Genomic DNA, 115,343 nt, shown 5'->3' with positions numbered 1-115,343 from the left:
TACGGCCATCCAATGTTTCGGCGGATACGGGTATTGTGATGATTTTCCCGTAGAACAGCATTTCAGGGATATGCGTATCCATACCATCCATGAGGGGGCCACCGGCATCCAGGGCATGGATTTGCTGGGCAGAAAACTGACCATGGACAATGGCCGGGCATTGGTGTTGCTCAAGCAGGAAATGGATGGTGCCATTGCCGCTGCCAAGCAGCATCAGGAACTGGGTGAAATGGCCCTGGATTTGAACCGGGCCATGGCAATGCTGGAAAAGACCACCATGAAGCTTGGGGCCGTGGCCATGGAAAAGGGGCCCGATGCCTACCTGGCCGATGCCAGTCTCTTTCTTGAGATGTTCGGTATCATGGTTATCGGCTGGCAATGGCTGACCATGGCTGATGCTGCCTTGCTGGCGTTGGGAAAAGAAGGGCTCAAGAAAAAGGATGCCCTCTTTTATAAGGGTAAGGTCCATGTGGCCCGTTATTTTTTCTCATATGAAATGCCCAAAATGGAAGGACTGGCCACGACCCTTGAAAAATCAGGCCAGATGACCCTTGCCGTGCCCGAGGATTGCTTTACCGATTAGACGGATCCTCAAACCTAAAACCCAAAGGAGATACCCAAGAGACATGAATGCAACCATAAAAGAAAATGTTGATACGCCGCCGTTTAAGTTCAGGACAGAAGGCGGAATAGGATATCTGACTCTGGACAGAGCCGCCACCTATAATGCCTTTGATCATTCAATGGTGGTGGCCTTTGAAACACTGTTAAGAGAGCTTCGCTATGATGAAGAAACCCGGGTGGTAATCCTGGACGGGGGAAAAGCCAAGGGCTTTTGTGCCGGATTGGATACCAAGGGCTATGCCCCTGAAATTTTTAAGATGACCCCCATCCAGGCCTATAATGCCCAGGTCCGCATGAGCCGGCTATTTTTGGGCATGCGACAGATTCCCCAGCCCATTATTGCCTGTGTCCACGGGGCAGCGGCAGGAATAGGATTTTCCCTTGCCATGGCATCTGATTTAAGGATCCTGGCCGAGGACGCACGGTTTTCTGCGGCTTATATTAATATAGGGCTTGGCGGGGCAGACATGGCATCCTCTTATTTTCTTCCCCGGCTCATCGGGGCAGGGCGGGCCTATGAATATTTGCTCACAGGCAATTGGATGGATGCAAAAACAGCTCTGTCCCTGGGCTTTGCCTCCCGGGTTGTGGGAAAGGATGAGATGATACCAACGGCCCAGGGCCTTGCCAAAACCATGGTGGAGAAAAACCCCATGGGGATCCGCATGACCAAGGAGGCCATCAATTGCAATTTGGATTGTCCCGGCCTTGAAGCCGCCCTGAACATGGAAGACCGGAATCAAATCATGATGTCCTATACCTATCGGATGAAATAAAACCAAGCCCCTGGGATGACAAACCCCAATATATTCGCTGACATGGAGAATATATTGGGGGATTCCCATGCCAGTGAAATGGTTTATTTGAAATAAATTTAAAAAAATAGTTGACATAAATTATATTTCAGGTATTATTCGTTGATCTTCACGGGGAAATAATTTGAAATTTTGACCTGGGAAGATTTTTTTTGTGCGAGTTTGATCTTTGAAAATTGGTCAGTGAGAAAAGAAAATGAGCGGGTCTAAGGACCTAAAAGTTTTATCAAAGGATTATAACTGGAGAGTTTGATCCTGGCTCAGAATGAACGCTGGCGGCGTGCTTAACACATGCAAGTCGAACGAGAACGGGATTGCTTGCAATCCTTAGTAGAGTGGCGCACGGGTGAGTAACACGTAGATAATCTACCTTCAAGCCTGGGATAACTATTCGAAAGGATGGCTAATACCGGATGAAGTATGTTGACATAAGTTGATATATGAAAGGTTGCCTCTTCTTGAAAGCAATTGTTTGAAGATGAGTCTGCGGACCATTAGTTTGTTGGTGGGGTAAAGGCCTACCAAGACTACGATGGTTAGCTGGTCTGAGAGGATGATCAGCCACACTGGAACTGACACACGGTCCAGACTCCTACGGGAGGCAGCAGTGAGGAATTTTGCGCAATGGGGGAAACCCTGACGCAGCAACGCCGCGTGAGTGAAGAAGGCCCTTGGGTCGTAAAGCTCTGTCGACAGGGAAGAAATTACTTCATATTAATAGTATGTTGTATTGACGGTACCTGTAGAGGAAGCACCGGCTAACTCCGTGCCAGCAGCCGCGGTAATACGGGGGGTGCAAGCGTTATTCGGAATTATTGGGCGTAAAGGGCGCGTAGGCGGTCTTGTCGGTCAGATGTGAAAGCCCGGGGCTCAACCCTGGAAGTGCATTTGAAACAGCAAGACTTGAATACTGGAGAGGAGAGCGGAATTCCTGGTGTAGAGGTGAAATTCGTAGATATCAGGAGGAACACCGATGGCGAAGGCAGCTCTCTGGACAGATATTGACGCTGAGGCGCGAAGGTGTGGGTAGCGAACAGGATTAGATACCCTGGTAGTCCACACAGTAAACGTTGTTCACTCGGTGTACCGGATATTAAAATCTGGTGTGCCCAAGCTAACGTGGTAAGTGAACCGCCTGGGGAGTACGGTCGCAAGACTAAAACTCAAAGGAATTGACGGGGGCCCGCACAAGCGGTGGAGCATGTGGTTTAATTCGACGCAACGCGAAGAACCTTACCTGGATTTGACATCCTGTGAATCTTTGAGAGATCAGAGAGTGCCTTCGGGAACACAGTGACAGGTGCTGCATGGCTGTCGTCAGCTCGTGTCGTGAGATGTTTGGTTAAGTCCAGCAACGAGCGCAACCCTTATCGTTAGTTGCCAGCACGTAATGGTGGGAACTCTAGCGAGACTGCCCGGGTTAACCGGGAGGAAGGCGGGGATGACGTCAAGTCCTCATGGCCCTTATATCCAGGGCTACACACGTGCTACAATGGTAAGTACAGAGGGCAGCAAGCCAGCGATGGTTAGCTAATCCCTAAAGCTTATCTCAGTCCGGATTGGAGTCTGCAACTCGACTCCATGAAGTTGGAATCGCTAGTAATCGCGGATCAGCATGCCGCGGTGAATATGTTCCCGGGCCTTGTACACACCGCCCGTCACACCATGAGAGTTGATTATACCCGACGTCGTTGGGCTAACCCTTCGGGGAAGCAGGCGCCTAAGGTATGGTTGATAATTGGGGTGAAGTCGTAACAAGGTAGCCGTTGAGGAATCAGCGGCTGGATCACCTCCTTTCAAAGGAAAGACAAGAAGTATAAGCGCTCAAGCTTTTAATTTTCACTGGCCAATTTTGAGGGATCAAAACGGCGAAGTATTAGTAGCCGGATCGTTCACTGTTCTTTGACAATTTGTTGTTGTAAATATCAATTGCGCAGTTGTTAATATTATCATTAACAACTGATTAAAATATAAAGCCAAGGTTTGATTGTTGAATCAGACTGAAAGCTTGACCATTTGATGGAAGGTGAATTTATTCACCCAAGTTAAATATGTTCGCATCAAAGTGTTTAAACTTATTTGTGGTATAGTGGCTAAGCTACTAAGAGCAAACGGTGGATGCCTTGGTGTCAAGTGCAGATGAAAGACGTGGAAAGCTGCGATAAGCTTCGGGGAGGAGCTAAACATCCTTTGATCCGGAGATTTCTGAATGGGGCAACCCGGCATGGTTAATACCGTGTCATCCTAACATGAATACATAGTGTTAGGAAGCCAACGGGGAGAACTGAAACATCTTAGTACCCCCAGGAAAAGAAAGTAATAACGATTTCCTAAGTAGCGGCGAGCGAACGGGAAAGAGCCCAAACCATATACGTGTCAAGCCCAAAAGCGTTGCGTATACGGGGTCGTGGGATGAGATTTGTCAGGGTTTTGGACCTGGCGGAGAGTAAAAAAATTCATTATTAGCTGAATGAGCTGGAAAGCTCGATCAAAGAAGGTGACAATCCTGTAAGCGAAAATAATGGATCTCTCTTATTTTATTCCCAAGTACTGCGGAACACGAGAAATTCTGTGGGAATTTGTGTGGACCATCACATAAGGCTAAATACAACTTGACAACCGATAGCGTACCAGTACCGTGAGGGAAAGGTGAAAAGTACCCCTGTTAGGGGAGTGAAATAGTACCTGAAACCGTTTGCTTACAAGCAGTGGGAGCTTGATCTTCGGATCTTGTGACCGCGTGCCTTTTGCATAATGAGTCAGCGAGTTATTTAGTGTAGCAAGGTTAAGTCGATAGATGTAGCCGTAGCGAAAGCGAGTCTGAAATGGGCGACAAGTTGCACTGAATAGACCCGAAACCAGGTGATCTATCCATGTCCAGGGTGAAGCACAAGTAAAATTGCGTGGAGGCCCGAACCGTCACAGGTTAAAAACTGTTCGGATGAGGTGTGGATAGGGGTGAAAGGCCAAACAAACCTGGAGATAGCTGGTTCTCTCCGAAATATATTTAGGTATAGCCTTATAAGTTTCTTGCCGGAGGTAGAGCACTGGATGGGCTAGGGGTCTCACCAGATTACCAAACCTAACCAAACTCCGAATACCGGTAAGTCAGATTATAGGAGTCAGCCCGCGGGAGCTAAGTTCCGCGGACGAGAGGGAAACAACCCAGACCGCCAGCTAAGGTCCCCAAATCTATGCTAAGTGGAGAAGGATGTGGGAATGCCCAGACAACCAGGAGGTTGGCTTAGAAGCAGCCATCCTTTAAAGAAAGCGTAATAGCTCACTGGTCGAGTGGATCTGCGCCGAAAATGTATCGGGGCTAAAGCATAGTACCGAAGCTGCGGATAGGATTTGATCTACGGATTGAGTTTTATGGTAGGAGAGCGTTGTGCCGTCATAGAATCGTTTACGTGAGTAAATGTGGAGATTGCACAAGCGACCATGCTGACATGAGTAGCGATAAAGCGGGTGAGAGACCCGCTCGCCGATAGCCCAAGGTTTCCTGAGTAAAGCTAATCTGCTCAGGGTTAGTCGATCCCTAAGGCGAGGCCGAAAGGCGTAGTCGATGGAAAACAGGTTAATATTCCTGTACCACCCAGTTGTCGTTTGAGAGAAGGGGGGACGCAGGAGGGCAAGTCATCCGTCTGTTGGAATAGGCGGTTTAAGCTCGTAGGCTGAGAATCCAGGCAAATCCGGATTTTCATTAAGGCTGAGAAGCGATGAGGAGGGATTTATCCCATAAACTGACTGCACCCATGCTGCCAAGAAAAGCCTCTATCGAGATAACAGGTGATCGTACCAAAACCGACACAGGTAGGCAGGGAGAGTATCCCGAGGCGCTTGAGAGAACTCTGGTTAAGGAACTCGGCAAAATGATACCGTAACTTAGGGAGAAGGTATGCCCTTGAATGTGATTAAATTTACTTTATAAGCGTTCGAGGGCCGCAGAGAATTGGTGGTAGCGACTGTTTACTAAAAACATAGGACTCTGCAAAGTCGCAAGACGAAGTATAGGGTCTGACGCCTGCCCGGTGCTGGAAGGTTAAGGGGATTTGTTAGCATTTATGCGAAGCACTGAACTGAAGCCCCAGTAAACGGCGGCCGTAACTATAACGGTCCTAAGGTAGCGAAATTCCTTGTCGGGTAAGTTCCGACCTGCACGAATGGCGTAACGACTTCCACACTGTCTCAACCAGAGACTCAGCGAAATTGGAATGGCGGTGAAGATACCGTCTACCCGCGAAAAGACGGAAAGACCCCGGCACCTTTACTACAGCTTGACATTGGATTTTGGGATATGATGTGCAGGATAGGTGGGAGACTTAGAAGCAGGTACGCCAGTGCTTGTGGAGTTACCCTTGAAATACCACCCTTCATATTTCAGTGTTCTAACGTCGGTCCCTTATCGGGATTACGGACAGTGTCTGGTGGGTAGTTTGACTGGGGCGGTCGCCTCCCAAAGAGTAACGGAGGCGCGCGAAGGTTCCCTCAGGTTGATTGGAAACCAACCATAGAGTGCAAAGGCATAAGGGAGCTTGACTGCGAGAGAGACATTTCGAGCAGGTACGAAAGTAGGTCTTAGTGATCCGGCGGTTCTGAATGGAAGGGCCGTCGCTCAACGGATAAAAGGTACGCCGGGGATAACAGGCTTATCGCCCCCAAGAGTTCACATCGACGGGGCGGTTTGGCACCTCGATGTCGGCTCATCACATCCTGGGGCTGGAGCAGGTCCCAAGGGTTTGGCTGTTCGCCAATTAAAGTGGTACGTGAGCTGGGTTTAAAACGTCGTGAGACAGTTTGGTCCCTATCTTTCGTGGGCGCAGGATATTTGAGGAGATCTGATCCTAGTACGAGAGGACCGGATTGGACCAACCAATGGTGTTCCAGTTGTTCCGCCAGGAGCATTGCTGGGTAGCTAAGTTGGGTATGGATAACCGCTGAAAGCATCTAAGCGGGAAGCCAACTTCAAGATTAGATATCCCATCTATTTATAGACTAAAGACCCCTTGAAGACTACAAGGTTGATAGGCCAGGTGTGTAAGCACAGTAATGTGTTCAGCTAACTGGTACTAATAGGTCGTGAGGCTTAGCCACTTCCTCCACAATTAAGTTTGAACGCTTTAATGCGAAACATATTTAATACGCAAATTTACAACAATAAATTACAAAATGGATTTATGGAACACAAGAAGTAGCACCCTTCAAAAGTTCCGGATCCAAACCATCTTAATCTGGTGGTAATGGCAAAGAGGTCACACCCGTTCCCATCTCGAACACGGAAGTTAAGCTCTTTAGCGTCGATGGTACTGCATGGGAGACTGTGTGGGAGAGTAGAACGCCGCCAGATTATTCTTCAAAAAGCCCTGATCATAGAAATATGATCAGGGCTTTTTGCGTTTGTAACTCTGTCCAAACCATTGTCGATATTCCTGGGTGCTTTTTTCGCACAGCTTTATTTATTTCCCTCAAACACAATATTTTATGGTGGGCTTCGTTTTAAAAAAGTCGAGACTATTAATAATAGTCCACACCGCATAAGAATGGATGCTGTTCAATTCTTATGTCTTCAAAAAGGCAGTTCTTTCCATTTCTCTCTATCTCCAATTATGTTGAATATAGACTCGACAATCAAAACGGTTCGCCATACCATATGTTGTGATTGGAAGATTTCGATAAAAGCGACAGATGATACCATAGAAGCTCGCCCCATGAAAATTTGAATTGGTAAAAATTAGTGTCATTATTTTCACGCCCAAATTTAGAACAAGGCTTAATCACCACTGTTTTTGGCAATCATCTTTATTTTGTTCTCGTTGATGTTGAGTTTTATCCTAAAAAAAATTCTAAAATTCAGGTTTTCCCTGATTGATATCCTCTGTTGATTTTACTAAAAGTTTATAACTTATTGAAAATATAGAAAAAGCCAAACCTGTTGTGAAGCAGGTCCTGCCTTCCCGCCTGGAAGCCGTCGAAACGGTGTTTGCCATGACCGTGCACAAATCCCAGGGCTCGGAGTTTGAGCATACGGCCATGGTCCTGCCAGATGCCATGAATCCGGTCATAACCCGGGAACTGGTTTACACCGGCATCACCCATGCCCGCTCCTTTTTGACCCTGCCCGGTCCCCGACATCCTGTCAAAGGCCGTGTCCCAGCAGACCCACAGGGCTTAGGGGTTGGGTGATCTTCTGAGATCCGGCATTCGATCATGGGAACCAATTCTATTTTACGGATCTGATTCTTTCGTTTTGGGATCGGGTAGGGGATCCCGGCCATCAAGCAACTGCTGGAGGCGAAATAAAAGCCTGAGAGAATCGTTCATTCTTTTTTGGGGAAAGTTTTCACGGAACAGTTCCTGGATATCTCGTTTGAAGATCCTTGCCAGCGTTTTGTCTGCCATGTATTTTAAGTCGTGATTGTTCCTTCCTGTAAAAAGGGCATAGGGTTCTATTGTATAATAGTTTCTGGATACGATAAGCTTTTTGCTTTTGTTTGAACTCATTGCCCTTAGGGCCAGAAGGATCTCACGATCTGCAATGTACAGGTTGATGTCCCCGGAATTGAATTTTTCCGCGTAGTCCAAGTGGCTGTCCAGTTCAACCCGGGTATAGCTCAAATCCTTTCGTCTCAAGTCGGTCTGTTTTTTTAAAATGGTATCAATAGTATTTTCCGTAGTGGTTCCCTTTAAAACCCCCACTTTTAATTCTGAGGCGCTCTGGGTTTCCGGGGTGTACAGTAAAGATGCACCGCTGATAAAAGTATACAGAGTGGTGTTGAACCGGTGCATCCGTTGCAGGGTTACGGTTGTTGCCTCGCATAGGATATGGATATCGCCGTCGTGAAGTTTTGTGAAGCGGTTCTGGGCCGTCACCGGTACCATTTCAATGTCAAAATTGTTTCTGTCGGCAATGGCCTCACACAGGGAAAGGCTGTATCCTCTGTACCGTCCTTTTTGATCAACCTCCCAGGAAAAGGGTGGGCAGTCCTTTCTTACCCCGATTTTGAGAACACCTTCCGTATTTCCAGCCAGGGCACGGGTTTGGAAAAACATAAAAACGAGGAGCATCAATATCCAATAGATTGTTGTGATCAGGTTCACTTTAAATGCTTTCATACCATCCTCCCTTTTTAAGCTTCCTTTGCCTGGTCAAAAGTTGGTTTCACCGTTTTGCCGTTTTCTTCCGTGTTGATCCAGTCCTGCAGAATATAGGACAGGCCGGCGCCGATCAGAAATGAGGATGCGGCCAAATAAATACCGAACACCTCCAGGGTTTTGGATTCCCCCAAGTGCAGGAGGAATTCAAACCCATGGTTCCATATCAGTACGGAAATGGAGACCAGGGCCATGGCCCCTCCCTGGAGGAGCATATATCCCCAGTTAATTTGTTTGGCACGAGGGGTATTTTTCTCTGTGTCCGGATTTGCCTTAGATTCTTTTTCAACCGTTTGGGAGTTTTTTACCCTGGCCATATAAAAACCTGTAAAACAGGCGGATACAGAACCTGGCAGGGCCCAGGGCCATGCATATTGAAACCTTTCAAAGCCCCCTGAGGGAAGCAGGAGAGCAGCAAACAAAAAAACATTCAGGCTGAATCCAAAAAGGAAACAAGTGGAATAGTCGGAAATATATAACCTGTGGGGCTTAGAAAAGTCGAACTGCCTCCTTTCTTCGGTGAGCCATTTTTGGACCGAAAATCCGCCGAATATTCCCAGAATATTCATGGCCACCGAATACAGGCACCAGACCATGATTTTTCCCGTATCATTGGGAACGGGAACCGTTCCCGATTGTGTACCATCCTGAATTGTGTAGAAATAATCGGTCAAATGGTAAATCCCGGTACTTAACAGGGTGACCAAGAGCACGATCCATACCGCCCTGGAAATATATTCCCAGGAGAGGACAGCGATCTGGCCCTCGGGGGCGGCAAGGCCCAGTTTTTTTAACAGTGCATTACGCTCGCGGGTTGACCTGCTGATGGCAAGGGATGCACAAACGGAGATTCTAAGGAGGGCGTTAAGGCAGTCCGACATCTCTTTTTCCAGTTCTTCCCGGTTTTTTGTAAAGTATTCCTTTTCAAATTCCTTGGGTGAATGGGCGTTTTCCCAATCACGGCTAACCCGTCCCAGGGTCTTTGTATCCGGCACGGACTCATCCGGTTTCATGACCTGAAGCATTTTTCTTTTATGCTGCTGGAGATTGTCACTGAGCATATGGAGGGCTAATTTGGCTTCATCCAGATCCTCCTGATACCTTGCAAAGGTTTTTGCAAATATTCTTTTTGTTCTAAGTTCAAAAATTTTTGAAAGCATATATTCGCACTGGGCAAATCCTTTTTCAAGCCGGTCCTTGTTGTGGGCACTGAAACTTTCCCGAGAAATAAGATGATATGGGATTTTTACAATGATTTTTTTTATTGAATTTTCTTCCGGGCAAAAGGCGTCCGGATCCGATTCATACTCTTCAATCAGCTGGTTGGCCTGGGTGGGGATCATGGCAGATTCCTGGAGGCTTTGGCGGAAAGACCTTTCTCGAACGGCAAATACACCGGACCAGATAACCGTAACGATGATCACGGCGTAGGGTACAAGATTGCCCGGGTTCTCTTTCAGTCCAAGGATGAGTTTTTGAAACAGCCCGCTGTGCTGGGTAAAAATTCCCAGATCCATGGAGGCGTTCAGTGAATCGATAAAGAGCTTGGGAAAAAAGACAATCAAAAGATAAAATATCAACATGGTGAAACCGTAAATACACGCCCACCCCATGTACTTGAGCCAGGTGGTGAAATGGCGGGTGGGTTTCGGCCTGAAGCCCGGGGGTGCCCCTTCAGGGCCTGGCCACCGCCCGAATTTCATGACATAGAAAAAGAACACAACAATTCCCCCCAGGATCGCTGGAAAGTCGACCTGGGATGTTTCATCCGAAGAGAACAGGGGATTGCCGATGGCACCCTGTTTTTCGAGGATTTCAGGATGATGGCCTATAAAGATCAAGGCCAGGCAAAACAGGACGGATAAATAAAATATGGTTCTCATGCCACCCCTCCTTTTTATGCTTGAGCGTTTTTGCCCTGGGATTGGAAACAGTCAAACTCCTGAGTTTGAATCAATAATTCCTGAAAGAGAACTTGAAAACAGTATGGCTGGGTATCTGGTAGAGAACTGGCGGGAATATTTAAAATAGAGAAATAGAGGATTGAGGTCCGGATCAAGTATAATATACTCGTATACCAGAGTGAACGAACAAATTCAATGCCGTCGTTATTTATCAGGAAGGGAAGAAAAGGACCTTGTAAACAATCGGATCGTCAAATTGATTTGAATCTGGCAAAGCAGACAAAAGGGCGCCGTTGCTTTAGGGGTGTTTCTAAATTATTCAATGCAGCCAAAATGATCTTAACCCGAAAAATAGGACAAGAGGTTAAGCTATTTTTTAATGGGATTGTGATCTTGATAAATTTGCACCTTACCTTTTTTTTCATTTATTGCCGTTTTGCTGACTATTCTTTTTCCGGTTAACGTTTGAAAATCAGATAGATGAGAAAAAATATAAAATTAAAAAAAATAAGGTTTGACAATGGTTCTAAATTCCTGCATTATTCGCCGGTCTTCAGGAGGACAGACTTTAAACAGCCCTTCGAAAGAAAAAGTTTGATCTTTGAAAATTGGTCAGTGAGAAAAGAAAATGAGCGGGTCTAAGGACCTAAAAGTTTTATCAAAGGATTATAACTGGAGAGTTTGATCCTGGCTCAGAATGAACGCTGGCGGCGTGCTTAACACATGCAAGTCGAACGAGAACGGGATTGCTTGCAATCCTTAGTAGAGTGGCGCACGGGTGAGTAACACGTAGATAATCTACCTTCAAGCCTGGGATAACTATTCGAAAGGATGGCTAATACCGGATGAAGTGTTTTGGCATAAGTTGAAACATGAAAGGTTGCCTCTTCTTGAAAGCAATTGTTTGAAGATGAGTCTGCGGACCATTAGTTTGTTGGTGGGGTAAAGGCCTACCAAGACTACGATGGTTAGCTGGTCTGAGAGGATGATCAGCCACACTGGAACTGACACACGGTCCAGACTCCTACGGGAGGCAGCAGTGAGGAATTTTGCGCAATGGGGGAAACCCTGACGCAGCAACGCCGCGTGAGTGAAGAAGGCCCTTGGGTCGTAAAGCTCTGTCGACAGGGAAGAAATTACTTCATATTAATAGTATGTTGTATTGACGGTACCTGTAGAGGAAGCACCGGCTAACTCCGTGCCAGCAGCCGCGGTAATACGGGGGGTGCAAGCGTTATTCGGAATTATTGGGCGTAAAGGGCGCGTAGGCGGTCTTGTCGGTCAGATGTGAAAGCCCGGGGCTCAACCCTGGAAGTGCATTTGAAACAGCAAGACTTGAATACTGGAGAGGAGAGCGGAATTCCTGGTGTAGAGGTGAAATTCGTAGATATCAGGAGGAACACCGATGGCGAAGGCAGCTCTCTGGACAGATATTGACGCTGAGGCGCGAAGGTGTGGGTAGCGAACAGGATTAGATACCCTGGTAGTCCACACAGTAAACGTTGTTCACTCGGTGTAGCGGATATTAAAATCTGCTGTGCCCAAGCTAACGTGGTAAGTGAACCGCCTGGGGAGTACGGTCGCAAGACTAAAACTCAAAGGAATTGACGGGGGCCCGCACAAGCGGTGGAGCATGTGGTTTAATTCGACGCAACGCGAAGAACCTTACCTGGATTTGACATCCTGTGAATCTTTGAGAGATCAGAGAGTGCCTTCGGGAACACAGTGACAGGTGCTGCATGGCTGTCGTCAGCTCGTGTCGTGAGATGTTTGGTTAAGTCCAGCAACGAGCGCAACCCTTATCGTTAGTTGCCAGCACGTAATGGTGGGAACTCTAGCGAGACTGCCCGGGTTAACCGGGAGGAAGGCGGGGATGACGTCAAGTCCTCATGGCCCTTATATCCAGGGCTACACACGTGCTACAATGGTAAGTACAGAGGGCAGCAAGCCAGCGATGGTTAGCTAATCCCTAAAGCTTATCTCAGTCCGGATTGGAGTCTGCAACTCGACTCCATGAAGTTGGAATCGCTAGTAATCGCGGATCAGCATGCCGCGGTGAATATGTTCCCGGGCCTTGTACACACCGCCCGTCACACCATGAGAGTTGATTATACCCGACGTCGTTGGGCTAACCCTTCGGGGAAGCAGGCGCCTAAGGTATGGTTGATAATTGGGGTGAAGTCGTAACAAGGTAGCCGTTGAGGAATCAGCGGCTGGATCACCTCCTTTCAAAGGAAAGACAAGAAGTATAAGCGCTCAAGCTTAATTTTCACTGGCCAATTTTGAGGGATCAAAACGGCGAAGTATTAGTAGCCGGATCGTTCACTGTTCTTTGACAATTTGTTGTTGTAAATATCAATTGCGCAGTTGTTAAAATTATCATTAACAACTGATTAAAATATAAAGCCAAGGTTTGATTGTTGAATCAGACTGAAAGCTTGACCATTTGATGGAAGGTGAATTTATTCACCCAAGTTAAATATGTTCGCATCAAAGTGTTTAAACTTATTTGTGGTATAGTGGCTAAGCTACTAAGAGCAAACGGTGGATGCCTTGGTGTCAAGTGCAGATGAAAGACGTGGAAAGCTGCGATAAGCTTCGGGGAGGAGCTAAACATCCTTTGATCCGGAGATTTCTGAATGGGGCAACCCGGCATGGTTAATACCGTGTCATCCTAACATGAATACATAGTGTTAGGAAGCCAACGGGGAGAACTGAAACATCTTAGTACCCCCAGGAAAAGAAAGTAATAACGATTTCCTAAGTAGCGGCGAGCGAACGGGAAAGAGCCCAAACCATATACGTGTCAAGCCCAAAAGCGTTGCGTATACGGGGTCGTGGGATGAGATTTGTCAGGGTTTTGGACCTGGCGGAGAGTAAAAAAATTCATTATTAGCTGAATGAGCTGGAAAGCTCGATCAAAGAAGGTGACAATCCTGTAAGCGAAAATAATGGATCTCTCTTATTTTATTCCCAAGTACTGCGGAACACGAGAAATTCTGTGGGAATTTGTGTGGACCATCACATAAGGCTAAATACAACTTGACAACCGATAGCGTACCAGTACCGTGAGGGAAAGGTGAAAAGTACCCCTGTTAGGGGAGTGAAATAGTACCTGAAACCGTTTGCTTACAAGCAGTGGGAGCTTGATCTTCGGATCTTGTGACCGCGTGCCTTTTGCATAATGAGTCAGCGAGTTATTTAGTGTAGCAAGGTTAAGTCGATAGATGTAGCCGTAGCGAAAGCGAGTCTGAAATGGGCGACAAGTTGCACTGAATAGACCCGAAACCAGGTGATCTATCCATGTCCAGGGTGAAGCACAAGTAAAATTGCGTGGAGGCCCGAACCGTCACAGGTTAAAAACTGTTCGGATGAGGTGTGGATAGGGGTGAAAGGCCAAACAAACCTGGAGATAGCTGGTTCTCTCCGAAATATATTTAGGTATAGCCTTATAAGTTTCTTGCCGGAGGTAGAGCACTGGATGGGCTAGGGGTCTCACCAGATTACCAAACCTAACCAAACTCCGAATACCGGTAAGTCAGATTATAGGAGTCAGCCCGCGGGAGCTAAGTTCCGCGGACGAGAGGGAAACAACCCAGACCGCCAGCTAAGGTCCCCAAATCTATGCTAAGTGGAGAAGGATGTGGGAATGCCCAGACAACCAGGAGGTTGGCTTAGAAGCAGCCATCCTTTAAAGAAAGCGTAATAGCTCACTGGTCGAGTGGATCTGCGCCGAAAATGTATCGGGGCTAAAGCATAGTACCGAAGCTGCGGATAGGATTTGATCTACGGATTGAGTTTTATGGTAGGAGAGCGTTGTGCCGTCATAGAATCGTTTACGTGAGTAAATGTGGAGATTGCACAAGCGACCATGCTGACATGAGTAGCGATAAAGCGGGTGAGAGACCCGCTCGCCGATAGCCCAAGGTTTCCTGAGTAAAGCTAATCTGCTCAGGGTTAGTCGATCCCTAAGGCGAGGCCGAAAGGCGTAGTCGATGGAAAACAGGTTAATATTCCTGTACCACCCAGTTGTCGTTTGAGAGAAGGGGGGACGCAGGAGGGCAAGTCATCCGTCTGTTGGAATAGGCGGTTTAAGCTCGTAGGCTGAGAATCCAGGCAAATCCGGATTTTCATTAAGGCTGAGAAGCGATGAGGAGGGATTTATCCCATAAACTGACTGCACCCATGCTGCCAAGAAAAGCCTCTATCGAGATAACAGGTGATCGTACCAAAACCGACACAGGTAGGCAGGGAGAGTATCCCGAGGCGCTTGAGAGAACTCTGGTTAAGGAACTCGGCAAAATGATACCGTAACTTAGGGAGAAGGTATGCCCTTGAATGTGATTAAATTTACTTTATAAGCGTTCGAGGGCCGCAGAGAATTGGTGGTAGCGACTGTTTACTAAAAACATAGGACTCTGCAAAGTCGCAAGACGAAGTATAGGGTCTGACGCCTGCCCGGTGCTGGAAGGTTAAGGGGATTTGTTAGCATTTATGCGAAGCACTGAACTGAAGCCCCAGTAAACGGCGGCCGTAACTATAACGGTCCTAAGGTAGCGAAATTCCTTGTCGGGTAAGTTCCGACCTGCACGAATGGCGTAACGACTTCCACACTGTCTCAACCAGAGACTCAGCGAAATTGGAATGGCGGTGAAGATACCGTCTACCCGCGAAAAGACGGAAAGACCCCGGCACCTTTACTACAGCTTGACATTGGATTTTGGGATATGATGTGCAGGATAGGTGGGAGACTTAGAAGCAGGTACGCCAGTGCTTGTGGAGTTACCCTTGAAATACCACCCTTCATATTTCAGTGTTCTAACGTCGGTCCCTTATCGGGATTACGGACAGTGTCTGGTGGGTAGTTTGACTGGGGCGGTCGCCTCCCAAAGAGTAACGGAGGCGCGCGAAGGTTCCCTCAGGTTGATTGGAAACCAACCATAGAGTGCAAAGGCATAAGGGAGCTTGACTGCGAGAGAGACATTTCGAGCAGGTACGAAAGTAGGTCTTAGTGATCCGGCGGTTCTGAATGGAAGGGCCGTCGCTCAACGGATAAAAGGTACGCCGGGGATAACAGGCTTATCGCCCCCAAGAGTTCACATCGACGGGGCGGTTTGGCACCTCGATGTCGGCTCATCACATCCTGGGGCTGGAGCAGGTCCCAAGGGTTTGGCTGTTCGCCAATTAAAGTGGTACGTGAGCTGGGTTTAAAACGTCGTGAGACAGTTTGGTCCCTATCTTTCGTGGGCGCAGGATATTTGAGGAGATCTGATCCTAGTACGAGAGGACCGGATTGGACCAACCAATGGTGTTCCAGTTGTTCCGCCAGGAGCATTGCTGGGTAGCTAAGTTGGGTATGGATAACCGCTGAAAGCATCTAAGCGGGAAGCCAACTTCAAGATTAGATATCCCATCTATTTATAGACTAAAGACCCCTTGAAGACTACAAGGTTGATAGGCCAGGTGTGTAAGCACAGTAATGTGTTCAGCTAACTGGTACTAATAGGTCGTGAGGCTTAGCCACTTCCTCCACAATTAAGTTTGAACGCTTTAATGCGAAACATATTTAATAGCAAATTTACAGCAACAAGTTTTAGGATTTATGGAACACAAGAAGTAGCACCATTCAAAAGTTCCGGATCCAAACCATCTTAATCTGGTGGTAATGGCAAAGAGGTCACACCCGTTCCCATCTCGAACACGGAAGTTAAGCTCTTTAGCGTCGATGGTACTGCATGGGAGACTGTGTGGGAGAGTAGAACGCCGCCAGATTATTCTTCAAAAAGCCCTGATCATTATTGCAATGATCAGGGCTTTTTGCGTTTGTAACTCTGTCCAAACCATTGTCGATATTCTTGGGTGCTTTTTTTCGCACAGCTTTATCCATTTCCCTCAAACACAATATTTTATGGTGGGCTTCGATTTAAAAAAGTCGAGACTATTAATAATAGTCCACCCCGGCAAACCCGGCCCTGGGGGAGAAAAATCAAAGTCCGCACCACAGCAGGATGGATATCCCCTTCCTTTTATCTCCAATTATAATTTAAAGGGATTTTGATTCATTCGGTCATGCGGTTTCCCATATAGATTAATCTCACACCAAAGACTGCAAATCTTGTTTATACCAGATGTAGTATTCTGGAAATATTTAAAAAGCCCAGACCGGTGAAAGAAACGCTCAGCAAATTGGCGAAATTTGACTCCTGACAGAGAATACCATGAACTATATACTCGCGAGGTAATCGATTCAAGTTTGAGATATTTGTATCAAAAAGCATTCTCAATGTATTCTTAATTTGATATCAATAGTATGAACGGTATACCCTGAAAAATTTGGATTAACTATGTCTCCAGTTTTTTTGGGGGAGGATCACTAAAATCCTTAACTATTTCATTAATGCCTTTGTGGCTTTTTGTATCTGTTTTAGATTATATTGTTTTAAAATGGATGTACTCTCTTCACTTGAAATACCTGAATATCCAAGAGAAAATATGGCTGAATTGGTTTCAGTTTCTCCAAGCAGCACCAGGACATTTCCTTCATTTTCATTGCTGTCATGGGTGTGCATTATCTTGAACCCATCCATTTCAGAGCTTTCAATTTTAATTCCACCCTGGGACATGTTCATTCCCTGGAATGAGGCCATTCCCATTTGCCGGGAAGTAACCATTATCGCCGCATCAATGGTATTATCTCCCTTTTCATAGGATCGGGTAGCATTTGACATTTTTACACCATTCATGTTCATATCCATCTCCATAGCAGGTTCAGCATCCCAGCCCGGGATATCGATGAGAGGGGCTTTCAATGCTTCCGCAGCGAATAGTGATGAAGTAAGTACAAAAAGAAAAACCGTTAGAGAATAAAATGCGATTTTTGGATATGATTTCAAAATAATCTCCTAATTATGGATTATGGTGATTGCTATTAACCAAATGAATTATACATCTATACCATTTGAATAATTTGTTTGACCTGTCATATTCTTTTAAAGTTTTACATATCATAATTTTATCCCCGCAAACAACAATGAAAATAATTTTAGCCAATATCACAGGAATACCCCCTGTCCAAAAAAGTACAAGGTCATTCTTAAGAAGATTTAAAAAATGAGTACTGGCTTTTGTGGGGCTCAGTCGAGACCAATCACAGGGACCCACACATATGGTATATGGCCTTTTTTTAAATTTGAAATTTCATTGAACTCAACTTTATAAGCCTGTAGCGGTGTTATAGGTCATGTTTCCACATTCACGTTGATAATATATACATCACATTTTGGCAGATTCTAAAAAATTTCTTTCCGGAATATGAACAAAAATCAAATGTATCTCCAATTATGTTATTTTTGTCGATACGTCCTGAATCAATTTTATTTTTATCAAAGTTGATTCGTTAAAATATCTTTACAGGCTTTAAGAAAATTGATACCCAATCTTAGTTCTATTATTAAAAAATAGTTGGATATCATTCAAACTTATACGATATACTGACCTGCACAATTATTTGTTGAGCTTAAATAAACAATCCTTTTATCAGGTACATTTTATGAAAGAAGAAATACAAAATCCCTTATTCTAACAACAATTGTTTCTTTTGCGGAAGTGAAAACAAAAAAGGTTTGAATCTTAAATTTTATTGGGACAAGGAAAAGAAAGAAGCATCAACTGAATATATGCCTGCTCAATATTTTGTTGGCCAGGGTGATATACTCCATGGGGCAATTCAAATGGGTCTCCTTGATGAAATAATGGGATGGACCTGTTATATTTGTACAAAAAAAATGGCAGTCACGACTACGCTTGATATTAAATTTTTAAGGCCAACATACATTTGTGGTGAAAAGATAACTGTCACGTGTCAAGTAATTTCCATGGAAGGTGCAAAAGTCAATATGATAGCAACTCTTTCGAACAATGACGGCAAAAAGTGTACAACAGCTACCGGAACGTACCATATTTTACCTTCGAATAAATATGACGATCTTATTCATAATAAATGATGAAAATTTCGTAAGTAATCATACTGTATTGAAATTATGTAAAAAGCCCAACCAGGTGTTTAACGCGGATTCGCTGAACTCGCCGGTTAACTTATCGAACTGATCATAGGAATATGATCAGGTTTTTTTGCGTTTGTAACTCTGTCCAAACCATTGTCGATATTCTTGGGTGCTTTTTTCGGACAGCTTTATCCATTTCTCTCAAACATAATATCTTATGCTGGGCTTCTATTTAAAAAAGTCGAAACCATTATAATAATATTGCTCTTGATAACAGGAAAACTTCAGGGGCCAGACTTTGAATACAAGTAACCACCGGCCGGATTTTTATTCCCGTCACTACTTCCAAAAGAAGTCAACGCCCTTTAATTAAAGGGTTGTTACCCCATAATGATAAACAAAATCCACATTCTAACACAAGCATATGCTGATTTCTTTGTTACCGTAGCCACAGTTAGTCGACGGTTTTATCCACACAGGGCTCATTTTTTGAAGAGCTCCCTTGACAAATTCAGTGAACATAACTATTTAAGTGAACATGTTCACTTAAATAATCAAATATAAATGGAGGATGAAATGGCTGCAAAACCCGACGTTCCTGTGGGCAGAATCCGGGAAAGACAGAAAGCCCAGACCCATGCCCTGATCCTGGAAAGCGCCCGCTACCTGTTCGACACCAACGGGTTTGAGAAGACCACTATCCGGGAAGTGGCCACCCATGCAGAAATTGGGCTGGGGACCTTGTACAAGCATTTCACCAACAAGACCTCATTGTTGGCTGCCGCTCTTTACGACGACCTGGAGCGTCTCTTTCAGAAAGCCACTGCCACCATTCCAAGTCAGGGGACGCTCTCAGAACAACTTCTTCACATGGCCGGGTTCACCTACCGCTACTATACCTCCCGCCCCAGGCTCTCCCGGGAATACCTGAAAAACATCGTGTTTGTGGAAGATGAGTGGGCCGATAAAGTCGAGGCCTTTGACCGTGCCTTTGCCGAAAATGTCACCTCTCTATCCCTGGCAGCCCGAGAGCGAGGGGAAATCGGGCCGGAAAAGGAATGCCGGTACTTGGCCCTTTCACTGATGGCCGACTATTTTTTTGTCCTTGCCCACCTTTTCCTCCGGCAGAAAAGCGACGATGCCGGCCAGATGCTTGATTTACTGGAGAAGATGATGGCCCAGACCCTGAGTTGAAGCCAATTTTCCCATACCGGACCGTGGCCGTCACATTCGACGCCCATGTAAGGGAGCGACGCTGAAAACACTGATATCCATCCCTATGAAATAAAAGGAGTTACCAATGAAACCACATAAAAAAGTACTTATGACCGCAGGCCTCATCAACTTCGGATTGGCTGTCTTCCAGGCAGTCATCGGATTTTCCCCCACTGCAAGCCTCTATTTCGGCGCCCCAAGCGCCTTGACCGAAAATCCCACCCTCTTGATGGGGATAAGCCTTGGAGTGTCGGCACTCCTGATTCTCTTCGGCCTCTATGCCCTGTCAGGGGCAGGCCGGATTCAACCCCTGCCTTGGCTCAAGCCGATCCTGGCCGTTGTTACCTTGCTCTATCTTATCCGGGGCCTTGTCCTGGTGCCCGAGCTTTTCGCTATCTTGGGTCTTCTGGACCTTTCATTCCCTGTGGCTCAGCGGTTCCTCTGGTTCTCTGGAGGGGCACTGCTTCTTGGTTTGCTCCATCTGGCAGGGATTTCCCGGGGATGGGGGGAATTTCCGTCCAGGACATCATGATCCCGCACCCGATTATCCCTTGTCCTTCCCGGTCTTTATCAGAAAAGAAGCATTGAATATGGGGAATAGCTGTTCACCACGTATTAGAAAATATGTTATACTGGTAATGGGTCTTTAAAACTCCCAAATGGCCTCAATAACAAGAATAATATAAAAGCTGATGTACAAAAAGTCAAATGGGGTAAAGACTTCCAAAATAATTATTGGGGATTTTGCTTCAAGGCTTGAGTGGGAACTATAACGTGTAGTCCAGATATTTAATCAAATAAAAAATATCCAAGGCTTGTTGTCGACAATTTTTTGTGACGTATAATTTTGGTATCCTTAATAATTCTGGATTCTGAATACTCAATAATTGGATACTAATTCTTGAGTGCCAGTTTTATCCTTTTAGGGTTTGGGACGGCCAAGACTATGAATACAAGTCTTGACCGGCTGTGTTTTGATTTCAGGCAACATTACCAAAAGAAGTCAACACCTTTGATTTGGAGGGTTGCAGCGACTGTATATAGACACAGTACGCACTGAAAAAACTTAACGATAACTATACAAATCACAACAATTTTTCCGTTAAAAGTTGAAGCCATAAAGGTGTCGAGTTGGAAATAAAGGATGCCTGAATACCATGAGTTTTTAAACAGGTTCTAAGCCGTTACATTTCCTGATTACATTTCATCATATCCATCATATTCTGTGCTTTCTCAATACATGGTATCATCTGTTCCATGCTTTGAATACCTTCTTTTAATTCCGAAAGAATCTGTTTTTTCGTATTTTTATTCCACACGAGAGGATCTTCATCGTCGCTAAACTCATCATCATCTAATCCAAGCTGCTTGGCGAGCCGGGATGATTCTTTTTCACAGTGATCCGCATTTGCTTGGGAAGATGCTTTACTCAAACAGGTTTCCATGTGTTTCATCACTTGAAGCATTTTGGGCATCTGATCTTTTTGCTGCTGCAATTGGTTTTTGCCTTGATTTGAGTTACTCATTGCCTGCATCATTATAGCGGTTTGTTCTGCTTCCGTCATGTTGGGATTGGCATTCATCTGTGCTTGCATGTCCCCCATCATGGCACCAAATTCATTCATCTCTTCACCCTGTTGCAATGCTTGCCCCCCGGACACATAATCGGGTGAAACTTCTATCTTGTAATCAGGTAATTGAAATTTACTGTCGGGAACGGACTTGCTAAACGTTGCTTTAACAGCGATCATGCCACTTTTCATTCCCATCACCTCAGCTTCAATGCGTAAAGGAACCTGCCCCTTATAAAGCCATTGTTTTCCCCCCATAAGGCTCCACACTTCACAGGAGTACCCCAAGACCTTTTCAGTTCCTATTTTTTTACCACCCATTTTTTGCAGCTGCGCTTCACTGTCCGTACTCATATTTTTACCCGAAGCAAGATATTGACTGGCAATGGGGTCGGTTCCCTTATTAATTTTTTTTCTTTCAAAATCAACCGTATATACAGTGACGTGATCAATTTTTTTCATGGTGTGGGCTTTGTCTTCCTTACTCACCATTCCCGACATGGTGGTTGTGGTTTCTTGTTCTTCCAGGGTGACATCACCGTAATTCTTAAAATAGAGTGTGCTACGTCCCCTGGTTTCTGAAATCATACCCAGAACATTACCACCACCGGTCACCTCGTATTCAATCATCCCCGAAGCCAGGGAGTAACGTTTTACTGTTTCAGCCTGGGCCATTGTTGTCATCAAAAGCAGCGCAAAAAGCAGTGTCAGAAATTTTACAGCTCGTGTCATTAATAAGTCCTGTTTTTTTATGGGGTTAGAATTATATAAACAGCCATACAACGTTGCAAGCATGTTGCAAAAAAAAATACGATAAACAAAGAAACAAATTTAGTCAAGACAATGCTCAATCTTCACTGCTTCTTCATGGTTAGGGTACTATTCTTCGACACATATTTAAGAGTATTTCTGCAACTAATGGGGGTTGACTATTGCTTACCAGAGGATTTATTGGGCTTATTTGGGAAGATTTTTTTTAGGGGGATTTCCAATATAGCTTGGGGATAAAATCTGATACCTTTTGAGGAGTTTGATAATTTTGGATATGGTGTGGATTTACAATTAATCCACAGCTTTTTTAAATATCAAATCAAAGCAGATGCTCTTGTGAATTTTTCCCCTATCAGGCCGCTGGGGAAACATTATTTGAGAATAAGTTAATTGTAAAGTGGTTTTGTCTCCAATTATTTTCATGGGATCTTGGCTTTAGATATTGTAATTTCAAATCTGGAACTGAAAAATCTATCCATACCACATCTTGTATCACGGTAAATTTTTAAAAAACCCCGGACTGGTGAAAGAAACACTCGGTAAATTGGGGGATTTGACTCCTGAGCGATTCATACCATGATTGCGCAGTTTCTTTTTTTGAATTTGTGTATCCGAAAATTTTTAATCCCATGAGAAATCATTACGACTATCTGTGATAGCCCGGGTCAGGTTTCCATATTCAAGTTGAAAATAAAAAATCGTTAATGGGACAGTTGATCCGGCTCAAGGATAAGTATCCTAAGATGGAGTATCCAGAAGCCTTAATTATTAAGGATACCAGAAATATACATCAACTGATCTTTCCCTGAAAAAGTGGCCTAACTTTATCTCCAGTTTTTTTGGGGGAGGACCATACCCTGTTTTTTTTGCTAAATAGTCCCTTCAATGGATTTAATCGTTTTATCTAAAGAACCCTTTGGTTTAATGGATTGAGCGATGATTTTAGCTTGGTGGTGGATGCTTGGATTTGAGAAGCAAACGGACAGGGCATTAATCAATCTTTTTGCATTGAACTTTGATCGCTTAATAGGTGGGGCACCTAAGCCTGATTGAAAAATTTTGTATCCATGATAATATTGATCAAGAATATGCGGGACAATCACTTGGGGTTTACCTGAAAGGGCAGCAGCGGCGGTTGTCCCAGCTCCACCATGATGAACAATCACAGATATTTTAGGAAACAGATATTCATGGGGATAGTTTTTTATAAAAAAGATTTCCTTTGGAATTTTAATTTCTAAGGATTGTTTCCAGAATTTTGAAATCACAATTCTCTTTTTTAACTGATTTGCCACATGAATCAGCATAGGAATATGTTTTGCCTGATCCTGGGGTGGCATACTTCCAAATCCAACATAAATGGGTGGGGATCCCTGTTCAAGAAAACGTTCCTTTTCATCATACAACGATCCTCTTTTATTTCAAGAGTCATATACAATTAACCCCTTTGCGTCAAGAAAATCAATTTATCCTGAGTTTACCAGTCCTGCCTTTTGAAACTTCAAAAGATACCGATAGTTATCCATTCATGGAGGAAACCGGCGGAGGGAACAAGGTTAGGTCTTTCTGTTATTCACGGTATTGTAAAAAATTATAAAGATGCTATAACCGTTGAAAGTAGACTTGGCAAAGGGACTGTTTTTTTATACTTACCTTCCATCATTATCTGCAAGGGGTTCAGCGATAATCTTGACAATGAAACGGCAAAGGCGCATGGCATAAAAGACTATCTTCACAAACCTATTTTAATAAATGATTTGTTTTCAAAAGTACGCAACGTTCTTGAAACTGCAAAAGAAATCGGTGCTTTTCAAACATTTGCTAAGGACTCCATATGAAACAGACAGCAGTCACTTCCTTTCAAGTAGCCGGCTTTCGGTTTGAATTGGTCAGATGGTCCATATTTGCCATTCTTATCCTTACCTATATTCTGGTTTATTTTCACCGCATGGCCCCGGGGGTGGTCTCTGAATTTCTCATGGCAGACTTTAAGATCAGCGGTACCCGTCTGGGTGCCCTGTCCGCCATCTATTTTGCCGTTTATGCCCTGATGCAGATTCCATCCGGTGTTATTGCCGATACCCTGGGAACCCGAACATCCATTATTTTCGGGAACCTTATTGCCGGTATTGGTTCGATTCTTTTCGGTATGGCAACTGGGTTTGAAATGGCCTGTGCCGGACGGTTCCTGGTTGGGCTCGGCGTCTCCGTGGTCTTTATTTCCATCATGAAGAACAATTCGGTCTGGTTCCATGAAAAAGTTTTTGGCATCATGAGCGGCCTGACCCTTTTTTTTGGAAACCTCGGGGCTGTCATGGCGGCCGGTCCCCTGGCTCAAATTTTGACGATTTTTCACTGGCGAACTGTTTTCTTAGTGATCGGCGGCATCTCGCTCTGCCTGGCCCTGGTCGGATTTTTATTGGTCAGAAACAAACCCCAGGATATGGGGTTTGAGCCACCCAATACCTATACAGGTCAATTCCAAATTCAAAACAACCATTGGCTGATCAATCTCAAGGATGTGGTCATGACCCTGCGGGTATGGCCCGGGTTCTGGGTGCAGTTTGGCATGATCGGCAGCAGCTATGCCTTTATGGGACTTTGGGGTATGCCCTATCTTCGGGATGTCCATGGCCTGAGCCGTGCGGTTGCAGCCGATCACATGACCATCCAGCTATTAAGTTTTGCCCTGGGTGCCCTGTTTTGGGGGTGGGTGTCTGATAAAACCGGCAGGAGAAAACCCTTTCTTCTATCGGCAGCGATGGCCTATGTCCTGTCCTGGTTTCTGCTCATGTATCTGCCGTGGACACCAGGGATAAGCGGCTTCTGTGTTTTTGCCTTTATGGGATTTTGTGCATCCGGCTTTGTCATCACCTTTGCTGCAGCCAAGGAGATTGTCCATCCACAGCTTTCCGGCATGGGTGTCAGTGTGGTGAACACCGGCTGCTTTATCGGCACCGCCCTGGCCCAACCGCTGATTGGCTATATCGCTGACTTGACCTGGGACGGTACCATGGCAAACGGTGTTCGGATCTACAGCACCAGCGACTACCAGAATGGTTTCATCGCCATGGTCATTTTTTCTATCATCGCCTTGGCAGCAGCCTTCAGAGTTAGGGAAACATATTGCCGGAACAGTTTTACGGTTGAAACAGCATCCTCTCACTCCCGGGGAAATTAGTAAAACTAAGATCCTTGTTGTCCAGTTACAAAAGATGTATCCCATTGAAAATCTTTTAACTTAGCTTGATTTGTTTTTAGAATCTATTTATATATCTAGCCAATACTAGATGAATTCTTAATATTTTGCGGTTAGCAATAGCGGTATTTAAAAAGGAGCACCATGAGATCACTCAAAGAATCTGTTATAAACTGCCGGATAAACATAAATGATGATGATGTTTTTATAGCGCAATTGAATAAGCTTGTTGAAATAAATGGAGATGATACCTATAGAGCAGTTATCCAGATATTAACCGATTGTGATCTTGACGCTTGCGATGCCAAACAAAATTGGCTTGAAATCCTTCAACACAGGGAAAATATTTCCAGAGCTCTGGACAGAAAAATAAGTATAATGACAGCAATCAGTGATTATTTGGGTTCGTATAAAGAATTGTTAAAAGATCATAAAATAGTCGAAATAAATAGCTATGAACAAGCAATTAAAGACTCTACCCACGATCACCTCACCGGGCTGTTCAACAAAGCCTATTTTCAAAGCGCACTTACTCAACACCTTTCTTTGGCAAAACGTAACAACACAGACCTGTCGGTTTTATTTATTGATATCGATAACTTTAAAGAAATTAATGATCAGTTTGGCCATAATTCAGGTGATGTTATCTTAAAAACGGTTGCGCGCATAATTCTCGAAAAACTCAGAACAAGTGATATTTTAGCACGGTTTGGGGGGGATGAATTTGTTGTCCTTATGCCAAATACCTATAAAATAAATGCACTTGTGCTGTCTGAAAGATTACGCAAAACCATTAGCCAAGAGCCAATAAAAATTAAAGAGACCAATTTTGAAATAACCATAAGTGGTGGTGTGGCAGGTTTTCCGGTGGATGCTCAGCGAGCCCAGAATTTATTAGACCTGGCGGACAGTGCCCTCTATCGGGCAAAGGGTGCCGGGAAAAATAGTATTGCTCTTTTTAAAGAAGATAAACGGCGGTTTTTACGCATTAAATTTAACCGTTCGATACAGGTAAAGCAGTTGGGCTTTAATCACACCCGTATATTATCGGGAACAAGTAAAGACATCGCTTTTGGCGGTATCCTGTTTGAAAACAAAGAACAGCTCCCCATCGGTACAAAAATACAGGTCAGTATCCCAATGACCCAAAATTCAGAACCACTTCTTCTTATTGGTACCGTTGTCAGGATCGAAGCGTTTGGCGCAGATATGTATGATATTGGCATGACATTATCTTTTAAAGAGATAGAAAAAACAGCAAAGGATGAAATCTCAAAATTTTTAATTCAGCAGTCAGAGGAGTGTGTTGAAGCACGTAATTGATTGAAATAAATTCCGGACCAAAAAGAAACGATTTCCATCCTGCCCCATCAAAGATCTATGGTTTTAAGCATGAGATCAACAATTTCCTTGACAGAGGTTGTTTGTGTCTCCAGAAGACCCTGGAGGATGAATCCATCCACCACAGCCACCAAAAATTTTGATTTGGCAGAAATTGCGGTTTGGGAACCGGGCATCTTTGCATAGGCTTCATCCACCAGACCAAACCATTGGGAATAGGTTTGCTGGAATCGGTCCTTCAGGGCGTCATTGCCTGAAACAGCTTCCCTGACCAGATACAGGTGGAGGCGGCTGCGGGCCTCGGAGGCGAGCAGGGTTTCAAAAAAGGCGGTGAGAATGCTTTCCCAGGAAAGGGCGCTGTTTCCTTCAATCATGGAAAAAAGTGCCGTGGTCATCCGCTCCATGTGCAGGTCGGCCATGTCAAAGATCAGGTCCGCCTTGCTGGCATAATAATAATAAAGGGTACCCTTGCTGAGGCCAGACGCCTTGGAAATCTGGGCCAGACTGGTTTTGTCCACTCCTCGTTCACTGACCATGGCCATAGCTGTTTCAATTATTTTTTGGCGATTATCCTTGCCGGATCCCTTGGTGGTTTTTGCCATCTAACTCACCTGTTTAACCGTGGGTGATTTGGACAACCGAGGTCCCATGGTAATGGCGTCCACAGGGCAGTCGGCTGCACAGAACCCGCAACCAATGCACAGGGATTCTGTCAGAAAGGGGAAAAGATGGCGGCTGCCCACCTTCTGCAAATTGGAATCCAAAGCACCTGTCGGGCAGGTGTCCAGGCAGATGCCGCAGGATATGCAGGTCTTCAGGTTGAACAAGGGCTTTTCCCAGTCTTGTTTTTTTATCCGCTGGGCCAGTACACCAAAATTATCTTCAACCGATTTTGCAGGGCAGACCCTTCCGCAGGCACCGCATTCAATGCAGATGTCCGGGTTTATCGTGTGAATTCCTTTTTTCTCGCCCACGATCGCATGGGAAGGGCAGATGGTCTGGCAATTTGTGCATCCGATACATGAGTCTAATATGAAATATGCCATGATGTCTCTCTCCTATAATGGGTTAGGCAACTGAAGCGAGCCTTTCAATAGTTTCCTGGGAGGGGATACCGGTTTCCGGGTCCCAACCGAACAAGGTCCAATAATCTTTCATCATGGTATCAATATCAACACTTCGGCCTTTGTTGGCCCCGCGGATCTGGGGAGGCAGTCCCAGGAGGCGGTCACTTATCTTACTGTCCTTTGGCAAAAGGCCTTGGCGGACGTTGAATGCCTGCTTTAAGGTCTGGATATTGGTGCCGATTTCCATGTATTGCTCCGGGGTCAGGTGCCAGCCTGTGGCGGCATTGAGCCAGTCAAAGATCCGGATCCGGCGTGAGCCAAGAAACCCTCCGAACAGGCAGACACCGGCACCGTTCATGACGTTCAGGTACTGGGAGTTGGCCTTGCCGATCTGGGCATGTTTGATATTTTTTTTGTACTTGCTGCTTTTCATATAAGCGGGTCCCATTTTAGGAACGGTTTTTACCTGTTTCCAGAGTTGGTACATTTCATAGTAAAGGCCGGCGCCATTGGTATGACGGCCTGGGGCAGGTTCCACGCTGTAATGGAGGGCAAATCCCGGGTCATTTCGTGGATCATGCATGGCAGGTTCCTGGCCCCCGGCATGGATGGCAATTTTGTCAGCACCTTTGCCGATGCGGTCTGCGGCAATTTTTACCCCGTCTGCCAAAATGTCCCCGATACCTTCCCTGGCGATCATCTGTTCAATGAGAAATTCAATGGCCGAAGGATCCCCCCATTTAAGTTCGACACCCATGGTATCCCGGGTGGTGATAATACCTTGTTCAAAACATTCCATGGCAAAGGCCACGGCATGGCCGGCGGAGATGCTGTCCATACCGGCCCGGTTGAGCAGTTCATTGAGATAAAAGACCGAGTCCATGTTCTTGTTCATGACAAAGCCGCCCAAAGAGAGGACGGTTTCATATTCTGGCTTGTGGGTTTCAGAAAATTTGCCATCGGTTTTGCAGATGCCGCCGCATCCTAAGGGACAGGAATAACAATGGAATTTGCTCTCCTCTTTTCGGGTAAAAACATCTGGATTGGAACTGCGGCTTTTGAAAAATCCCCAGTCTTTATTGGTGCCATTCCAGTTTTTAATAGGGGAATCTCCCATTTCAACGGACATCTGGTTCAGGGAGACGGTTCCCCATTTTCGCAGGAGTATTTTGTAAAGCAGCCCATCCTGTGTCAGGACGGCGGGCATCATGCGCATGAGGGCACCAATGGGGGCGGTGAGAAATCCCGGTACAAAGGGGGGCTGGAACTGGACCCAGCGGTTGCAGATCTGGCTGAGCCGTTTGATTTCTTCCCGGTTGTGGACGCTGATTCGTTGAGTCCCTGCCAGCACCAGGGCTTTTAGCTTTTTGGACCCCATGACAGCTCCCAGGCCGGACCGGGCTGCCAGGCGCCCCTTGTCCGTTGAAACTCCAGAAATTAGGGATAATTTTTCACCGGATTGGCCAATGCAGGCCACCCGGGCATTTCTATTGTCCAGGTCGTTTAAAAGCTTGCTTTCGGTTTCCACGGCATCCATGCCCCAGACCCCTGTGGCATCCCTTAATTCCATGGTGGTATCATCCACATAAAGATAGACAGGATTTGGACTGATACCCTTGAAAAAGATGCCGTCAACCCCGCAGCGTTTAATGGCCGGGGAAAAACTGCCCCCGCAATTGGCTTCCCCCCAGCCCTGGGTCAGGGGGGATTTGCCGACCACCATCCATCGGCCTGTGAACAAAGACCCGGTTCCGGTGAGCAACCCCGATACAAATCCCAGGAGGTTGGCAGGTCCCAGGGGATCGGCACCGGCTGGAATTCTATGGTATAGCAGGTGGGCGGCAAGTCCCATACCCGATAAAAATGATTCGTAGACAACCGGGGAGAGTTCCTCTATCTGGATTTTCCCCGTCGTCAGGTCCACATTCATGATTTTTCCCATATAGCCCTTGTTTCGTTTGTCCATTTGATTTGCTCCTTATCCGTGTTTGGGGTTGGATCCGGCTGTTTTGTTGTTAATGGGAATTCCTTCCCAAGCCGCCCTGAGAACCATGAAGCAGTCTTCAAAATCCATGTCTTCCGGATTAAAAAAGAGGGTCCCGTCTCCCAGGGCAGTCTTTGCGATCTCCTCTAACTTTTTCTCCGGGACCATGGGGGTTCCCTGTTTGTCTGTTATCTCTTTAAAACAGGTGGCATGGGCACCTTTTGTGACCCGGTTAAGGTTTTGGTTGAGTTCGCGTATGAAGGCAATGGTCTCACGTGCCCTGTCTTTTTTTGGAGTGCAGGCATATTTTTCTTCCCCTGCCAGGGGGAGAAGCAGTTGGGCAATGCGATCTTTGGTTTTGTGAAGATTGTATTCCAGGCCATGGGGCAGGAGAATGGCCATGCAGGTGCCGTGGGGTACATGGCAGACAGATCCCACGGAGTGGCCCAATGCATGGACCATGCCCACAGTTGAATTGGAAAAGGCAATTCCGGCCATGGTGGCGGCGGTTGCCAGGGCCAGGCGGCCTTGCTTGTCTGCGGGGTTTTGAATTACCGGGAAAAGATGGCTGCAAATGAGTCGGATGGCTTCAAAGGCATGGGCATCGCTCAGGGGGTTTTTTGCGAGCATGACCCAGGCTTCCACTGCATGGGCCAGGGCATCCATGGCCGTGGCTGCCGTGATATGGGGCGGAAGGGTCAGGGTCATTCGTGAATCAATGATGGCGGCATCGGGCAATAAAAAATAGGAGCCAAATATCATTTTCCGGTTGTTTTCAGGGTCGGCAATCACAGCGGCCATGGTTACTTCAGAGCCGGTTCCTGCGGTGGTGGGGACGGCGATGAGGGGGTTTAATTTTCGCTTAAGGGCGCCGGCCCCTGTGAATTCCATGAGATCCTCGGCTTTTTCTGAAACCAGGATATTGATCCCCTTGGCCGTGTCAAGGACAGAGCCTCCGCCCACGGCAATGATGGCATCACAGCCTTTTTCTCGGTAAACAATAGCCAGGTGGTTGACCACCTTTAAATCTGAATCAGGGGGCACCCCGTCTTCAATTGTTCTAATGGCAAGTTTGTCATCCATTGCCCCAATGACAATCTCCACAAGGCCCGCCGCCCGTACACCCTTGTCCGTCAGAATCATGGGTTTTTTCGCATTCATGGCAAAGAGCAGGTCTGGTATCTTTTCAAGGGCGTCGTGGCCTGCTACCATGTTCACCCGGCAGCAAAATTCATAATAATCGGGTATGTACATAATTTCTCCTTTATGCCGGTTTCAGGCAATCCCTGTTGTGTGGCAGGCTGTCAAGGGCATGGGTCAGGATGGCCTGGGCCTTTTGGGGATCAATGCCCTGGATATCGGTCCCAGGGGGTTCGTGGGAAAACAGGGTCTGGGCCAGGTCGGATATTGCCTGCTTGTCCAGGTGGGTATCCGCCAGGGTCCGGGGGGTGGTGCCCAGGGAAATTCGGTAAACTTCATTGAGAAGAGACTGGATTTTCTGGATGGCCACCCCTGGGCGCTGGGGCCCGGGAATTGTACAAAATTCATCTGGTCCGGCCAGGGCCAGGGCCAGATTTCCAAGCGCAGCCCTGTCCTTGGCCAGAAGATCCAGGATCGTTGGAACAAGGATGGCCATGGCCTGTCCCGGGGAGACGTTGCAATGGCTTGCCAGAATCTTGCCCAATTGAACGCTGAGCAGTCCCTTACAATTGGCCATTATAATTCCCGTGATCACAGAGGCATGGGTGAGGCGTGCCAGGTGGCGCCCGTCTGTTTTTTTGCTTAATTTGTTGCCCGGTTTTATACCCGATTTTATATTTGGGGCCTCTTGGCAAGCGATCATGTGGGTTGCCAGGGGGAGGAAATTTTCCATTATAAGCTCAATGCCGGCGGTACAATAGGCCCTGGCCGGTGGATTGCCTGACAGTACATGGGCTTCACAGCAGGCAGACAGGCAGGTCAGGCTTGCATTGATAAGGGTGTCAGATGTGTCCTGGGTGAGTATTTGAGGGTCTATTATTGCCAGGTCTGGTGCCAGAAAGGGAGAACTGAATGTATTGCCATTAAACTGGGCAATGGTGTCTGTTTCCATGCCGGTTCCCATGCCCGTGGGAATATAGGCAAAGGGGGCCAGGGGCCGGGTGACCCGGGTCATGTCGGTGGTTTTCAGGGCGCCGGTTTCTAAGGTGACTGTTTTTAAGGCGACTGGTTTTAAAGCATCCGGGCCCAGGGTGACGGCGATATTAAGGGCCTTGGCCAGGTCAATCACTTTTCCGGTCCCAAGGGCAATGATGGCGTCAAATCCTTTATCAATATATATTTTATAAAATTTTTTGAGAAATTCAATCTCTTTGTCGGCATCCTTGTCCTCGTGGAGGGGAGGGCAGATGCCAAGGGTCATGCCTGATTCTTTGAAGGCCTGTGTCAATGGTTTGGTGCACCCCCCAAGATGGGCATCTTTGTCCAGGAGGACCAGGGGCTTTTGACTCCCCATACTGAACAGATCAAAGGGCAGATGCTCCAGACCGTTCATTCCAAACCCGATTTTGGTCCGGCATAAAAAGGTGAAATTGCCTGTGCTCATGATGGCTGCCTTGCTCCTATTATAGGGTTTTGTTTTAAATTCCCGCTTTAAATTCCCGCTTTAAATTCCAATGACAGTTCTGATCAAGACCATCGCTCTGTCAAAGGTATGGCGTTTCAGGGACCATCGGGGATATCGTTTGATGGCCAGTTTCGCAATGGCTTTGGGGAGCAGATAAACCTGGACGATGTCCAGAATTCTGACGGCTGCACAGGCCTGGGGGACATCACCGCTGACGATCATGCGATCCCTTGAATTGGCAGTGGGGGTGCTTTCCTGAAAGGTAAAAAGGACAAATAGATTTTTCATACTTTTCAGGGTCATTTCAAGGTTTGCCGGGTGTTTGGCCAGATTGCTTCCCAGATACCGAACCTTTCCCCTGTCATCCTTTCCTACTATCATATAGGGGCCATTGGGAAAAGCTCCCAGAGAAAAGGTGTAGCCAGCCGGCATGTCGTTGAATTCTTCTTTTACCTGTTTGTCCACCCGGGCGGCTGCCTGGATGGCTCTTCCAACAAACCAGAGCATGATGCCAAGGTAGATTCGCTGGAATGGTTTTCGTTTGGGTTTGATTTCAATGAGTGCTTCCATGGTCCTCCCCCCTCTTTTTTTAAAGATTTAGAAATCTTTAGTGACCCTGCTTTAGTGACCGGTATCTTTTAGTCGGTCAATCAACCGACTAAACAATATAAAAAGTTTTCTTGATGACTGTCAATACTTTTTCTTAGAATCCCAAAGGATTATGGTAAATTATGCGCAAAAATATGTTATAAGAACCCCAATTTGAATTTATAAAATGCGAGGAAGGATCATGTTAAAAAAAGAAATTCAAGATGGTATTGTGATTGCCCAATTAAGCGATAAAAAGACCAATGCAATTACCCTGGAAACACTCAAACAGATCAAAGAAATCGTTACCGAAGTAAATGCAAAAGATGACCTGAAGGGGATTATTTTAACAGGGGAGGGCCGCTTTTTTTCAAGTGGATTCAGTCTGCCCATGTTTATGGAATTTGAAACACCCGAGGAGGTTATTTCATTTTTTACGGAGCAAGAAGAGATTCTCATGGGTTTCTTTACTTGTAAAAAACCCGTGGTGTGCGCCATAAACGGCCATTGTGCTGCCATGGGGATGATACTGGCCATGGCTTCGGACTATCGGATTGTCAAAAACCATCCCAAAATTAAGCTGGGTATGAGTGAGATCAAGATCGGGCTGGGGCTGTCCATTGCCCAGTCCGGCATTATGCGGTTCGGACTTGACAGTGATAAACGATTCAGGGATGTCATGTATTTTGGTGATATGGTGGATGTGACAAGGGCCAGGGAAATGGAAATTGTGGATGAGGTGGTTGAAGAAGAAAACCTTATCCCCCGGGCAAAGCAAATCATTTCCCTGTGGATTGATACCCCCAATCGCCCCTTTATCCAAATTAAACAGTCTCTTAAAGCCGTTGCGGCCGGACAGATTAATCGATTGCTTAAAGAAGAAAACTGGCAGGATACCATGGCCCGGACCCTTTTGAGCAAGGATGTCAAAGCCACCCTGGCCTTTGTCCAGGCCAGCATGGAACCTAAAAAATAGACCTCAGAGTTGTAAAACGTGGGTTAACTTTGCCCATTGCTCTTTTTTTAAGGGCAATGGGCAGCGTTTTTCTTGCTAAACGTCGGCGAGACCCAGGAATTTAGAGCGGATCCGTTTTAAGTGTTTGAGTAGATGCTCTTTTCGGGCTTTGCCCACCTGTTCAGGGGTATTGTTGTGCAAAAGATCCACCAGATTGGCTAAATCTTCCTTAATGGCCGTGACCTCCTGGTTCCATCCTTTATTGTCCATTTTTATCATATTAAAATACCAGAGTCGGAAGGTCAAAGAATAGAGCCGGTCTGACATTTCAATTAAAAAGGGATTACCGGCCGCTTCATGAAAAAGATGTTTGATATCCATGTCCAGAGCTGCCAGGGTGCGGGGGTCTTTGTTGTTAAATTGCTGCTCACAAGCGATTAAACACGCATCCAATCGATTAAAATGCAGTTTTGTAAACCGTTCTGCTGCCATGGTTCCGATGACAGCCTCCAGCTCCAGTCGTGCCTGGAATACATTGGTAATGGTGTTGAGTTCCAGTTCCATGACCTGGATACCGGTGCGGGGCAGAATTTTGACCAGGTGTTCCCATTCAAGGCGGGACAGCACAGTACGAAGGGGAGTCCGGCTCACGCCGAATTCTTTTGCCAGGATCTGTTCCTTGAGTATCTGGCCGGGGTCATATTCAAGATAGAGGATTCGTTCTCGCAGGGTGTTGTATATTTCTGTGTTCATAATTAAAAATGCAACGATGTCTTAAATTAGGGGTAAGTTAAAATATTCTCTTTGGTATACCTTAATAATACAGGGGATTTTTTTTTGCAAGGCGTACTGCCAAAACAGTGTATGAGAAGAAAATGGACTGAATTTTTTCTGTTGACAATAGAAATTTTTTTGGTATACCATAAAAATATCATAAAAAAGTATTTATATAATTGGGAGGAAAAATGGAAGAAACAAATATCAGTCATGGCCTTTGGGCCGCTACTGCTAAGGGAAAACCGCAACTGAACGCCCTTGACGGAGAACACAAAACAGAGGTGGCCATCATCGGCGGTGGATACACCGGGCTCTCGGCTGCCCTGCACCTGTCCCTGGCCGGAACCTCCTCCATTCTGTTTGAGGCCAATGATGTGGGCTTTGGCGGGGCAGGCCGGAATGTGGGGCTTGTCAACGCAGGTCTCTGGCTCATGCCCGAAGATGTGATTTCCCTTGTGGGGCCTGAACATGGCCAGGCTCTGATCGACGGCCTGGGAGCTTCTCCGGATCTGGTTTACGGGCTCATTGAACGTTACAATATTCAGTGTGAAGCATGGCGGCACGGCACCCTTCACTGTGCTGATTCCAAGGCCGGGTATAAGGCCCTCCAGCAGCGGGAAAAACAATGGAAGGAACGGGGGGCACCGGTCAGGCTTCTGGAACGGGATGAAGCGGCGCAAAAATTGGGAACCAAGGCATTCCAAGGTGCCTTGCTGGACGAACGGGCCGGCACTATTCAACCCCTGGCCTATTCCTATGGCCTGGCAAGAGCTGCTCTTGCGGAAGGGGCAACCCTATACAATCAATCCCCGGTCATCTCCCTGGAAAGAGAAGGGGAGGCCTGGCGCCTGACGACCCCTGGGGGATCTGTTGTTGCCAAATCCGTCATCATTGCAGTCCAGGGATATCCGGAAGCGGCCTTTAAAGGCCAGGTCCAAAATATGGTCCCCTTTAATTATTTTAATTTTGCCACAAAACCCCTGGACAAAGAGGTGTTAAAAACGGTTCTGCCCGGAAAAAATGGTGCCTGGGATACCAATTTAATCCTTTCCTCCTATCGCCTGGATGCCATGGGCCGCTTGATCGTCGGCAGTGTAGGCAATGTTGAGGACGTTGCCATGGGGATCAACAAAGCCTGGGCCACTAGAAGTATCAAAAAGGTGTTTCCCCAGATCGGGGAGGTGGAATTTGAACATGCCTGGTATGGAAGGATCGCCATGACCACAAATCATATCCCCCGTTTCCATGTCATGGGCGAAAACCTGGCCATGGTCACCTGCTACAATGGCAGGGGGATCGGTCCGGGCACCGTGTTTGGCAAATTGTTGGCACAATACATGATGGGAGGTTCCTCCAAGGATATTCCTTTGCCTGTATCACCAATAACGCCTGTTGCCATGCGCTTTTTACGGGGCCTTTTCTATGAGGCAGGTTCCCGCCTGTACCATTTGGCACAGCGCCGGATTTGAGGTATCGCGTCTTGTTCGATTGATTTGGACAAGGCGTTTTGCAGGTAAACTGTTATTTGATCAGATAAATATTCACCTTGGTTTGCTGGCCCTTTATCTGTACTGGCTGAGGATGTCGTACAAGAACATTTCGGGTTTGGCTTTCCGGAAGATATTGTTTTGTCTCTGCAGAAACAATGATGCGGGCATCCATTTCCCGGGTAAGGGTTTGGAGACGGGAAGCCAGGTTGACCGCATCTCCCAGCAACAGGTAGGATAAGCGGTCCGGGCTTCCGATATTGGCGGCCAAAACCTGGCCGGTGTGGATGCCGATGCCATGGGATAAAGGCAGTCTTCCTTGTTGGACAAAGCGTTTGTTTAAATCTTTGAGTCGTTTTTCCATATCAAGGGCCGCAAAAAATGCATTGGACGGGTGATCCTTGCACGAAACAGGGGCACCGAAAACTGCATAGATTTCGTCTCCAAGAAATTGGAGAATCAGGCCGGATTTTGATTTTATCGCCGCACTCATTTCCTTGAAATAATCGTTTAAAATCTGAACCATCTGCTTGGGATCATTGGCTTCGGTCATGGGCGTAAAGTCTTTCAGGTCCGCAAACAAGACGGTGACATCTTTGAATTCTCCGTCCAGGGGGATTCGTCCGGATATGATTTCATCCCGGATCTCCGGGGTAACGTAGCGTCCAAATGCATCCCGAAGCAGTTCTTTTTCAGCCAGGCTTTGAATCATTCGGTTTGTGGCATCCCCGAGAACTCCCACCTCATCATTGGAGACCACATTTACCCGGGTCTGGTAGTTGCCTCGTTTGATTTCTTCCATTGTATCCAGCATGCCATTAATGGGGTCAGCAATGGATCGGCTGATCTGCCGGTTCAATATCCCTGATCCCAGAAAAGAAAGGATAAAAACCACTATGGAAAAATTTAAAACGCCCTGGCCATAGGTTTTGCCTGAAACCGTCTCAGCGTTCACCTGCAAATAGAGCACAAAGAGGGTCAAGACAATGATGGCAAGGGGTATCAGGCTCCCGATCCGGTAAAATGCCCTAAGGCGTTTTAAAATGGAAAGTTTGGCAGTTCTCTCCACAAGGGAGAGTTCACCCTTGGGGAAAAAAAGGGGGATCAAAACTTTTCTGGCATGGGATTCAACCCCGAAAAATATAATGGCAGAGGAAACAAATCCCACCATGGTGGACCGTATGAAAAAGGTGATGGCAGCGGCCAAATCTATTTTATCTATGGCAAAGGTGCCGCCGAAAATACACAAGGGGATAAAAATCCAGAATAAAATATTTAAGGGAGCCATGATAAAGGGCAGATTGATCAGCCGTTGTTTTGCCTTTAACTCAAGGGGTGGCGGTAGGGATTGCTGCCGATTTTTTAGAGACAGGCATTGGGAAATGGGGGTGAGAACGCGTCTTAAAATCACCAGGAAAGGGACGCAGGCAAAGGTGGCCAGCAGGCAGAGAATGGCAAACCGGTACGCAACCACATGGATCCAAAGGAATTCCCCTCCCTGGCGGAGTGTCTGGAGTTGGGCAATAATAAATTCAAGGGGGGTGGCCAGGTTCAGGATGGCAACGACCAGGATACCCACGATGGTGGCTACCACTCCGATCAAATAAAATCTTGAAAGTAAGGTTTTGTGGGGCGATATCATGGGGTATGGGGCATCCTACCTATCTTCAATTGTGCACACGACAGCGGTTTTATTATGGAGTTCAACATAACCGCCTTTCATGCTGGAAATTTCGCCAAAGGTCAGGGGGCCTATGGGGGAATGTTTTTTCTCCTTCTGGTCTGCTGCTATGACTTTAAATTCAATGTCTTCGAAGTGTTGGCCCAGCGTATCCACCATTTTTTTCCGACCAAAGCAGTCCATGATGATGACGCGTCGGTCCAGTAGATGATCGGGGAAGTCTTCCAGACTTTTGATATAGGCAGCCTGGGCAGCTTCTCCCATTTTGTCACATTGCTGTTTTGGAGAATCACCTGGAAGATGCAGGATGCAGATCTTTGTTCCCACCGGGATTTCAACAGAGAATTGAAGAGATTTGTCTGCCCCCACCGAGACAGCGGTTCGGTCAATGATTTGCTTTTGTTTGCCCTGTTGCCGGATAATCCCCAAGGGATATTTAATGGCCACCTTTTCGAAAAAAAGAGTGGGATTTTTTAACAAGAATTTTTTTTGATTAGCAATGGCGGGGTCTTGTTTTGTGATAAAATCCATATAAAAGTCCAATGCCGGTATTTTATTGATCGTTTCAATAAAGCACCCGTTAACCTCTGAAACTTCACAACCAGAATTTGGCATGGGCTTCCATCCGTGTTCTACCCCAATCCCACTTTTAAGTTTGGTAAAGGCTAACACTGCACCATTCTGGATGATTTTTTCAGGGGTGAGAATGGTATAATGGCTGGCCTTGATATCATCCCTTCCCGTAAGTCCTCCCAGAACATTGAGGGGATATTTTTTTGTCAGCCAGTTCAGGCTGTTGATAAGACCCAGGTTTAATTCCCCGAAGCCGTCTCCAAATACAAAAAGGGTCTGAAACTTTCGTTGGGCCAGGTCCGCCTCAATGGGGGCAATCCCTTTTTTAAGGGTCTCTAAAATATGGGGTTCATTGAGATTTTCAAGGGTAACAAAATGAACTTCTGACTGGATGCCTACAAGAATGCTTCCCTGTTTCATGAGTTTTCCATTGTCAAATATTCCAGGGAATATGCCGCCAAAAATATTGATATTGTTATGAACCGCCTTGTCCAGTAGTCCATCGCAGTCTTGCTTTATGCTGGCCCATCGATCCAGACCCCCTTCACTGTGAAATACCAGGATGTGCTTGAACCCATCTGAAATAAGGGAATTAACGTTTTTTTTAAGGGTTTCAAAATTACCCTGCGCATCTACTTTGACTTTCATTGTGAGTCATCCCCAATTGAAATTTTAAAAGAAAGGCAAACCGAATGTCCTCCTCCTTTGGTATTCACCCGTGCCGTATTTGGAACGAGGCTATCGAACCGGTACCACTTCAAGCCAGTATCCGTCGGGATCATTGATAAAATAAATGCCCATTTTTTTGTTTTCGTAACAGATACACTCCATTTGTTTATGAAGGGCATATGCGGCATCAAAATCCTGGGTTTTAAAAGCGATGTGAAATTCTTCATCTCCCAGATTATAGGGGATTTCCTGGGATTTGAGCCAGGTGAGCTCCAGTTTGCTGGCAGCAGTGCCATCGCTCAGGAACACAATAATATAGCTGCCATCCTCTGCTGTTTTCCGGCGTTCCTCTTTCAGGCCAAGCGCTTGTTTGTAGAAGGCCAGGCTTTTTCCAAGGTCCAGTACGTTGATATTAAAATGGTCAATGGTAAATTTCATTGTTTTTTCCTTTCTGGGGTTACAAATGTCGGTTAATCATCCCAGACCCCGGGCCTTGGGTCAAGATAAAAATATGGAAAGAGCAGCTGTCTGATTTTATTCGGGAATTTGTTTGTCCCGGTCTCCATGGGTTTAAATTAATATAGTCTTTAGTTTTTATGCGAAATAATATAGAATAATAGACCGTATAATGATAGGCCATGCCCGTAAAGGATATTTTAGCTTGCCCTGGAAATCGGGGCAAATATTGTGGAGGGGTTCGACCAGATGAAAAGGGGGACGAAGGGTTAATAATTTAGATATAAAATCATTGAAATCCCGGTGGAATCAAAGAGATCCGAAATTTGACGGTACCTGCCGGGAGCATATGCTTCATACCTTGAAAACCGATTGTTTTCCCGAAAATCGTCAACGACCCTTGAAACTGGATTTGCGGGGGATCTGTCTGGACAACGAAGATTTGTCAGGGCTTGACCTTTCCGGATATGATTTGTCCTTTGCCAATATGAACCGGGTCAATTTTACCAAAGCCAATCTCAGCTATGCCATTTTAAAAGGGGCCAGCCTGGAAAAAGCCCTTCTGGATGAATGCGAATTTATCGGTGCAGATTTGAGCCGTGCCGGTTTGAATGAATGCAGTGCAAAGATGACAGGGTTTGGCGGGGCCAACCTTGCCCAGGCAAGCATGATTAACGTTGATCTAAGTGATTCGGTATTGAGCCGTTCCAAACTTGTGGAAGCGGATCTCAGGGCTTCGAACCTGTCCCGGGCAAGGCTGTCTGAAGCAGATTTATCCGGGGCGGTTTTTACCCGGGCGAATTTGGAAAATAGCGATTTAAAGCACAGCAATGTGGAAAATACCAATTTTGAGCTGGCCAATATGCAGGGCTGCCGTCTGCTGGGAATTAGAAATTTTAAGAAGGCCGACTGGATCGGGGCGGACATCCGGGGGCTGGACCTTCGGGGGGCCTATCTTGTCAGGCGGTATATTGCAGACGAAAACTATTTGTTTGAATTTCAAACCCAAAGCCGGTTGAATAAACTTATTTATTGGATCTGGTGGTTTACCTCGGACTGCGGCAGAAGTATTTTTCGGTGGTTTGTATGGCTGTTGGCCGCCACCTTGATATTCGGGTCCATTTATACGATGGTGGAAATAGATTACGGACGTCACGAAACCTGGTTTTCTCCCATTTATTTCAGCTTTGTGACCCTGACAACCTTGGGATATGGGGATGCAATCCCGGTGTCCCTGGCCGCCCAGATCTTTGTCTCCCTCCAGGCGATTACCGGATATATGGGGCTTGGGGGACTGTTGAGTATATTGGGAAATAAAATGGCACGCCGTGCTGAATAATAAATGAAGGTTAAGATATGTTCTCTTTTTTTAAAAAAAAAACAGATCCAAAAGCAAAACTGAAGAAAATACTCAAGGGGTATGAATTGCCCTCATTTCCTGCTGTGGTGATGCAGATTCTTCAAAAAATCAGGAGTCCCTATTCCTCCATCACCTCCATTGCTGAGTCTCTTTCTCTTGATCCGGGAATATCGATAAAAGTATTGGGAATCGCCAATTCTGCAGCCTTTTCCCCCAGCAAACGGGTGGAAAACCTCACCCAGGCCATTGCCCTGGTGGGAATATCCCAGTTGGAATCCATGGTGCTGGGTGTTGGGGTTGCAAAGGGGCTTCCCAAACAATCTTGTCAATGGCATGACCCGGGAGCGTTCTGGCTGGCATCGGCCAAGCGGGCTGTATTGGCAAGTGACTTGGCCCGAATTCTTTGTCCGGCAAAGGAAGGGGAATGTTTCACCGCAGCTTTCCTTCAGGACATGGCATTGCCTTTTCTTGCCTGTCACAGGAGTGAGGAATATGACCCGATTTTTAAACATTGGCACCTTGAGGGCGGGGACCTGGCTGCAATAGAAAGGGAGTCTCTGGCGTGGGACCATGCCGAAGTCGCTTCCTGGATCTGCAGTGAATGGGGGCTTCCGGAAAATATCGCTGCGGCTATTCGAGGACACCATGGGCACTCAATTGATGCGTATGAACCTCTTGGCCCTGTCAGGCTTGTGGCCATACTCCGGGAGGATGACGATAATTCCGGTATGGAAGAAATGATTGCCGAGGCCAAGGTGTCCCATGGGGTGTCTGAAGAAAAAATGCTGGCCATTATTGAACCTGGATTTGAAAAGGCAAAGGAGCTGGCCCGCCTGATTATATGATTTCTCTAACAACCTGTAATTTTACTGCCGGCAGATGGATACGGTTCTGGTTAATTTTTTTTTGTCTCCAGGCAGCCTTTCCCTGTCTGTCAGAAGGATACAGCCAGTCCCAATACCAGAGATTTCAGGATAGACTTATTGATCATCGTTCCCGCCTGAACCCTAAATTCAAAAAGAAGACACGTCAAAAGACCCAATATATTATTGTTCATACGTCTGAGCTGGGCCTGGATGCAACCCTCCGGGTGGTATCTAAGGGGAAACAATTTCAAAGCGGGTATAAAACACCCGGGGGGCATGCCAATTATGTGATTGCAAGAAACGGGCGCACCTACAGGATCTTGGATAAACGATACCGGGCAGACCATGCAGGCCGCTCCATGTGGAATAATAGGGCAGATATCTCTGATGTATCCTTGGGCATTGAGCTGGTTGGATATCACACGGCCCCCATCACAAAAAGTCAATACCGGTCTTTGGAAGTGCTGATTCAAATTTTAGAAAAGGTTTACGGTCTCAAAGATCAAGATGTGCTGACCCACAGCCAGGTGGCTTATGGAAAACCCAATCCTTGGTTTAAGAAAAACCACAGGGGCCGCAAACGGTGTGCTAAAAATTTTATTCGTGCCAAGGCCGGTCTGGACAAGGGCTGGAGATATGATCCAGATGTCAGGGCCGGAAGGCTGATGGCAGATCCCACATTGGTAGGCGTATTTTATGCGCCTGACCTTAAAGTCCCCGTCCCTTTGGCAGCCCCCCGGGAGTTCGGGTCCAATATTATATCCGCCACCAATTCTGCCTGGGCGATTGCCGGGGGGGATTACGATGAAAAGACAACGGCCTATCTTCTTCCCAACGGCCGGACCCTTCCAGGCGATAGGATCAGCAAAACCATCGGTTGGGCCCATTTGCCTTTGAACACAAAGGTGATTCTCAACCAGGATGTCGAAGCGGCGGTTATCCAGATTCAGGCCCAGACTCCGGTTAAGATCATTTCCAGTAACATGACGGCCTGGTCCCATGCAGGGGCGGCATATCAAGAGGATACCACCCTATATTTTTTGCCTTCCGGCCGGGTTTATCCCGGTTCAAAAATCTCAGACTGGGATGATTTGCCCCTGGAGACCCGAATGTTGGTGGGGTATAAAGGGCCTTTTTCCATTACCCTTGCCCAAACTGCCTATAAAATTGCCGGGCAACGCTATAAAGCACCTGAAACCATTTATTATTGGCCGGGAACCCTTACAACCGGCGACAAAATAATCGATTTTAAAGACCTGCCCAAGGGAGTACATATTTATTTGCCCCTACCCCTAAAATAGGCCGAACCTTAAAATAGGGCTAAAATAAACCCAAGGATTTTCCAGGAAGCGTCACCACAATATAAATTGTCACCAAAAATTTCACAAGGGGATCAATAGGCATAAAAAAGATCCTGGACCTGTTGGAAGCTGCGCTTGTTTAAAAGGGCCAGCATGAGCAGGATTCTTGCCTTGGCCGGGTTGAGTTCATCGGAAACGATAAACTGATTGGCATCATCATCCACTTCCATGTTTCTGCCCACGGTTCCCGTGGGAACCCGGGATGAACGAACAATGAATATTCCACGGTCTGCCATCCGGGCGGCCTTTTCCAAGGTGGCTTTGTTCATGTTTCCATTGCCGTGACCGGCAATGACAATCCCAACAGCGCCGTTTGCCACGGAGCAGTCAATGAGATCTTCGGGCATGTCTGCACAGGCGTACATGATATCCACCCGGGGAAGACAGGTGACCCCCCCAAGGGAAAATCTGCTGAGGTGGGTGTGTCTTCGAAAAGGGCCCCTGAAATATTGAATGGCCCCGTAAATAACGGTGCCCATGAGCCCGTTTACCGGTGACAAAAAGGTTTCCACCGAGGTGGTATTGGTCTTGGTCAGGGAATGGGCACCATGGATTCTGTCATTCATGACCACCATCACCCCTCGTTCGATGGCATCCGGGTCGGCTGCCACGGCCACGGCATTGTAAAGATTTAAGGGACCATCGGCACTCAGGGCTGTGAAGGGCCGCATGGCACCGGTCATGACAACGGGCTTGCTGCTGTTTATGGTCAGGTTTAAGAAAAAGGCAGTTTCCTCCATGGTATCGGTGCCATGGGTCACCACCACCCCGTCTGTTTCGTTTGTTGCCAGAAGTTTATTGATTCTGTGGGCCAAGTTGATCATGATCTCAAAGGACATGTCCTGGGATCCTACATTTGAAATTTGTTCGCCTTTTATTCGGGCAAGGTTTTCAAGATCGGGCACTGCCTGGATCATGCCCTGGATATCAATTTTTCCCGAGGTATATCCGGGCTGGGTGGGGGAGGGGGCAGATCCTGCAATGGTGCCGCCGGTGGCCAGGATAGTGATATGGGGTAGGTTTTTCATCAGTCGTGTATTAATTCTCCCTCAAGTAGTTGGGTTACAAAAATAAAGGTTAAATGTCGAACCAGCCCCTCAAGCGCCGTGTCAGTTCTTCGTTGTCTGGATCGTTCAAGGAGTCGGCAAACACCCCAAGGCGAATGGAAATGGTTTTGCCATTTCCCCAAGGCCACCAGGCACACAATAGCAGTCCATCCTGATCCGGGTCCGATGTAAAAAGTGTCTGTCCCGGGGTCAGTCCGCCGAAATAATCAATGATCACCTGTACCACCTTGGGGGGGCTGGCACCCTGATCCAGTGCCCAGATCTCGCCCATGTGGCGGGTGATAAGCGGATGAATTATTTGTTTGTCCGTGACGCTGAATTCTGCCAATACGTTTTCAAACCGGTCGTCCCACTTCCAGGTCAATCTTTTCCCAAGGTCGCTGATAAGCTGGTTGCAGCTTTTTTCAAGGCGGGTGGTATTGTAATTAAACATTCTATTAATATCCATAATATTGGTATTGAACAGATCTTGGTTCCATGGGTTTATTCAACTTAACAGATTCTCTATCTTTCCACCATGGTCGATTTAATGCTATAATGATAAATTTAGCAACAGGAGCCCCTTTATAGTGATCCCCCAAAGATTAGAACTTTTGTCTCCGGCAAAAAACAAGGAATTTGGTATGGCTGCCATCAGCCATGGGGCAGATGCCGTATACATCGGAGCGGATCGGTTCGGCGCACGGTCTGCGGCGGGTAACCCGGTTTCCGAGATTGAAGAACTGGCAGCCTATGCCCATCTTTATAAGGCAAAGGTTTATATTGCCCTGAATACCATCCTTTTTGACAATGAGCTGGCGGATGCTCGAAAATTGATAGATCGTTTGTGGAATGCCGGGGCCGATGCATTGATTATTCAGGACATGGGACTCTTGGAAATGGATTTGCCCCCCATCCCCCTTTTTGCCAGCACCCAGGCGAACAACCAGACCGTCGCCCGTGTTCAGTTCCTTGAGGCTTCTGGGTTTGAACGAGTGATCCTTGCCAGGGAACTTGGGATCCGCGAGATTGAAGAGATCTCTCAGTCCACCACTGTGGCCCTGGAGGCCTTTGTTCATGGGGCACTTTGCGCTTGTTACAGCGGACAGTGTTATTTCAGTGCTGTCATTGGTAACAGAAGTGCCAACCGGGGTGAGTGCGGTCAACCCTGCCGTCTGCCCTGGAATTTGATATCTCAAGCAGACCAGGGGGTTGAAAAAGAGCGGGTATTGGAACAAGAACGGCATCTTCTTTCCCTCAAGGATATGAACCGGTCCGACCACCTTGGCCGATTGGCTGCTGCCGGTATTACCTCATTTAAAATAGAGGGGCGTTTGAAAGATCTTGCCTATGTGAAAAATATTACGGCGTTTTACCGGCAAAAACTGGATTCTTTGATGACCGTCGGGTCTGTATATGGCCCAGCTTCTTCGGGGCGGACTACCTTTTCCTTTGTGCCCGATCCGCTGAAAACCTTTAACCGGGGAGAAACTGATTATTTTCTTTTTGGACGAAAGGGAAAAATTCATTCCTTTGACACGCCCAAATCCCTGGGGGAGAAAATCGGCCAGGTGGATCATATCGATACACGGTATTTAACCCTGAAAATATCCCATGACATTCAAAATGGGGACGGCCTTTGCTACATGGACCAAGGGGGGCGCCTCCAGGGATTTCAGGTTAATTCAACAAACCAGGGTAAAATATATCCCTCGGGTCGCCTGAATCTTAAAAAATCTCCCCTTTTTCCCGGGGCGCTCATTTATAGAAACCACGATCACCTCTTTTTGAAAAAACTGGGGGGTGATTCTGCCCAAAGACGAATCGGTCTTGACCTGTCCTTTCACGAAACCGCGGAAGGGTTTGTTCTTAAGGGACAGGATGAAGATGAAAACCGGGCCGAGGTAAGGCTTGATATGGAGAAAATTTTTGCCCAAAACGAACCGGCTGCCCTTGCAACCTTGAATAAACAGTTTGGCAAGCTGGGGGCTTCAATCTTTTATCTTCGGCAGCTTACGCTCCATTCAAAGCCGTATTTTATACCCACCCGTGATTTGAATCAGATCAGGCGAGCCCTTTTGGAACGGATGACCCTCAAACGGTCTGAGGCCTATGAACAAGCGCCGGCAATCCCAAGACCTCTGCCGGCACCCTATCCTGAAACCCAGGTAGATTTTACGGCCAATGTCGCCAATGAAAAAGCAATCCAATTTTACCGAAAACGGGGGGTCACCAGGGTTGATGCTGCCTTTGAAGTGTCACCGCCCGGGCCGGGGACCGTTGTGATGACCCTTCGCCATTGTATCCGCCAGGCCTTAGGTGCGTGCCCCAAGGAAACAAAAACACCCCCTGTGGGTTGGGATGCCCCCCTTTTCCTTGAAAATAAAAAGGGCCGTTTTCAACTTGTCTTTGATTGTAAGCGCTGCCAGATGAAAATTTTGACCCTGTGAAATCCATGTTTTTTTATTCAATTAAGGTGAATGAATGGTTAATTTAAATATTGTATTGTTAGAGCCGGAAATCCCCCAGAATACCGGAAATATCGGCAGGACCTGTAATGCCATGGGCGCAGTGCTGCATTTGGTGGAGCCCCTGGGATTTTCCATAGAGGATAAGTATTTAAAGCGTGCCGGAATGGATTATTGGAAAGAACTTAATGTGAAGTATTATAGGGATTATGGAGAGTTCCTTGCCAAGAATCCCCGGGGGCAGAAAGTATTTATTTCAAAAAAAGCCAGTCACAGGTGTGATCAGTTTTGTTACCAAGAAAAGGTCTACCTGGTTTTTGGTAAGGAGTCCGTTGGGTTGCCCGAGGAGCTGTTGTTGGAAAATCAGGAACTTTGCGTGAGAATACCCATGTCTGAGAATACCAGATCCTTAAATTTGGCCAATACTGTGGCGATATTGAGCTATGAGGTCATGCGGCAATACGCCTTTGCCGGGCTTAAAACCGCAGGATTTTTGCCGCCCGCCTGAAATCAATTGAAAACGCGATCAATTTATGGAGGACAAGATGGTAAAACAATTTAAGATGACCGGGGTCATGCTAGGTGTTTTGATGGTTCTTTTCGGCCATACCTTAGGGGCTGCGTCATTTGCAGAACCTTCAGGGCAGCTTGTCAACGGTTTTAGGGTGTTGTCGGTTAACAGGGTAGGTGAGTCGCCGGAATGGACTGTCTTTCGTGGGGATTATATCAAATTTAATATTGGAGATCTGAAGGACCCGGTTTTCTCTATTCCCTCCCTGTCCATTGAAGCCTCTTTGGTTTCCGATCTTGCACAAGCCCCTTATTTTAAAATGAAGAAAATAGGGACGTTTGAATTTTTTATTGGTTCCCTTGTGGGCACCCTGAAGGTTGTCGAATACAATCAGGTTCATTACCAAGCCGTTTCAGCACAACAGGCCCAACAAGTGATCGCTTCATTCAATCCCATAATTCTGGATGTCAGAACCCCTCGGGAATTTGCAAGGGGGCACCTTAAAAATTCTGTTTTGATACCGGTTCAACAGCTGCAGTCCCGCATGGATGAATTGGCAGGATTTTCCGATGAGCCCATCCTGATCTATTGTGCCACGGGAAATCGCAGTACAGTTGCAGCCAAGATTCTAATTGATAAGGGGTTTACCCGGATTTTCAATCTGCGCCATGGTATTTCAGACTGGGTTAGAAATAAGTATCCCATTGTCAAGTGATCCCGTGTCAAGTGAGTTGGGGTGTGACGGGGTCTTGGCCAGTGCACCCCGGAAGGAATCATCCCCCGGGGTATTGTTGACAGCTGCTACATCAAAGCACGGTTGAGCATGAGATGGCAGAGGATACTCGCTGCGTATCCCAGGGCGATCACCGGCGTCCATTTAAGGTGGGCCCCAAAGGTATAGGTTCCCCTGGCGGTTCCCATGAGGGCGACACCAGCGGCAGACCCAATGGCCAGCATGCTGCCGCCGGTACCAGCGGTGAGGGTCACAAGAAGCCACTGGCCCTGGGACATGCTCGGGTCCATGGTGAGGACGGCAAACATCACCGGGATGTTGTCCACGATGGCCGACAGCACCCCGACCAGGCAGTTGGCCCAGGTGGCGCCGAGATCGGCGTACATGAATTTGGATACAAGTGACAGGTAGCCGAACTGGGCAAGCCCGCCAACGCAGAGGATAACACCGTAGAAGAAGAGAAGCGTATCCCACTCGGCCCTTGAAATTTTTTTCATAATATCAAAGGCAGAGAACTCTCCCTGGTCGTTGCAGTCCCGGTCCCTGACCCCCAGAATGGTATCGTATTTGTTTATCCGGTTTTCGTGGCGCTTGATGTGATAGGAGAAGAGACCCAGATAACTCAGGCCGAACATCATGCCGGCGGCCGGGGGAAGATGGAGAAAGTTGTGAAAGCTGATGGCCGTCGCAATGGTGGCAAGGAAGAGTGCCATGATGAACCAGGCCCCGTATTTCATAGTGACCGTTTCGTCCAGGGCCTCGGGGACATCTTTGTCCACAAAAAAGCTCATGATCACAGCAGGAATGAGCCAGTTCACCACCGCCGGAATAAAAATGGCAAAAAATCCGGAAAAGGCGATTTTTCCCTTCTGCCAGACCATGAGGGTGGTGATGTCGCCAAAGGGGGAAAAGGCGCCGCCGGCATTGGCGGCGACAACGATGTTGATACAGGCAAGGCTGATAAAGGTTTTGTTCTTTCCCCCCACAGCCATGGCCACGGCACCCATGAGAAGCGCAGTGGTGAGATTGTCTGCCACAGGAGAGATGATAAAAGCCAGGACCCCCGTAATCCAGAAGATCATCCGGAGAGAAAATCCCCTGGAAACCAGAAAAGCCCGAAGGCGCTGAAATACATTTCTTTCCTCCATGGCATTGATATAGGTCATGGCCACCAGCAAAAACAAGAAGAGTTCGGCATACTCTAAAAGACTTGCCTTGATGGCATCATGGGCCGTGTGAAAATCTCCCATGCCGGCATAGGCAAGGGAGACCAATATCCATATCGCCCCTGCTGCAAACAGAACCGGTTTACTTTTTCTCAGGTGGATCGTGTTTTCCATGGGAACCAGGGCATAGGCCCCAATAAATATAATCACCCCAAGATACCCATAGAGGGTGGAGGTGAGGTCGGCAACAGTGGCGGCTGCCCCTGTCTGGGCAGCAACAACTGTCGGCAGAAGCAGAAGTCCTGCTGTAATCGATAATTTTTTTATTGTATTCATTGTATAATCAATCGTCCTTTTTTCTGTGATAATAACTTAACAGCCATATTGGCAGGTTGTGCCCTCATCTCCTGCTGACACGGCTTATTGTTCAAATTAACCTCATTTCCATTAAAAACCTGGATTGTCTGACGGTTTTTATGGTAAGCTTTTCCTGGTTAACCTGCTCAACACCGAATAGAAGGAGGCACATAATAGCCCTATGAAATATTTCGGTCAAATAGATAATATAGCTAAGACCCTTCGGAAAAAGCGAATATAGAACCATGGAATGGCTTAATTATCATCATCTTTTCTATTTCTGGACCGTAATGCGGGAGGGAAGCATTACCGTTGCCTGCAGCAGGCTGAGTCTTGCCCAGTCGACGGTGAGTGCGCAGTTGGGCAAACTTGAAGAGGCCCTCGGAGGCAAATTGTTTAACCGTCAGGGACGCACTCTGGAGGCAACTGATCTGGGGAAGCTGGTATTCCAATATGCCGATAAAATATTTCCCCTGGGCCGGGAATTGATGGATCAGATTCACAACCGCCCGGTGGTCGGCCCCCTTTCCCTCAAGGTGGGTATAGTGGACGTGGTCCCCAAACTTATGGCCAGAAAGCTCTTGGAACCCGCCCTTTGCCTGGACAGAAAAGTGCGTCTTGTCTGTCACGAAGGAAAGGAGAAGGACCTTTTAGCAGAGCTGGCATTGCACAATCTGGACCTGGTCCTGGCCGACGGTCCCATTCGGTCCGGCCTCAGCATCAAGGCCTACAATCATTTCCTGGGGGAATGCGGGATCACTTTTTTTGCCGTGAAAGGGCTTGCAAAGCACCTGTCAAAAAATTTCCCCGCCTCTCTGGACAACACTCCCATGGTTATGCCCATGGCCATGACCATGCTCAGATGCGCCCTGGATCAGTGGTTTGAAACGCTTTCCATTCAGCCTGTGGTGGTGGCGGAATTTGAGGACAACGCGCTTTTAACAGTGTTCGGACAAGCGGGGGACGGCGTGTTTGTGGCACCGACCATCATTGAATCCGAGGTAAAAACCCAGTACCAGGTGGAAATCATTGGAAGATGCGACATTATCAAGGAGCGGTTCTACGCCATTTCTGTGGAGCGGATACTCAAGCACCCTGCAGTGGTCGCCATAACGGATATCGCCCGCCATTCTGTCTTTCCTCCTGGGCGGGATTCTTGATTGAAAAATAAGTGTTGATCTGGTAAATATGCCCAGGTCGAAAGGGGCGTGGCATGCTTTATGCTGTAATAAATCTCAGGCGTTTATAAGTTCCACCGGAGATAATCTTTTAACCTAAATATTAAGAGAGGGAAAGATGAAAAAAGTATTGATTGCGTACACGAGTAGAGCCGGAACCACTGATAAAATGGCGAATTATTTGGCTGAGGGTGTCAGGATGGCTGGAAATGAAACCAAAGTAGTCAAAATCTCATCGATAAAAAAAGAGACAGATCTGTCCGGATATGACGGTTATTTTTTTGGGTGTCCCACCTACCATAAAGACATGACCGGTGGAATGAAACAATTTCTTTTTTTAGCCGCAAACGCAAATTTAACCGGAAAAATGGGCGGGGCTTTTGGATCACATACCCATAGCGGCGAAGCCGCCCCCATGATTTTTGACACCATGCAGCATGTATTTAAAATGGATGTGACAGAACTTGGCCCCTTAAATTTGACAGAGGCGATGATGGGAACAGATGAAGGGACCAAGGCCTGTCAACAATATGGCAAGGCGTTGTGCGATAAATTTTAGGGGTGGATGTTCTTAAAGACAAAATTGTCTCAAAAATAACATCTACGGTTTTGTGAATAAATATTCCCCGGTTGCGGTCATTGCGGCATGCATCCGGGGGATAATTTGGGGGGGAAAGTAATTGGGTTTGCCTGATTTTGGATTTATGCTATGGTGATAAAAGCGATTTTCTTGCAGTTATAGCGCCTTATTATATCCCTTATGTGAGATGGAATTCTTTAAACTAACCCATAAGAAGGAGACAAATCATGGCAAGTTGGATATGTGACAAATGCGGTTACAACCTGGAGGCCGACACACCACCGGAAAAATGTCCCTCCTGTAAAAAAGAGTGTTCTTTCGTGGACAACTCCTGTTACACGCCGGATTGTGCCGGCAAGCCAAATGATCCGAGGATAACCGGAAAAGAATAAGCAAAGGAGAAAATCATGGGCAAAAAAAAATATAGAATTAAAACCTCCTGTCCCCAGTGTGGCTGCGGTGGAGAAGCAGAGATGTCCGAAGAAGAACTGAAAGAAAAATATGGCGATGTCCCCAATATTCACTTGGAATGCCATGAATGTATGATGATCATGGACGCCGATGTGACAGAGGCTGGCGGGAAGCCTGAATCCTGATGAAACAATTTTAGGATACAGGATTCAGACACTTGTGTCTCCCGGATTTATTCGGGATGGATTATAAAAACCAGATTGATAATTATTGAATGGAGTAATGAGAAAAAATGGCTGAACCAAAAGAGATGTATCAGTGTCAAACAACCAATTGTGGCTTTATCTATGATCCGGACCGGGGGGACAGAAAGGGCAAAATTAAAAAAGGGGTTCAATTTGAAGATCTGCCTGAAGACTGGAGATGTCCGATTTGCGGTGCCACCATCAAGGCGTTCAAATGTCTTGGTTAGGGTGTCCAGAATTTGAATAAAAAGGAGACTGCCATGAAATGGTTGCAGTTTTTGACCCCGGCACAGTCCATTGATTTTAAGGAAACCCAGGAGATGATTGCCAGTGCACGGTCAGATGAGATTATTATCCTGGATGTGCGTCAGCCAAATGAATATAAACAAAGCCATATTCCCGGGGCCACTCTCATCCCCTTGCCCGAGTTGTCCAATCGGCTTGGAGAAATTGACCCGCAAAAACCAGTCCTTGTTTATTGAGCCGTTGGCGGGCGCAGCCGTGTCGCTGCCCAGATGCTGTCGGGTAAAGGGTTTAAACAGGTGTACAATGTCTCCGGCGGTATCAAAGCCTGGCAGGCCAAAACTGCCGTGGGTGCCCAGGGTCTCGGAATGGACCTGTTTTCAGGCAAAGAATCTGCCGAAGATATCCTTAAGGTGGCCTATTCCCTTGAGCAGGGTCTCCAGGAATTCTATGTTTCCATGGAAGGAAAAGCAGAAAACAGCCGGGTGAAGTCCTTGTTTTCAAAATTATCGAAAATTGAGGTCAAACATCAGCTTTCCCTCTTAAACGCTTTTAACGGGTTAGGACAGGATCAGGTTACCCAGGAAGAATTTGAAGCCATGGTGACAAAAAAGGCCATGGAAGGGGGGCTGACCACAGACCAGTACCTTGAACTTTTTGATCCGGATCTGGGGTCTGAAATAGAGGTGATATCCCTTGCCATGTCCATTGAAGCCCAGGCTCTGGACCTTTACCAGCGGGTGGGGGTGAGCTTGACCCAGCCCCAAGCCCGGGATATCATCCATAAAATTGCCGATGAGGAAAAAAGTCATTTGGCAAGCCTTGGAAAATTGATGGATGAACTTTAAAACTGTATTTTATGGGGAGATTGTAGTTTGAGAAAACATCTTGTACTTGTCGGGGGGGGGCATGCCCACATGGTCACCCTGGAAAATATCAGTCGATTTGTTGAACGAGGGTACAAGGTCACCGTGATTGCCCCGGCCGTTCACCATTATTATTCGGGTATGGGGCCGGGAATGCTGGGCAATACTTATACTCCGGAAGAGATCCGATTTGCCACAAAGCAGGTGGTGACACAGCAGGGGGGGGGCTTTATAAAGGACCGGGTGACCCGCATTGATCCGGATAAAAAATTGGTCTTCACCCAGGCCGGCAATCAGTTTGACTATGATGTGCTTTCCTTTAATGCTGGCAGCTATGTGCCCATGGGATCAGCTCTTGAAGACTCGGAGACCATTTATCCGGTTAAACCCATTGAACGGCTCATGGAAGCATCTGAACGACTCAAATTGATGTTTAGGGAAAAGGCGTGCACCATCAGTGTGGTGGGGGGCGGTCCTTCATCGGCGGAGGTGGCTGGCAACGTCTGGCAGCTGGCCCGGCAGGCAAAGGGGTATCTGCCAAAAATTCGGATTTTTGCCGGGAAAAAATTTATGGCACGGTTTCCCGAAGCCATTCGGCAGCGGATTTTTTCTGTTTTTCGACGAAGAGATATTGAGATTATAGAAGCTGGATATGTGAAAACCGTGGGCGAGGACAAAATTACCCTGGAAACCGGTGATACCTTTGATACGGATTTTGTCTTCATGGCCCTGGGGGTAAAGCCCTCTGCCCTTTTTGAGGCGTCTGGTCTGCCCATGGGCCCGGATAAGGGCCTTCGGGTCAATCAATACCTCCAGAGTGTGGCATACCCTGAAATTTTTGGTGGCGGGGATTGTATCTATTTTGAAAACCAGCCCCTGGACAAGGTGGGGGTTTATGCGGTTCGGCAAAATCCTGTGCTGCTCCATAATCTTATGGCAAGTCTGGATGGAAAACAGCTTGAGCCCTTTGATCCCGGGCCGGATTATCTTTTGATTTTTAATCTGGGCGGGCGAACAGGGATTCTGCGGAAAAATAAATTTGTATTTGGCGGCAGGCTGGCCTTCATGATCAAGGATTATATTGATCAAAAATTTATCAGGCGATTCCAGGCCATTGAGAAAATTTAAGCATCCCGATGTTTATGACGCACCAAATGTTTATGACACGCAGGTGTCTGCCCAGGGAAAAGGAACCCAATAATGAAAAATAGTCCTATGGCCAAACTCATACTTGGGGTTGGAATACTGATTCTGGTCGGGCTTTTTTTTATGTTTGATCTGGATCGGTATTTTTCCCTGGCAACCCTTAAAAATGAGCTGGATCTGTTTCGCGATTATTACCACGGGAATAGGGGATTGGCCATTGGGATTTATATGGTGATTTATATTCTCATGACGGCCCTGTCCCTGCCCGGTGCAATGGTTTTGACCCTTGCCGGCGGTGCCGTGTTCGGGCTTTTTGTCGGTGTGGTGATTGTTTCCTTTGCCAGCACCATTGGCGCGACGTTCGCATTTTTATTTTCCCGGTATATGTTCAGAGACTGGGTCCAGGGTAAATTTTCAGCTAAAATTAATGCCGTTAATGAGGGAATCAAGCGAGAAGGGGGGAGCTACCTGTTTACCCTGAGGCTTGTGCCGGTTTTTCCTTTTTTTATCATTAATCTGGTCATGGGGCTGACCCCTATTTCCACGGTCCGGTTTTACCTGGTTTCCCAGATGGGTATGTTGCCGGGCACTGTTGTCTATATTAATGCCGGTACCCAGTTGGCAAAGATTGACACTTTGGGGGGGATTTTATCTCCCAATGTTTTATTTGCCTTTGTCTTGCTGGGTCTTTTTCCCCTTATTGTCAAAAAAATAATGGGCTGGGTAAAAACAAAAAAAATCTATGCAGGGTTTTCAAAACCCCAACGCTTTGATTACAATCTGGTGGTGATCGGGGCAGGTGCCGCAGGCCTTGTCTCCTCTTATATCGCATCTGCGGTGAAGGCCAAGGTTGCGCTGATCGAAGAACATAAGATGGGGGGCGATTGTCTGAACACAGGCTGTGTCCCCAGTAAGGCCCTGATTGCCAGCAGCAAGATTTTGTCCCAGGCGGCCCGGGCCAGGGACTTTGGACTAGATAATGCCAAGATTTCATTTGATTTTGCAAGGGTGATGGATCGGGTCCACTCCATTGTGAAAAAGGTGGCGCCCCATGACTCTGTGGAAAGGTATACCCGTCTTGGTGTCGCCTGTATCAAGGGCAGGGCGACAATTTTATCTCCCTATGAGGTCCAGGTTACGGGTGTGGATGGGGATCAGGTGCTCACCACTAAAAATATTATTGTGGCCACGGGAGCCCGCCCCATGATTCCTCAATTGAAAGGGATTGAAACGGTTTCCTACCTGACCTCGGACACCATCTGGGATATCCGTACCCTTCCAAAACGCCTGGTGGTTTTGGGCGGAGGTCCCATCGGGTGTGAATTGGCCCAGGCCTTTGTACGGTTGGGATCTAAGGTGACCCTGGTTCACCGGGGCGAACGGATTATGAAAAAAGAAGATCCGGATGCGGCCAAGGTTGTTATGGAAAGATTTCGTGCCGAGGGGATGGATCTGCGTCTTGAGCACGGGGCCAGGGAGATACGGGTCAATGGAGAGGAAAAATACCTTGTTTGCGATATCCCAAACAGGGAACCGGGGAACCAAGATAAGAATCAAGAGCAAAACAGGGAGGTGTTAATCCCCTTTGACCAGATCCTGGTGGCCCTGGGGCGGACGCCCAATGTGAGCGGGTTTGGTCTGGAGGCCCTTGGCGTGACCCTGGGCCCAGGGAGGAACATTGAAACAAATGGTTTTTTACAAACCAATTACCCCAATATTTTTTGCTGCGGGGATGTCCATGGCCGATACCAGTTTACCCACACGGCTGCCCATGAATCCTGGTATGCCGCCGTAAATGCCCTGTTTGGAAGTGTTAAAAAATTTAAAGTAGATTATTCAGTGATCCCCTGGGCCACCTATACCGATCCTGAAGTTGCCCGGGTGGGGATCAACGAGCAGGAGGCAACGGCTGCGGGGATCGATTATGAAATGGTGAACTATGGGATAGAGGACCTTGACCGTGCAATGGCAGAGTCTCAATCCCATGGGTTTGTAAAAGTACTGACCGTCCCGGGTAAGGATAAAATTCTCGGGGTGACCATTGTGGGGCACCATGGCGCAGAAATTATTGCTGAGTTTGTGCTTGCAATGAAACATGGTATTGGGCTAAATAAGATATTGGGAACGATTCATATCTATCCCACCATGGCAGAGGCAAACAAATATGCAGCAGGGCTGTGGAAAAAGCAACATGCCCCGAAACGAGTGTTGGCATGGGCGGAAAAATTCCACCTTTGGATGCGCAACTAAAAAGTTTTTATTAATCACGTAAAGGAGAAAAATTCAGATGAAAGTAACCATTAGCAAACAGTGCATGGGTGATAGAAATTGTAACGATCTTTGTCCCGAAGTGTTCAAATATGACGAAGATAAGCTTGTTTCCACCATTCAGATTGATCCCATTCCAGAACACCTGAAGGCGCTTGTCCGTCAGGCAGCTGCTGAATGCGGCGCAGATGCCATTACCATCGAAGAGTAGATTTTTAGAATAAATAAAACGAGTAAATAAGAAGCATAAAAGAGGTCACCCATGGGTAAATTCAGAGATAGTCAGACAGCCATAAACCTTCATACCTCATTTGCAGCAGAGGCCCAGGCCAGAACACGGTATGATTTTTTTGCCAACAAGGCCAGGGAAGAAGGGTTTATCCAGATTGCAAAAATATTTAATGAAACCGCGGACCAGGAATTTGAACATGCCCTGCGGTTTTTTAAGTTTTTTAACGGGGGAGAACTGCCCATTAACTGGTCTTTTCCCACGGGGGTCATAGAAGACACCCATGCTAATCTGTTGTCGGCAGCAGCACTTGAGCACTATGTCAGTTTTGACATGTATACCAAGTTTGCAAAAACAGCCCAGGATGAAGGATATCAACGGGCAGTGGATACCTTTCATGCCATTATTGTATCTGAACAGCACCATGAAAAATTATATTTGCATCTGGCGGAGAATATTGCATCGGACAGATGTTTTTGCCGGGAAGAGGAAACAACCTGGCGTTGTCTGAGTTGCGGATATATTCACACGGGAAAGGATGCGCCGGATAAATGTCCGGCCTGTGTGAAGCCCACGGGTTATTTTGAGTTATTGTGTGAAAATTATTAATCGAATAGACACCCCCATCGAGACACAAGTGTTTCTTTGGGGGTGTATCAATCCTGTCTCATCTGCTTAACTTCCTCCTTTGTCCTGTTAGAATATCTAAGCTTAAGATCTTGATATTAAAACATAAAATTTAATTATTTGGTTTCGGCACAAAAATTGCTGTATAATATGTACACTATGCCTATTATTAGATGAAGGCGTTAATTGTTCAACAAAACCAAAAAAATGGAGGAAGTATGAATCTTCATGAAATAAAAAAAGATTGGAATCTTTTATATTCCGTTGACTGGGATATGACACCGGAGGAAGCCATTGCACTTCACCTGGAATGGGGCCCCCTTAGATCCCAGAAGTATTATAATTCCCGGGACAATGACAATGAGACGGTCTATTTTGTGATCAATACCTGGAAACGGCCCCCTATTCTTACCCTGGTCCGGAGACGCGGGTTTGACTCCGAGGAGTTGGGCAATTTCAAACTTCCCAAAAACCTTGAAGTAGAATTTCTCCAGGGAATCGGTAAATACAAAGGCGTCTATGCCGTAGAAGGAAATGTTCGAGATTGGCTTAAAAAGGAACTTGAAGTTTAAGTTCGAAAAGATCGTAAATATAACAGCCTATTTTTAATTTCTTGCCAGGCACCGGGGTCAGAATTCGTAACCAGAATTTTGACCCCGGTGCTGTTTTGATTAAAAAATTTTAGTCCTGGCCGTTGTTTTTATTGTTCTCGATAAAATCCTTGACCATCAGGTCACCCAGTTCCTTTGACCGTTTGGCAGCAGATTCCACGGCATTCATCAGGGTGGTTCTCAACCCTCCTTGTTCCAAGGTGTGAATGCCGGCGATGGCGGTTCCGCCGGGGGAGGCCACCCGGTCTTTAAGTTGTCCCGGGTGTTCCTTTGACTCCAGAAGCAGCTTGGCCGATCCCAGAACGGTCTGGGTGGATAAAAACAGGGAATCTTTTCTGGAAAGTCCCATTTTTACCCCGGCATCTGCCAGGGCATCCACAATGATGAAAATATAGGCTGGCCCACTGCCGCTCAATCCTGTGAAGGCATCCATGAGCACATTTTCCTGGATAAAAACCGTCTCCCCGACCGAATCAAAGATAGCCCGGGCCAGTTCCACGTCTCCTTTGTGGACAAATTCTCCCGCAGCAATGGCGGTGGCACTTTCTTTGACAAAGGCGCAGATATTGGGCATGGTTCGGATCAGGCGAAGTTCCTTGCCGAGGCCTGCGGCAATAGCCGCCAGGGGGACGCCTGCTGCAATGGAAATGATCAATTTGGATTTGTCCAGGCCAGGGGCTGTTTGTTTGAGAACAGATCCGATGATCTGGGGTTTGGTGGCATAGATGATAATGTCTGAGCGTTTAACCACTTCCATGTTGTCGGTGGTGGTCAATATTTTGTATTTTTGCCGGACCTCTTCCAGCAGATCGGTTGAGACATCAGAGCAGATAATGTTTTCAGATTTTGTTGCTTTGGAAAGAACCAAGCCGCTAACCAATGCTTCCCCCATATTTCCGCATCCGATGAATCCTATTTTTTTGTCCTGTAGCATTCTTTATGAACTCCTCAAAAGATATATTAAAATTAAGCCTTTATATTAAACCCTAATATTACGGCTTTGGATAAAATCATGTCAAGAGAAATTAATCTCCCTCACAATTTTCGGTAAGCCGTACCGGTGACATCCTACCTCGACTGCATTAAGAACCTGTACGCAATTGCAATCAATGATACGTCCGCAATCCCCTCCGACCTCTGGACAAACTCCGGTCCGATTTTTAAAGTCCAATTATTCCTTGTTTCGGAAACAATTTCTTTTTTTCTGGGAACAGTTGGGGTTGGGTATAAGGAAGAGACATGAAAATAGCCATTACCATTGAATTAGAAAAAGAATCAGCCGAATTGTTCCAGACACCCTTTAAGAAGCTTTCAGATCAAATTAATGACTTGATGGGTATGTTTGGTAAAAAAGTTGAGGTTAATACCGAGTCTGACCTTGAACCCAACATAAATGTTAACCCAGAGTCAGGAGTTAAAACTAATACTTCAAAGCACCCGAAACCCAAAAAACGCACCAAGCCCAAGCCACAGAAATCAGTGAAAAGTACTATTCTAAAGACTATAAAAAAGAACAAAGACGGTATTAACACCAAAGATTTACAGCAACTCACTGGCTTTACTGGCAAGCAGATCTCAAATAATATGTTTCATTTGAAGAGAGAGAGTAAGGTAGAGAAACAAAGGACGGTTTGTTTATTGTCCTTTAATATTTTTGGGTTCAGGGCATATTGCCCAATTTGCCCCCTGTTTTTTGATGACGTTACAAAAATTATATTTGGTGAAGGTGAAGTGGTAAGAATAATTATGGATATGGTATCAAGTAGTCAATATATCAATCAGAAGCTCAACCCGCATTTTTTGTGCCATTTTAGAAATAGAATTAAATGGATTCTCAAAGAATATATCGAACGTTTCAGGGCTTTCTATTTGAGGCCCAAAGATAACAATGAAGTCATTATAGCCAAGGCCTGTTTCCTCACAATGTTCGTGTATAATCTGTTTTAATTCTTCAAAATTCGGATCATCCATAATCACAAGATACATGAAAATCTAAAAATGTCAAAAATAATAGGTTAGGAAATCGGCTGTCATTCCACATTGGATACGGTTGCTTATATAAAAAATAATACAAAAGAATGGCTTATTACAGTGAACATAGCTCATATAGTATAATTTTGAATTTATGACATAGTGGTCTAAAAGATCTGATTCTTTTATTCTAAAATACTTGAGACTATATTTGGTATTCTTAATAATAATGAAATTCAGCAACCTTTAAGATAGGATAATAATACTTAACTGGTGCCTAATAAAAATTTTTCATTTGATTGTTGGTTCTTTTTTCCCGTTTGCGAGATCTTTGAGACGGGTTTTGGGTTCATGAAATCGTCTGAAATAATGGACAGAACTGTCAGTAAAACCAACCCATATTCATTTTCCATGAGATTGCAAAAAGTTCAACTCCGTTTGTTCAGCTTGGCTTTAGAAAATTTTGAATCCCGGGAAAAATGATTTGGGCGGCAATAGCTGAGACAAAAAGTCCGGTAATTTTTGGAAGGATCATCAAGCCCTGCTCGCCGATCAAACGCTTCACACCGGTTGAAAGGTAAAGGATTAATCCTACGGTTACAACGGCAAGAAAGAGAGCTGAGCCGATGATGAGTTTTTCCATGTAAGAGCCAGCTTCGGCTCCAGTGACAAGAAGCACACCGATGACACCCGGGCCTACAGTGATAGGCAATGCCAGGGGGACGACTGCAATATTTCGGTCAATTACCCTGACTTGCCGTGTCATTGTTGCCTGATATCATGGATAAAGCAGAAAGAAATAAAATGGTGCCAGCCCCAATCCTGAAAGCATTTAACGTGATTCCGAACAAGTCAAAAATATATTTTCCAAATAGATAGATCACAAACGAACTGATCATCACCGCAATAGTCACCTTGATGGCGATCTGCTTTTTTTCCAAATCTTGAAACTCTCGGGTAAGGGAGAGAAATGCAGAAAGCACAAAGAATGGGGTATGAATAAAAAAAAGCTTTAAATAAAAGTTGATAAATGTCTGTAAGCCCACTATGTTATTCCATGAATTATAGGGTTGTTGAAAATCTTACACATATACCCAACTATCCTTTTGACGGTCAAGCGAAAAGTTGCTGGTATAAAAAAATCCTCGTATTCCAACAGATCAAAAAGTGGCTTAACTGAGTGTCCAAAATATCGAGGGAGGATCACTTACTCGCAACGATAAACCCATACACAACAAAACAAAATGACATACCTTGCTGAAACGCTAAAATTGGTTTGTTCTGAATTAGCATTAATGTCCCCATGCTTCCATTCATGAGCATAAAAAATAACCAACCATTCATATTGTTTTTTGCTAAAAGGTAAGTCCCAAGTAAAAATCCAAGCATCACACCAAACTCTAATAATTGAGATACTGAAACGATTCCACCATAATCATATAAACTGTACCCAGTTCCAAGTAGTATAGCGCCATAGGTGAGAAACGAGGTTATACGATCAAAGGACTTATTTGGTTTTTTATGTTCCGTGTAGACATTATACAATCCAAAAAGCATTGCAGGGAAACCTCCTGCCTCAATTGATGCAGCAATCCAATCGTGTTTAATAATAAGAATTGTAACCCAAGCAGGAATTCCTAAAATATAAATAAACCAGCCAAAAAGCTTTAGATTTTTCTTCCTATGATGGTTTTGTTTACCTTCAGATAGAGCAAAGCAAATTTTATTTATCAGATAAAAAGAACCTCCCCAAATTTGTAATATCAAATCCATATAGCGCATTTCCTGACATTTAATAATGAGAGATTTGAATGCTACCTTTGATTATCAGACTTTATGACCGGATAACAGATAAAAATAATTGGAGATAAAACTGATTGGATATCGTTTCGAATATTTTGGGTATCCTGAAGAATTCAGGACTTTGAATGCTCTTCCTGGATAATTATTCTTTATTGTCATCAATTATTCAATAGTCTTAAGCTAAGGGTAATTCCAGACCGCAGCAAGAGCGGATTACCTTGACGATTTTATCGCTTGCATTATTTTTAGTGACATAATCGATGGCACCAGCAGCAGTCATTTCAGAACCTTGTTCCTTTTCTTCATACATTGAAAGTGCAATGACTTTTATGCCGGGGTTATGTTGGCAGATAATCCGTGTGGCTTGAACCCCACCCATACCTGGCATCATAACATCCATCAATACTACGTCTGGTTTTAATTGGGCTACCATTTTTATAGCGGTCTCTCCGTCCGGTGCTTCACCCACAACATGAAAAGAAGACTCTTGTTGTAATATTCGAACAAGCCCTTCACGCAAGACAGCATGATCATCTGCCACAAGAATACAGACTTTTTCCTTTTTTTTCACATTGATTGATTTATTTGGGATTTTTCGTTTTGCATTAGAGCTTTTTATAGGCGATGAGTTTTTCCGGACTGCCGGTCTGCTTTTTTTTTCATCGAAAGGTAAATTTAAAGTGACAGTACATCCATCACCAGGGCGACTATCAATATTAACATGTCCTCCTATCCAACTTAATCGTTCCTTTAACATAAACAGACCAAACCCACCTGTCTCATATTCTGTTTCAGCAATATCAACCGGGTCGAAACCTTTACCCTTGTCGCATACCGTTACTTCAATTCGGCCATGAGGTTTTTTTGAAACAATGATCCGTGCACGTTTGACGCCTGAATGCTTGACAACATTGAGAAGCAATTCCTGTATTGCGTTAAAAATAGTTAACCTTTCTGATTCGGGAAATTCGGTCAAATCCTCTGCTCCAATTGAAAAATGGACTACCAGGCCATGAAGGCGAGCAACATGATTTTTAATCCAGTTCAAAGATTGTTTCAAAGTGCCTTCATACAAAATTGGCGGACACAAATCCATTGTCAGCATTCGGGCTTGATCAATCGCTTCGCTCACAATTTCAATGCCCTTTTTGGCATATTTTTTGTTCTCCTCATCCGTAATATTCTCTTCAACTATAGAAAAAGTAAACTTTGCGCCTGCAAGTAGTTGTTGTAAATTGTCATGCAACATGCTGGCCATACGCCTTCGTTCACGCTGTTCTACCTGAGTCAGTGTCTGTTCCATTCTCTTAAACTGCCGAGCACGTAAGTGCAATGCCTTATTGGCATTGCGTAGTTCATTTTCTGCAACACGCTGGTCTGTGAAGTCTCTCACAAGAACAATTACGGTATCTTTTCCGCAAAGTGTTACCCTCCCTTCAAACCAGCGAGATTTTCCATCGATTAAGAGTTCGTAACTAAAAGAATTAACATCACTTGGAGATGTTAATTTTGACATTGCAGTCATGCAGTCTTTACCAATAGGTGGGGGGAGAACGTCCATAACTGTTCTTCCAATTAGATCCTCACGGGGCAGAAAAAGGTCCTCTTCCGCAGCAGAAAAAATATCGATATAACTTCCGTCAAGTCCCAGGAGGAAAACAAGATCAGGCACTGCCTGCATAAGTGCACGACTCTGTTCTTCTATCACGGGAATGTTTTTTTTGGTTAGCTTGTTTACTTTATATGACATTTCCAACATTGCCTCAATTTCTTAACTGCATGAATTCGCTTTAAAAGTAATTGCTTTTAGACTAAAATTCTTTAGCATCATCAGATTATTTATTCAACTTGTTTAATAATATGAATTTTTCTTTGAACTTTTAGATTTTAAAATCAAAACACAATCTTAAGTGATCTAAAAATGTTACGAATACTTGCTTGTTTGGCATCAATTTGAATCCAGATTTCCGGTGATGTATTATTTTGGTATCCATAACAATTTTGGCGGCTGAATACTTCTAACAGGGATAATTATCCTTGATTCGTGTCATCCTGGTGTCTGACATTTGAAACACCAGAACAGGTATCAGAAAGGACCGGTAGACCCATTGATGGTTTGGCAGAACAACTTGAAACCATGTGGCGTAAGGGCCAATTGTTTGGAGTTGATTTTGGAGAGGTGAAAGTTTTCAAAATGATGCCGTGGGCATTTGGCATATATGAATTCCAAGTGAAATTTATGGATAAAGAGTTAGCTGAGTTATGTAAGGAATATTATCCTTTTTTTGGTAAAGAGTTTTTTAAGCATAAACCACACCTTATGCAAGTTATCCCCATTGAAAAGGAAATTGAGAACACGCAAGCAACTCTTCCCTATGAGCAGGTCTCAACAATTATTGAAAATGGCCATTCCTTTGCTGTGAACGAGTGTATCTGTAAAAAAGAAAAGGGACTTACAGAAAAGCCTTGTGACAAACCACTTGAAGTCTTTATGGGGATTGCACCTGTACCAGGTGTTTTTGAAGGGGACCACCCTTGGGGGGGAAGGGTGATTTCAAAAGATGAAGCATATAAAATTCTTGAAAAATCTGAAGAGGCTGGTCTCGTTCACTTAACCAGTAATGTTCAAGGCGGTCAATTTTATATTTGCAATTGCTGTGGTTGTTGCTGTGGAGTGCTGAGATCTGTTAATGAGCTTGGTTTTTCAGAAGGTTAATTCACATTTTTATGCAGCGATTGATAAAAATTTATGCAATGGTTGCGGAATATGTGCTGATGAACGATGCCAAGTTAACGCCATTGAAGAGAATGAAGAAACCTACAGCATCATAAAAGATAAATGTATTGGGTGTGGCCTTTGTATCAGTACCTGCCCTGAAGAAGCCATCGTTCTCAAACGAAAGGATGAAAAAGCTTGTGTTGTGCCACCTGTCGATGAAAATGAATGGTTTAAAAATAGAGCTCAAACAAGAGGAGTGGATTATTCTATCCACGAATAGTCATAACTGTAATTAAGCTCCCAATTTTTTATATTATCAGGGTGAATCTCTGTTTGATGGATGAAATTCCCACCAACCGCAAGATGTTGCACTTGGCTACAGTTTAAAAAAAACCGGACTATTTAATAATAGTCCACACCACACCACATCAGAATGGGATCACTTAATTTCCTTGTTTAATAAAAGCCTGTTTTTTCATTCAAATAGTCTCCAATATAGGTTATTTTGGCATATTCCATCACAATAAATTATATTTTTACACAAGTTGATTTATTGAAATTTCTTTACAGGTTATCAGAGATATTGATATGCAATTGCAGGTCATATTTTTTAATTTATTAGGTCGGATAACATTCCAAATTATATGATATCCTGATCTGTACAATAACGGGTTCAATGTGCCTGCGGCGCAATGAATGCCGAGTTGAGGATAATGCGTACCGCAGGGCGAAGAACCATCGAGTTTGAACAGGCGACCAAACAGTCGCTTCTCAACTCGGCATTCAACTAACCAATATATAGATCACATTTTAGCGGATTTTAAAAAATCCCTTCCCGGGATCTGAACAAAAATTATTTTTATCTTCAATTTAACGTAATGGGATTTTGGAAAATTTGATTGTGCCACATCCCATATCGCTTAATTTTATTTCTGAAATAAATTTGCCTAATACCACAATCTATACTATTATGATTTTTATCTAAATTGACCTTAATTTCAAATATGTTTTATGTTTTCGTCTCCTTAATATGCATTACAGAGACTTAACTAAGTGTCCACAAAACTGGGGGAGGATCAGTCTTTCTGGACCCATTTTCCCAGGGTTTAAATGATAATCGCAATACTTGTAGAAATTCATATTGTATTTTCTTCTATCATCGTACAGACAAAAAGGAGAACAGGTTATGAAAGAGTTGATTCAGTACATTGCCCGAGCTTTGGTTGATAATCCGGACCAGGTTATTGTTCAGGAAATCACGACTCAGCAGACCCTTGTTCTGGAGCTACAGGTTGTAAAAGAAGACCTTGGGAAAGTGATTGGTAAAAAAGGCAGAACAGCCCAGGCCATGCGAACTATTTTATCGTGTGCATCTGCAAAAGAAAAAAAACGGGCTATTTTAGAAATAGTTGAATAATAGCCGAACCGATCCTTACGAAGTGGGGGGGGCGTTATGGTTGCGGAGAATAATATATCAACGGAGTTATGTAAAAAATGTGCTGACTGTTGTAAAAACTACCCTTTAATAGAATTATCTGAAAATGAAATTAATTCATTAGAATTGTTGACAGGATTACATTCTGGTACGTTTATAAACTCAAAAGGTAAAGCAGATGAAGGATATTTTTTACAATTTAAAGAAAACGGATATTGTTTTTTCTTAAATGAGAATAACGGCAGTTATTCTTGTCGTATATATGAAGCAAGGCCAGAAATATGTAAAAATTATCCATCAAACATCAGACAGCAAGAAGTCTGTAATTCAAATAGGGGAAAATTCATGAGTAATAGTTTCGGCTAACTGTAGCGGTCTGATTTCACAAATGGCCTGATCTGCACGCATCACCAAATCTCGACTCACTTTAATTGCACCTGGGACCAGATTAAATCCCACTGGCTCAAATTGTTTACCATCGGGCTTAAATTAAGTGCATCTATAATCAGCTCAAGTCCCCAATTAAAGTTAATCGTGAGCTTGCTTTATTTGATTTTGTATTTCCCTATAAAATTTAATCTGGGAATCCAGCCATTTCAGAATTTCTATCTACTAATATTGTTACACACTCATATTTTTTTGATAGCCATTGAGAATTATTTAATCAGTTATTTTTTCATAATATAAAAAAATAATAAAATTGATTGCTTTATTCAAGAGAACAGATAATGGAAAAGTGTCCCTTCTGCGCAGAAAAAATTCAAGATGAAGCGATAAATTGCAAGCACTGTGGTGAATTTCTGAATGCCTCCAACGACTACTACTCCTGTTTTGTTATGGAAAAGGTCAAATAGTCTTTCGGAAAATCCTTTATTATCATCGCAGTCTTTTGTGTAGGGCCTCTGGTATTTCCACTAATTTGGTGGCATCCGCAAATGACAAGGACATGGAAGATTGGACTCACAATAGGAATACTTGTTCTCAGTTGGATTTTGTTCCAAACCACAATGGAATCCATTCATACTCTCAAGGAGTATTACGAGCTACTTGAAGTGCTGTGAAATGATCGGGGGGGTATGTGTATGATGTAAGTAGTTTGATTGAAAATTGGTTCATTTGATTGAGCTTGGGCAAATATAAATGCCCACCAGATGCCCATAGGCAATTTTTTGAAAATAAATTCGTCAGGCTTGAATATCTGGGAAATGACGAGTTTCAATACAGCCAGATGAGACACAATGGAAAATGGAATCCAACATTTAAAACGACCACAGATAAGTGTTTGAAACATGTTACTTCGGAAATCCCTTTTTGATGGAAAAATTAATGTAGAGATTACAGTTATAAACATTGCTTTTGAAGAATTGGAGAATCAGAAGCATTGAGTGCACAGAATGAAGCAATCAAATTTTAAATATTTAGTTTACATTATATGAACCAGCCCCGTCATCATAAACCATTCTTCCAAATTAAAGTGTATATAGAGCTGAAAATTTGAATTTGATAGAATATTATCAAACCATGTGAGACTTCCAATGCTGGATATTAAACCCAAAAAGCAACCTAAATTGGAGATTAGAATTCTGTTTTTGGAAGTTCCAACAGGAATATTAACACATCGTGAATCTGCAATGTTCGGTAATCAGTAATTAGCGGTCCATTGGTCCCGTTATTGCTTATTTGATTTGGGTATAGGGGTACCCGTGTGTTACTTAACCAAAGATCTTCTTGACCCAAAGGAATGAATTATTGTTAACGATTCAGGAAAAATTGGAGGCCGTTTACCAACACTATAATCGGCGCAAATATGTGGACCCTGATCCCCTGCTTTTTTTATATGATTACCAGGAAGTCCGGGACAGGGAAATTGCAGGGATTGTGGCTGCCTGCCTTGCCTATGGCCGGGTTGAGATGATCATGAAGACCGTGGGCCGGGTACTGGAGAAGATGGGACCCTCTCCTTTTGAGTTTTTGAACAGCACCCGGGATGGGAAAATTGATGCCCTGTTCTTAGGGTTTAAATACCGGTTTGCCACCGATGTCCATTTGTCCAACCTGCTCAAAGGAATCAAAGGGGTGATAATGGAATTCGGATCCCTTGAAAATTGTTTTTCAGCCGGTGCCGGGAGATCGGATAAGACAGTTTTAACCGGTCTCGGTCAGCTGTACCAAGGACTCAATCAAAGAGGATACACAGGGCATCTGCTGGCAGACCCCAGCAAGACCAGCGCTTGTAAGCGAAGCCATTTGTTTTTGCGGTGGATGGTTCGAAAGGATGCCGTGGATCCGGGGGGGTGGGATAGTGTCTCTCCTTGTCAATTGATCATCCCCCTTGATACACATATGTATAAAATTGGCACCATGCTGGGGTTTACCCGGCGCAAAAGCCCGGATAAGATGTGTGCCCTTGAAATAACCGCAGGTTTCAGGGCGCTTTTGAGTGCTGACCCGGTGAAGTATGACTTTTCCCTGACCCGATTCGGGATTCGACGAACCCTTGATATGGATGAGCTGAAGGAGTTTCTCAATTCAGCGGATTCGCCAGGCGATTCGCCGGGTAATTTGTCGGGCAAATTTTCAGACAAAGGACAGGAGATTGAAGGTGACCTATAAAGGATATGAACTGCCACGCCTGATACAAGGCAAACTTGTCAAAAGGTATAAACGGTTCCTGGCAGATATTGAATTGGAAACTGGGGAGATTGTTATTGCCCATTGTGCCAATTCGGGCTCCATGCGAGGATGTGCTACCCCCGGAGATCCTGTATGGATTTCCCAAAGTGACAATCCCAAACGCAAATTAAAATATACCTGGGAGTTGATTCAGTCAAAGGATTCCATGATCGGTGTCAATACCCAAGTGCCCAATAAATTGGTTAAAGCCTCCATCGAGAACGGACTGATCCCAGAATTAAAAGAATATACACGGGTGACAGCGGAAGTTAAAACCAGTGACCATACACGGCTGGACCTGCTCTTGGAAAATGGGGCAGAAAATAAATGTTATGTGGAGATTAAAAATTGCACCCTGGTGGAAGAGGGGGTCGCCATGTTCCCCGATGCCGTGACCACCCGGGGGCAAAAGCATCTGGATGAACTGGTTGACCTGAAGCGGCAAGGCCATAGAGCCGTGATATTTTATCTGATCCAGCGAATGGATGCTCGGGAGTTTACCCCGGCCGCCATGATTGATGCGGTTTATGCACAAAAATTACACCATGCCGTGGAAAACGGGGTGGAAATCATGACCTGGGATACCGATATCGATACCGGGTGTATCGCGATTCGCAGGTCAGTTCCGGTTCGTTTATAAGATCAGCTATGCCTTTGGTCTTTTCAAATTCAGGGCGGGTGACAAAAAAAAACAGGGCCGTGTTGACAATCTACCACTCTGTAGTATTTTACAAAAAGGCATCGGCCTGACAATAAGTGTCGTTGAACTTTGATTAAGGAGAAAATTATGTGGGACTATACGGATAAAGTAAAAGAACATTTTTTGCACCCCAGGAACGTGGGTGAACTTGAAGGAGCCAATGCCATCGGAGAAACCGGTTCACTCAATTGCGGGGATGCATTGAAATTATATTTAAAGGTGAATGAAAATGAAAGAATCATTGAAGCCACCTTTATGACCTTTGGCTGTGCCAGTGCAGTGGCCTCCTCTTCTGCCCTCACAGAAATTATCAAGGGGATGACCCTTGATGACGCTGCCAAAATTACCAATGATGATATTTCCGATTATCTGGGCGGCTTGCCCAAGGCAAAAATGCATTGTTCGGTCATGGGGCAATCGGCCCTTAAAAAAGCCATTGCCAATTTCAGAGGGGTTCAGATCCTGGCAAAACCGGGTCAGATCGTCTGCGAATGTTTTGATGTGACCGACCTTGAGATCATTGATGCGGTGAGGGCCAACGGCCTTGAAACCACGGATGACGTCACCGATTATTTGAAAGCCGGCGGTGGTTGCGGTCAATGTCTGGAACGGATCGAAGAAGTAATCGCCGTTGCCAAAGCCAAAGGATAATTTCCCTATGAAAGTAATATATACGGACAACAATGCTACCACAAAGGTTGCAGGAGAGGTTATCGACGAGATGATGCCTTATTTCGGTGAACTTTATGGGAATCCTTCTTCCATGCACACCTTTGGAGATATGGTTGGCAAAAAGATAAAACAGGCCCGGCAGCGGGTGGCAGACCTCATCAATGCAGACCCCGAAGAGATCGTGTTTACCTCCTGCGGTACGGAAAGTGATAATGCAGCCATCAATGCTGCTATTAAGGCCTTCCCCGAAAAAAAACATCTCATCACCTCTGCCGTGGAACATCCGGCCATTAAGAATCTTTTTTCCTATCTTGAGAAGACACAAGGGTATACGGTTACCTTTGTGCCGGTTGACAAGAAAGGCCGTTTGAATACAGATCTCTTGTACGAGAGCATGTCGGAAAATACCGCTATTATTTCCCTCATGTGGGCCAACAATGAGACCGGGGTTATTTTCCCCATTGAGGAAGTGGTTCAACGAGCCAACGAACGCGGGATCCTTTTCCATACCGATGCTGTCCAGGCCATGGGTAAAATAGACATTGACGTGAAAAAAGTGGGCGTGGACATGCTTTCCTTCTCCGGCCATAAAATCCATGCCCCCAAGGGGATTGGCGTTCTCTATGTCAAAAAAGGATTTAAATTTACCCCCTATCTCATTGGGGGGCACCAGGAAGGCGGCCGCAGGGGTGGCACCGAAAATTCCGCTTTTATCATCGGTCTTGGCAAGGCCTGCGAAATAGCCAAACAAAATTTAGGCATTATGAATACCCAGGTAAGGGAACTGAGGGATTATCTGCAATCCCAGTTGCTGGAGAAAATTTCCTGCACCTCGGTGAACGGTGTGCAAGACGATCGATTGCCAAATACCTTGTCCATCGGGTTTGATGCAGTGGAGGGTGAATCCATCTTGTTGCTTTTGGACCGGGACGGTATTTGTGCCTCTTCCGGCTCTGCCTGTACTTCGGGCTCTCTGGATCCTTCCCATGTGCTCATGGCCATGGAAGTGCCTTTTAAGTCTGCCCACGGCACCATTCGTTTTTCTTTGTCCCACTATAATACAAAGGACGAGATGGATCTCATCGTAAAAAATATGGTCCCCACCATTGAAAAATTAAGAGCCATGTCTCCCTTTTGGAAAGACGGCAAAGTGGTATAATTGAACTTAAAAAAAGGCTGGGCCTGCTAGAAGATTTCCTCAAATGCAGATAGGTATTCATCTTAATACCTGTCTGCATTGCCATTTCAATATCAAAAACCTTTACGGATGGGTTCTTATTCATTAGAATACCGTATAATATTAAAATTTTAATAGAGTGCGGATTCAAGTATGCTTTCCAATAAAAAAAAATATTTCATCCAGGTAGCCCTGATGTTGGTTGTCTTTTTTCTTGTTTTGTCCAGCCTGGTATTTAAACTTGTTGTTGAGATGAGATCTGAGTCCATACGAAAAGAAGCCGAACAGATTGAAAAACAAAAAATGAAAACCCAATTCCTTTCAAATATTGAACAGCAGTATCAACAGATGCAAAAGCTGTATCAGGCAAAGGAATACGAAAAAGTCATCAATATAATAAAGGTGTTTAACCAGTACGAACAATCAGACTATAAAGAGTTGGCAACTATAAAAAAAGAGATCCGGTTGTTTTATCTGAAGAAAAAGCTGGATTTCATTCCAAAGATTCATTTAAATGAGTATATACAATTATCAAAAGATATTGAGATAGAAGAAGATAATTCGACACAGGTATTTATTCGGACACCCCGATACGGCCAGTATTTTTATCCATCGGACTTTCCCATCCTCCTTGAAGGGGTCGCCCTGTCGGTAACCGGTGACTTTTCAGAGGATATCGTCTGGACAAGTTCCATTGATGGAAATCTTGGAAAAGGGAAACAACTGGCCGTTCGCCTCTCCATTGGTGAACATAGAATTACTGCCCTAGGTACTAACGGGATGACAACCGGCACGATGGAGACCCGGGTTTATATTGAGCGAGATCCTGTTTTTATAAAACAGCAACCCAAAAATTAAGGATATTCATATTGCACAATTTATTAATTTGAGTTACCATCTGAGCCATGTATAGTCAAAAACAACTTGATGCCATTGATGATGTGATTCAAACCAACCTGATTGTAGCCGGGCTGGATCATGTTATTTTTATGGATATGGGCGGCAATGCCATTGCCAAGCATGACAACGGGAAAAGTAATCTGGATTCGACGGCCTTTGCAGCCTTGGCTGCTGGTAATTATGCAGCAGTTGATGCCATGGCAAAGCTGGTTGGGGAATCTGAGTTTTCACTTTTGTTTCATAAGGGTAAAAAATTAAGCATTCATTTCAGCAAAGTGACAGACGATACACTTTTAATTTCCATGTTTAATAAAGAATTATCTCTGGGACTTGTGAGATTAAAAGTGGTTGATACCATCAAGGAAATCAATCAGATTTTGGTCGAGGGCTGATATTTTTTAAATCGTGGCGCCTGCATCCATGGGTGGCTTGGGGAGGGAAAACTTGGCACTCATCAATGTAAAAACAAAAGAAGTTCAGATCAAAATTGTATATTATGGTCCGGGAAGAGGTGGAAAAACAACAAATCTTGAATACATCAACGAGACCTACCAGGACCGGATCAAGACACAGATGGTCAGTCTTAAAACCCATGACGATCGGACACTTTTTTTTGATTTTTTACCCTTTGATGTGGGCCAGATAAAAGGGTTTGATATAACCATCCAACTCTATACTGTTCCCGGGCAGGTAAAATATAATGCAACCCGAAGACTGGTTCTGAGAGGTGTTGACGGTATTGTCTTTGTTGCAGATGTTCAAAAAGAGCAGCGCAAAAAAAATATTGAGTCTTTAAATCAATTGTATGAGAATATGGAGACCTACAATCTTGATTTGTTTGAGATGCCCCTTGTGATGCAGTATAATAAAATAGATCTGAAACAAGCCAACATCCCGATCTTATCTTCACAAACCCTGCAAAAAGATCTTAACAGCAGCCTGCAAGCCCCTGCTTTTGAGGCCAGTGCATTAAGCGGCGGTAATGTGATTCTTACGTTGAAAAAAATTATATCCATAACATTGGCATCTATTCAAGATCAGTTTTTTTAAGGAGGTTTTTTGAATTCACTTATTGAACTCAAACAGGCGATTGATTCCATGGAATCCCGGATTGACGATAATGTTGTGGATCTATTTCAACAACAGCTTTCAATCCTTGGTGAACAATATGCTGCCAAAACTGCAGTGATCTCTGTCATAAAAATGATGCAAGCCATTGGCAGATATATGGGTTCCAGACGAGACACTGCCGATAAAGATGCTTTGCCCGTTTTAAATTCCCTTGCCATTGAGCTTGAAAAATTTGTGACAGATCCTGAACTTACGCGAGAACAAATCAATCAAATTTTATCGGAATGTATTCAAAACTATAAATCCTTGAAAAGTAAAATTGCGTCTCAACCCCTGGTTACGAAAGCGGAACTCCAGGATTTAAAAGCTGTAATTCTTGCCATTGATTGGGAAATTTCAGAGATAACACTGAAAACATTTGATACGGTGACAAGCCGGATGCTGACCCGATTAAAATTCCATAAAATTCTTCATGCCTATTTAATGATCATACACAGCGTGGGGCAATATATTGCTTCAAAAAAAGCAACGGCCCATAAAGGTTCCCTCTCGTTTTTGCGTTCTGCTTTCGAAAATTTTGAACGGATTGTTCAGAGGCCTGACATGCCCTTAAAAGAAAAACAACAATTGGTAGAAAAGGATATCCAGGCTTTTCACAATTTTAAACGGGAACTCACAACGTTAGAGGGAAACAGCCCCGTTCCCTCTGATACCATTGATACAATGGAGGATGAAATCATCCAACCGGCACTGTCCCATGTCACGACCTCCTCCAGGCAAGTCGCCGAGGATGTTGTGCCACTGAGTCCATTGTCAGAGACATCCTTTGCCGGGCAATCCTTGGATGACGAGAATATAACCCCTGCTTTAGCGGGCAGGAAAAAAGTATTACCGGTTTCCCGGGATATTATGGAGGATCTTTTCAGCGGTAAAGAATCACCTGCAGATGAATTGCTGGATGCCATTCATCTTTCAAATGTTCAGGGCCCTGACCAGAAGGGGGCCATGAATATGGAACCGACAAAAGAAGAACTTCAAGAAGAAGGGATTAAAAATTTTACTCCCCATCGAAGGGGCAATGCGCCCATACCTGAAATTGGAAATCGGCTGGATGAGTTTTTCAACCTGGATATTTCTGAAAGCAGCAATACTGCACCAGCAGTTACTGAAGAGGATGCCCCTCTGGAGGCTGCAGATGGCAGCGGTATATCCTTGGCAGATGATAGCCCCATGGAAACCATTGTTCCATTCCAACATGAAGATGAATTTTTTGAAGAAATCCTCGTCGAAGAAAATACAGGTGAAGAAAATACAGGTGAAGAAAATACAGGCGAAGAAAATACGGACCCGGAATATTCAACCCAAACAATACTCAATAGGGTATTCACCCTTGTGAAAACCCATAAGGGGTTATTGGAAGAGCAGACAGCCATTGATCGAGATATTTCCTATCTTAAAACCCGGTGGTTCGATGATTCCGATAAAACAATGCTGGTGGATATCATATCCTGCCTGTTAATGGAAATTTACCCCCCTGCTTTGACGGGTTCTGAAACCATGGTGGGTGAAACAGAAACAGTGGAGCTCCCCCCAGAACAATTGGTCGGCCAACCCTTGGGTTTTTGGTGGAAAATTAAATCGATATTCTTTAAATAATAATAATATGATTTTTTTCTGTGAGGATTGCGGGGCAAAAAATGATTTAGCCGGGGCAGATTTTAACGCTGGCCGGGTTGTATTTCGCTGTTGTTCATGTGGATACATGAATTCGTACCCAGTTCCTGGGACTGAGAACGAAACAAATATTCTTGTGGAAAAAATCCAATCCCATCCTGAAATAATCGGTGTTTTTTTATACCATGGGAAAAAGGGTACCATCACAAATCATATGCCCAAAATTTTAACCCGGGCGGATCTTGAAGTGCTGGGAAGCTATTTGAGTAAAAGCTATTTGACGGGGTTGTCTCATTATCCGGATATCCATCGAGTGATGATTGCCATATCAGATAAAAATATCACCCTTCAGCGGCTTGCTTCTGACTTGTTTCTTTTTGTTGTCAGCAAAAGTATTGATTTGCCGCCGGCAATAGAGGCTTTATTGATATCAGTGAGCCACAAGGACAATGGCAATGAGTTTTTCTGAAACCTTTTTACAGATTTCTAAAATTAAAGGGGTTGATGAATATATTTTTATGGACAGTCGAGGAAATATTGTAGCCCATGACATTAAGGATTCCCAAAAGGTTTCCGAGATGGTCTTCGCCTGTGGCCAGAATATTTGTGCCATTGGACGAGATAAATTTAAATATGCGGTTTTTTCAAGAAAAAATAAACGAGATATTATAATTTTTCCTGTTGGTAATTATCTCCTTGGGGTGGTAAAATACGAGAAAGCAGAGAGTCTTGTTCTTGTGGATATTATATTAAAATTTCTTCAGGAGCATTTTAGTAAAAAGGTCATATATAAAAGGGAGGATCCATGACCGCACAGATGGTCATTTCTATTTTTACCTTGGTGATATATCTTATTATCATATTTGTATTCAATAAAGCGCGGATTCGATATGCCGGTGGAAAAGTTGGCAAGGTGATCAACCTGATTCTTATAACGGTCTGTCTTTTGTTCGTTGCGGATTATGTGACAATTTTTGACCAGGTTATAGACGCTGAAATCCTTGGTATTATCAAGGCCCTGTTTAGAACTGCCGCCCTTTCCTTTTTGGCCTATGGTGGGACAAAAATAGCGGATTCATAAAGAAGTTTCAGGAAAAAAAAGAAAAAATGCCTTTCTTGGGCTTTTCTTTCTTTCCCCCGGTATTGAATTTTGAGCGAACTGCATCAATGACGTTTCGCATATCATTGACGATTTTGTTTTTCTCCTTTGATCCGGTTTGATATTTTTTAACATACTCCAATACCTTTTCGATGTCATCCAATATCTTGATCAATGGCTGGACACCTAGAATCTCCCCGGTCCTTTTTAACACCTGGGAACAATATTCGGCAAATCCGGAAATTAAAAATTCTTTTTGATTTTCAATATGGTCCAAATTTTTCAAGGCCGCATTAATTGTCTGGAGGTTGGTATTTTTATGGACATCCGGGTGATAATCCTTAAACAGATCTCGGGTGTCCCCTATAAGCTTTGATTTGCTTTCCTCGAATAGGGAATAGCTTCTATCTCCTAATTCATCAACAATGTTTTTTTTAATGGATTGAAAAATATCATTAAAAACAGTGAGAATAGCCGAATACCCATTTGGTATTTCCTCGTCATCGAATTGAATTTCTTCCTCTTGCTCAATCAATCCAGATGAAACAACAGAATAAAAAATTTTATAAACAGCGAATTCATCATACCCGCTTTCCGTGATGATTTGTCTGACGGTCCTCGTCCCGTCAATCAGGGAAAGAATCCGCCATTCATTGGCATTGAGCTTGATTTCCTCGTTGCTTTGAACTTTGCCGGACATTTTAAACACCTGTCTGTCGCTGGGGATTGATTGTTTAAGGACAGAAAGTTCATCAATCCTTCTGGAAGCTTCGAGGATCAGCCTCATGGGGTTAAGCTGGGTGACAATCATCCCTTTTAAGTCCAGGCGGGTATCTTTATATTCAAATTTTCCTTTTTTCCAGAAAAGAAGATTGTATAAAATAGCCTCAACTTGTTTGGTATTATATTTTTTCAAGATATCCTGGGAAATATATCCTTTTTCCACCATAATTTTTCCCAGATGAACCCCTTCTTCCCTGGCCAGGGACAGGCAGCGTTCAAGCTGCTCTGCTGAGATAACCCCGTCATTGCGAATTAAAAAACCAAGCCTGGATTCCTTCAGGGAGGAAGATGCATAAATAATGGTCCCCTGTTCAAAGAAAACCCTGCTTTCTTCCTCACCACTGGTTACGGTCAGTACGCCGGTTTTTTGATCATTGCATAGAAGCTGAAGGATACTGGCAAGTGTTAATCCCTCAAAGTCACCCTGAAGATTCATAATATCCTTTTGTTTATTCTCATAGGTTTAAATTAAAAGAACCCTGGATTCTGCCAGCATTATATCACTCTAAACCGAGTATATAAATTTATGAAAATAAAATCAACCCTTGCCAGGGGGGAGACCTTCAACCAGCAATACAGTTGAAACAGCCCTGGGGAGGATATTTTTGGTTGAATTAAATGGCAAATAAATCTGTGCTGATATATCGCTCGCCCGTATCACAAACAATAAAGACAATGGTTTTCCCCGGGTTTTCTTCGCCCACTTGTTTGGCGGCGTGGAAGATTGCCCCCGATGAAATGCCGCAGAGGATTCCATGGTCCTTTGCCAATTGTTTAGCCCCTGCAAAGGCATCGGCTGATTCAACCTGGACAATCTGGTCAATGATCCGGGTATTTAGGTTGGCCGGTATGAATCCGGCACCAATTCCCTGGATCTTGTGGGGTCCGGGGGGACCACCGGAGAGGACCGGTGAATCTGCCGGTTCCACGGCAACGGACAAAAGAGCGGGGTTTTTTTGTTTCAGAAATTCAGAAACCCCGGTGATGGTACCCCCGGTGCCCACTCCCGCCACAAAAATATCAATTTTGCCCTGGGTGGCTTCCCATATTTCAGGACCTGTTGTCTGACGATGAATTTTTGGGTTTGCCGGGTTGGAAAACTGGTCCGGCATAAAGGCATCGACTGTGGTTTCCACAATGCTTTTTGCCGTTGCAATGGCCCCCTTCATTCCCTCTGTACCCGGTGTTAAGACAAGTTTTGCCCCTAGATGCCTGAGCAATTGCTGACGTTCCATGCTCATGGTTTCGGGCATGGTCAGGATCAGTTTCAGGTTGTACACCCTTGCCACAAAAGCCAGGGCAATGCCGGTATTCCCGGAAGTAGGTTCCACAATGGTGGTATTGCTGTTGATTTTCTTGGTTTTGATGCCATCTTCAATCATGGCAAGTCCGATGCGGTCCTTGACACTTCCCATGGGATTAAAAAATTCCAGCTTTCCATGGAGGTTTGCTCCGCATTCCCTGGAGGCTTTTTCAAGAAAAACCAGGGGGGTGTTGCCGCAGGTTTTTGTGATATCAGACAGGATTTTCATGGGAAATTTCCTTGTTTGTTTCCTGGTTTTTAAAAATCAAGTGGGGAGATTCCATAAATACTTTGGTATCGGCTGGCACCGAGTGGGTCAGCCATACATTTCCCCCCACAACAGACCGGGCACCGATGACGGTATCTCCCCCCAGGATGGTGGCACCCGAGTAAATGATGACATCATCTTCAATGGTGGGGTGGCGCTTAGCATCCCTGAGTTTTTCTCCTGCATTGGGAGGCAGGGACAGGGCGCCAATGGTTACATTCTGGTAGATCCGGACGTTGTTGCCAATCACCGAGGTTTCTCCCACCACAATACCCGTGCCGTGGTCAATGACAAAGCGATTGCCAATGGCAGCACCCGGGTGGATATCAATCCCCGTGAGGCTGTGGGCATGTTCGGACATGATCCGGGGCAATTGTGGAATCGCAAACTTGTGCAGGAGATTGGCAATCCGGTAAACGGTTATGGCATAGAGACCGGGGTAGGAAAAAATCACCTCGTCGTGGCTCTTTGCAGCGGGGTCACCGTCATAGGCACTCTTTACATCCAGGGCAAGCAACCGGCGCAGGTCAGGAATGGTCTGGATGACCTGAAGGGCCACATCATTGCCCCGGGGTTCGCATTCTGTGCATTGAAGTTCATACCGCCTGCAGTCATGGCGCAGCACATGGATGATCTGTTTTGATAGGATATCATGGAGCTGGGAGACTGCCTGGCCTGTACTATAAAGGAGATTGGCTGCATCCACTTTTTCCCTGGAAAAATAGCCCGGGAAAAGGATTTCCCTGAACTTGTCGATCATTTCCTTGACCGAGGTGGTAAAATGGATGGGTTCATCCCCAATGTGGGCAAAACAGGTATCATCGGCCATGGATGCCATGATCCTGTCGATCACCTTGGGCAGTTCCCGGCGGTGGTCAAAGATGGTTTCTCTCTCTGTTCGGCAAGAGGCAGTGTCAATTATAAATTCAGTCATTGGTGATGATCCCCCGTTCATTTTTAAAAAAATTTATAAACACATCGCATTTCCTGCATTCTGCCATTTTATCTTCCCAGGAATCATGGGCCTCACCACTGCACTTGGTTCCGTTGATAAACCAGCATAAATCACCTGCCTTAAATTCCCAGGCCGGGCATTTTGCCAATTTGTTTTTAGGGCAGCGCTGGATATCCCAGCATTTTTCATGGGGGGTGTCACCGTTGATAACCCGGGCAACAAGAAAAAGAAGCTGACGTTCAACGTGGTGGGGGATTTTGCGCCAGCCCTGTTCATAACTGTGGATTGCCTTTATGGAAATGCCGAGGAGCTGGGCCAGTTCTTTTTGGGTTTTGGTCAATCGGGATCTGGCCGCTTTGAAGTTGTCGCTGTCCATGGTTGCTCTTCTTAAATTTAGGCGTTAATTATAATAAGCTGATTAAATATATACCACAAAGTGGGGGGTGTCAATGCGCAAATCCTTTGGGTCCGTATCTGACAGCTATCTTTAAAGGCAGCAAATAAAGGTGGTAAAAATGTTTTGAAGAACCTTGACGTGGATAAGTTTATCATTACTTTATATATGAATTCATATTTAATAATACAAAATAAAGGATATGAGATGCAATTTGACAAGTTTACCATGAAATCCCAGGAATTGTTCCAACTAGCCCATGACCTGGCGAATCAAATGAACCACCCGGCCATTGATCCCCTCCATTTTTTAGATGCCATGCTGGAGGATGATCAGGGGGTTGTCCTGTCCATATTAAGGAAAATAGGAATTCAGCCCCTTGCCTTAAAACAGGCAGTGACCAAAAGCCTTGAGGGGCAAGCTCGGGTGACGGGAGATGCAGAGCGTCGTCTGTCCAGGGAAAGCCGGAAAATGCTGGACACGGCCTTTGTTGAGGCTGAAAAGATGAAGGATCAATATGTGAGCCTGGAACATATCCTTTTGGGAATGACCCAGATAAAGGATACTGCTGCCGACCTTTTGGCCACCCACGGGGTAACAAAGGCGTCTATCCTATCCGTTTTAAAGGATATCCGGGGAAACCAGCAGGTGACGGATCAGAACCCGGAAGAACGATACCAGGCCCTGGAAAAGTTTGGCCGAGACCTGACCCATCTGGCCCGGACTGGTAAGCTTGACCCTGTTATCGGCCGGGATGAAGAAATCCGGCGCATCATACAGATTTTGTCCAGACGGCGGAAAAACAACCCGGTCCTCATTGGGGAGCCGGGGGTGGGAAAAACAGCGATTGTTGAGGGGCTGGCCCAGAGAATTGTGGAGGGGGATGTACCCGATTCCCTTAAAAACAGGCGGGTTGTCGCCTTGGATATGGGGGCTCTTTTGGCCGGGGCCAAGTTTCGGGGGGAATTTGAGGAACGCCTCAAGGCCGTGTTAAAGGAAGTGGAGGCTGCCCAGGGCGAGGTGGTGCTGTTTATTGACGAATTGCACACGGTTGTGGGGGCAGGGGCGGCAGAAGGGTCTGTGGACGCCTCCAATATGCTCAAACCTGCCCTTGCCAGGGGAACCCTGCGGTGCGTGGGGGCCACCACCCTGAATGAATACCGCAAGTATATAGAAAAGGATGCAGCTCTTGAAAGACGGTTTCAGCAGGTTTTGGCCAAGGAACCCACCATTGAGGACACCATTTCGATCCTCAGGGGGCTCAAGGAAAAATATGAGGTCCACCACGGTGTCCGCATCAAGGATTCGGCCCTTGTGGCCGCCGCCACCTTGTCCAATCGGTATATAACCGACAGGTTTCTGCCGGACAAGGCCGTGGATCTTATGGATGAGTGTGCCTCCCGCCTGCGCATTGAAATTGATTCCATGCCCCGGGCCATTGACGAGGTACAGCGGAAGATCACGCAATCCCAGATAGAACGCCAGGCCCTGCTCAAGGAACGAGACCAGATATCCAGGGATCGTCTTGAAATTCTGGAAAAGAATATTGCGGTAATGGAAGAGGAGATTCGCCCCTTAAAACTTCACTGGGACACTGAAAAGAAGCTGATCCAAAAAATTTCCGGCATACGCGAAGAAATTGATCGCTGCCAGACAACAGCCCAGGTGGCGGAACGCAACGGAGACCTGGAAAAGGTGGCCCAGATCCGTTACGGCACCATTGCTCAGCTCACCTGCGACCTGGAAGAGGGGAAAAATAAACTCAACGAACTCCAGAAAACACGGAAAATGCTTAAAGAGGACGTGGATGAAGCAGATGTGGCAGAAGTGGTCTCTTCCTGGACCCATATCCCGGTATCCAAGATGCTCCAGGGCGAACAGGAAAAGTTGATCCACATGGAAGATCACATTAAAAAACGGGTGGTCGGCCAGTCAAAGGCCATTGATGCCGTGTCAAATGCGGTCCGCCGCGCAAGGGCTGGACTTGGGCCCGAGGATCGGCCTATCGGTACCTTTATCTTTATGGGACCCACTGGTGTGGGCAAGACTGAACTTGCCAAATCACTTGCCGCCTTTATGTTCGATTCCGTTGATGCCATGGTGCGGGTGGACATGTCCGAATATATGGAAAAACATTCTGTTGCAAGGCTGATCGGCGCCCCTCCCGGATATGTGGGCTATGATGAAGGCGGGCTTTTGACCGAGGCGGTTCGTCGGCGTCCTTATTGCGTAATCTTGTTTGATGAGATTGAAAAAGCCCATCCTGATGTTTTCAATGTCCTTCTCCAGGTATTGGATGACGGGCGGATGACTGACGGTCAGGGGCGGACGGTAAATTTTAAAAACACCATTATCATTATGACCTCCAATGTGGGATCCCGATTGCTTTTAGAGGCAGGATCTGCCGGTATCAACCAAGCGGATATTGACCAGGGCGTTGAACAGGCCCTTAAAGAGGCGTTCCGGCCGGAATTTTTAAACCGGATCGACGAGGTTATCACCTTCCACGCTCTGACCCGGGAAAATATAATGGCGATTGCGTCCCTCCAGATCGAAGCTCTGAACAAGCGTCTGGCAGCCAGGAACCTTTCCATCCAGGTGGACAATGATGCCATGGCCTATCTGGCCGAAAAAGGTTATGACCCGGGGTTTGGTGCCAGGCCCTTGAAACGGGTCATCCAGCGGGAAATAGAAAATCCCTTGTCCATGGCTGTTCTGAAAGGAGACTTTGAAAAAGGGTCCATGATTCGATTCAGCCGGGCTGGCAATGGACTTAAACTAAGCAGTTAGTAACTTGTGTTGCCGGTTGCCCCGAGGCCTGGGGCAACCGGCAGACAACTTCAGGCGGGTTAATCTGCCATTGCTGTTTTTAAATGATTCACCCAGATATCGATCATATTGTCATATTCAGCTGTTCCCTTCAGGACAAAGGTACACGTAAACCCTTGTCCTTGGAGAATGGATTTCCATGAATCTGCTTCATCCCCTGCCAGGTCATTCCTGGCATGATCTCCGGCAACCGACATAAACGGCGTCAGATAAATATTTTTAATATTTTTTTCCTTTAACATGGCGCTGATATCGTCTAAGGTGGGTGCCCCTTCAACCGTGCCCACAAAAATGAGAGGATCCTTTCGCTGGAGGCTAAACATCAAGGCCGCATAAAACGCATTGGAAGGATGGGGGGTGCCGTGGCCCATGAGAACAAATGCATCGGTTTTTTTTCTTTGGGCAGGTATGTTTTTAATAATGGCAGCGGTTACATCTTCCATGTCTTTTGGGCTGGAAAGAAGCGGGGCACCCATGCTTATTTTTTCAATGCCGCCAGGCATTCCTGCAAATGCATGGGCCGTATGGACAAGATCATCAAATTCTTCCCCTCTGATGGTGTGAAGGGACTGAACCGCCACATGGGTAAAGCCCTGGTCCATCATCTTGGAAAGGGCCATTGCAACAGAGTCCAGTTGTCTGCCCTGCTTTGCCAGCTTTTTTCGGATGATATGGGAGGTGAAGGCCCAGTGAACTGGGGTATTGGGGCATTCTTTTTTGACCCGGGCATCCATGTTGTCGAAGGATACCTGGGCCTGGGGAACACTGGACCCAAAGGCCACCAGCAGAATGCCTTGTTTCATTTCTCTGGGATGACCATGGCCTGCGGCCATGGCAATGACAGGAAACAGCAGAAAGATCAGAAATAAGCTTACCAGTTGTTTTTTCATGTTTGCTCCTTAAGAAATTAAAGACCTCGGTTTTTTTTAAAACCGGTCGGCATATGCTTTGATCGTTTCGTGCTGGGCTAAAAACCGGTAAAGGGTTGCCCGGCCCACTCCTAATACCCTGGCAGCTTTTGATTTGTTGCCCCCGGTTTTGGTCAGGGCGATTTTGATCGATTCAATGGTCAGCTTTCCCCGGGTCAGGGGCATTTCCATGGGGGATGGGTCTGAAAAAGAGATTGTGCTCAAAGGGCTTTGGGCCTCTCCGGCAATGTCCACGGGCAGGTCAGTGGGCAGAATTTTGTCTCCCCGGGACCGGACCACAGAAAATTGAATTGAATTTTTTAATTCCCTGACATTTCCCGGCCATCCATAATCCATAAGGGTATTAAGGGTTTCCGGAGCAAGCTCGGGAACCTTGTTCCCGCTTTCCTGTTCAGCCTCCGCAAGGAAATGGGTTGCCAGAAGGGGAATGTCGCTTCGGCGTTCCCGCAGGGGGGGCAGGTGAATGGGGATTACATTGAGCCTATAGTAAAGGTCTTCCCTGAAACGGCCCTGGGCCACCTCTTGTTTGAGATTTTTGTTGGTGGCAGAGATAATCCTCACATCCACGGATACTTTTTTTTCCCCTCCCACCTTTTCAAAGGAACCTTCCTGAAGAAACCTGAGAAGCTTGACCTGGGTTTTTAAGGGGAGTTCTGCCACCTCATCCAGAAAAAGGGTGCCCTTGTGGGCCAGTTCAAACCGACCCTTTCTTTCCTTTACGGCCCCGGAAAAGGCACCTTTAACATGCCCGAATAATTCGCTTTCCACTATCCCTTCGGGGATGGCTCCGCAGTTCACCGGCACAAAGGCGCCGGTACCATAGGCAGAAATATCATGGATGGCATAGGCTACCCGTTCTTTACCGGTTCCGGTATCTCCGGACACATGAACCGGATAGTTGTATAGGGCCACATCCCTGATCTGCCGAAAAATATCCTGCATACTCTTGGCCTTGCCGATGATACCGGCAAAATTGGTCATGTTTTCCGCCCGAAGGGAGAGGTTTATGGAATCGGTCAGATCCTTGAAAGAAGCAACCACTCCCTTAAAAACACCGGCATTATCAATGATGGCAGATACCGTCATATCCAGGTGCCGGGTTTCCCCGGTTTTGGTGATATTGGTAACAGGATATTGTTTGGTTTCCGATGTTAAATTTGGCGTTTCTTCACAAAAAGAGCATTTGGGTCCGCAAAAGGGGGCCTGGAAAGCAATATGACAGTCCTGTCCGATCACCTCTTCTTTTGAATAGCCGGTGATTCTTTCAGCTTCTTTATTAAATACGGTGATAATACGTTTTGGCGTGTGGGCGATGACGCCTAATTTCAGGTTATCCAGAACAAGATTGAGATTGTCCCGGTCAAGCAGGGAATGGGTAAAATTTTTCATTGCAAAAGATTCCAATATCAACAGTTAGGCATTGTTTCTGCCGACCTCTTTATTGACACATTTGTGTATCAGGTGCAATGTTTTTTTCTAAGAAATGATTTGAGGGAGATCATTCTTCCCAGGTAATACAATCCTTGGGACAGTTTTTTATGACTTCATGGATATCTTCGTCTGAATAATCATCCAGAGGCAATACTTCAAAAAAGCCTGCGTCGTTTACCTGGAACGCATGGGGTGCCAATTCGACGCAGAGTTCACAACGGAGGCACTCAGCCATATCAAGGACAGGTCTTTTCATGGGTGAACATTACCTTTTCTGGCATAACCACAAACCAAACAGACATAGGTCTTCATTAAATAATTTCCTTTTTAGTCTCATTGTCCCACCAGCCTTTTTGCATGTGTGCATGCTTTTCTTTTTGCGCCAGATCAAGAAGCCTGTATCCGGAATCCAGAAGGATACCGTAGAGCACCCCGCATCCGGAGTCTTCCTGTTGCTCGTACCCGGTTCGAGCAAGCGCAATCATTTGATTTGCCAACTCAATGGTCCGTGCAATATTTTTGTCACATTTTTTTTTAAGCATCATTGCTCTCTTTCATGATTCTCTTTCATAAATTGCAATACAAGGCCAAATTAATTTGTTGTTCACTACATGGTTTTTTTAATTCAACTAATGTGCCAGAGTTGATATGTTTATGGAATAATCGATTCCTTGGTTTGATTGTCACAGGCATGGGCAATATCAGAGATGGTAATTTTTATAAAATCCCAGCCGGTGAAAAGGTCAATTTGTTCAGTGTCGGTTAAAATGGTTTTGGGTATAATATTACACTTAAAACGGCCTGCATTGGCCAGGGCCCGGACGGCATACCCCCGTTTGATGGCGTCAACCGAGTGAAGGTGTGATAAAATGAACTCTTCCGTGGTCTTGTCTAAGTCCTGGGGGGCTGCCGTAAGATAGGTGCCAATTCCCCACAACACCCCCCTTTGAAGAATGTCGTGTTCTATAAAGTTTCCCCTGTTATCCAGATATGAAAACAAAATAGACTTAAACTCCATGGCAAGTTGTGGGCTTTTGTATAAAATTTGTCCCATGGCTTCCGGGGACCCCCAGCCAATGCCACCGGATTCATCATTGAGATTCCACATGATTCGTCGCATCAATATTCTTGCCGATTCCATTTTTTTTGCGGCAAGCCGCTGGCCAAGCTCCCCCATGGCTGTAATACTGCGAAATTTGATCCGCTCGTCATTTACATAAAAATGTGAGAAAAGATGCCCCACCAATTGTTCATCCGGTATCTGTCCAAGAAGGGTGAGTGCTTGAGTTTCAAGAGATCCCAACAGAATGCTCTTTACTCGTTTTTTGGTTTGTCGGCCGTATGGTTTTTTCATGGGATACCTGTGGCGTTATTGTTAGATAATTAAATAAAGAAAAAAACAGCATAAACCGTGCCAGTCCTCTATCGGCGAAACTCCCATCGCTTATCCTTACACAGGTCAAGGGATCAGGCAGATATCTGTCTCAACAAATGGAACACTTGTGTGTCTCAATACAAAAAAAGATGCATTGATTTTACCCCGTCCGTATGGGTATATAAAGTGTGTCTCATCTGCTAGGCAGATATAACAATGAACTATAATTTAACAGGAGTGGTATGGTAACTTCCATGGAATCGAATCTCTCGGCCACCTATTATATTGACAAGGACCATCCGGATATTACGTCTTTTGCAAGTCTTGCCTGCAAGGACCAGGCAAGTGATATTGACAAGGCCCTGGCCCTTTACTATGCCGTCCGGGATCAAATTCGCTACAACCCCTACAGCATTGATCCGGAAAAATCAGCCATGAAGGCCAGTCAGATATTAAAGAAAGGAGAGGGGTATTGTGTGGCCAAGGCGGTACTCCTCACCGCCTGTGTCAGGAGCCAGGGAATTCCTGCCCGACTTGGGTTTGCCGATGTGAAAAATCATCTGAATACAAAAAAACTTCGGGAAATGATGGGGACCGACATTTTTGTCTGGCATGGGTATTGTGAAATCTATCTTGGGGAACGCTGGGTGAAGGCCACCCCGGCCTTTAACCTGAGCCTGTGCAAAAATTTTAATGTGCGCCCCCTGGACTTTGATGGGATAAATGATTCCATTTTTCATCCCTTGGATACAAAGGGCAATCGACACATGGAATATGTGGCGGATCACGGCAGCTTTATTGATTTGCCCTGGGAGCGGATTATCGCGGCCAGTATTGAGGCATATCCCCGGTATTTTGAACGCCTTGACCGGAACCAGGACTTTTCAAAGGAAGCCCTGGCGGAAAACCCATAAACGAGTCCCTGTGACCTGATTCAGGGAATGGTCCAGGGACTTTCTTTATGGAATGTGCAAATTTATTTTGCCTGGATAGCAGCAGAGACGCGTTGGGTCAACTGCAATACCCGTTTGGCAGAGTCCAGATCCAGGGAGCCGGTGCCGCAACTGGGGGTAATAAAGGTCTGTTCGATAATGGTTTTCCTGTCAAACCCCAGGGTCGTTAACTGGGCCACCTGAGCCTCAAACTTTTCCACCAACCCTTTGGTTGTCTGCTGGGCAATCAATTGGGCATTGCCGGTGGGGACAATGCCGAAGGCCAGTATGCTGCCTCGGTTCAAATAGTGCTGTATCATTTCAGGATAGAGAATGAACTTGTCAAAATAGGAAAAGGCATCAAAACTGATGATGTCAAGGTTGGAACCCAGGAGCATATCCCATTCGGTATTGGCACAGACATGGACGCCTGCCAGGCCCTTTTGCCCATGGATTTCCAGGACAATTTCTTCAATGCAGGTGATGACATCTTCCTTGGAAATGGTGATATAAGCAGAGGTCCCAAATCCGGCCAGGGCCGGCTCGTCTATGAAAATTATGGGCACCGCCCCGCGTTTTGCCATGGCAGTTGCCTGCCACCTGGCATTGAGGGCCAGTTTTTTGACGGCTGCATCCCTTAACTGGTCATTGTAAAAAATAGCTCTGTCATCCTGGTCCTTGACCCCGGTGCCAAAGGTAATGGGGCCTGTGACCTGTCCCTTGAGGGCAATAAAAGGAGATTTGTTTTTATCCACCTGGTTTAAAAATTCAGAAAATCCTTTGCCGGTTTCCGATGAAAAGGCAAATCGGGAGCCTGAAAGATCCGATTCCGGTTGGGCCAGGGCAAGATAGTCTTCAAAAAAAGCCAGAAATTGTTCATCAAAGTCTGCTCGTTGGGTGTCTATAAAATGTTTGCCATCCTGGACGGTGACCCCGGGTAGGCCTGGAATAAACTGGTTGATCATTCCTTCTTCCAAAAACTGGGGGAGTTGAACCCATAACGGAATTTGCGGGGTATGGTCCATCACCAGCCGTGCTGCTGCCGGGTGATCATCCATGGGAAGACTGCCAACCAGGAGGGGGAGTCCGTTTGCTTTAAATGATGTCATGAAAGATGCCTTGTATCCTTAAAAATAGTATTCCAAAATTTATAAATAATTTTAAAGATATATCATTTTTAGTGCCGAAAGAGAATGGGTGCACTCGCTTTTTATGGGCCTACCCAATTTTTTAGGGTATCGGCAGTTTGCGAACCGCGAGAACCGGACAACCGGATCGGCCAATGACCCGGTCTGTGGTAGAACCCACTAAAAATTGTTCCAGGAGGCCGTGTCCGTGGATTCCCAGAACTATCATATCCACCTCCTTTATCTTTGCATAGTGGATTAACTCAGAATAGGCCTTGCCTTCCAGCAGGTTGATGATAGGTGTGCACCAATCCCGGCTTTCCTCGGGGACCATATGGGCGAGCTGGCGCTCTATGCGGCTCAACAGACGGCTTCGCCTTTCCCATTCGTCATCCGTGGCTTTTTGCTGCAGGGTTAAAAATTCAGATTGGGTCCACCCCAGGTAATCCCCTTCCTGGATTTTCATATAATCGGTGGTGGCCAGTTCAATATGTTTTTCCGGCTTGATCACATGGACCAGGTGCAGCTCAGCCTGGAATTCCTGTGCCAGGCTCAGCCCATATTCAAAGGCCAGATCCGATTCCGGTGAAAAATCGCATCCCACCAGGATTCGCTCCAGGGGAACCCTGAAAACATTTGGGAAGGCGGGGTGATCCTCCTTTGCATAGAGCACCAAAAGCGGGCAGGTAAGGGTTTTGACCAGGCGATCTGTGACAGAACCGATTAAAAACCGTTTGATCCCGGAACCACCGTGGGTGGCTGCAATGACAAGATCAATATCTTTCTCCTGGACGATTTGGGTAAGTTCATCGGCCGCATGGCCCTGGGACACGATGATTTGGGCCTCCATCCTTTGTTCTTTGACCAGGTTTTCAAGAAGGACCTTTGTATCGTCCAGCCGTTCCTGGGCAATCTTTTCCGATACAATATAGGCCTGGCCATGGCTGGACAGCATCACCATGTCATGCAGGACATGACATACATACAGCTTGGCGTGGAATTCTGCGGCCAGGGCCCTGCCGTAGGACAAAATAAGATGGGAAAAATCTGAAAAGTCAACAGCACACATAATTTTTTTGGGTTGGATTCTCATAATTCTTCTCCTTTAAAAAATGGTTTAAACGGCAACCTCATTTTTACAAACGAGAGCTATTCGAAAAAATGAATACCAGATTTCTGCATGGAGATGAAATCCTTAAGTGATTCTGGTTACCAGGACTACCAGAGGTGCTGAGAACAAAGATGAGACGTAAGGGATAATATGATCTCAACTCAACTTAAGTTAAATTTTAATCTTCTTTTCCAGGGTTCGTCAAGGAAAATTATCCCATGGAATAAAGATCAAGGAGTTCTATGCAATTGTTGGTAAATAGTTTTTGTCATTTATCGGCTCCTTTGTTTTTTCCTCGTATGGATCCGAGGGCAAGTTTAATTTCTTCCAGCACCGGACCTGTGTGGTTTTTTGCCAAGGATTCCAGCAAACTTTTTGTCTGGTTATCGCCGATTTTCCCCATGGCCCATGCCGTCATTCCCTTTACCCGGTCATCTTTGGATTCATTGAATGCCCGTTCAAGGTCCGGCAGATAGCGTTCATCCAGGCTGTTGCCCATCACCCTTGCCACATTCATTTTCCATTTCCAAATGGTATCACTGCCCATATAGAACATATGGGGCCAGATCCTGGATTCAAAATAGGCAATGTCCATGTGGAGCAAACGGCGCAGATCAAAATCAGCGGCCTTTTCCGCCACCCGTTCATTGGGCGGCAGCTGTTTGGCCAGCCAGGGCTGGTTCCGGGGGCAGACATTCTGGCAGCGGTCGCAGCCGTATACATACATGCCCATGGGTTCCCTGAGTTTTAAGGGGGTGATCTCGTTACCAAAATAGGTCAGATAGGAGATGCAGCGTTTGGGATCAATCCTGCTGTTGCCCTTAAGTGCCCCTGTGGGGCATGCGGCAATGCAGGCATTCTTGCACCAGGAAGGGCAGTCGGTTCGAATGGTGGGCCTACCCGGGGAAAATTTTTTATCAATGACCACGGCAATGGGAAGGGTCCAGGAACCGCCCCTTGCCACCTTGTTCGAATAAAAGAGACAATTTTTCCCAAAGGTTCCCAGGCCTGCCCGGGCTGCTGCCACCCGGTGGGGTAGATTAAAGGGGACCCGGGACTCGATCCCTGCATCCCTTAAAAACTGCCGGAAGGCTTTGATCCGTCGGGCAAGGCCGTCCTTGGTCACCCGGTCATCATCCAGATAACACCGGCCGAAATGGGCTTCCATTGTGGGGGGGTATGAGCGGTTAAAATAGGGTTCAATAAGAACAATGATGGTTTTGGCACCGGGTAAAATGGAACCCGGGTCCACCCCGTTTTTCAGGTCAAGCCCCACCCCATCGGCCCAGTCATACTCCCGGGTCATTTTGTCCAGTAGCTTTTTATGATCGTCAAAGGGGGCGGCAGAGGTAAACCCCACATCTTCAAATCCCAATCTGTGTCCCTGGTCAATAATTTGTGCCTGTGTAATCATTGCCTTCCATCCTTTGGATAATGATTTGTGCGGGTGCGTTATCCGTTTATCTTTTTGATAAAAAATATATACAATTTGAATCCCGGGATGAAAAGTGGCATAAAGGACATTATTCATAGGTGATCGGGCAACAAAGGGGGAGATATGAAAAAAATATCGATTTTGATTCTGGAACAGTCGCTGCCATCGGGCATTGTATCGGTTTTAGATGTGTTTAAAATGGCCGGTGCCGTTTGGGATAAAACCAGGGGGTTTGCCGTGAATCCGTTGTTTGATATTCAAATTGTGTCCATTGACGGCAAGCCGGTTCGATATTCTCGGTCCCTTGAAATTAAACCGGACAAATCAATCTTTGACGTAAAAACCACCGATTTAATCATGGTGCCTTCAAGCGGGTATGATATCAACACCCTGGGGCCCTATCCCGGTGAGATGACCGATTGGCTTGTTCATCACCATGTTCGAGGGACAAGGATCGCAGCCGGGTGTACCGGGGTATTTCTCCTGGCAGAAGCAGGGATTCTTGACGGGCGGCTGGCCACTACCCATTGGGGATATGTGGATCTGTTCAGGCAAAGATATCCCCATGTTCTGATGAATCCAGATCAGATGATCACCGAAGACAGCAACCTCTTTTGCGCCGGCGGGGGGAGTGCCGGGATTGATTTGTGTCTGTATCTGATTGAACGCTGCTGTGATAGGAAAATTGCCAACCGGTGTGCAAAGATTTTGCTTCTGGAACGGGGTCGCGACGTCCAGCCATCCTTTGCCGGCTTTTATCCCCCCATGCATCATCAGGACCCCCAGATTATCAAGGCCCAGAACTGGATAGAAACCCATTCCTCACACACCTTTTGCCTTGATGACCTGGCCTCCCTTGTGGGCATGGGCCTGAGAAATTTTAAACGCAGATTCAAAAATGCCACAGGGGATTCCCCCCTGGTCTATGTGCAAAAATTTCGGGTGGAATCGGCAAAAACCATGCTTGAAAAAAAATCAACCGGAATTGAAGACATTGCCCGCCAGGTGGGATATGATGACATTGGTTTTTTCAGGAAAGTGTTTGCCCGGTATGTCGGCATAAGCCCGAGTTTATATCGGCAAAAATTTAATCGTCATTGTATCTGATTTGGGTATATGATAGGCCTTGGCCAGGTTTCTTAATAGGCATAGTCCTGGCAAACCATAATTTTTATACCCATTGATATAAACCATACAAGGGAGGCCGTTCTATCGTTCGGGAGTCATGAAAACCCTAACCCTTATTTTACCTATTTTTATCATCATTGCCGCCGGCTGGCTGGCCAGGAAGCGTCATTTTATCCCGGACGCATTTATCGGACCTGCCAACCAGATAGTGTATTATTTTGCCATCCCTGCCATGATTTTCAGGGCGATTTCCAAGGCCTCCTTCCACGACGAGTTCAGCAGCCGGGTGTTGATGATTAGCCTGGTGTGCATCCTTGCCATGTTCGTGATCGCCTGGGCAATTACTCTGGCCGGAAAAATGCCCAAAACCCTCAGGGGAACCTTTATCCAGAGTTCATTCCATGGAAACCTTGGATACATAGGCCTTGCGGTTGTGTTTTACAGCCTGGGGGATGCAGGACTTGCAAGCGGCGCCATTTTTGCTGGATTTATCATGATTGTTCAGAATATCCTTGCCGTGGCAGTTCTCCAGATTCATTCTAAAAATGGGGAGGGGGCCTTTCTTGATCTTGGGGCCAATCTTAAGCGAATTCTGGGGCATCCGGTTATCTTGTCTGCCTGCACCGGCATTGGGTTCTCCCTTCTGGAAATTCCCTTGCCAATTATTGCCGAGCGGAGTCTGGGCATTTTGAGCGGGATGGCGCTTCCCCTGGCATTGCTGCTCATCGGGGCGAGCCTGTCCTTTGATCTCATGCGATTACGATTTTTGCCCATGCTGGCAGCAAGCGCCATCAAGCTGTTGGTCCTGCCAGGGCTGGGGCTGGTTATTTTTAGCGCATTTTCCATACCCGTCCCGGAATTTTTGCCGGCTTTTATCCTGCTTGCTTCCCCCACGGCAACTTTGACCTTTGTCATGGCAAAGGAGATGAACGGAGACCCTGATTTTGCCGTGGCAGTCATTTCCGGGTGCACCCTTTTGTCGGGTATCACCTTTTCCCTTTGGCTTCATTTTCTGCTGTGAAATCGGTAATTTAATTTTGTGTCTATTGACAAAAAGCGTTTTCCCGTCCTATGGTCAAGTGGTAATTTATTCAATCGGAGACAACTTTTTTAAACATTGAGGAGGAAAAAATGATGATGCGTTTCAGGCAAGTCACGTTTATGGTTGCGGCACTGGCATTTTTGTTTGGTATGGTTTCCACCACCACGGTTCAGGCAGGAGACGATCGCAGTTATCTGATGGCCACCGCTTCCACCGGCGGTACCTATTATCCGGTGGGCGTTGCCCTCTCCACCCTGGTCAAGGTGAAACTCCAACCCAAACAAAAAATTGGTCTGTCAGCCATCAGCTCGGCGGGTTCAGGGGAAAATGTGAAATTGCTGAGGGAAAATGAAGTTCAGTTTGCTATTCTCCAGGGGCTTTACGGGGCCTATGCCTGGAAGGGTACCGGTCCCATAAAAAATGAAGGTCCCCAGAAAAATCTACGGTCGGTGACCATGCTCTGGCAGAATGTGGAGCACTTTACCGTGAATAAAAAATTTGCCAAAACCGGTACGGCTTCCGATCTGTTGGGGATGAAAGGGGAAGCCCTGTGTCTTGGGAAGAAGAATTCCGGGACCCTTGGTTCCAATACGGTATTGCTGACAAATCTGGGTGCTGATGTAGAAAAGGACTATAATCTGATCTATGTGGGCTATGGCCCCTCGGCGGATGCCATGCAGAACGGCCAGGCAGCCGGCATGAGCACCCCGGCAGGATCCCCTGTTTCTGCTGTCACCAAGGCCATGGCAAACATGGGCGGTGATATCATTGTACTGGACTTCACCGACGCCCAGATGAAACAGGCCGATGGCGGAATGGAATTGTGGACCCGTTTTGTGATTCCGGCCGGCACTTACCCCAGCCAGGAAAAGGATATCAACACCATTGCCCAGCCGAACTTTTTGGCCGTGCGTGCCGATGTGGATGAGGATGCGGTCTATCAGATTACCAAAACCACCTATGAGAATCTGCCCTTTCTCAATGCCATCCATGCTGCCACCAAGGCCATGGCAATCGAAAAGGCAATTTCCGGACTGCCCCTGCCCCTGCATCCCGGTGCTGCCAGGTATTATAAAGAGGTGGGCATCAAGATACCCGCCCGTCTGATTGTACAATAACCGATCGATCCCCTCGGCCGCCCCTTTCGGGGGCGGCTGCTAAACCGCGTTATAATGGAGTCCGTTGAAATGCCGACAACTGAAACCGAAACTCAATTGCCCCCCTCAAGACTGCTGCTCCTTTTGGGTGTAGCGGTCTCTTTGATGCATCTGTGGTTCAATGTGGGCATTGTATTGTCATCCCTTTGGCAAAATTCCCTCCATTTTGCGGGTTTTGCCCTGATGGCCTCCCTGGTTTATCCCCTGCGCAAGAACCCTACCCTGGTCTGGAAGGGACTGGATATTTTGCTGGGGCTTCTGGCCGCAGGATCTGCCATCTATCTCATTGCCAGTGAAGACGCCATCTATGCCCGGGGGGTGCGGATGGTCCCTGCCGAGTGGATCGCAGGCATCATATTGATCCTGTGTGCCCTTGAATTTACCCGGCGGGTGGCCGGCTGGTTTATTCCAGTGCTCATCCTTGTTGCCTTAAGTTACGTTGGCTGGTGGGGGGGAGAAATTTCCGGGGTGTTTAGATTTGCCGGCTTGAGACCGGAAACAATTTTGTTTCGCAGTATCTACGGAGATGATGCCCTGTTTGGAACCATTGCCGGCATCTCGTCGAGCTATGTGTTTATGTTTATTTTGTTCGGTGCTTTTTTGCTGCGGTCCGGGGCCGGTGAGTTTGTGATTGATCTGGCCCGTGCCGTTGCCGGAAAAATGGTGGGTGGCCCCGGCCTGGTGGCGGTAATGGCTTCCGGGTTAATGGGGACCATTTCGGGATCGGCCGTTGCCAACACCGCCTCCACCGGCGTTGTCACCATTCCCTTGATGAAACGGGCTGGTTTCCCGGCTAAGTTTGCCGCCGGAGTGGAAGCCGCTTCTTCCACGGGCGGTCAGCTCATGCCGCCGATCATGGGGGCAGGGGCCTTTGTCATGGCCACCTACACCCAGATTTCCTACAACACCATTGTGGTGGTCAGCATTTTGCCGGCTATTCTTTACTTTGCCACCGTGGGGTTCTTTGTTAGAATCGAGGCCAAACGCAGTTATGTCAATGCCCTGGACAACGAGGATGTTTCGGCATTGGAAGTGTTCAAGAAAGGGGGGATCGTCTTTTTGCTGCCCATTGCCGTGCTCATCGGCCTGTTGATCTATGGGTATACCCCCACCTATGCAGCTGGTATCTCCATTGTGGCCGTTGTGGTGGCCTCCTGGTTTTCTCCCAATCGAATGGGGCCAAAAGCTGTCATAGAAGCCCTGGCCATGGGGGCCCAGAACATGGTGATGACCGCTATTTTGCTCTGTGCTGTGGGTCTGGTTGTCAATGTCATTGCCACGGCCGGCATCGGCAATACCTTTTCCTTGATGATCAACGAGTGGGCCGGGCACAGCCTGGTCATTGCCATTGGGTTGATTGCCCTGGCTTCCCTGGTGCTGGGCATGGGATTGCCCGTGACCGCTGCCTATATCGTCCTGGGGACCCTTTCGGCTCCGGCCCTCCACGCCCTTATTTCCGATGGACTGCTGGTGGATGCCCTGGTCAACGGACAAATCCCCGAGGCAGCCAAGGCCATCTTCATGCTGGCCTCCCCGGAGCATCTGGCCCAGATTGGAAATCCCATGACCGCCCCTGTTGCCCGGTCAATCGTTGATGCAATTCCCGTGGACATGGCCGGCATGGTGAGAGAAGCGGTTTTAACCCCCCACGCCCTGACCTATGCCCTGTTGTCGGCACATTTGATCGTTTTCTGGCTGAGCCAGGATTCCAATGTCACCCCGCCGGTGGCCCTGGCAGCATTTACCGCCGCTGCCATCTCCGGCACCAAGCCCATGGCCACGGGGTTCCAGTCCTGGAAGCTGGCCAAGGGGCTGTATATTGTCCCCCTGCTGTTTGCCTACACCCCTTTTATCGGAGGGTCCTGGGCCGATGATTTTACAATTTTCTTTTTTGCCCTGTTCGGTCTTTACGCCTTTGCCGCAGCATTGGAGGGATTCATGGAAATGCGGATCGGTTTTTGGGTCCGGTTGCTGACCTTTGGCTGTGCAGGAGCCCTGCTCTGGCCGGCCCCCTGGTGGGTGCACCTGGCAGGACTTGCAGCGCTTGCGGGTCTCTTTGTTTCCAATTGGCGGGAATCCCGCAGGGCCCCGACGGGGCCCCCGGCAATGTCGGTCTGATTGACGCGGTCCCTAGGAGACGGTTATTCGGGATAGGAATTTTCGATGAGTTCTTTAACAGATTCAATATCAGTCAGGGCCTTCTCCTGGGAAACATCCTGCCAGCCGTCCTGTTTGATCCGGGTCAGTTCCTTTAAAAATTTACCAAGGGTCTGGGTATAGCGTGCTGCACTGCCAAGGCCTGTGGTTGATGGCCCTTTGATCTCACCGCTTTCACGGCGCGCCTCCTGGACTTCCTGAAACGCCTTGTTAATGGACTTTTCCCCGGAACTGATACTTTCCCGGATATCTTCATTCCCGTGTTCCATGACTTTGCGGGCCTTGTCCACCTTGTTGGGGCTGATACCCAATTCCTTTGCCCGGATTTCGTTGGTCTCTTTCCGGTTCTGCTTTGATCCGTCCTTGCTGCCCTCTTTAGTTGAGCCGTGTATGGTGTCGAGCAGGGCCAGGCAGTTGAGGATATCCTCGTCGGATATGTTCCTGCGGTTGCGTTGGACATGAAAACTGTAAAGAACCGCATCGTCTTCATTCTCAAATGCCTTAAACAATACCGGCACCGCTTCAAGGCCCACAGCTTTTGCTGCAGCAAACCGGGTATGGCCGTCCACCACAATGTTTTTCCCTTCCCAGGCAATGATGGGAAAGATTTCATCAAACCCATTGGTCTCCATGTCCTGGGCGATGGATTCAAGGGTCTCGTTTCCAATGGGAAAAATGGAGGAAAAAGGATCCTGGACGCTTAGTTCAGAAATATTTATCAAATCGGTTTTCATTCTTATCACCCTGTGTTGGTTTTATGTTTGTGTGTTGGATTGGCAAGGCAAGGTTTATAACCCATTGCAGCCCCAAAGTGCAATCCTTAATTTTAAAGTGCTGCTTGTCAGGGTATTGGGTGTCGCGGGATGGAGGGCAGAGCCAGGAAAAGAAGAGGGTTCGGCTCTGCCCGTTATAGTGTGGGAGATTGGCTTATTTGATTTTTAGGTGGATGTTGTGGGCTTTTATGGTGGTCTCCACGGCCTCACTCAATTCATTGAGGCTGACATTGGAGGTGAATTTATCTCCATTGGTTGTTATTTCGATGCCCTTTACATTTTTTTTGGTCAGCTTTAATAAAACCCCCAATCCAAATGTTTTTTTTATTTCAAATTTTTTATTATCGGTTTTCATCTGGCCTCGCTTATAGATGTTATTCTTATTCCATATCCATAAGTATCGGTATCTAAACAGGAAATGTCAAATTTTACCGTGTATAAATATTTTTTTTAATGGCGGTCTACAAGTGATTTTTGGTCCAGGATGTACTGTTAGCGCTTCATTGCCCGGTAGAGAATTTTTTGGAAAAATTAAAACAGCATTAGCACAATGTCAAATTCACTTGAGGGTGTATGTCCCGCCGAGCCGAACCAGTTCTTCCAGGGTTTTTTCGATAAGTTCATCCACCTTTGCCGCAATTTCCGGGGTGAGTTCCTCACTAAGGGAGTTCAGGTCCCTGGGTTCAATTCCGATAATGGTGGTCTGGGGAACATGGTCCAGGGCATGGCAAAGGGTGAGGGCTTCGATGAGATCCACCTGGTGGAGGGAATTCTTGGCAAGAACACGATTGGGGATTTGATCATGGGTAAGACGGTGGATATCGCCTGGTTGACCGTGGTTCAACACCGTATCCACCACAATCATCTGGCCGGCATTGGAAATGATTCCCAAAAGGTTGATGCCCAGGACTCCGCCATCCACCACCAATACATTGTCTGGAAAATCATATTCCTTTTCCAGTCGTTCAACCACCCGGATACCGACTCCGTCATCGCTGTAAATGGTATTTCCAACACCTAAAATTGTAATATTATTCTTCATGGGTTTCCTGAAAAAAAAGGTTCCGGCAATGATATACCGGAACCCTGATTAAAATAAATATTTTAAATAACCCTGACCTTATAGGTTTCATTGGTGTGCGGATCAATCACATGGATGGCACAGGCAATACAGGGGTCATAGGAATGGACAGTTCTTAAAATCTCAAGGGGCTGTTTGGGGTTGGCAATGGGGGTACCGATCAAGGAATTTTCCACCGGCCCTTTTTGATTTTTATCATCGCTGGGTCCAAAATTCCAGGTGGAGGGGACCACATATTGGTAGTTTTCGATCTTGCCCCCTTTAATATTAATCCAATGCCCCAACGCTCCCCTTGGAACATCGTTGAGCCCGTAACCCCTTGCCTGATCCGGCATTGTCCAGGGCTGGTAGGTCTTTTTATCGCCAGCAACAATATTGGCTTTAAGGGTATCGATCCAGCCACCCATGGCATTGCCCACCACAACGGTTTCAATTCCCCGGGCAGCAGTTCTGCCCAGGGTGGAGAACAAGGCGTCTACTCCCACGTCCAGGGTTTTTAAGACATGGTCCACCAGTTTCTTTATCTCTTTGTGGCCGCTGGTATAGGCCACCAGGTTTCTGGCAAGGGGGCCTACTTCGGCGGATTCGCCAGCGTATCTCGGGGCTTTAATCCAGGAGTACTTATCCTCTGTGTTATAGGTGACTTCCCCCTTTATGGGTTTTGTTTCTCCTTCATAGGGGTGTTTGGCCTCCCCTGGTTCATACCATGCCCGGGTGACATCTTCTGTGATCCGATTGGTGTCAAATGGAATGGGGTTTAAATCTCCCCTGAGAACACCACCGGGTAGCAGCAGATCTTCATTGATCCCCTGCTGGGGGAAATCCCCATAGGCAAGATAGGTCTTATTATTGCCGCCGATGCTGGCCCAGTCTTTATTAAAAGAGGCCACCGCCAGAATATCCGGAATATAAACCTCATCCACAAAGGCCTTGGTTTCCTTCCAGATACCGGTAAATTCATCAATCCTATCCGGGGTCAGATCCCCCACACAGGTGACCCCACCCACAACCAGGGATTGGGGATGGGGATTTTTCCCACCGAAAATGGCATGCATCCTCGCCGCTTTTGCCTGGAGCTTGAGGGCTTCCAGATAATGGGAGGAGGCCATGAGGTTGGCTTCCGGCGAAAGCTTATAGGCAGGATGGCCCCAATAGGCATTGTTAAAGGGTCCCAATTGGCCGCTGTTGACAAAGGTTTTCAGTTTGGCCTGGACTTCTCGGAAATAATCTGATGACTGGGGTCTGCCGCTGACATTTTCAGACAATTTGGCTGTTTTGACCGGGTCCGCCGTAAGACCATTGACAATATCCACCCAATCCAGGGCATGGAGATGATAAAAATGGACAATGTGATCATGCTGGTATTGGGCGCCGTGGAGCAAATTTCTGATAATCCGTGCATTTTCAGGGATTTCAATCTTGCAGGCATCTTCAACCGCTCTCACCGAAGACAGGGCATGGATATAGGTGCAGACCCCGCAGGATCGCTGGACAAATTGATGGGCATCCTGGGGATCCCTTCCCTTGAGCATCATTTCAATGCCGCGAAACATCGTGCCCGAGGTCCAGGCATCTTTCACTCGTCCGTTTTCAATCTCAACTTCTATTCTTAAATGGCCTTCGATCCGTGTAATGGGATCGATAATTATTCTTTTCCCCATAATAATTTCCTTTTAACGATAGGTTTTTATGATTACAAAATGTTCAATTGTTAATGATGGGATTGATGAGATGTTTATGATTCCTTGTAAAAGGGGGTCATGGTATCCCAAAAATCAGGTTCACTGCACCCGATGCAGGGATGACCCGCCTGGATGGGGAAGCTTGTGGCATCATTAAATTTTGCAATAGGACAATTATTATAGGTTTCAGGACCCTTGCATCCCATCTCATAGAGACAATACCCGAGTTCCGCTTCCTTGGAGCCAAATTCTGTGACAAAATTTCCCGCTTCATAGTGTTTGAGCCGGGGGCAATTGTCATGGACAGTCTCTCCATACGCAAACATGGGTCTGCCCAGGTCATCGAGTTCAATGGTTTCCTTGTTGAGATATTTGACAATGGTGGCCAGAAGATTGAGCGGATTGGTGGGGCAGCCGGGCAGGTTGATGGGGCTTATCCCCAGGGCATCGCCAACGCCTTTATATCCGCCGGGGTTGGGGCTTGCGGCTGCTACTCCGCCGTAGGCGGCACAGGTGCCCAGGGCCAGGGTCACCGCGGCTTTGGGGATAACTTCCCGGGCGATTTCCAGAAAGGTTTTTCCGGCAACCTTGCCATAGGCACCGTTGTAATTTGTGGCAATGGCCCCCTCCACCACACAGACAAACTGGCCCTTGTATTTTTCAACGGCATTGTGGAGGTTTTCTTCTGCCTGATATCCCGAGGCAGCCATGAGGGTTTCATGGTATTCCACGGAAATGGTTTCCAAGATAATGGCCCCCACGTCCGGTGTTCTTAAAAAGGCTTCGGAACATCCGGTGCATTCTGCAAAATGGAGCCATATAACGGGTGGCCGGGGACCTGCTGCTGCCTTTTCAATCTGCTCTGCCACCTGGCCCACGCAGGAATAGGTCAGTCCCATGGATGCTGTCAGCGCCGTACAATACTTGAGGAAATCCCTTCGGGAGACCCCTTTTTTTTCCAGATTTTCATAAAATTCTGATGTTTTGTCGGTTTTCATCTCACCTCCATAAATGTGATTATGATTTCATATCATAATTATCCTAACCCTTTTAATAGAGCGGAGAGGAAGTTGAGATCAAATTGATTTTTCTGATTAAAAAATTAAAATATATCGGATATCTCTATGGGCAAAGAAGCCTCGGGGCAGGGTATAAAAATTTTCCATGACAATTACAAACATTATAAAAATTATCAATTTGTTAATCGGTTCATTTTTTTATAATTATATGGGCCAATGGAACTGACAATAGACCCAAGGAAATTTTTATAAAATGAAATGCTTTCCCCGAAGACACTGAGTGTCGTGTGAGTGCCCGGCCCGTGCAAGGCTGGTGCAAGCTATTTTGGGGAGATTATTTTGAATGTATCTTAACCGATAGGTGATTCCCCCCATAACCCCGGGCGTTGGGAAAATATTTTCCCGAGCCCCTGGAGGAAATTAATATATGCTGGATACATTAAAGATTGTTTATAAGAATGACGGGATCGCAGAGCAGGTAAAGGCCCTGATCCCGGATGGTAATTTAACAGCCTGCCTGACGTGCGGCGCCTGTGCAAGCGGATGTCCTGCCACAGGTCTCCATGATATGGATCCTAGAAAATTTATTCGTATGGCTATTTTCGGTATGGACCAAGAGCTGGAACGTCACCCCTGGGTGTGGTCGTGCACCATGTGCCAACGCTGTTATGATGTCTGCCCCATGTCCATCAATATTCCCCAGCTCGTCTTTTATCTGCGCTCCCTCTGGCCCCGCGAAGAGCGTCCCAAGGGGATTTTAGGCTCCTGTGATCACCATATTAATTCCCACGGTGGGGCCATGGGGGTTCCCTTTGAGGATTTCAAGTTCACAGTAGAAGACCTGGCTGAAGAATGCCGGGAAGAGCAGGAGGGCTTTGAGGATCTGACCGTGGCTATTGACCGTGAAGGCGCCTATTTTGCCTTGAACCAGAATTCCCGTGAACCGGTGACAGAACCCGATGAGCTCCTGCCCTTGTGGAAGATCCTGCACAAAGTAGGTGCCGACTGGACCTATTATTCCGAGTATTGGGGCGGTGAAAATTATTGCATGTTCCTGGCCGATGATGAATCCTGGGAAAAGATTGTCCGTGCCCAGGCAGAACATATTGATAAACTGGGGTGCAAGGTGTTCATCAATACCGAATGCGGCCATTCGTTTTTTGCGGTGTGGTCCGGTCTGCAGCGCTTCAATATTCCCCACAATTTCGAATTTAAACACATTGTCGAATATTATGCCCAATGGATTAAAGAAGGCAAGCTTCGTGTCAATTCCGACTGGAACACGACAAATATCAAATTCACGGCCCAGGATCCCTGCAATGTGGTCAGAAAATCCTTGGGAGATAAATTTGCAGATGACCTGCGCTATGTGGTCAAACAGGTGGTGGGAGAAGACAATTTTGTGGACATGGTCCCCAATAGATCCAATAACTATTGCTGCGGTGGTGGCGGTGGCGCTCTCCAGGCAGGCTTCACAGAGGAGAGGCGACAATACGGCCGGACCAAACTTGACCAGATCTTGGCCACCGGCGCCACCTATGTGGTCACTCCCTGTCATAATTGCCATGCCCAGATAGAGGACCTGTCCCATCACTACAAGGCCGGTTACCATACCGTGCATTTGTGGACCCTGATCTGCCTTTCCATGGGGATTCTGGGTGAAAACGAACGGACATACCTGGGGCCGGATCTGGCCGAGTACGGACTATAATGAATCAAAAAAGGAGAACAGATGATAAATGTAAGTAAAACAGCCCAGGAACAGGTCAAAGCGTATTTTGAAGGCAAAAAAGTCCAGCCAGTGAGAATTTTTCTCAACAACGGGGGATGTGGCGGGCCCAGCCTGGCCATGGCCCTGGATGAAAAAAAAGAGGATGATGCCGTGTTCACCCATGGCGGTGTGGCGTATATCATGGAGAAAACCCTTTTTGAAAAAGCCAAGCCCGTTAAGGTGGACTATTCAGGCATGGGCTTTAACCTTAGTTCCAGCCTGGAATTGAGTTCCGGTTGCAGTTCCTGCGGCAGCACCGGATCCTGCTGCGAATAAGCTGGAGAGACACAATATGCCGAAACAGATACATGTTTCTCCCAAAGTGGAACGACAATTGGCTGTACTTGAACGGCAGGGAACCACCCGTTCCATAGCAGCACAAAGGGTCAGGCGCATCATTGATGCCCTGATTCATGGAGACAGCCCGGCCAGTGCCGGGCTGCTCAAAAAGAAAAGCGACAGGCGGGTAAGAAATTGCCTTAAGTTTGATCTTGGCGCCGGGTTCCGCCTGATCTGTGTCAGTGAAAGGGAAAATATTTATATTCTTTTTGTCGGCGATCATGACAGCTCTGATAATTGGCTGGACAATTATAGCAAGAAAAAACCCCATAAAACCGAACTTGAAATGAATACCTACATTGTTGACAAACAATGCGCCCAGATGTCGGGAACGCCAACTCCCATGAAAAATATGTTTGAGGACCCGGGTTTTTTCCGGATAACACAGGAGGAGTTACGACGGGTTTTTAAGGGATTGGTTGGGTAAATTTATCTGTTTCAGGGGAACAGGGGCTGTTAAATTTTGGAAATCAGAGAGGGAGGGGCAGGCAGAGAAAAAGAACAAATGAGTATCGCAGCGGCAGTCCGAGGCCCCGAATCCCTTGGCCGGAAGGCTTCCCCCCAGATCAAAAAAGTGTTTGGCCCATTGGCATTCAAGCTTTACAGGGCTTGTCGTATACCAGACACGGGTCACTGCCGCAAGTGTTGACAGATAGTCAATATGCCAGCGGCATTTTTTTTCCTGTTTAACATGACGTCCTACCCGGGCTGCCAGGCCGCCGGGGCCAAAGGCGGAGCCCGTATAAACATACCAGCCAGGAGTAAAGGAGAACCTTCCCAGTTTTCCGACTTGGATTTTTCTGAGGGTTTTGTTTTCAAGGATCAGGGCATAGGTGCCCGGGCAATTTTCCATGCTGTTTTTCCAGTTTGTAATTTTTAAGGGGCCCGTTTATAGGGGATCAGGGCCGGGTTTTAAGAAGCTTGGCTGCATCCCGAACACGGGATGCGGCCAGCATTTTTTTTGCATAGCCGGCAGCTTCTTCCAGGGAAAGCGCCATTATGTTTTTTTGAACCGAGGGCAGAAACTGGGGGTCCACGCTCAGGGTGCGGATGCCCACTCCCAAAAGGAAGGGGATATAATCCGGGTCATGGGCCATTTCTCCGCAGACCGATACATCAATGCCATTGCGATTGGCTGCTTTGACAATGGTGTCAATGCCGCGGTTGACTGCCGGATGATAGGGAATATAATGATCTGCCACCAGTTTGTTGGCCCGGTCCGCCCCCATCATATACTGGATCAAATCATTGGTGCCGATGGCAAAAAAGTCGGCTATTTCTGCGAATTCATCGATGGTGCAAAGGACCGAGGGCAGTTCGATCATCATGCCCACGGAAAGGCTGTCATTGTGGTCGATCCCTTCTTGTTCAAGATCCAGGGCGCAATCTGACACAATTTGTCTGGATTCCAGGAATTCATCAATGGAGGAAATCAAGGGAAACATGAGGCGAATATTTTCTTTCCCGTGGGCGGCCCGTAAAATTGCCCGTATCTGGGTTTGAAAAACTTCCTTGTGCTTGAGTGAAAACCGAATGGACCGAAGCCCAAGCTCCGGGTTTGCTTCCTTTTTATACCCGGAATAGGACAGGGTTTTTTCTCCGCCGGCATCCAGGGTTCTTACCGTTGTAAGGCCACCTTCCATCTGGTCAAATAATTGTTTGTAGATCATAAACTGCTCGGCTTCAGAAGGAAAACCAGTACGGATTAAAAAGGGAAATTCCGTTCGGTAGAGACCTACCCCTTCTGCTTTGAGCTTTTTTGCCAGGCTGATTTCGCTGAGCAGGTTTATGTTTGCCAGCAAGGTTATCTGTTGTTTGTCCCGGCTGAAGGTTTGGCTTTCCATGGCCTGGGTTTTGACCTGTTTTTCTACCTGGTGTTTGGTTTTAAACAGCTCAAGTGTTTCCCTGTCCGGGTTTAAATAAATATTGCCCTGGGCAGCATCCAGCAGTAGAATCGTTTCCAATGGAAGGTTCAGTAATCGCGGATCATCGGCAATGATCAGGGGTATCTGAAGGGACCTGGACAGAATGGTCACATGGGAGGTGGCCCCACCTCCCACAAGGATGATCCCTTTAATACCGTCGGCCACAAGTTTGAGAATGTCCGATGGATAGATCTCCGTTGCAACGGCAATACTGCCTTTTCCTGTCTTTTTTCGGGTGGTTGCGTCCTGGAAGTTGGATAGGATCCGTATGCTTAAATCTTCCACGTCAACGGCTTTTTCCCGCATATAGGCCTGGGGGCTTGCGGAAAACAGGTCAATATATTTCCGGGCAATCTTTTTTACAGCGCCAATTGGGTGAACGCCCTCTTCAATGAGTTGTGCCATTCGGCCGGTAAAATTTTTATCTTTTAAAATCATAAAATGGGCGGTAAAAATCAGGGAAGCGCTTTCCGGCAGTCGTTGTGCAAATCTTTTCTGGAGGGATTTTAGTTCCTGGGAAGTTTTGTCAATGGCAGCTGTAAAATCTGATCGTGTGAACAGACCGTTTGACGGATTGGGTCCGTATAACAGGGTTTTTCTGTTCTGGTTTGGCATGAGGATCCGGCCTGATGCAGAGCCGGTTCCGCCGGGTTCCCCTTTAATAAAGAGGGGCAGGCCCGGCTGAGCTGTATGGGTTTTTTCCGGCCCCAGTGCCATGAGGAACCGTGCATTGTCTATGGCCCCGGCCAATTGGGTCATGGCGGTTCTCAGGGCCCTTTCATCAAACAGGGTAAAATGGTCCAGTTTCCTGTGCTGGACAGCCAATACGCCTATTTTTTCCACACCGCTGCGTATGGGTACGCATAGGAACGAATTAAAGGGGTCTTCACCGGCATTATCAAAGTATTTAAACCCAGGGTTTTGGGGTGCATTGCCTTCCCGGATGATGGCATCTCGTTCAAAACACTGGCCCACAAGACCTTCCCCTGGGGTCATTGTAACGGTATCCACAGCTTCTGGTTTCAGGCCCTGGGTGGCCTTGAGAACCAGACGATTTTCCATGGGTTCAAACAGGTAAATGGAGCAGACATGGGCTTTCAGGTGCCGGGCAACCAGATGGGTGGTACTGGTCAAGAAGGTTTCGATATCCGAATTTTTTGTGACAATGGCGGTCAGCTCCCCCATGTCGCATAACAGGTTTAAATGGTCTGGTTCTCTAATATTCATTGTGTGTGATCCGGTTTATTCCATTGATATTGGGCAGCTTTCACTGGGATTATTGGTTTTTAAATTGAACCGACGGCCGGGGTGCGGTATTGACGGTCAAATTAAAAACATCGGGTCTGGCATAATGGCCAATTACATCAAAATCAAGTTTTGCCTTTGTAAGATCGTCCCTGTTCAGGTCGGCATATAAAATACCCTCCCTCCCGAACAGAGGACCGGCCAGGATTTCCCCCATGGGGGAGATGATCACGCTGCCTCCCCGGCACATGGTATCGGGCTGGTCCTCAATCTCTTCAATGGTTGCCAGGTGGGGGGGATAGTCTTTTTTTTCTACATATTGATTGCACCCCAATACAAAACATCGACCTTCAAGGGCAATATGCTGCAGTGTGGACTGCCAGGTATCCCGGGAATCTGCAGTGGGGGCCAGATAAAATTCAATTCCCTGGCCATACATGGCCATGCGGGCCATGGGCATATAATTTTCCCAGCAGATCAGGCCGCCAATTTTACCTAGGGGGGTGCTAAATACCGGCAGGGTGCTGCCGTCACCTTCTCCCCATATGAGGCGTTCGGAAGCGGTGGGTTTAAGTTTTCTGTGCTTGCCGAGAAACCGGCCGTCGGGTCCGAAATAGAGCATGGAGCAATAAAGGGTGCCGGTATCCAGATTCCCGTCTCGTTCAATCACACCGATACACACATGGGCCTTGGCATCCTTGGCTGCCTTTCCAAGCGTATCCACATCCGGACCGGGGACGACAATGGCATTGTCAGAATAGGTTTTCCACAGGTCACGTCCTGCATCATTTCGACTGCCCACCTTCATGCCGAATCCAAAACCTCTGGGGTAGGCCGGGATAAAGGCCTCTGGCAGCAAGATCAGATCGGCTTTGGCTGAGGCTCTGATCAGGTCGCAGGCTTTTTTAATTGTTTTTGCAAGATCAAACAGGACAGGGGTGGCCTGAACAACAGCAGCGGTGACAATATCCATGGTTTCTCCAATTTGTTTTAAAAATCAGAATGTAACCATAAACAGACAGATATTCAATGGTAATTTATTGTTTTTTGCGGGTCGGCCCCATGGGGGCGGTAATTTTTAGGCAAGGTCAGGCCGAATAATAAAAAAGGCTGTCGGCAAGAAAACTGCCGACAGCCCAAAAAAAAAGAAGCTGATTCTTTAATTTATTTTTCTAATGTTTAGCTGGGGAACATGGTATCCTCAATGTCAACCGCCACTGAACTTGTGTTCATTAAAGCTGCAAACCGGCCCAAGGTGATGGGCAATTGGGTCTCCACATAAAATTGGAGAGATTTGATAATGCCCTGGTAAAAGGGGATGTCTTTCTTCTTGGCTTTTGCAAGTTTCTGGGCAGCCACAGTGGCTCTCCAGAGCAGCATCCATGCCATGGTGGTATCCCCTGTGGCATCCTGGAAGGGAAGGGCATTGGCAAAGGCTGCAAGGGCCTTTTCAGACATGGCGGTCTGGCCCATGTGAATGGCCACCTCCGCCAGCTTGTTCATTGCCTCTTCCACCTTGGCTGCTGGTTCTGCCAGTTCGGGGATTTCCTTGGCATCGGCCACTGTTTTCTGCATTTTGCCAAAGAGATCCATGATGGGTTTACCCTTGTTCATGCCCAGTTTTCGGCCCAGCAGATCCATGGCCTGGATACCGTTGGTTCCTTCGTAAATCATGGTGATCCGGCAGTCCCGAAGAAGCTGTGCCATGGGATATTCTTCGATGAAACCATAGCCGCCATATACCTGCATGCCATGGCTGCAGACCTCAAAAGCCCGGTCCGTGACGTAGCCCTTGGCAATGGGTGTCAACACTTCAACGATTCCCTTGTATGTATCTCTTTCCTCCTGGGTTTCTGCCACCTTTGCCATGTCTAAACAATACATGGAAAAATAGAGAAGGGACCTGATGCCTTCCACATTGACCTTCATCATCATGAGTTGACGCCGGACATCGGGATGACGCAAGATGGAAACGGACTTTGCATCGGGGTTCATGAACTGGGTAAGATCCTTGCCCTGAATTCTGTTCCTGGCATAGTCCAGGGCGTACATATAGGCAGTGGTGGCACAGGCAAATCCCTGGAACCCCACCAGAAGCCTGGCGTCATTCATCATCAGGAACATGGCTTTCATGCCCTTGTTTTCTTCACCCAAAAGGGTACCGATGCAATTGCCCTTGGAACCCAGGGAAAGGGAACAGGTGCTGTTACCGTGGATTCCCATCTTATGTTCAATTCCGGTGCAGATGACATCATTGAATTCACCCAGGGTGCCATCATCTTTTACCCTGAATTTGGGTACCAGAAAAAGCGAAATTCCTTTGGTGCCCTCGGGTGCCCCTTCGATCCTTGCCAGAACCGGGTGGATGATATTTTCCGTCAGGTCATGCTCTCCACCGGAAATAAAGATTTTTTCCCCGGTGATGGTGTAGGTGCCGTCTCCATTTGGAACAGCTTTGGTGGTCAGGGCACCCACGTCGGAGCCGGCTCCAGGTTCAGTCAGGAGCATGGTGCCGGTCCATTTGCCCGTATACATATTTTTTAGAAAGACGTCTTTTTGTTCCTGGGTACCGAAATGTTCTACCAGGTGTCCGGCTCCCTGGGTTAGCCCTGGATACATCATAAAGGGGTAGTTGGCCCCGTTGAAATATTCAGCAGCTGCTGAGGCAACGGTTTTGGGCATTCCCTGGCCGCCCCATTCCGGGGATTCCGTGGGTGCCAGCCATTCGCCTTCATTGAACAGGTCAAACAGGCGTTTGAAGGAATCCGGGGTGGTCACTTGTCCGTTTTCAAGGGTGCAGCCCTGTTCATCCCCTTCTTTGCTGGTGGGCAGTAATTCTTTGACGGCAAAGTTTCTTGCTTCTGAAATGACCAGGTCAATGGTCTTTTTATTGAAATCTGCGAAATCCTCATGGATTTTTGACAGATTTTCTGCCTCAAGCTGCTCGTGCAGCACAAATTCGATATCCCTGCGGTCAGAAATTACCTGTGCCATCTTAAATTGTCCTCCTGTTGATTTTGTTGCGTATTGTTCTGGTTATCGTTTGCTTGGGTTTAAATGAATAAGCCCTCATTGAAAAAACCAACATAACGCTTGTTTTGTTTTGTAAAAAATACATGATAAAAAATATATTATTTATAATAAAAATAGGTATTTGTATCTTTAAATTTATTTAATTGTCCTTTTGACTCTCCCTAAATCATAAAATGAATATAAATTCATTACATTAAATCTTAAAATAGTCAACGATTTTTTTTACAAAGCCGACATAGTTTTGTATACAGTGTTTATGGAAAAAATATTAATATCTGCCTGTCTCTTGGGTGACATTGTCCGTTATGACGGACGTCAAAAAAAAATGGACCATGTCCTGCTTCAATGCTGGGAAGCCCAAGGCCGGTTCGTCCGGTTTTGTCCTGAAACGGCAGGTGGTCTGAAAACCCCACGGCCTCCCGGGGAAATTGTCAATGGAGATGGGAAGGATGTTCTTGCGCACAGGGCATGGGTTCGGACATCCACAGGAGAGGATGTCACCCCTCAGTTTATCCGGGGGGCCGCCATGGCACTTGACCTGGTCAAGACCCACGCGATAAAAATGGCTATTTTAAAGGCAAATAGTCCTTCCTGTGGCTCTGATTTTATATATGATGGCACCTTTGAAAACAGATTGACTGCTGGGATGGGCGTGACAACGGCGGTATTGAGGAAGAATGGAATTCTTGTTTTTTCGGAATATGAAATTGAAGCGGCTTCATTTTTGTTAAAATCAAATTTTTAGTTTTTATAAATTCTAATCCGTTAACAAAATTTTTCCGCATGGTGGCAGGATACCATCCTTTCTCCTACCAATCTAAGTTCCGGAGCTGTTTCCTTACAGATATCTGTCATATGGGTACACCTCTGATGAAATGTGCAACCCGGCGGCGGGTTTAAAGGAGATGGGATTTCACCTGTCAGTCTGACATGGTGTTTTCTGGCATTTTTATCCACATGGGGAGTTGCTGCAAGCAGTGCCATTGTATAGGGATGGAGCGGATTCTCAAAAATAACATTTTTATCACCCTGTTCCACGGGTCTGCCAAGATACATCACCATGACCTCATCGGAAATCAGCCGCACCACGCTCAAATCGTGGGAGATAAACAGGTAGGCAAGATTCATCTCTTCCTGGAGGTCCATGAGCAGGTTCAAGGCCTGGGCCTGGACCGAGACATCAAGGGCAGACACCGGTTCATCCGCCACGACCAGGGCAGGGTTGAGCATCAATGCCCTGGCAACGGCAATTCGCTGTCGTTGTCCCCCGGAAAACATGTGGGGATACCGTGCATATTGCTCCTTGCTGAGGCCTACTTTTTCCATCATGGCCAAAGATTTTTCCAGCCGTTGGGCCTTTGTCATCTTTGTATTGATTTTAAGGGGTTCTTCTAAAATAGAGCCTACTTTTTTTCTGGGATTTAGAGAGCCGTAGGGATCCTGAAACACAATCTGGACTTTTGACCTCAAGGCTTTCATGGCGTGTGGATCCGAGGTAACCGCATTGATTCCGTCTACTTCGAAATCGCCGGATGTCGGTCGTTCAATCATGGTAATCAGCCGGGCCAGGGTGGATTTTCCACACCCCGATTCTCCAACCACAGAAAACGTTTTTCCCGGTTTGATGCTGAAGGAGGCACCATCCAGAGCTTTTAAGGTTGTAGAAGTTTTAAAAAACATCCCCTCTTGAACCGTGTAATATTTTTTAAGATTTCGAGCTGTTATAATTGTTTTTTCAATCATACTGGGGAACTCCGTTTAACAATGGAAAGTGACACCTGAAAGCGCTATCGCCTTCTTTGGTATAGGAAGGGACCGTGGTTGCGCATTTTTTTTTGGCAAATTTGCACCTGGGGTGGAAAAGACACCCCGTTGGTCTGTCGTATTTTCCAGGGACCAGACCGGGGATGGTGGGAAGTCTTTTCGAATTAACATTCCGTTCGGGCAAAGAGTTTAGTAATGCATCTGTGTAGGGGTGTCTGGGGGCTGTAAAAATATGATCTGCCGTGTTTTTTTCCACCACCTGGCCGGCATACATAACCACCACATCTTCAACGGTTTCAGCTATTACCGCCATGTCATGGGTAATAAGGATCAATGCCATATTATTCTTTTTTTGAAGATCGATCAGCAGGTCAAGGATCTGTGCCTGGATGGTCACGTCCAGGGCGGTTGTGGGTTCGTCTGCAATGAGGAGGGTCGGGTTGCAGGCAATGGCCATGGCAATCATGACCCGTTGGCTGATCCCCCCTGACAACTGGTGGGGAAAGCTTTTTAACCGCTCTTCTGGAGCGGGAATACCCACCTGCTGCAGCAATTCAATGGCCCGCTGGCGTTGTTGTTTTCTTGACCCGCCTTCGTGTATTTTGATGGCTTCGGTCAACTGGAACTCGACGGTAAAACAGGGGTTGAGGCTTGTCATGGGTTCCTGGAAAATCATGGCAATCTCTTTGCCGGTGATTTTTCGTTTCTTTTGCTTTGACAGGCTCAACAGATCATGGTTGTTGAAACAAAGCGTATCTGCTTTAACGATGCCGGGGTAGGGGATTAATCCCATCAGTGCCAGTTGGGTTACACTCTTGCCGGACCCTGATTCCCCAACAATTCCCAGGATTTTTCCCCGGTCCAGGGACAGATCAACATCAACCACGGCCTTGAATCCATCAAAATCAACGGAAAGGTTTTTTATATCTAATACTTGATTCATAAGTTTTTCTCAAAAGGTACTGTTATCGCTTCATTTTTGGATCAAGGGCATCCCGAAGACCATCGCCTGCCAGATTAAAAGCCAGCACTGTCAGCAGAATGGCAAGTCCCGGAAAGGTCACTACCCACCAGGCCCGTTGAATAAATTGCAGGGCATTGGCAAGCATTGCCCCCCACTCAGGGGTTGGCGGCTGGGCACCCATGCCGAGAAATCCCAGGGCTGCCGCATCTAGAATGGCGGTCGAAAACCCCAGGGTTGCCTGGACAATCAATGGTGCCATGCAATTGGGAAGCAGGACTGAAAACATCATTCGAAAGGGACCGGATCCACAGACCCTTGATGCAGTCACATAATCCTTGCTCTTTTCTGCAATTACCGATGCCCGGGTTAATCTCACATAATGGGGCAATACAACAATGGCAATGGCCATGATGGCATTTTTCAGGCTGGGACCCAGGATGGCAACGATGGCAAGGGCCAGCAGCAGGCTGGGCAGGGCAAGAATGATATCCATGAGCCGCATGACGGTGATTTCATACAATCCGCCAAAATATCCCGATGTCACGCCGAGGATAATGCCGATTGCAAGGGAAAGGGTCACAACAATAACCCCCACAAAAAGGCTTAGGCGTGCGCCATGCATTAGTCTTGACATGATATCTCTTCCCACATCATCGGTACCGAGGATAAATTTGCTGGATCCGCCATCCATCCAGAAGGGCGGCTGGAGCAGCGCATCCCGATATTGTTCAAAGGGATTGTGGGGGGCAAGATAATCTGCAAAAACGGCAACGATAATCGCACATATAATAAAATATAACCCGATCACCGCGCCCTTGTTCTCGCTAAAATATTTCCAGAACTCTTTTAACGGGTGGGGCGGTGCAGCATTGTCTTGGGTTATGATTGTAGTTTCACTCATCATAAAATTCCTAACTGTTGTGACGAATACGGGGATTGATAACTCCATACAGAAGATCCACCCCTAGATTTACAAAGATAATAAAGGTGGAAATAATGAGAATCCCGCCCTGAATGGACGGGTAATCCCGCCGTCTTATGGATTCAAGAATCCATTTTCCCACTCCGGGCCAGGCAAAAATCGTTTCGGTCAATATGGCTCCCGCAAGAAGAACTCCTGTTTGAAGACCAATGACCGTAATAACAGGAATCATTGCATTTCTTAGGGCATGGACAAATATAACCCGTCTTGGGGACAGACCTTTTGCCTTGGCAGTTCTGACATAATCTTCCTGTAAGACTTCCAGCATGGCGGAGCGTGTCATTCTGGCAAACACCGCCAGAGGAATGGTCCCCAGAACAATGGAGGGCAGGATCAAATGACTTACGGCTGATTTAAAGGCGCCTGGTTCGTCGGAACGTAAGGCATCTATGAGCATGAACCCTGTGTCCGTATCGATCCAGAGAATGGCTGATATCCGGCCTGAAACAGGTGTCCATCCCAGATTAACTGAAAAAAATAGAATCATTAAAAGTCCCCACCAGAAAATCGGCATTGAATAGCCTGTCAGGGAGACTCCCATGACCGTATGGTCAAAGACAGTTCCTCTTTTGACCCCTGCAAGAATTCCGGCGGGAATTCCGAAGATCACCGCAAAAATCATGGCGCACAAGGAAAGCTCAAGGGTGGCGGGAAAAAGGGTGAAAAATTCTTCAAGAACGGGTTTTTTTGTTACAAAGGACTTGCCCAAATCCCCTTTTAAAACATTGCCGATATAGTTGAAATACTGCACATAAAGCGGTTTGTCCAGTCCCATCTCCGCTTTCATGGCGGCATGTCTTGCAGGATCTATTCCCCGCTCTCCTGCACGAAGCTCAACCGGATCACCGGGAATTAAATGGATCAGGGAAAATGTCAGCAGGGTTACACCGATAAAGGCGGGGAAAATGTGGGAAAAACGTCTGAAAAAAAATTGAATCATGATGGCATCACATTTTTAATATAAATGGGGGAGCGGTACAGCAACGCTCTGCTGTACCGCTGTAATCATTGGACTTAGGGCACTGACTATTTCAGATCAACACCGTAGAAAATATGTCCGCCAAAGGGATCAATTTTATAACCAACAACATTCTTGCTCATGGGCTCATATACAACTGAATGGGCAATTGTTACCCATGGCGCCTGCTCTTTAAAAATAACCTGTGCTTCTTTGTAGAGTCTTGTCCTCTCTTTGGGGTCGGCAGTCAGTTTTGCCTTGCGGAGAAGATCACTAAAGGGTTCGTTGCACCATCTTGCTCTGTTTCCGGAGCCAATCGCTTCACAGCTTAGAAGAACAGAAAGGAAGTTATCTGGGTCGCCATTATCACCGGTCCATCCCAATAGGACGGTTGAGTGTTCGCCGGCCATTGAGCGTTTGAGGTATTCTCCCCATTCATAGGAAATGATTTTTGCCTTAACACCAACTTTTGCCCAGTCTGCCTGGATAATTTCAGCCATTCTTCTTGCATTGGGGTTGTAGGGACGCTGGACAGGCATTGCCCAGATATCCGTTTCAAACCCATTGGGATAACCCGCATCCGCAAGAAGCTTCTTTGCTGCGGCAACATCATATTCATAATCTTTTATGTCGTCATTATAAGACCAGATAGTCGGGGGGATAGGGTTTTTGGCAATTTTGCCGGAACCCTGGAAAACGGCATCCATGATGGCCTGTTTATTCATGGCCATGCTCAATGCCTGGCGAACCCTTACATCCTGAAATTCTTTTTTTTCTACATTAAAGGCAAGATAACCAACATTCAATCCTTCTTTTTCCATCAGGTTGATGTCTGCATCTTTTTTCATTGCTGCAAGGTCTGCAGGATTCGGATATGGCATCAGATGAGCTTCACCCGCTTTAAGCTTCGCATATCGGACAGATGCATCGGGGGTAATGGAGAAAACAAGTTTGTCTATTTTTGCCCGGCCTTTCCAATAGGTGTCATGTGCGACGTACCGGATGGTCGAATCTTTTTGATAGGAAACAAAGACAAAGGGGCCGGTTCCAACTGGTTTTTGATCAAAATCATCCAGGGTGCCGGCTTTGATCATATTGTCAGCATACTCTGCAGAATGAATGGAACCAAGGTCCATTGCGATGTTGGCAATGAAAGGAGCTTCGGGTCTGGTTAAATGAAAGATAACGGTATAGTCGTCTTTTTTTTCAATGCTGGCGATGAGAGCAGCCATGTCCATGGATTCGAAGTATTCATATGATCCCCCTGAAACTTTATGGTAGGGGTGATTTTTATCCTTCTGGCGCATGAATGAAAAAATAACATCGTCTGCATTAAACTGACGGGTGGGTTTAAAAAAGGAAGTTGTGTGGAAATCAACACCCTTTCTCAAGTGAAAGGTATAGGTTTTTCCATCTTCAGATACATCCCAGGATGTTGCAAGACCTGGTTCGATACTTGTTTCGCCTGTTTTAAACATTGCCAATTTATCAAAAAGCTGTCTGGAGGATGCATCAAATGTTGTTCCTGATGTGTACAGTGCAGGCGTAAAACCTTCAGGGCTTCCTTCTGAACAGTATACAAAGGTTTTGGCCTGAACCGATACGGCAAGCATGCTGCAGATAACTGCTATACTTGCGATGGATAAAAAATTTCGCCATTTCATATTTTTCTCCTCTTGAAAAGAATTAATTAGAAAACGAGAACACAACAAATTATACCATAAACTGATAAACCAATTATTACTATTAATACTGACCAAACAAGTCAAGGGAAAATGAAAATCTGACCGCTTTTGCGGTTAGCCGTTTAGATTGGCCTTGATACTGAAAATTTTAGTTTTTTTATTC

Annotated in this window: 105 protein-coding genes and 6 rRNA genes (1 of these 111 cut by a window edge); 62 read left to right on the top strand and 49 right to left on the bottom strand. The window is 46.3% G+C overall.

The genetic code is table 11. The features are described 5' to 3' along the window. From ACZ45G_RS25015 to ACZ45G_RS24990, 6 genes are all read left to right on the top strand, one after another. Positions 1-583 carry the 3' end of an acyl-CoA dehydrogenase gene (locus ACZ45G_RS25015; RefSeq protein ID WP_464173279.1) on the top strand. Its footprint begins 1,232 nt before the window's first position, so the window shows 583 of its 1,815 coding nt (coding positions 1,233-1,815); the start codon falls outside the window, past its left edge; the stop codon is at positions 581-583. Between the two features lie 43 nt (positions 584-626). After that, on the top strand, positions 627-1,400 hold the full coding sequence (locus ACZ45G_RS25010; protein ID WP_464173278.1) for an enoyl-CoA hydratase/isomerase family protein: 774 nt from the start codon (positions 627-629) through the stop codon (positions 1,398-1,400). Positions 1,401-1,676: 276 nt separating this feature from the next. Then, positions 1,677-3,236 (top strand): 16S ribosomal RNA (locus tag ACZ45G_RS25005). A gap of 294 nt (positions 3,237-3,530) precedes the next feature. After that, positions 3,531-6,533, top strand: a 23S ribosomal RNA gene (locus tag ACZ45G_RS25000). A 136-nt stretch (positions 6,534-6,669) separates the two neighbouring features. Further along, positions 6,670-6,786: ribosomal RNA gene (rrf, locus tag ACZ45G_RS24995) — 5S ribosomal RNA — on the top strand. The 16S, 23S and 5S rRNA genes sit together here, the layout of an rRNA operon. Before the next feature lie 587 nt (positions 6,787-7,373). Next, positions 7,374-7,622, top strand: coding sequence for an ATP-binding domain-containing protein (locus ACZ45G_RS24990; protein ID WP_464173277.1), 249 nt, complete (start codon positions 7,374-7,376; stop codon positions 7,620-7,622). A gap of 42 nt (positions 7,623-7,664) precedes the next feature. Here the strand turns inward: ACZ45G_RS24990 and ACZ45G_RS24985 are convergent, their stop codons facing one another. Beyond that, the gene (locus ACZ45G_RS24985; RefSeq protein ID WP_464173275.1) at positions 7,665-8,552 is read right to left on the bottom strand and encodes a transporter substrate-binding domain-containing protein; all 888 of its coding nucleotides are present in this window, start codon (positions 8,550-8,552) and stop codon (positions 7,665-7,667) included. A 14-nt stretch (positions 8,553-8,566) separates the two neighbouring features. Beyond that, positions 8,567-10,474 (bottom strand): hypothetical protein, encoded by a 1,908-nt coding sequence (locus ACZ45G_RS24980; RefSeq protein WP_464173273.1) that lies wholly within the window; start codon positions 10,472-10,474, stop codon positions 8,567-8,569. Positions 10,475-11,164: 690 nt separating this feature from the next. Between ACZ45G_RS24980 and ACZ45G_RS24975 the strand changes: the two genes are divergently transcribed. The 3 genes from ACZ45G_RS24975 to rrf (ACZ45G_RS24965) all read left to right on the top strand — a co-directional run bounded on the left by ACZ45G_RS24975 (position 11,165) and on the right by rrf (ACZ45G_RS24965) (position 16,267). Continuing rightward, a 16S ribosomal RNA gene (locus tag ACZ45G_RS24975) occupies positions 11,165-12,724 on the top strand. 292 nt (positions 12,725-13,016) lie between these two features. Continuing rightward, a 23S ribosomal RNA gene (locus tag ACZ45G_RS24970) occupies positions 13,017-16,019 on the top strand. 131 nt (positions 16,020-16,150) lie between these two features. Then, positions 16,151-16,267 (top strand): 5S ribosomal RNA (gene rrf / locus ACZ45G_RS24965). Between the two features lie 614 nt (positions 16,268-16,881). Here rrf (ACZ45G_RS24965) and ACZ45G_RS24960 read toward each other — a convergent pair. Then, the gene (locus ACZ45G_RS24960; RefSeq protein WP_464173272.1) at positions 16,882-17,388 is read right to left on the bottom strand and encodes a hypothetical protein; all 507 of its coding nucleotides are present in this window, start codon (positions 17,386-17,388) and stop codon (positions 16,882-16,884) included. A 729-nt stretch (positions 17,389-18,117) separates the two neighbouring features. Between ACZ45G_RS24960 and ACZ45G_RS24955 the strand changes: the two genes are divergently transcribed. The 3 genes from ACZ45G_RS24955 (at position 18,118) to ACZ45G_RS24945 (ending at position 20,245) form a co-directional block, all read left to right on the top strand. Further along, positions 18,118-18,498 carry a PaaI family thioesterase gene (locus ACZ45G_RS24955; protein WP_464173271.1) on the top strand — a complete coding sequence of 127 codons (381 nt, stop codon included), beginning with the start codon at positions 18,118-18,120 and terminating at the stop codon, positions 18,496-18,498. 576 nt (positions 18,499-19,074) lie between these two features. Further along, entirely contained in the window at positions 19,075-19,692 is a 618-nt protein-coding gene (locus tag ACZ45G_RS24950) for a TetR/AcrR family transcriptional regulator (protein ID WP_464173270.1), read from the top strand. Positions 19,693-19,798: 106 nt separating this feature from the next. After that, on the top strand, positions 19,799-20,245 hold the full coding sequence (locus ACZ45G_RS24945) for a hypothetical protein (RefSeq protein WP_464173268.1): 447 nt from the start codon (positions 19,799-19,801) through the stop codon (positions 20,243-20,245). A gap of 652 nt (positions 20,246-20,897) precedes the next feature. Here ACZ45G_RS24945 and ACZ45G_RS24940 read toward each other — a convergent pair. Together ACZ45G_RS24940 and ACZ45G_RS24935 are read right to left on the bottom strand one after the other, a co-directional pair. Beyond that, positions 20,898-22,016, bottom strand: coding sequence for a hypothetical protein (locus tag ACZ45G_RS24940; RefSeq protein ID WP_464173267.1), 1,119 nt, complete (start codon positions 22,014-22,016; stop codon positions 20,898-20,900). A gap of 908 nt (positions 22,017-22,924) precedes the next feature. After that, positions 22,925-23,461, bottom strand: coding sequence for a glycosyltransferase (locus tag ACZ45G_RS24935; protein ID WP_464173266.1), 537 nt, complete (start codon positions 23,459-23,461; stop codon positions 22,925-22,927). A gap of 87 nt (positions 23,462-23,548) precedes the next feature. Between ACZ45G_RS24935 and ACZ45G_RS24930 the strand changes: the two genes are divergently transcribed. The 3 genes from ACZ45G_RS24930 to ACZ45G_RS24920 all read left to right on the top strand — a co-directional run bounded on the left by ACZ45G_RS24930 (position 23,549) and on the right by ACZ45G_RS24920 (position 26,577). Continuing rightward, the gene (locus ACZ45G_RS24930) at positions 23,549-23,893 is read left to right on the top strand and encodes a hypothetical protein (protein WP_464173265.1); all 345 of its coding nucleotides are present in this window, start codon (positions 23,549-23,551) and stop codon (positions 23,891-23,893) included. Further along, positions 23,890-25,236 carry an MFS transporter gene (locus ACZ45G_RS24925; protein ID WP_464173263.1) on the top strand — a complete coding sequence of 449 codons (1,347 nt, stop codon included), beginning with the start codon at positions 23,890-23,892 and terminating at the stop codon, positions 25,234-25,236. Before ACZ45G_RS24930 ends, ACZ45G_RS24925 begins: the two co-directional genes overlap by 4 nt. Positions 25,237-25,398: 162 nt before the next feature. Next, positions 25,399-26,577, top strand: coding sequence for a diguanylate cyclase (locus ACZ45G_RS24920; protein WP_464173262.1), 1,179 nt, complete (start codon positions 25,399-25,401; stop codon positions 26,575-26,577). A 47-nt stretch (positions 26,578-26,624) separates the two neighbouring features. Here ACZ45G_RS24920 and ACZ45G_RS24915 read toward each other — a convergent pair whose 3' ends face one another. Genes ACZ45G_RS24915 through ACZ45G_RS24890 form a run of 6 tightly spaced genes read right to left on the bottom strand, consistent with a single transcriptional unit; the run spans position 26,625 to position 32,821 of the window. Continuing rightward, entirely contained in the window at positions 26,625-27,197 is a 573-nt protein-coding gene (locus ACZ45G_RS24915) for a TetR/AcrR family transcriptional regulator (RefSeq protein WP_464173260.1), read from the bottom strand. Then, on the bottom strand, positions 27,198-27,641 hold the full coding sequence (locus ACZ45G_RS24910; RefSeq protein WP_464173259.1) for a 4Fe-4S binding protein: 444 nt from the start codon (positions 27,639-27,641) through the stop codon (positions 27,198-27,200). Positions 27,642-27,663: 22 nt separating this feature from the next. Continuing rightward, positions 27,664-29,628, bottom strand: a complete 1,965-nt coding sequence (locus ACZ45G_RS24905) for an aldehyde ferredoxin oxidoreductase family protein (RefSeq protein ID WP_464173258.1) — start codon at positions 29,626-29,628, stop codon at positions 27,664-27,666. Positions 29,629-29,640: 12 nt separating this feature from the next. Continuing rightward, the gene (locus ACZ45G_RS24900; protein WP_464173257.1) at positions 29,641-30,900 is read right to left on the bottom strand and encodes an iron-containing alcohol dehydrogenase; all 1,260 of its coding nucleotides are present in this window, start codon (positions 30,898-30,900) and stop codon (positions 29,641-29,643) included. 10 nt (positions 30,901-30,910) lie between these two features. Further along, complete coding sequence (locus ACZ45G_RS24895; protein ID WP_464173255.1) at positions 30,911-32,230, bottom strand: iron-containing alcohol dehydrogenase; 1,320 nt, start codon at positions 32,228-32,230, stop codon at positions 30,911-30,913. A 60-nt stretch (positions 32,231-32,290) separates the two neighbouring features. Further along, the gene (locus ACZ45G_RS24890) at positions 32,291-32,821 is read right to left on the bottom strand and encodes a hypothetical protein (RefSeq protein WP_464173254.1); all 531 of its coding nucleotides are present in this window, start codon (positions 32,819-32,821) and stop codon (positions 32,291-32,293) included. A 220-nt stretch (positions 32,822-33,041) separates the two neighbouring features. On the opposite strand from ACZ45G_RS24890, the gene ACZ45G_RS24885 reads away from it, so the two are divergent. After that, on the top strand, positions 33,042-33,815 hold the full coding sequence (locus ACZ45G_RS24885; RefSeq protein WP_464173253.1) for an enoyl-CoA hydratase/isomerase family protein: 774 nt from the start codon (positions 33,042-33,044) through the stop codon (positions 33,813-33,815). Between the two features lie 75 nt (positions 33,816-33,890). Here ACZ45G_RS24885 and ACZ45G_RS24880 read toward each other — a convergent pair whose 3' ends face one another. Continuing rightward, positions 33,891-34,547 carry a GntR family transcriptional regulator gene (locus ACZ45G_RS24880; RefSeq protein WP_464173251.1) on the bottom strand — a complete coding sequence of 219 codons (657 nt, stop codon included), beginning with the start codon at positions 34,545-34,547 and terminating at the stop codon, positions 33,891-33,893. A 212-nt stretch (positions 34,548-34,759) separates the two neighbouring features. On the opposite strand from ACZ45G_RS24880, the gene ACZ45G_RS24875 reads away from it, so the two are divergent. Further along, positions 34,760-36,040 (top strand): NAD(P)/FAD-dependent oxidoreductase, encoded by a 1,281-nt coding sequence (locus ACZ45G_RS24875; RefSeq protein ID WP_464173250.1) that lies wholly within the window; start codon positions 34,760-34,762, stop codon positions 36,038-36,040. 52 nt (positions 36,041-36,092) lie between these two features. Here the strand turns inward: ACZ45G_RS24875 and ACZ45G_RS24870 are convergent, their stop codons facing one another. From ACZ45G_RS24870 to ACZ45G_RS24860, 3 genes are all read right to left on the bottom strand, one after another. Next, positions 36,093-37,700 (bottom strand): adenylate/guanylate cyclase domain-containing protein, encoded by a 1,608-nt coding sequence (locus ACZ45G_RS24870; RefSeq protein ID WP_464173249.1) that lies wholly within the window; start codon positions 37,698-37,700, stop codon positions 36,093-36,095. A gap of 15 nt (positions 37,701-37,715) precedes the next feature. Continuing rightward, positions 37,716-38,960, bottom strand: coding sequence for an FIST C-terminal domain-containing protein (locus ACZ45G_RS24865; RefSeq protein ID WP_464173247.1), 1,245 nt, complete (start codon positions 38,958-38,960; stop codon positions 37,716-37,718). Positions 38,961-39,050: 90 nt separating this feature from the next. Further along, complete coding sequence (locus ACZ45G_RS24860) at positions 39,051-39,419, bottom strand: VOC family protein (RefSeq protein ID WP_464173246.1); 369 nt, start codon at positions 39,417-39,419, stop codon at positions 39,051-39,053. Between the two features lie 367 nt (positions 39,420-39,786). On the opposite strand from ACZ45G_RS24860, the gene ACZ45G_RS24855 reads away from it, so the two are divergent. Genes ACZ45G_RS24855 through ACZ45G_RS24845 form a run of 3 tightly spaced genes read left to right on the top strand, consistent with a single transcriptional unit; the run spans position 39,787 to position 42,964 of the window. Next, positions 39,787-40,776, top strand: a complete 990-nt coding sequence (locus ACZ45G_RS24855; RefSeq protein ID WP_464173244.1) for a pentapeptide repeat-containing protein — start codon at positions 39,787-39,789, stop codon at positions 40,774-40,776. A 17-nt stretch (positions 40,777-40,793) separates the two neighbouring features. Then, positions 40,794-41,642 (top strand): HDOD domain-containing protein, encoded by an 849-nt coding sequence (locus ACZ45G_RS24850; RefSeq protein ID WP_464173243.1) that lies wholly within the window; start codon positions 40,794-40,796, stop codon positions 41,640-41,642. Next, positions 41,639-42,964: an N-acetylmuramoyl-L-alanine amidase gene (locus tag ACZ45G_RS24845; RefSeq protein ID WP_464173242.1), complete on the top strand. Its 1,326-nt coding sequence runs from the start codon at positions 41,639-41,641 to the stop codon at positions 42,962-42,964. Before ACZ45G_RS24850 ends, ACZ45G_RS24845 begins: the two co-directional genes overlap by 4 nt. 92 nt (positions 42,965-43,056) lie before the next feature. Here the strand turns inward: ACZ45G_RS24845 and ACZ45G_RS24840 are convergent, their stop codons facing one another. Further along, positions 43,057-44,052 carry a type II asparaginase gene (locus ACZ45G_RS24840; RefSeq protein ID WP_464173241.1) on the bottom strand — a complete coding sequence of 332 codons (996 nt, stop codon included), beginning with the start codon at positions 44,050-44,052 and terminating at the stop codon, positions 43,057-43,059. Between the two features lie 49 nt (positions 44,053-44,101). Continuing rightward, the gene (locus ACZ45G_RS24835) at positions 44,102-44,524 is read right to left on the bottom strand and encodes a hypothetical protein (protein WP_464173239.1); all 423 of its coding nucleotides are present in this window, start codon (positions 44,522-44,524) and stop codon (positions 44,102-44,104) included. A gap of 136 nt (positions 44,525-44,660) precedes the next feature. Between ACZ45G_RS24835 and ACZ45G_RS24830 the strand changes: the two genes are divergently transcribed. The 3 genes from ACZ45G_RS24830 to ACZ45G_RS24820 are packed head-to-tail and all read left to right on the top strand — an operon-like array spanning position 44,661 to position 47,764. Continuing rightward, entirely contained in the window at positions 44,661-46,520 is a 1,860-nt protein-coding gene (locus tag ACZ45G_RS24830; RefSeq protein WP_464173238.1) for a peptidase U32 family protein, read from the top strand. A 34-nt stretch (positions 46,521-46,554) separates the two neighbouring features. Continuing rightward, positions 46,555-47,046: a tRNA (cytidine(34)-2'-O)-methyltransferase gene (locus ACZ45G_RS24825; RefSeq protein WP_464173237.1), complete on the top strand. Its 492-nt coding sequence runs from the start codon at positions 46,555-46,557 to the stop codon at positions 47,044-47,046. 37 nt (positions 47,047-47,083) lie between these two features. Beyond that, positions 47,084-47,764, top strand: a complete 681-nt coding sequence (locus tag ACZ45G_RS24820; protein WP_464173235.1) for a rhodanese-like domain-containing protein — start codon at positions 47,084-47,086, stop codon at positions 47,762-47,764. An 86-nt stretch (positions 47,765-47,850) separates the two neighbouring features. Here ACZ45G_RS24820 and nhaD read toward each other — a convergent pair whose 3' ends face one another. Beyond that, complete coding sequence (gene nhaD, locus ACZ45G_RS24815) at positions 47,851-49,284, bottom strand: sodium:proton antiporter NhaD (RefSeq protein WP_464173234.1); 1,434 nt, start codon at positions 49,282-49,284, stop codon at positions 47,851-47,853. A 266-nt stretch (positions 49,285-49,550) separates the two neighbouring features. On the opposite strand from nhaD, the gene nhaR reads away from it, so the two are divergent. The 11 genes from nhaR to ACZ45G_RS24760 all read left to right on the top strand — a co-directional run bounded on the left by nhaR (position 49,551) and on the right by ACZ45G_RS24760 (position 57,670). Next, positions 49,551-50,465 carry a transcriptional activator NhaR gene (gene nhaR, locus ACZ45G_RS24810; protein ID WP_464173233.1) on the top strand — a complete coding sequence of 305 codons (915 nt, stop codon included), beginning with the start codon at positions 49,551-49,553 and terminating at the stop codon, positions 50,463-50,465. Between the two features lie 136 nt (positions 50,466-50,601). Beyond that, positions 50,602-51,042 carry a flavodoxin domain-containing protein gene (locus tag ACZ45G_RS24805; protein WP_464173231.1) on the top strand — a complete coding sequence of 147 codons (441 nt, stop codon included), beginning with the start codon at positions 50,602-50,604 and terminating at the stop codon, positions 51,040-51,042. 248 nt (positions 51,043-51,290) lie between these two features. Next, complete coding sequence (locus ACZ45G_RS24800; RefSeq protein ID WP_464173230.1) at positions 51,291-51,455, top strand: rubredoxin-like domain-containing protein; 165 nt, start codon at positions 51,291-51,293, stop codon at positions 51,453-51,455. 15 nt (positions 51,456-51,470) lie between these two features. Next, positions 51,471-51,659 carry a hypothetical protein gene (locus ACZ45G_RS24795; protein WP_464173228.1) on the top strand — a complete coding sequence of 63 codons (189 nt, stop codon included), beginning with the start codon at positions 51,471-51,473 and terminating at the stop codon, positions 51,657-51,659. Between the two features lie 107 nt (positions 51,660-51,766). Then, the gene (locus tag ACZ45G_RS24790) at positions 51,767-51,946 is read left to right on the top strand and encodes a rubredoxin (RefSeq protein WP_464173227.1); all 180 of its coding nucleotides are present in this window, start codon (positions 51,767-51,769) and stop codon (positions 51,944-51,946) included. Positions 51,947-51,979: 33 nt separating this feature from the next. After that, a complete protein-coding gene (locus ACZ45G_RS24785) occupies positions 51,980-52,810 on the top strand; it encodes a rhodanese-like domain-containing protein (RefSeq protein ID WP_464173225.1) in 831 nt (276 codons plus the stop codon). A 27-nt stretch (positions 52,811-52,837) separates the two neighbouring features. After that, entirely contained in the window at positions 52,838-53,956 is a 1,119-nt protein-coding gene (locus ACZ45G_RS24780; protein WP_464173224.1) for an NAD(P)/FAD-dependent oxidoreductase, read from the top strand. Between the two features lie 72 nt (positions 53,957-54,028). Beyond that, complete coding sequence (locus ACZ45G_RS24775) at positions 54,029-56,224, top strand: FAD-dependent oxidoreductase (protein WP_464173223.1); 2,196 nt, start codon at positions 54,029-54,031, stop codon at positions 56,222-56,224. 37 nt (positions 56,225-56,261) lie between these two features. After that, positions 56,262-56,453 carry a ferredoxin gene (locus ACZ45G_RS24770; RefSeq protein WP_464173221.1) on the top strand — a complete coding sequence of 64 codons (192 nt, stop codon included), beginning with the start codon at positions 56,262-56,264 and terminating at the stop codon, positions 56,451-56,453. A gap of 51 nt (positions 56,454-56,504) precedes the next feature. Next, complete coding sequence (rbr, locus tag ACZ45G_RS24765) at positions 56,505-57,080, top strand: rubrerythrin (RefSeq protein WP_464173220.1); 576 nt, start codon at positions 56,505-56,507, stop codon at positions 57,078-57,080. A 236-nt stretch (positions 57,081-57,316) separates the two neighbouring features. Continuing rightward, entirely contained in the window at positions 57,317-57,670 is a 354-nt protein-coding gene (locus ACZ45G_RS24760) for a DVU0772 family protein (protein ID WP_464173219.1), read from the top strand. 109 nt (positions 57,671-57,779) lie between these two features. On the opposite strand, the gene proC is transcribed toward ACZ45G_RS24760, so the two are convergent. Continuing rightward, positions 57,780-58,643, bottom strand: coding sequence for a pyrroline-5-carboxylate reductase (gene proC, locus ACZ45G_RS24755; RefSeq protein ID WP_464173218.1), 864 nt, complete (start codon positions 58,641-58,643; stop codon positions 57,780-57,782). Between the two features lie 305 nt (positions 58,644-58,948). Between proC and ACZ45G_RS24750 the strand changes: the two genes are divergently transcribed. After that, entirely contained in the window at positions 58,949-59,656 is a 708-nt protein-coding gene (locus tag ACZ45G_RS24750) for a hypothetical protein (RefSeq protein ID WP_464173217.1), read from the top strand. A 466-nt stretch (positions 59,657-60,122) separates the two neighbouring features. Here the strand turns inward: ACZ45G_RS24750 and ACZ45G_RS24745 are convergent, their stop codons facing one another. The 4 genes from ACZ45G_RS24745 to ACZ45G_RS24730 all read right to left on the bottom strand — a co-directional run bounded on the left by ACZ45G_RS24745 (position 60,123) and on the right by ACZ45G_RS24730 (position 63,233). Continuing rightward, the gene (locus ACZ45G_RS24745; protein ID WP_464173216.1) at positions 60,123-60,446 is read right to left on the bottom strand and encodes a MarC family protein; all 324 of its coding nucleotides are present in this window, start codon (positions 60,444-60,446) and stop codon (positions 60,123-60,125) included. Next, a complete protein-coding gene (locus ACZ45G_RS24740) occupies positions 60,421-60,663 on the bottom strand; it encodes a MarC family protein (protein WP_464180010.1) in 243 nt (80 codons plus the stop codon). Before ACZ45G_RS24740 ends, ACZ45G_RS24745 begins: the two co-directional genes overlap by 26 nt. Positions 60,664-60,883: 220 nt before the next feature. Continuing rightward, positions 60,884-61,453, bottom strand: a complete 570-nt coding sequence (locus ACZ45G_RS24735) for a hypothetical protein (RefSeq protein WP_464173215.1) — start codon at positions 61,451-61,453, stop codon at positions 60,884-60,886. 205 nt (positions 61,454-61,658) lie between these two features. Continuing rightward, positions 61,659-63,233, bottom strand: coding sequence for a response regulator (locus ACZ45G_RS24730; RefSeq protein ID WP_464173214.1), 1,575 nt, complete (start codon positions 63,231-63,233; stop codon positions 61,659-61,661). A gap of 366 nt (positions 63,234-63,599) precedes the next feature. Here ACZ45G_RS24730 and ACZ45G_RS24725 point away from each other — a divergent pair, with 366 nt between their 5' ends. The 17 genes from ACZ45G_RS24725 (at position 63,600) to ACZ45G_RS24645 (ending at position 75,585) form a co-directional block, all read left to right on the top strand. Next, positions 63,600-64,199 carry a hypothetical protein gene (locus ACZ45G_RS24725; protein ID WP_464173213.1) on the top strand — a complete coding sequence of 200 codons (600 nt, stop codon included), beginning with the start codon at positions 63,600-63,602 and terminating at the stop codon, positions 64,197-64,199. Then, a complete protein-coding gene (locus ACZ45G_RS24720) occupies positions 64,174-64,482 on the top strand; it encodes a DUF362 domain-containing protein (protein ID WP_464173212.1) in 309 nt (102 codons plus the stop codon). The genes ACZ45G_RS24725 and ACZ45G_RS24720 overlap by 26 nt, the downstream gene beginning before the upstream one ends. 906 nt (positions 64,483-65,388) lie before the next feature. Next, a complete protein-coding gene (locus ACZ45G_RS24715; protein WP_464173211.1) occupies positions 65,389-65,619 on the top strand; it encodes a KH domain-containing protein in 231 nt (76 codons plus the stop codon). A 36-nt stretch (positions 65,620-65,655) separates the two neighbouring features. Continuing rightward, positions 65,656-66,003, top strand: coding sequence for a YkgJ family cysteine cluster protein (locus tag ACZ45G_RS24710; RefSeq protein ID WP_464173210.1), 348 nt, complete (start codon positions 65,656-65,658; stop codon positions 66,001-66,003). Positions 66,004-66,365: 362 nt separating this feature from the next. Further along, entirely contained in the window at positions 66,366-66,491 is a 126-nt protein-coding gene (locus tag ACZ45G_RS24705; RefSeq protein WP_464173209.1) for a zinc ribbon domain-containing protein, read from the top strand. A 266-nt stretch (positions 66,492-66,757) separates the two neighbouring features. Next, entirely contained in the window at positions 66,758-66,952 is a 195-nt protein-coding gene (locus ACZ45G_RS24700) for a hypothetical protein (RefSeq protein ID WP_464173208.1), read from the top strand. A 434-nt stretch (positions 66,953-67,386) separates the two neighbouring features. After that, a complete protein-coding gene (locus tag ACZ45G_RS24695) occupies positions 67,387-68,250 on the top strand; it encodes a TIGR02757 family protein (protein ID WP_464173206.1) in 864 nt (287 codons plus the stop codon). Further along, positions 68,240-68,950, top strand: a complete 711-nt coding sequence (sfsA, locus tag ACZ45G_RS24690) for a DNA/RNA nuclease SfsA (RefSeq protein WP_464173205.1) — start codon at positions 68,240-68,242, stop codon at positions 68,948-68,950. The genes ACZ45G_RS24695 and sfsA overlap by 11 nt, the downstream gene beginning before the upstream one ends. Positions 68,951-69,097: 147 nt before the next feature. Continuing rightward, positions 69,098-69,661: a Fe-S cluster assembly protein NifU gene (nifU, locus tag ACZ45G_RS24685; RefSeq protein WP_464173204.1), complete on the top strand. Its 564-nt coding sequence runs from the start codon at positions 69,098-69,100 to the stop codon at positions 69,659-69,661. Positions 69,662-69,668: 7 nt separating this feature from the next. Further along, complete coding sequence (nifS, locus tag ACZ45G_RS24680; RefSeq protein WP_464173202.1) at positions 69,669-70,841, top strand: cysteine desulfurase NifS; 1,173 nt, start codon at positions 69,669-69,671, stop codon at positions 70,839-70,841. Positions 70,842-71,012: 171 nt separating this feature from the next. Beyond that, positions 71,013-71,717 (top strand): hypothetical protein, encoded by a 705-nt coding sequence (locus ACZ45G_RS24675; RefSeq protein WP_464173200.1) that lies wholly within the window; start codon positions 71,013-71,015, stop codon positions 71,715-71,717. A 47-nt stretch (positions 71,718-71,764) separates the two neighbouring features. Further along, complete coding sequence (locus ACZ45G_RS24670) at positions 71,765-72,151, top strand: roadblock/LC7 domain-containing protein (protein WP_464173199.1); 387 nt, start codon at positions 71,765-71,767, stop codon at positions 72,149-72,151. Between the two features lie 52 nt (positions 72,152-72,203). Further along, positions 72,204-72,809 (top strand): GTP-binding protein, encoded by a 606-nt coding sequence (locus tag ACZ45G_RS24665; RefSeq protein ID WP_464173198.1) that lies wholly within the window; start codon positions 72,204-72,206, stop codon positions 72,807-72,809. A 9-nt stretch (positions 72,810-72,818) separates the two neighbouring features. Further along, the gene (locus tag ACZ45G_RS24660; protein WP_464173197.1) at positions 72,819-74,486 is read left to right on the top strand and encodes a hypothetical protein; all 1,668 of its coding nucleotides are present in this window, start codon (positions 72,819-72,821) and stop codon (positions 74,484-74,486) included. A 106-nt stretch (positions 74,487-74,592) separates the two neighbouring features. Continuing rightward, positions 74,593-74,973: a hypothetical protein gene (locus tag ACZ45G_RS24655; protein WP_464173195.1), complete on the top strand. Its 381-nt coding sequence runs from the start codon at positions 74,593-74,595 to the stop codon at positions 74,971-74,973. After that, positions 74,960-75,313 (top strand): hypothetical protein, encoded by a 354-nt coding sequence (locus tag ACZ45G_RS24650; RefSeq protein WP_464173194.1) that lies wholly within the window; start codon positions 74,960-74,962, stop codon positions 75,311-75,313. Before ACZ45G_RS24655 ends, ACZ45G_RS24650 begins: the two co-directional genes overlap by 14 nt. Continuing rightward, positions 75,310-75,585, top strand: coding sequence for a hypothetical protein (locus tag ACZ45G_RS24645; protein WP_464173193.1), 276 nt, complete (start codon positions 75,310-75,312; stop codon positions 75,583-75,585). Before ACZ45G_RS24650 ends, ACZ45G_RS24645 begins: the two co-directional genes overlap by 4 nt. A gap of 7 nt (positions 75,586-75,592) precedes the next feature. Here ACZ45G_RS24645 and ACZ45G_RS24640 read toward each other — a convergent pair whose 3' ends face one another. The 4 genes from ACZ45G_RS24640 to ACZ45G_RS24625 form a co-directional block, all read right to left on the bottom strand. Beyond that, entirely contained in the window at positions 75,593-76,822 is a 1,230-nt protein-coding gene (locus tag ACZ45G_RS24640) for a DUF4388 domain-containing protein (RefSeq protein WP_464173192.1), read from the bottom strand. A 178-nt stretch (positions 76,823-77,000) separates the two neighbouring features. Further along, complete coding sequence (cysK, locus tag ACZ45G_RS24635) at positions 77,001-77,918, bottom strand: cysteine synthase A (protein WP_464173191.1); 918 nt, start codon at positions 77,916-77,918, stop codon at positions 77,001-77,003. Continuing rightward, complete coding sequence (locus tag ACZ45G_RS24630) at positions 77,902-78,891, bottom strand: serine O-acetyltransferase (protein WP_464173189.1); 990 nt, start codon at positions 78,889-78,891, stop codon at positions 77,902-77,904. The genes cysK and ACZ45G_RS24630 overlap by 17 nt, the downstream gene beginning before the upstream one ends. Next, the gene (locus tag ACZ45G_RS24625; RefSeq protein WP_464173188.1) at positions 78,884-79,288 is read right to left on the bottom strand and encodes a helix-turn-helix domain-containing protein; all 405 of its coding nucleotides are present in this window, start codon (positions 79,286-79,288) and stop codon (positions 78,884-78,886) included. Before ACZ45G_RS24625 ends, ACZ45G_RS24630 begins: the two co-directional genes overlap by 8 nt. Positions 79,289-79,513: 225 nt before the next feature. Between ACZ45G_RS24625 and clpB the strand changes: the two genes are divergently transcribed. Further along, positions 79,514-82,096, top strand: coding sequence for an ATP-dependent chaperone ClpB (gene clpB / locus ACZ45G_RS24620; RefSeq protein ID WP_464173187.1), 2,583 nt, complete (start codon positions 79,514-79,516; stop codon positions 82,094-82,096). 59 nt (positions 82,097-82,155) lie between these two features. Here clpB and ACZ45G_RS24615 read toward each other — a convergent pair whose 3' ends face one another. The 5 genes from ACZ45G_RS24615 to ACZ45G_RS24595 all read right to left on the bottom strand — a co-directional run bounded on the left by ACZ45G_RS24615 (position 82,156) and on the right by ACZ45G_RS24595 (position 85,849). Beyond that, positions 82,156-83,025, bottom strand: coding sequence for a sirohydrochlorin cobaltochelatase (locus ACZ45G_RS24615; RefSeq protein WP_464173186.1), 870 nt, complete (start codon positions 83,023-83,025; stop codon positions 82,156-82,158). 36 nt (positions 83,026-83,061) lie between these two features. After that, a complete protein-coding gene (locus ACZ45G_RS24610; protein ID WP_464173185.1) occupies positions 83,062-84,453 on the bottom strand; it encodes a sigma-54 interaction domain-containing protein in 1,392 nt (463 codons plus the stop codon). Between the two features lie 109 nt (positions 84,454-84,562). Continuing rightward, the gene (locus tag ACZ45G_RS24605; protein ID WP_464173184.1) at positions 84,563-84,751 is read right to left on the bottom strand and encodes a ferredoxin; all 189 of its coding nucleotides are present in this window, start codon (positions 84,749-84,751) and stop codon (positions 84,563-84,565) included. A gap of 55 nt (positions 84,752-84,806) precedes the next feature. After that, the gene (locus ACZ45G_RS24600) at positions 84,807-85,040 is read right to left on the bottom strand and encodes a hypothetical protein (RefSeq protein WP_464173183.1); all 234 of its coding nucleotides are present in this window, start codon (positions 85,038-85,040) and stop codon (positions 84,807-84,809) included. 107 nt (positions 85,041-85,147) lie between these two features. Further along, complete coding sequence (locus ACZ45G_RS24595; protein WP_464173182.1) at positions 85,148-85,849, bottom strand: DVU0298 family protein; 702 nt, start codon at positions 85,847-85,849, stop codon at positions 85,148-85,150. Between the two features lie 263 nt (positions 85,850-86,112). Between ACZ45G_RS24595 and ACZ45G_RS24590 the strand changes: the two genes are divergently transcribed. Beyond that, positions 86,113-86,784, top strand: coding sequence for a transglutaminase-like domain-containing protein (locus ACZ45G_RS24590; RefSeq protein ID WP_464173181.1), 672 nt, complete (start codon positions 86,113-86,115; stop codon positions 86,782-86,784). 62 nt (positions 86,785-86,846) lie between these two features. Here the strand turns inward: ACZ45G_RS24590 and ACZ45G_RS24585 are convergent, their stop codons facing one another. The 3 genes from ACZ45G_RS24585 to ACZ45G_RS24575 form a co-directional block, all read right to left on the bottom strand. Continuing rightward, positions 86,847-87,911, bottom strand: a complete 1,065-nt coding sequence (locus tag ACZ45G_RS24585) for a uroporphyrinogen decarboxylase/cobalamine-independent methonine synthase family protein (protein ID WP_464173180.1) — start codon at positions 87,909-87,911, stop codon at positions 86,847-86,849. Between the two features lie 121 nt (positions 87,912-88,032). Continuing rightward, the gene (locus ACZ45G_RS24580; protein WP_464173179.1) at positions 88,033-89,022 is read right to left on the bottom strand and encodes a universal stress protein; all 990 of its coding nucleotides are present in this window, start codon (positions 89,020-89,022) and stop codon (positions 88,033-88,035) included. Positions 89,023-89,308: 286 nt separating this feature from the next. Beyond that, a complete protein-coding gene (locus ACZ45G_RS24575; protein ID WP_464173177.1) occupies positions 89,309-90,454 on the bottom strand; it encodes an epoxyqueuosine reductase in 1,146 nt (381 codons plus the stop codon). Positions 90,455-90,598: 144 nt separating this feature from the next. On the opposite strand from ACZ45G_RS24575, the gene ACZ45G_RS24570 reads away from it, so the two are divergent. The 4 genes from ACZ45G_RS24570 (at position 90,599) to ACZ45G_RS24555 (ending at position 95,920) form a co-directional block, all read left to right on the top strand. Further along, entirely contained in the window at positions 90,599-91,582 is a 984-nt protein-coding gene (locus ACZ45G_RS24570) for a GlxA family transcriptional regulator (protein WP_464173176.1), read from the top strand. 118 nt (positions 91,583-91,700) lie between these two features. Next, positions 91,701-92,624: an AEC family transporter gene (locus tag ACZ45G_RS24565; RefSeq protein WP_464173175.1), complete on the top strand. Its 924-nt coding sequence runs from the start codon at positions 91,701-91,703 to the stop codon at positions 92,622-92,624. 110 nt (positions 92,625-92,734) lie between these two features. Next, the gene (locus tag ACZ45G_RS24560) at positions 92,735-93,763 is read left to right on the top strand and encodes a TAXI family TRAP transporter solute-binding subunit (protein WP_464173173.1); all 1,029 of its coding nucleotides are present in this window, start codon (positions 92,735-92,737) and stop codon (positions 93,761-93,763) included. Between the two features lie 69 nt (positions 93,764-93,832). Further along, positions 93,833-95,920 (top strand): TRAP transporter permease, encoded by a 2,088-nt coding sequence (locus tag ACZ45G_RS24555; RefSeq protein WP_464173172.1) that lies wholly within the window; start codon positions 93,833-93,835, stop codon positions 95,918-95,920. A 23-nt stretch (positions 95,921-95,943) separates the two neighbouring features. Here ACZ45G_RS24555 and ACZ45G_RS24550 read toward each other — a convergent pair whose 3' ends face one another. From ACZ45G_RS24550 to ACZ45G_RS24530, 5 genes are all read right to left on the bottom strand, one after another. Then, positions 95,944-96,693 carry a chromosome partitioning protein ParB gene (locus tag ACZ45G_RS24550; protein WP_464173171.1) on the bottom strand — a complete coding sequence of 250 codons (750 nt, stop codon included), beginning with the start codon at positions 96,691-96,693 and terminating at the stop codon, positions 95,944-95,946. A gap of 193 nt (positions 96,694-96,886) precedes the next feature. Continuing rightward, entirely contained in the window at positions 96,887-97,087 is a 201-nt protein-coding gene (locus tag ACZ45G_RS24545) for a hypothetical protein (RefSeq protein ID WP_464173170.1), read from the bottom strand. 204 nt (positions 97,088-97,291) lie between these two features. After that, complete coding sequence (locus ACZ45G_RS24540) at positions 97,292-97,774, bottom strand: HyaD/HybD family hydrogenase maturation endopeptidase (RefSeq protein WP_464173169.1); 483 nt, start codon at positions 97,772-97,774, stop codon at positions 97,292-97,294. A gap of 62 nt (positions 97,775-97,836) precedes the next feature. After that, positions 97,837-99,474, bottom strand: coding sequence for a nickel-dependent hydrogenase large subunit (locus tag ACZ45G_RS24535; RefSeq protein WP_464173167.1), 1,638 nt, complete (start codon positions 99,472-99,474; stop codon positions 97,837-97,839). 74 nt (positions 99,475-99,548) lie between these two features. Continuing rightward, complete coding sequence (locus ACZ45G_RS24530; protein WP_464173166.1) at positions 99,549-100,493, bottom strand: hydrogenase small subunit; 945 nt, start codon at positions 100,491-100,493, stop codon at positions 99,549-99,551. A 448-nt stretch (positions 100,494-100,941) separates the two neighbouring features. Here ACZ45G_RS24530 and ACZ45G_RS24525 point away from each other — a divergent pair, with 448 nt between their 5' ends. Genes ACZ45G_RS24525 through ACZ45G_RS24515 form a run of 3 tightly spaced genes read left to right on the top strand, consistent with a single transcriptional unit; the run spans position 100,942 to position 103,051 of the window. Further along, the gene (locus ACZ45G_RS24525) at positions 100,942-102,225 is read left to right on the top strand and encodes a (Fe-S)-binding protein (protein ID WP_464173165.1); all 1,284 of its coding nucleotides are present in this window, start codon (positions 100,942-100,944) and stop codon (positions 102,223-102,225) included. 21 nt (positions 102,226-102,246) lie between these two features. After that, the gene (locus ACZ45G_RS24520) at positions 102,247-102,561 is read left to right on the top strand and encodes an IscA/HesB family protein (protein ID WP_464173163.1); all 315 of its coding nucleotides are present in this window, start codon (positions 102,247-102,249) and stop codon (positions 102,559-102,561) included. 16 nt (positions 102,562-102,577) lie between these two features. Continuing rightward, positions 102,578-103,051: a hypothetical protein gene (locus tag ACZ45G_RS24515; protein ID WP_464173162.1), complete on the top strand. Its 474-nt coding sequence runs from the start codon at positions 102,578-102,580 to the stop codon at positions 103,049-103,051. On the opposite strand, the gene ACZ45G_RS24510 is transcribed toward ACZ45G_RS24515, so the two are convergent. The 4 genes from ACZ45G_RS24510 to ACZ45G_RS24495 form a co-directional block, all read right to left on the bottom strand. Continuing rightward, a complete protein-coding gene (locus tag ACZ45G_RS24510) occupies positions 103,019-103,477 on the bottom strand; it encodes a GIY-YIG nuclease family protein (protein ID WP_464173161.1) in 459 nt (152 codons plus the stop codon). The genes ACZ45G_RS24515 and ACZ45G_RS24510 overlap by 33 nt on opposite strands. Before the next feature lie 46 nt (positions 103,478-103,523). Next, entirely contained in the window at positions 103,524-105,776 is a 2,253-nt protein-coding gene (gene ptsP / locus ACZ45G_RS24505) for a phosphoenolpyruvate--protein phosphotransferase (RefSeq protein WP_464173160.1), read from the bottom strand. A 49-nt stretch (positions 105,777-105,825) separates the two neighbouring features. Continuing rightward, the gene (locus ACZ45G_RS24500; RefSeq protein ID WP_464173159.1) at positions 105,826-106,767 is read right to left on the bottom strand and encodes a carbon-nitrogen hydrolase family protein; all 942 of its coding nucleotides are present in this window, start codon (positions 106,765-106,767) and stop codon (positions 105,826-105,828) included. 206 nt (positions 106,768-106,973) lie between these two features. Next, positions 106,974-108,788 carry an acyl-CoA dehydrogenase gene (locus tag ACZ45G_RS24495; RefSeq protein ID WP_464173157.1) on the bottom strand — a complete coding sequence of 605 codons (1,815 nt, stop codon included), beginning with the start codon at positions 108,786-108,788 and terminating at the stop codon, positions 106,974-106,976. Between the two features lie 295 nt (positions 108,789-109,083). On the opposite strand from ACZ45G_RS24495, the gene ACZ45G_RS24490 reads away from it, so the two are divergent. Next, positions 109,084-109,572, top strand: a complete 489-nt coding sequence (locus tag ACZ45G_RS24490; protein ID WP_464173155.1) for a 2-thiouracil desulfurase family protein — start codon at positions 109,084-109,086, stop codon at positions 109,570-109,572. 20 nt (positions 109,573-109,592) lie between these two features. Here ACZ45G_RS24490 and ACZ45G_RS24485 read toward each other — a convergent pair whose 3' ends face one another. The 5 genes from ACZ45G_RS24485 to ACZ45G_RS24465 all read right to left on the bottom strand — a co-directional run bounded on the left by ACZ45G_RS24485 (position 109,593) and on the right by ACZ45G_RS24465 (position 115,159). Beyond that, positions 109,593-110,570, bottom strand: a complete 978-nt coding sequence (locus tag ACZ45G_RS24485) for a dipeptide ABC transporter ATP-binding protein (protein WP_464173154.1) — start codon at positions 110,568-110,570, stop codon at positions 109,593-109,595. After that, a complete protein-coding gene (locus ACZ45G_RS24480; RefSeq protein ID WP_464173153.1) occupies positions 110,563-111,534 on the bottom strand; it encodes an ABC transporter ATP-binding protein in 972 nt (323 codons plus the stop codon). The genes ACZ45G_RS24485 and ACZ45G_RS24480 overlap by 8 nt, the downstream gene beginning before the upstream one ends. Before the next feature lie 22 nt (positions 111,535-111,556). Then, positions 111,557-112,459 carry a dipeptide ABC transporter permease DppC gene (gene dppC, locus ACZ45G_RS24475; RefSeq protein WP_464173152.1) on the bottom strand — a complete coding sequence of 301 codons (903 nt, stop codon included), beginning with the start codon at positions 112,457-112,459 and terminating at the stop codon, positions 111,557-111,559. 7 nt (positions 112,460-112,466) lie between these two features. Further along, complete coding sequence (locus ACZ45G_RS24470; RefSeq protein WP_464173150.1) at positions 112,467-113,477, bottom strand: ABC transporter permease subunit; 1,011 nt, start codon at positions 113,475-113,477, stop codon at positions 112,467-112,469. A gap of 86 nt (positions 113,478-113,563) precedes the next feature. Further along, positions 113,564-115,159: an ABC transporter substrate-binding protein gene (locus tag ACZ45G_RS24465; protein ID WP_464173149.1), complete on the bottom strand. Its 1,596-nt coding sequence runs from the start codon at positions 115,157-115,159 to the stop codon at positions 113,564-113,566. Positions 115,160-115,343: the final 184 nt, after the last annotated feature.

This window comes from Desulfoconvexum algidum, from assembly GCF_055382125.1.
This window is presented reverse-complemented; position numbering and strand designations above follow the sequence as displayed.

Coding starts and splice junctions, on each gene's coding strand:
- ACZ45G_RS24775 (WP_464173223.1), top strand. CDS start 54,029: ATGAAAAATAGTCCTATGGCCAAACTCATACTTGGGGTTGGAATACTG.
- ACZ45G_RS25010 (WP_464173278.1), top strand. CDS start 627: ATGAATGCAACCATAAAAGAAAATGTTGATACGCCGCCGTTTAAGTTC.
- ACZ45G_RS24800 (WP_464173230.1), top strand. CDS start 51,291: ATGGCAAGTTGGATATGTGACAAATGCGGTTACAACCTGGAGGCCGAC.
- ACZ45G_RS24555 (WP_464173172.1), top strand. CDS start 93,833: ATGCCGACAACTGAAACCGAAACTCAATTGCCCCCCTCAAGACTGCTG.
- ACZ45G_RS24535 (WP_464173167.1), bottom strand. CDS start 99,474: ATGGGGAAAAGAATAATTATCGATCCCATTACACGGATCGAAGGCCAT.
- ACZ45G_RS24510 (WP_464173161.1), bottom strand. CDS start 103,477: ATGGAAAATTGCCCGGGCACCTATGCCCTGATCCTTGAAAACAAAACC.
- ACZ45G_RS24670 (WP_464173199.1), top strand. CDS start 71,765: ATGTATAGTCAAAAACAACTTGATGCCATTGATGATGTGATTCAAACC.
- ACZ45G_RS24585 (WP_464173180.1), bottom strand. CDS start 87,911: ATGACATCATTTAAAGCAAACGGACTCCCCCTCCTGGTTGGCAGTCTT.
- ACZ45G_RS24625 (WP_464173188.1), bottom strand. CDS start 79,288: ATGGACAGCGACAACTTCAAAGCGGCCAGATCCCGATTGACCAAAACC.
- ACZ45G_RS24855 (WP_464173244.1), top strand. CDS start 39,787: ATGCTTCATACCTTGAAAACCGATTGTTTTCCCGAAAATCGTCAACGA.
- ACZ45G_RS24760 (WP_464173219.1), top strand. CDS start 57,317: ATGAATCTTCATGAAATAAAAAAAGATTGGAATCTTTTATATTCCGTT.
- ACZ45G_RS24980 (WP_464173273.1), bottom strand. CDS start 10,474: ATGAGAACCATATTTTATTTATCCGTCCTGTTTTGCCTGGCCTTGATC.
- nifU (WP_464173204.1), top strand. CDS start 69,098: ATGTGGGACTATACGGATAAAGTAAAAGAACATTTTTTGCACCCCAGG.
- ACZ45G_RS24480 (WP_464173153.1), bottom strand. CDS start 111,534: ATGAATCAAGTATTAGATATAAAAAACCTTTCCGTTGATTTTGATGGA.
- ACZ45G_RS24835 (WP_464173239.1), bottom strand. CDS start 44,524: ATGTTTAATTACAATACCACCCGCCTTGAAAAAAGCTGCAACCAGCTT.
- ACZ45G_RS24895 (WP_464173255.1), bottom strand. CDS start 32,230: ATGAGCACAGGCAATTTCACCTTTTTATGCCGGACCAAAATCGGGTTT.
- ACZ45G_RS24945 (WP_464173268.1), top strand. CDS start 19,799: ATGAAACCACATAAAAAAGTACTTATGACCGCAGGCCTCATCAACTTC.
- ACZ45G_RS24515 (WP_464173162.1), top strand. CDS start 102,578: ATGCCGAAACAGATACATGTTTCTCCCAAAGTGGAACGACAATTGGCT.
- ACZ45G_RS24900 (WP_464173257.1), bottom strand. CDS start 30,900: ATGTACATACCCGATTATTATGAATTTTGCTGCCGGGTGAACATGGTA.
- ACZ45G_RS24520 (WP_464173163.1), top strand. CDS start 102,247: ATGATAAATGTAAGTAAAACAGCCCAGGAACAGGTCAAAGCGTATTTT.
- ACZ45G_RS24735 (WP_464173215.1), bottom strand. CDS start 61,453: ATGGATTTGATATTACAAATTTGGGGAGGTTCTTTTTATCTGATAAAT.
- ACZ45G_RS24730 (WP_464173214.1), bottom strand. CDS start 63,233: ATGTCATATAAAGTAAACAAGCTAACCAAAAAAAACATTCCCGTGATA.
- ACZ45G_RS24920 (WP_464173262.1), top strand. CDS start 25,399: ATGAGATCACTCAAAGAATCTGTTATAAACTGCCGGATAAACATAAAT.
- ACZ45G_RS24850 (WP_464173243.1), top strand. CDS start 40,794: ATGTTCTCTTTTTTTAAAAAAAAAACAGATCCAAAAGCAAAACTGAAG.
- ACZ45G_RS24645 (WP_464173193.1), top strand. CDS start 75,310: ATGACCGCACAGATGGTCATTTCTATTTTTACCTTGGTGATATATCTT.
- ACZ45G_RS24575 (WP_464173177.1), bottom strand. CDS start 90,454: ATGATTACACAGGCACAAATTATTGACCAGGGACACAGATTGGGATTT.
- ACZ45G_RS24925 (WP_464173263.1), top strand. CDS start 23,890: ATGAAACAGACAGCAGTCACTTCCTTTCAAGTAGCCGGCTTTCGGTTT.
- ACZ45G_RS24820 (WP_464173235.1), top strand. CDS start 47,084: ATGGTAAAACAATTTAAGATGACCGGGGTCATGCTAGGTGTTTTGATG.
- ACZ45G_RS24495 (WP_464173157.1), bottom strand. CDS start 108,788: ATGGCACAGGTAATTTCTGACCGCAGGGATATCGAATTTGTGCTGCAC.
- ACZ45G_RS24910 (WP_464173259.1), bottom strand. CDS start 27,641: ATGGCATATTTCATATTAGACTCATGTATCGGATGCACAAATTGCCAG.
- nhaD (WP_464173234.1), bottom strand. CDS start 49,284: ATGAATACAATAAAAAAATTATCGATTACAGCAGGACTTCTGCTTCTG.
- ACZ45G_RS24570 (WP_464173176.1), top strand. CDS start 90,599: ATGAAAAAAATATCGATTTTGATTCTGGAACAGTCGCTGCCATCGGGC.
- ACZ45G_RS24675 (WP_464173200.1), top strand. CDS start 71,013: ATGCTTTCCAATAAAAAAAAATATTTCATCCAGGTAGCCCTGATGTTG.
- ACZ45G_RS24615 (WP_464173186.1), bottom strand. CDS start 83,025: ATGAAAAAACAACTGGTAAGCTTATTTCTGATCTTTCTGCTGTTTCCT.
- clpB (WP_464173187.1), top strand. CDS start 79,514: ATGCAATTTGACAAGTTTACCATGAAATCCCAGGAATTGTTCCAACTA.
- ACZ45G_RS24710 (WP_464173210.1), top strand. CDS start 65,656: ATGGTTGCGGAGAATAATATATCAACGGAGTTATGTAAAAAATGTGCT.
- ACZ45G_RS24545 (WP_464173170.1), bottom strand. CDS start 97,087: ATGAAAACCGATAATAAAAAATTTGAAATAAAAAAAACATTTGGATTG.
- ACZ45G_RS24940 (WP_464173267.1), bottom strand. CDS start 22,016: ATGACACGAGCTGTAAAATTTCTGACACTGCTTTTTGCGCTGCTTTTG.
- ACZ45G_RS24795 (WP_464173228.1), top strand. CDS start 51,471: ATGGGCAAAAAAAAATATAGAATTAAAACCTCCTGTCCCCAGTGTGGC.
- ACZ45G_RS24880 (WP_464173251.1), bottom strand. CDS start 34,547: ATGAACACAGAAATATACAACACCCTGCGAGAACGAATCCTCTATCTT.
- nhaR (WP_464173233.1), top strand. CDS start 49,551: ATGGAATGGCTTAATTATCATCATCTTTTCTATTTCTGGACCGTAATG.
- ACZ45G_RS24605 (WP_464173184.1), bottom strand. CDS start 84,751: ATGAAAAGACCTGTCCTTGATATGGCTGAGTGCCTCCGTTGTGAACTC.
- ACZ45G_RS24825 (WP_464173237.1), top strand. CDS start 46,555: ATGGTTAATTTAAATATTGTATTGTTAGAGCCGGAAATCCCCCAGAAT.
- ACZ45G_RS24565 (WP_464173175.1), top strand. CDS start 91,701: ATGAAAACCCTAACCCTTATTTTACCTATTTTTATCATCATTGCCGCC.
- ACZ45G_RS24590 (WP_464173181.1), top strand. CDS start 86,113: ATGGTAACTTCCATGGAATCGAATCTCTCGGCCACCTATTATATTGAC.
- ACZ45G_RS24550 (WP_464173171.1), bottom strand. CDS start 96,693: ATGAAAACCGATTTGATAAATATTTCTGAACTAAGCGTCCAGGATCCT.
- cysK (WP_464173191.1), bottom strand. CDS start 77,918: ATGAAAATCCTGTCTGATATCACAAAAACCTGCGGCAACACCCCCCTG.
- ACZ45G_RS24720 (WP_464173212.1), top strand. CDS start 64,174: ATGAGCTTGGTTTTTCAGAAGGTTAATTCACATTTTTATGCAGCGATT.
- ACZ45G_RS24875 (WP_464173250.1), top strand. CDS start 34,760: ATGGAAGAAACAAATATCAGTCATGGCCTTTGGGCCGCTACTGCTAAG.
- ACZ45G_RS24485 (WP_464173154.1), bottom strand. CDS start 110,570: ATGATTGAAAAAACAATTATAACAGCTCGAAATCTTAAAAAATATTAC.
- proC (WP_464173218.1), bottom strand. CDS start 58,643: ATGCTACAGGACAAAAAAATAGGATTCATCGGATGCGGAAATATGGGG.
- ACZ45G_RS24560 (WP_464173173.1), top strand. CDS start 92,735: ATGATGATGCGTTTCAGGCAAGTCACGTTTATGGTTGCGGCACTGGCA.
- rbr (WP_464173220.1), top strand. CDS start 56,505: ATGGGTAAATTCAGAGATAGTCAGACAGCCATAAACCTTCATACCTCA.
- ACZ45G_RS24805 (WP_464173231.1), top strand. CDS start 50,602: ATGAAAAAAGTATTGATTGCGTACACGAGTAGAGCCGGAACCACTGAT.
- ACZ45G_RS24915 (WP_464173260.1), bottom strand. CDS start 27,197: ATGGCAAAAACCACCAAGGGATCCGGCAAGGATAATCGCCAAAAAATA.
- ACZ45G_RS24905 (WP_464173258.1), bottom strand. CDS start 29,628: ATGGACAAACGAAACAAGGGCTATATGGGAAAAATCATGAATGTGGAC.
- ACZ45G_RS24650 (WP_464173194.1), top strand. CDS start 74,960: ATGAGTTTTTCTGAAACCTTTTTACAGATTTCTAAAATTAAAGGGGTT.
- ACZ45G_RS24490 (WP_464173155.1), top strand. CDS start 109,084: ATGGAAAAAATATTAATATCTGCCTGTCTCTTGGGTGACATTGTCCGT.
- ptsP (WP_464173160.1), bottom strand. CDS start 105,776: ATGAATATTAGAGAACCAGACCATTTAAACCTGTTATGCGACATGGGG.
- ACZ45G_RS24595 (WP_464173182.1), bottom strand. CDS start 85,849: ATGAAAAAACCATACGGCCGACAAACCAAAAAACGAGTAAAGAGCATT.
- ACZ45G_RS24890 (WP_464173254.1), bottom strand. CDS start 32,821: ATGGAAGCACTCATTGAAATCAAACCCAAACGAAAACCATTCCAGCGA.
- ACZ45G_RS24870 (WP_464173249.1), bottom strand. CDS start 37,700: ATGATATCGCCCCACAAAACCTTACTTTCAAGATTTTATTTGATCGGA.
- ACZ45G_RS24845 (WP_464173242.1), top strand. CDS start 41,639: ATGATTTCTCTAACAACCTGTAATTTTACTGCCGGCAGATGGATACGG.
- ACZ45G_RS24860 (WP_464173246.1), bottom strand. CDS start 39,419: ATGAAATTTACCATTGACCATTTTAATATCAACGTACTGGACCTTGGA.
- ACZ45G_RS24950 (WP_464173270.1), top strand. CDS start 19,075: ATGGCTGCAAAACCCGACGTTCCTGTGGGCAGAATCCGGGAAAGACAG.
- ACZ45G_RS24470 (WP_464173150.1), bottom strand. CDS start 113,477: ATGATTCAATTTTTTTTCAGACGTTTTTCCCACATTTTCCCCGCCTTT.
- ACZ45G_RS24655 (WP_464173195.1), top strand. CDS start 74,593: ATGAATTCGTACCCAGTTCCTGGGACTGAGAACGAAACAAATATTCTT.
- ACZ45G_RS24840 (WP_464173241.1), bottom strand. CDS start 44,052: ATGAAAAACCTACCCCATATCACTATCCTGGCCACCGGCGGCACCATT.
- ACZ45G_RS24745 (WP_464173216.1), bottom strand. CDS start 60,446: ATGACACGGCAAGTCAGGGTAATTGACCGAAATATTGCAGTCGTCCCC.
- ACZ45G_RS24525 (WP_464173165.1), top strand. CDS start 100,942: ATGCTGGATACATTAAAGATTGTTTATAAGAATGACGGGATCGCAGAG.
- ACZ45G_RS24580 (WP_464173179.1), bottom strand. CDS start 89,022: ATGAGAATCCAACCCAAAAAAATTATGTGTGCTGTTGACTTTTCAGAT.
- ACZ45G_RS24530 (WP_464173166.1), bottom strand. CDS start 100,493: ATGAAAACCGACAAAACATCAGAATTTTATGAAAATCTGGAAAAAAAA.
- ACZ45G_RS24630 (WP_464173189.1), bottom strand. CDS start 78,891: ATGACTGAATTTATAATTGACACTGCCTCTTGCCGAACAGAGAGAGAA.
- ACZ45G_RS24600 (WP_464173183.1), bottom strand. CDS start 85,040: ATGATGCTTAAAAAAAAATGTGACAAAAATATTGCACGGACCATTGAG.
- dppC (WP_464173152.1), bottom strand. CDS start 112,459: ATGATGAGTGAAACTACAATCATAACCCAAGACAATGCTGCACCGCCC.
- ACZ45G_RS24715 (WP_464173211.1), top strand. CDS start 65,389: ATGAAAGAGTTGATTCAGTACATTGCCCGAGCTTTGGTTGATAATCCG.
- ACZ45G_RS24500 (WP_464173159.1), bottom strand. CDS start 106,767: ATGGATATTGTCACCGCTGCTGTTGTTCAGGCCACCCCTGTCCTGTTT.
- ACZ45G_RS24705 (WP_464173209.1), top strand. CDS start 66,366: ATGGAAAAGTGTCCCTTCTGCGCAGAAAAAATTCAAGATGAAGCGATA.
- ACZ45G_RS24885 (WP_464173253.1), top strand. CDS start 33,042: ATGTTAAAAAAAGAAATTCAAGATGGTATTGTGATTGCCCAATTAAGC.
- ACZ45G_RS24770 (WP_464173221.1), top strand. CDS start 56,262: ATGAAAGTAACCATTAGCAAACAGTGCATGGGTGATAGAAATTGTAAC.
- ACZ45G_RS24790 (WP_464173227.1), top strand. CDS start 51,767: ATGGCTGAACCAAAAGAGATGTATCAGTGTCAAACAACCAATTGTGGC.
- ACZ45G_RS24465 (WP_464173149.1), bottom strand. CDS start 115,159: ATGAAATGGCGAAATTTTTTATCCATCGCAAGTATAGCAGTTATCTGC.
- ACZ45G_RS24610 (WP_464173185.1), bottom strand. CDS start 84,453: ATGAAAAATTTTACCCATTCCCTGCTTGACCGGGACAATCTCAATCTT.
- ACZ45G_RS24985 (WP_464173275.1), bottom strand. CDS start 8,552: ATGAAAGCATTTAAAGTGAACCTGATCACAACAATCTATTGGATATTG.
- ACZ45G_RS24640 (WP_464173192.1), bottom strand. CDS start 76,822: ATGAATCTTCAGGGTGACTTTGAGGGATTAACACTTGCCAGTATCCTT.
- ACZ45G_RS24865 (WP_464173247.1), bottom strand. CDS start 38,960: ATGAAAGTCAAAGTAGATGCGCAGGGTAATTTTGAAACCCTTAAAAAA.
- ACZ45G_RS24540 (WP_464173169.1), bottom strand. CDS start 97,774: ATGAAGAATAATATTACAATTTTAGGTGTTGGAAATACCATTTACAGC.
- ACZ45G_RS24750 (WP_464173217.1), top strand. CDS start 58,949: ATGAAAATAGCCATTACCATTGAATTAGAAAAAGAATCAGCCGAATTG.
- nifS (WP_464173202.1), top strand. CDS start 69,669: ATGAAAGTAATATATACGGACAACAATGCTACCACAAAGGTTGCAGGA.